The 114,571-nt window shown below is 51.8% G+C and carries 109 protein-coding genes, 1 tRNA gene, 5 pseudogenes and 1 other annotated feature (1 of these 116 cut by a window edge); of the genes and pseudogenes, 73 read left to right on the top strand and 42 right to left on the bottom strand.

Annotation, left to right across the window (positions count from 1 at the left end; genetic code table 11):
• Together clpS and clpA are read left to right on the top strand one after the other, a co-directional pair.
• Positions 1 to 75, top strand: the 3' end of a protein-coding gene (gene clpS, locus K6K13_RS12415) for an ATP-dependent Clp protease adapter ClpS (RefSeq protein WP_196906873.1). Its footprint begins 243 nt before the window's first position; the window shows 75 of its 318 coding nt (coding positions 244–318); its start codon lies beyond the left edge, outside the window; its stop codon occupies positions 73 to 75.
• A 30-nt stretch (positions 76 to 105) separates the two neighbouring features.
• On the top strand, positions 106 to 2,382 hold the full coding sequence (gene clpA, locus K6K13_RS12410) for an ATP-dependent Clp protease ATP-binding subunit ClpA (RefSeq protein ID WP_222157316.1): 2,277 nt from the start codon (positions 106 to 108) through the stop codon (positions 2,380 to 2,382).
• 179 nt (positions 2,383 to 2,561) lie between these two features.
• Here the strand turns inward: clpA and infA are convergent, their stop codons facing one another.
• The 5 genes from infA to trxB all read right to left on the bottom strand — a co-directional run bounded on the left by infA (position 2,562) and on the right by trxB (position 8,345).
• Entirely contained in the window at positions 2,562 to 2,780 is a 219-nt protein-coding gene (infA, locus tag K6K13_RS12405) for a translation initiation factor IF-1 (RefSeq protein ID WP_002211347.1), read from the bottom strand.
• 128 nt (positions 2,781 to 2,908) lie between these two features.
• Positions 2,909 to 3,622: a leucyl/phenylalanyl-tRNA--protein transferase gene (gene aat, locus K6K13_RS12400; protein WP_222161071.1), complete on the bottom strand. Its 714-nt coding sequence runs from the start codon at positions 3,620 to 3,622 to the stop codon at positions 2,909 to 2,911.
• Positions 3,622 to 5,364 carry a heme ABC transporter ATP-binding protein/permease CydC gene (cydC, locus tag K6K13_RS12395; protein ID WP_222161070.1) on the bottom strand — a complete coding sequence of 581 codons (1,743 nt, stop codon included), beginning with the start codon at positions 5,362 to 5,364 and terminating at the stop codon, positions 3,622 to 3,624. Before cydC ends, aat begins: the two co-directional genes overlap by 1 nt.
• Before the next feature lie 19 nt (positions 5,365 to 5,383).
• Positions 5,384 to 7,147, bottom strand: a complete 1,764-nt coding sequence (gene cydD / locus K6K13_RS12390; protein WP_222157315.1) for a heme ABC transporter permease/ATP-binding protein CydD — start codon at positions 7,145 to 7,147, stop codon at positions 5,384 to 5,386.
• Between the two features lie 238 nt (positions 7,148 to 7,385).
• On the bottom strand, positions 7,386 to 8,345 hold the full coding sequence (gene trxB, locus K6K13_RS12385) for a thioredoxin-disulfide reductase (RefSeq protein WP_222157314.1): 960 nt from the start codon (positions 8,343 to 8,345) through the stop codon (positions 7,386 to 7,388).
• Between the two features lie 548 nt (positions 8,346 to 8,893).
• On the opposite strand from trxB, the gene lrp reads away from it, so the two are divergent.
• The 6 genes from lrp (at position 8,894) to K6K13_RS12355 (ending at position 17,773) form a co-directional block, all read left to right on the top strand.
• Complete coding sequence (lrp, locus tag K6K13_RS12380; protein WP_196906846.1) at positions 8,894 to 9,388, top strand: leucine-responsive transcriptional regulator Lrp; 495 nt, start codon at positions 8,894 to 8,896, stop codon at positions 9,386 to 9,388.
• Between the two features lie 117 nt (positions 9,389 to 9,505).
• Complete coding sequence (locus K6K13_RS12375) at positions 9,506 to 12,946, top strand: DNA translocase FtsK 4TM domain-containing protein (RefSeq protein ID WP_222157313.1); 3,441 nt, start codon at positions 9,506 to 9,508, stop codon at positions 12,944 to 12,946.
• A 157-nt stretch (positions 12,947 to 13,103) separates the two neighbouring features.
• A complete protein-coding gene (lolA, locus tag K6K13_RS12370) occupies positions 13,104 to 13,715 on the top strand; it encodes an outer membrane lipoprotein periplasmic chaperone LolA (protein ID WP_222157312.1) in 612 nt (203 codons plus the stop codon).
• 7 nt (positions 13,716 to 13,722) lie between these two features.
• Complete coding sequence (locus K6K13_RS12365) at positions 13,723 to 15,066, top strand: replication-associated recombination protein A (protein ID WP_222157311.1); 1,344 nt, start codon at positions 13,723 to 13,725, stop codon at positions 15,064 to 15,066.
• Between the two features lie 97 nt (positions 15,067 to 15,163).
• Positions 15,164 to 16,459, top strand: coding sequence for a serine--tRNA ligase (gene serS, locus K6K13_RS12360; protein ID WP_222157310.1), 1,296 nt, complete (start codon positions 15,164 to 15,166; stop codon positions 16,457 to 16,459).
• Between the two features lie 165 nt (positions 16,460 to 16,624).
• Entirely contained in the window at positions 16,625 to 17,773 is a 1,149-nt protein-coding gene (locus K6K13_RS12355; protein ID WP_222157309.1) for an MFS transporter, read from the top strand.
• A gap of 3 nt (positions 17,774 to 17,776) precedes the next feature.
• On the opposite strand, the gene K6K13_RS12350 is transcribed toward K6K13_RS12355, so the two are convergent.
• A complete protein-coding gene (locus tag K6K13_RS12350; RefSeq protein WP_222157308.1) occupies positions 17,777 to 18,697 on the bottom strand; it encodes a LysR family transcriptional regulator in 921 nt (306 codons plus the stop codon).
• 253 nt (positions 18,698 to 18,950) lie between these two features.
• On the opposite strand from K6K13_RS12350, the gene K6K13_RS12345 reads away from it, so the two are divergent.
• The 3 genes from K6K13_RS12345 to K6K13_RS12335 are packed head-to-tail and all read left to right on the top strand — an operon-like array spanning position 18,951 to position 22,959.
• Positions 18,951 to 20,252: a cytosine permease gene (locus tag K6K13_RS12345; protein WP_222157307.1), complete on the top strand. Its 1,302-nt coding sequence runs from the start codon at positions 18,951 to 18,953 to the stop codon at positions 20,250 to 20,252.
• A gap of 19 nt (positions 20,253 to 20,271) precedes the next feature.
• Positions 20,272 to 21,381, top strand: a complete 1,110-nt coding sequence (locus K6K13_RS12340) for an S-methyl thiohydantoin desulfurase family protein (protein ID WP_222157306.1) — start codon at positions 20,272 to 20,274, stop codon at positions 21,379 to 21,381.
• Between the two features lie 6 nt (positions 21,382 to 21,387).
• The gene (locus tag K6K13_RS12335; protein WP_252120269.1) at positions 21,388 to 22,959 is read left to right on the top strand and encodes a hydantoinase/oxoprolinase family protein; all 1,572 of its coding nucleotides are present in this window, start codon (positions 21,388 to 21,390) and stop codon (positions 22,957 to 22,959) included.
• Between the two features lie 57 nt (positions 22,960 to 23,016).
• Here K6K13_RS12335 and pflA read toward each other — a convergent pair whose 3' ends face one another.
• The 4 genes and pseudogenes from pflA to ycaO all read right to left on the bottom strand — a co-directional run bounded on the left by pflA (position 23,017) and on the right by ycaO (position 27,728).
• The gene (pflA, locus tag K6K13_RS12330) at positions 23,017 to 23,757 is read right to left on the bottom strand and encodes a pyruvate formate lyase 1-activating protein (protein ID WP_222157305.1); all 741 of its coding nucleotides are present in this window, start codon (positions 23,755 to 23,757) and stop codon (positions 23,017 to 23,019) included.
• A 260-nt stretch (positions 23,758 to 24,017) separates the two neighbouring features.
• Positions 24,018 to 24,932, bottom strand: a pseudogene (locus K6K13_RS12325) (pyruvate formate lyase family protein); the annotation flags it as partial.
• Positions 24,922 to 25,494, bottom strand: a pseudogene (locus tag K6K13_RS12320) (formate/nitrite transporter family protein); the annotation flags it as partial. The pseudogenes K6K13_RS12325 and K6K13_RS12320, both read right to left, overlap by 11 nt.
• A gap of 476 nt (positions 25,495 to 25,970) precedes the next feature.
• The gene (gene ycaO / locus K6K13_RS12315; RefSeq protein ID WP_222157302.1) at positions 25,971 to 27,728 is read right to left on the bottom strand and encodes a 30S ribosomal protein S12 methylthiotransferase accessory factor YcaO; all 1,758 of its coding nucleotides are present in this window, start codon (positions 27,726 to 27,728) and stop codon (positions 25,971 to 25,973) included.
• A 269-nt stretch (positions 27,729 to 27,997) separates the two neighbouring features.
• Here ycaO and serC point away from each other — a divergent pair, with 269 nt between their 5' ends.
• The 6 genes from serC (at position 27,998) to K6K13_RS12285 (ending at position 35,426) form a co-directional block, all read left to right on the top strand.
• Positions 27,998 to 29,083: a 3-phosphoserine/phosphohydroxythreonine transaminase gene (gene serC / locus K6K13_RS12310; RefSeq protein ID WP_222157301.1), complete on the top strand. Its 1,086-nt coding sequence runs from the start codon at positions 27,998 to 28,000 to the stop codon at positions 29,081 to 29,083.
• A gap of 141 nt (positions 29,084 to 29,224) precedes the next feature.
• A complete protein-coding gene (gene aroA / locus K6K13_RS12305) occupies positions 29,225 to 30,511 on the top strand; it encodes a 3-phosphoshikimate 1-carboxyvinyltransferase (RefSeq protein WP_222157300.1) in 1,287 nt (428 codons plus the stop codon).
• Between the two features lie 185 nt (positions 30,512 to 30,696).
• A complete protein-coding gene (gene cmk, locus K6K13_RS12300; RefSeq protein ID WP_222157299.1) occupies positions 30,697 to 31,386 on the top strand; it encodes a (d)CMP kinase in 690 nt (229 codons plus the stop codon).
• 123 nt (positions 31,387 to 31,509) lie between these two features.
• On the top strand, positions 31,510 to 33,183 hold the full coding sequence (gene rpsA / locus K6K13_RS12295) for a 30S ribosomal protein S1 (RefSeq protein ID WP_222157298.1): 1,674 nt from the start codon (positions 31,510 to 31,512) through the stop codon (positions 33,181 to 33,183).
• Positions 33,184 to 33,283: 100 nt separating this feature from the next.
• On the top strand, positions 33,284 to 33,568 hold the full coding sequence (gene ihfB / locus K6K13_RS12290) for an integration host factor subunit beta (protein WP_195312909.1): 285 nt from the start codon (positions 33,284 to 33,286) through the stop codon (positions 33,566 to 33,568).
• 238 nt (positions 33,569 to 33,806) lie between these two features.
• Positions 33,807 to 35,426 carry a methyl-accepting chemotaxis protein gene (locus K6K13_RS12285; protein ID WP_222157297.1) on the top strand — a complete coding sequence of 540 codons (1,620 nt, stop codon included), beginning with the start codon at positions 33,807 to 33,809 and terminating at the stop codon, positions 35,424 to 35,426.
• A 65-nt stretch (positions 35,427 to 35,491) separates the two neighbouring features.
• Here the strand turns inward: K6K13_RS12285 and hisIE are convergent, their stop codons facing one another.
• From hisIE to hisG, 8 genes are read right to left on the bottom strand one after another with little or no spacing between them, the layout of a single operon-like run.
• Positions 35,492 to 36,106, bottom strand: a complete 615-nt coding sequence (hisIE, locus tag K6K13_RS12280; protein ID WP_222157296.1) for a bifunctional phosphoribosyl-AMP cyclohydrolase/phosphoribosyl-ATP diphosphatase HisIE — start codon at positions 36,104 to 36,106, stop codon at positions 35,492 to 35,494.
• Positions 36,100 to 36,876, bottom strand: a complete 777-nt coding sequence (gene hisF / locus K6K13_RS12275) for an imidazole glycerol phosphate synthase subunit HisF (RefSeq protein WP_222157295.1) — start codon at positions 36,874 to 36,876, stop codon at positions 36,100 to 36,102. Before hisF ends, hisIE begins: the two co-directional genes overlap by 7 nt.
• Positions 36,858 to 37,595 carry a 1-(5-phosphoribosyl)-5-[(5-phosphoribosylamino)methylideneamino]imidazole-4-carboxamide isomerase gene (gene hisA, locus K6K13_RS12270; protein WP_222157294.1) on the bottom strand — a complete coding sequence of 246 codons (738 nt, stop codon included), beginning with the start codon at positions 37,593 to 37,595 and terminating at the stop codon, positions 36,858 to 36,860. Before hisA ends, hisF begins: the two co-directional genes overlap by 19 nt.
• 5 nt (positions 37,596 to 37,600) lie before the next feature.
• A complete protein-coding gene (gene hisH / locus K6K13_RS12265; protein WP_222157293.1) occupies positions 37,601 to 38,191 on the bottom strand; it encodes an imidazole glycerol phosphate synthase subunit HisH in 591 nt (196 codons plus the stop codon).
• Entirely contained in the window at positions 38,191 to 39,258 is a 1,068-nt protein-coding gene (hisB, locus tag K6K13_RS12260) for a bifunctional histidinol-phosphatase/imidazoleglycerol-phosphate dehydratase HisB (RefSeq protein ID WP_222157292.1), read from the bottom strand. The genes hisH and hisB overlap by 1 nt, the downstream gene beginning before the upstream one ends.
• 15 nt (positions 39,259 to 39,273) lie before the next feature.
• Positions 39,274 to 40,344, bottom strand: coding sequence for a histidinol-phosphate transaminase (gene hisC / locus K6K13_RS12255; RefSeq protein WP_222157291.1), 1,071 nt, complete (start codon positions 40,342 to 40,344; stop codon positions 39,274 to 39,276).
• Complete coding sequence (gene hisD / locus K6K13_RS12250) at positions 40,341 to 41,660, bottom strand: histidinol dehydrogenase (RefSeq protein WP_222157290.1); 1,320 nt, start codon at positions 41,658 to 41,660, stop codon at positions 40,341 to 40,343. Before hisD ends, hisC begins: the two co-directional genes overlap by 4 nt.
• Before the next feature lie 5 nt (positions 41,661 to 41,665).
• Positions 41,666 to 42,565 carry an ATP phosphoribosyltransferase gene (gene hisG / locus K6K13_RS12245; RefSeq protein ID WP_222157289.1) on the bottom strand — a complete coding sequence of 300 codons (900 nt, stop codon included), beginning with the start codon at positions 42,563 to 42,565 and terminating at the stop codon, positions 41,666 to 41,668.
• A 65-nt stretch (positions 42,566 to 42,630) separates the two neighbouring features.
• Positions 42,631 to 42,752 (bottom strand) — a sequence feature (His leader region).
• A gap of 577 nt (positions 42,753 to 43,329) precedes the next feature.
• On the opposite strand from hisG, the gene K6K13_RS12240 reads away from it, so the two are divergent.
• Positions 43,330 to 44,151: an SDR family oxidoreductase gene (locus K6K13_RS12240; RefSeq protein ID WP_222157288.1), complete on the top strand. Its 822-nt coding sequence runs from the start codon at positions 43,330 to 43,332 to the stop codon at positions 44,149 to 44,151.
• A 60-nt stretch (positions 44,152 to 44,211) separates the two neighbouring features.
• Here the strand turns inward: K6K13_RS12240 and K6K13_RS12235 are convergent, their stop codons facing one another.
• The gene (locus tag K6K13_RS12235) at positions 44,212 to 46,143 is read right to left on the bottom strand and encodes a methyl-accepting chemotaxis protein (RefSeq protein ID WP_222157287.1); all 1,932 of its coding nucleotides are present in this window, start codon (positions 46,141 to 46,143) and stop codon (positions 44,212 to 44,214) included.
• A 609-nt stretch (positions 46,144 to 46,752) separates the two neighbouring features.
• Between K6K13_RS12235 and K6K13_RS12230 the strand changes: the two genes are divergently transcribed.
• From K6K13_RS12230 to K6K13_RS12220, 3 genes are all read left to right on the top strand, one after another.
• Complete coding sequence (locus tag K6K13_RS12230; RefSeq protein WP_434064573.1) at positions 46,753 to 48,114, top strand: 2-hydroxycarboxylate transporter family protein; 1,362 nt, start codon at positions 46,753 to 46,755, stop codon at positions 48,112 to 48,114.
• Between the two features lie 194 nt (positions 48,115 to 48,308).
• Complete coding sequence (locus tag K6K13_RS12225) at positions 48,309 to 49,067, top strand: flagellar brake protein (RefSeq protein ID WP_434064610.1); 759 nt, start codon at positions 48,309 to 48,311, stop codon at positions 49,065 to 49,067.
• A gap of 348 nt (positions 49,068 to 49,415) precedes the next feature.
• Positions 49,416 to 50,780: an APC family permease gene (locus K6K13_RS12220; RefSeq protein WP_222157286.1), complete on the top strand. Its 1,365-nt coding sequence runs from the start codon at positions 49,416 to 49,418 to the stop codon at positions 50,778 to 50,780.
• Positions 50,781 to 50,863: 83 nt separating this feature from the next.
• Here the strand turns inward: K6K13_RS12220 and sbcB are convergent, their stop codons facing one another.
• Positions 50,864 to 52,294, bottom strand: coding sequence for an exodeoxyribonuclease I (gene sbcB, locus K6K13_RS12215; RefSeq protein ID WP_222157285.1), 1,431 nt, complete (start codon positions 52,292 to 52,294; stop codon positions 50,864 to 50,866).
• Between the two features lie 180 nt (positions 52,295 to 52,474).
• On the opposite strand from sbcB, the gene K6K13_RS12210 reads away from it, so the two are divergent.
• Complete coding sequence (locus tag K6K13_RS12210; RefSeq protein WP_222157284.1) at positions 52,475 to 53,653, top strand: tyrosine-type recombinase/integrase; 1,179 nt, start codon at positions 52,475 to 52,477, stop codon at positions 53,651 to 53,653.
• Positions 53,654 to 53,829: 176 nt separating this feature from the next.
• On the opposite strand, the gene K6K13_RS12205 is transcribed toward K6K13_RS12210, so the two are convergent.
• The 7 genes from K6K13_RS12205 to K6K13_RS12180 all read right to left on the bottom strand — a co-directional run bounded on the left by K6K13_RS12205 (position 53,830) and on the right by K6K13_RS12180 (position 57,245).
• The gene (locus tag K6K13_RS12205) at positions 53,830 to 54,066 is read right to left on the bottom strand and encodes a hypothetical protein (RefSeq protein WP_222157283.1); all 237 of its coding nucleotides are present in this window, start codon (positions 54,064 to 54,066) and stop codon (positions 53,830 to 53,832) included.
• 343 nt (positions 54,067 to 54,409) lie between these two features.
• The gene (locus tag K6K13_RS12200) at positions 54,410 to 54,694 is read right to left on the bottom strand and encodes an XkdD/Y8K6 family phage-associated protein (protein ID WP_222157282.1); all 285 of its coding nucleotides are present in this window, start codon (positions 54,692 to 54,694) and stop codon (positions 54,410 to 54,412) included.
• Positions 54,695 to 54,696: 2 nt separating this feature from the next.
• Positions 54,697 to 54,957 (bottom strand): DUF5405 family protein, encoded by a 261-nt coding sequence (locus tag K6K13_RS12195; RefSeq protein WP_222157281.1) that lies wholly within the window; start codon positions 54,955 to 54,957, stop codon positions 54,697 to 54,699.
• 162 nt (positions 54,958 to 55,119) lie between these two features.
• On the bottom strand, positions 55,120 to 55,824 hold the full coding sequence (locus K6K13_RS12190) for a phage antirepressor KilAC domain-containing protein (protein ID WP_222157280.1): 705 nt from the start codon (positions 55,822 to 55,824) through the stop codon (positions 55,120 to 55,122).
• A gap of 57 nt (positions 55,825 to 55,881) precedes the next feature.
• Positions 55,882 to 56,121 carry a hypothetical protein gene (locus tag K6K13_RS23260; protein ID WP_252120268.1) on the bottom strand — a complete coding sequence of 80 codons (240 nt, stop codon included), beginning with the start codon at positions 56,119 to 56,121 and terminating at the stop codon, positions 55,882 to 55,884.
• Positions 56,051 to 56,617: a BRO-N domain-containing protein gene (locus K6K13_RS23575; RefSeq protein WP_350338135.1), complete on the bottom strand. Its 567-nt coding sequence runs from the start codon at positions 56,615 to 56,617 to the stop codon at positions 56,051 to 56,053. The genes K6K13_RS23260 and K6K13_RS23575 overlap by 71 nt, the downstream gene beginning before the upstream one ends.
• Positions 56,618 to 56,924: 307 nt before the next feature.
• Positions 56,925 to 57,245: a hypothetical protein gene (locus K6K13_RS12180; protein WP_350338134.1), complete on the bottom strand. Its 321-nt coding sequence runs from the start codon at positions 57,243 to 57,245 to the stop codon at positions 56,925 to 56,927.
• Between the two features lie 35 nt (positions 57,246 to 57,280).
• Between K6K13_RS12180 and K6K13_RS12175 the strand changes: the two genes are divergently transcribed.
• On the top strand, positions 57,281 to 58,204 hold the full coding sequence (locus K6K13_RS12175) for a T3SS effector SopD family protein (RefSeq protein ID WP_222157279.1): 924 nt from the start codon (positions 57,281 to 57,283) through the stop codon (positions 58,202 to 58,204).
• A 256-nt stretch (positions 58,205 to 58,460) separates the two neighbouring features.
• On the opposite strand, the pseudogene K6K13_RS12170 reads toward K6K13_RS12175, so the two are convergent.
• A pseudogene (locus tag K6K13_RS12170) lies at positions 58,461 to 58,781 on the bottom strand (transposase); the annotation flags it as partial.
• A gap of 140 nt (positions 58,782 to 58,921) precedes the next feature.
• Here K6K13_RS12170 and K6K13_RS12165 point away from each other — a divergent pair.
• Both K6K13_RS12165 and K6K13_RS12160 read left to right on the top strand, forming a co-directional pair.
• Positions 58,922 to 59,362 carry a CCDC90 family protein gene (locus K6K13_RS12165; protein WP_222157278.1) on the top strand — a complete coding sequence of 147 codons (441 nt, stop codon included), beginning with the start codon at positions 58,922 to 58,924 and terminating at the stop codon, positions 59,360 to 59,362.
• A gap of 16 nt (positions 59,363 to 59,378) precedes the next feature.
• A tRNA-Gly gene (locus tag K6K13_RS12160) sits at positions 59,379 to 59,456 on the top strand.
• Between the two features lie 69 nt (positions 59,457 to 59,525).
• On the opposite strand, the gene K6K13_RS12155 is transcribed toward K6K13_RS12160, so the two are convergent.
• The 5 genes from K6K13_RS12155 to K6K13_RS12135 form a co-directional block, all read right to left on the bottom strand.
• Complete coding sequence (locus K6K13_RS12155) at positions 59,526 to 60,149, bottom strand: lambda exonuclease family protein (RefSeq protein ID WP_222157277.1); 624 nt, start codon at positions 60,147 to 60,149, stop codon at positions 59,526 to 59,528.
• Positions 60,133 to 60,873: a phage recombination protein Bet gene (bet, locus tag K6K13_RS12150; RefSeq protein ID WP_222157276.1), complete on the bottom strand. Its 741-nt coding sequence runs from the start codon at positions 60,871 to 60,873 to the stop codon at positions 60,133 to 60,135. The genes K6K13_RS12155 and bet overlap by 17 nt, the downstream gene beginning before the upstream one ends.
• Entirely contained in the window at positions 60,870 to 61,178 is a 309-nt protein-coding gene (locus K6K13_RS12145) for a hypothetical protein (RefSeq protein ID WP_222157275.1), read from the bottom strand. The genes bet and K6K13_RS12145 overlap by 4 nt, the downstream gene beginning before the upstream one ends.
• A complete protein-coding gene (locus K6K13_RS12140; RefSeq protein WP_222157274.1) occupies positions 61,171 to 61,359 on the bottom strand; it encodes a hypothetical protein in 189 nt (62 codons plus the stop codon). Before K6K13_RS12140 ends, K6K13_RS12145 begins: the two co-directional genes overlap by 8 nt.
• A gap of 145 nt (positions 61,360 to 61,504) precedes the next feature.
• Entirely contained in the window at positions 61,505 to 61,741 is a 237-nt protein-coding gene (locus K6K13_RS12135; RefSeq protein WP_222157273.1) for a hypothetical protein, read from the bottom strand.
• Positions 61,742 to 61,912: 171 nt separating this feature from the next.
• On the opposite strand from K6K13_RS12135, the gene K6K13_RS12130 reads away from it, so the two are divergent.
• Entirely contained in the window at positions 61,913 to 62,197 is a 285-nt protein-coding gene (locus K6K13_RS12130) for a DUF2622 domain-containing protein (RefSeq protein ID WP_222157272.1), read from the top strand.
• Here K6K13_RS12130 and K6K13_RS12125 read toward each other — a convergent pair.
• Together K6K13_RS12125 and K6K13_RS12120 are read right to left on the bottom strand one after the other, a co-directional pair.
• Positions 62,174 to 62,425, bottom strand: a complete 252-nt coding sequence (locus K6K13_RS12125) for a hypothetical protein (protein WP_222157271.1) — start codon at positions 62,423 to 62,425, stop codon at positions 62,174 to 62,176. The two genes, K6K13_RS12130 and K6K13_RS12125, sit on opposite strands and share 24 nt — an antisense overlap.
• Before the next feature lie 48 nt (positions 62,426 to 62,473).
• Entirely contained in the window at positions 62,474 to 62,827 is a 354-nt protein-coding gene (locus tag K6K13_RS12120; RefSeq protein ID WP_222157270.1) for an antitermination protein, read from the bottom strand.
• 274 nt (positions 62,828 to 63,101) lie between these two features.
• Here K6K13_RS12120 and K6K13_RS12115 point away from each other — a divergent pair, with 274 nt between their 5' ends.
• Positions 63,102 to 63,551, top strand: a complete 450-nt coding sequence (locus K6K13_RS12115; protein ID WP_222157269.1) for an ECs1072 family phage-associated protein — start codon at positions 63,102 to 63,104, stop codon at positions 63,549 to 63,551.
• A 483-nt stretch (positions 63,552 to 64,034) separates the two neighbouring features.
• Here the strand turns inward: K6K13_RS12115 and K6K13_RS12110 are convergent, their stop codons facing one another.
• On the bottom strand, positions 64,035 to 64,562 hold the full coding sequence (locus K6K13_RS12110) for a helix-turn-helix domain-containing protein (RefSeq protein ID WP_252120267.1): 528 nt from the start codon (positions 64,560 to 64,562) through the stop codon (positions 64,035 to 64,037).
• On the opposite strand from K6K13_RS12110, the gene K6K13_RS23750 reads away from it, so the two are divergent.
• From K6K13_RS23750 to K6K13_RS11965, 29 genes are all read left to right on the top strand, one after another.
• Entirely contained in the window at positions 64,539 to 64,793 is a 255-nt protein-coding gene (locus K6K13_RS23750; protein ID WP_434064572.1) for a transcriptional regulator, read from the top strand. The genes K6K13_RS12110 and K6K13_RS23750 overlap by 24 nt on opposite strands.
• A 199-nt stretch (positions 64,794 to 64,992) precedes the next feature.
• Entirely contained in the window at positions 64,993 to 65,271 is a 279-nt protein-coding gene (locus tag K6K13_RS12100; protein WP_222157266.1) for a CII family transcriptional regulator, read from the top strand.
• A 34-nt stretch (positions 65,272 to 65,305) separates the two neighbouring features.
• Positions 65,306 to 65,470 carry a hypothetical protein gene (locus tag K6K13_RS12095; RefSeq protein WP_222157265.1) on the top strand — a complete coding sequence of 55 codons (165 nt, stop codon included), beginning with the start codon at positions 65,306 to 65,308 and terminating at the stop codon, positions 65,468 to 65,470.
• Positions 65,457 to 66,269: a replication protein gene (locus tag K6K13_RS12090; protein ID WP_222157264.1), complete on the top strand. Its 813-nt coding sequence runs from the start codon at positions 65,457 to 65,459 to the stop codon at positions 66,267 to 66,269. The genes K6K13_RS12095 and K6K13_RS12090 overlap by 14 nt, the downstream gene beginning before the upstream one ends.
• Positions 66,266 to 67,642 (top strand): replicative DNA helicase, encoded by a 1,377-nt coding sequence (locus K6K13_RS12085; RefSeq protein WP_222157263.1) that lies wholly within the window; start codon positions 66,266 to 66,268, stop codon positions 67,640 to 67,642. The genes K6K13_RS12090 and K6K13_RS12085 overlap by 4 nt, the downstream gene beginning before the upstream one ends.
• 171 nt (positions 67,643 to 67,813) lie before the next feature.
• Complete coding sequence (locus K6K13_RS12080) at positions 67,814 to 68,251, top strand: recombination protein NinB (RefSeq protein ID WP_222157262.1); 438 nt, start codon at positions 67,814 to 67,816, stop codon at positions 68,249 to 68,251.
• A complete protein-coding gene (locus K6K13_RS12075) occupies positions 68,248 to 68,763 on the top strand; it encodes a phage N-6-adenine-methyltransferase (protein ID WP_222157261.1) in 516 nt (171 codons plus the stop codon). The genes K6K13_RS12080 and K6K13_RS12075 overlap by 4 nt, the downstream gene beginning before the upstream one ends.
• A gap of 2 nt (positions 68,764 to 68,765) precedes the next feature.
• Positions 68,766 to 69,056, top strand: coding sequence for a DUF1364 domain-containing protein (locus K6K13_RS12070; protein WP_222157260.1), 291 nt, complete (start codon positions 68,766 to 68,768; stop codon positions 69,054 to 69,056).
• A complete protein-coding gene (locus K6K13_RS12065; protein ID WP_222157259.1) occupies positions 69,053 to 69,415 on the top strand; it encodes a RusA family crossover junction endodeoxyribonuclease in 363 nt (120 codons plus the stop codon). The genes K6K13_RS12070 and K6K13_RS12065 overlap by 4 nt, the downstream gene beginning before the upstream one ends.
• Entirely contained in the window at positions 69,412 to 69,570 is a 159-nt protein-coding gene (locus K6K13_RS12060; protein ID WP_222157258.1) for a helix-turn-helix domain-containing protein, read from the top strand. Before K6K13_RS12065 ends, K6K13_RS12060 begins: the two co-directional genes overlap by 4 nt.
• Positions 69,567 to 69,905, top strand: a complete 339-nt coding sequence (locus K6K13_RS23570) for an antiterminator Q family protein (RefSeq protein WP_222157257.1) — start codon at positions 69,567 to 69,569, stop codon at positions 69,903 to 69,905. The genes K6K13_RS12060 and K6K13_RS23570 overlap by 4 nt, the downstream gene beginning before the upstream one ends.
• Before the next feature lie 245 nt (positions 69,906 to 70,150).
• Positions 70,151 to 70,765, top strand: coding sequence for an ORF6N domain-containing protein (locus K6K13_RS12050; protein WP_222157256.1), 615 nt, complete (start codon positions 70,151 to 70,153; stop codon positions 70,763 to 70,765).
• 182 nt (positions 70,766 to 70,947) lie between these two features.
• On the top strand, positions 70,948 to 71,640 hold the full coding sequence (locus K6K13_RS12045) for a hypothetical protein (protein ID WP_222157255.1): 693 nt from the start codon (positions 70,948 to 70,950) through the stop codon (positions 71,638 to 71,640).
• Positions 71,641 to 71,771: 131 nt separating this feature from the next.
• A complete protein-coding gene (locus K6K13_RS12040) occupies positions 71,772 to 72,026 on the top strand; it encodes an HP1 family phage holin (protein ID WP_222157254.1) in 255 nt (84 codons plus the stop codon).
• Complete coding sequence (locus tag K6K13_RS12035) at positions 72,026 to 72,553, top strand: lysozyme (RefSeq protein WP_222157253.1); 528 nt, start codon at positions 72,026 to 72,028, stop codon at positions 72,551 to 72,553. The genes K6K13_RS12040 and K6K13_RS12035 overlap by 1 nt, the downstream gene beginning before the upstream one ends.
• Positions 72,550 to 73,089 (top strand): DUF2570 family protein, encoded by a 540-nt coding sequence (locus tag K6K13_RS12030; RefSeq protein ID WP_222157252.1) that lies wholly within the window; start codon positions 72,550 to 72,552, stop codon positions 73,087 to 73,089. Before K6K13_RS12035 ends, K6K13_RS12030 begins: the two co-directional genes overlap by 4 nt.
• A gap of 429 nt (positions 73,090 to 73,518) precedes the next feature.
• Entirely contained in the window at positions 73,519 to 73,989 is a 471-nt protein-coding gene (locus tag K6K13_RS12025; RefSeq protein WP_222157251.1) for a terminase small subunit-like protein, read from the top strand.
• Entirely contained in the window at positions 73,940 to 75,400 is a 1,461-nt protein-coding gene (locus tag K6K13_RS12020; RefSeq protein WP_222157250.1) for a phage terminase large subunit family protein, read from the top strand. Before K6K13_RS12025 ends, K6K13_RS12020 begins: the two co-directional genes overlap by 50 nt.
• 2 nt (positions 75,401 to 75,402) lie before the next feature.
• Complete coding sequence (locus tag K6K13_RS12015) at positions 75,403 to 77,523, top strand: portal protein (RefSeq protein ID WP_222157249.1); 2,121 nt, start codon at positions 75,403 to 75,405, stop codon at positions 77,521 to 77,523.
• A gap of 13 nt (positions 77,524 to 77,536) precedes the next feature.
• Positions 77,537 to 78,424: a phage capsid protein gene (locus tag K6K13_RS12010; RefSeq protein WP_222157248.1), complete on the top strand. Its 888-nt coding sequence runs from the start codon at positions 77,537 to 77,539 to the stop codon at positions 78,422 to 78,424.
• Between the two features lie 12 nt (positions 78,425 to 78,436).
• Positions 78,437 to 79,711, top strand: coding sequence for a P22 phage gp5 family major capsid protein (locus K6K13_RS12005; RefSeq protein WP_222157247.1), 1,275 nt, complete (start codon positions 78,437 to 78,439; stop codon positions 79,709 to 79,711).
• Positions 79,712 to 79,750: 39 nt separating this feature from the next.
• Positions 79,751 to 79,936 carry a hypothetical protein gene (locus tag K6K13_RS12000; protein WP_222157246.1) on the top strand — a complete coding sequence of 62 codons (186 nt, stop codon included), beginning with the start codon at positions 79,751 to 79,753 and terminating at the stop codon, positions 79,934 to 79,936.
• On the top strand, positions 79,911 to 80,393 hold the full coding sequence (locus tag K6K13_RS11995; RefSeq protein ID WP_222157245.1) for a packaged DNA stabilization gp4 family protein: 483 nt from the start codon (positions 79,911 to 79,913) through the stop codon (positions 80,391 to 80,393). The genes K6K13_RS12000 and K6K13_RS11995 overlap by 26 nt, the downstream gene beginning before the upstream one ends.
• A gap of 9 nt (positions 80,394 to 80,402) precedes the next feature.
• On the top strand, positions 80,403 to 81,821 hold the full coding sequence (locus tag K6K13_RS11990) for a packaged DNA stabilization protein (protein ID WP_222157243.1): 1,419 nt from the start codon (positions 80,403 to 80,405) through the stop codon (positions 81,819 to 81,821).
• Entirely contained in the window at positions 81,822 to 82,520 is a 699-nt protein-coding gene (locus K6K13_RS11985; RefSeq protein WP_222157239.1) for a phage tail protein, read from the top strand. It begins immediately after the preceding gene.
• Positions 82,521 to 82,526: 6 nt separating this feature from the next.
• Positions 82,527 to 82,982 (top strand): DUF2824 family protein, encoded by a 456-nt coding sequence (locus K6K13_RS11980; protein WP_222157238.1) that lies wholly within the window; start codon positions 82,527 to 82,529, stop codon positions 82,980 to 82,982.
• Positions 82,983 to 82,984: 2 nt separating this feature from the next.
• Entirely contained in the window at positions 82,985 to 83,674 is a 690-nt protein-coding gene (locus K6K13_RS11975; protein WP_222157237.1) for a P22-gp17 family phage DNA ejection protein, read from the top strand.
• 9 nt (positions 83,675 to 83,683) lie between these two features.
• Complete coding sequence (locus K6K13_RS11970) at positions 83,684 to 85,033, top strand: phage DNA ejection protein (RefSeq protein WP_222157236.1); 1,350 nt, start codon at positions 83,684 to 83,686, stop codon at positions 85,031 to 85,033.
• On the top strand, positions 85,033 to 87,183 hold the full coding sequence (locus K6K13_RS11965; protein ID WP_498072981.1) for a P22-gp16 family phage DNA ejection protein: 2,151 nt from the start codon (positions 85,033 to 85,035) through the stop codon (positions 87,181 to 87,183). The genes K6K13_RS11970 and K6K13_RS11965 overlap by 1 nt, the downstream gene beginning before the upstream one ends.
• A gap of 160 nt (positions 87,184 to 87,343) precedes the next feature.
• Here K6K13_RS11965 and K6K13_RS23745 read toward each other — a convergent pair.
• Positions 87,344 to 87,632 (bottom strand): annotated as a pseudogene (locus tag K6K13_RS23745) (hypothetical protein); the annotation flags it as partial.
• An 80-nt stretch (positions 87,633 to 87,712) separates the two neighbouring features.
• Here K6K13_RS23745 and K6K13_RS11955 point away from each other — a divergent pair.
• Positions 87,713 to 88,464 (top strand): IS5 family transposase gene (locus tag K6K13_RS11955; RefSeq protein ID WP_252120266.1). Its coding sequence is split into 2 segments (ribosomal slippage): positions 87,713 to 88,046 and positions 88,046 to 88,464, totalling 753 coding nucleotides; the frame shifts between segments, so codons are not numbered across the junction.
• Between the two features lie 138 nt (positions 88,465 to 88,602).
• On the opposite strand, the gene K6K13_RS11950 is transcribed toward K6K13_RS11955, so the two are convergent.
• Positions 88,603 to 89,235, bottom strand: coding sequence for a hypothetical protein (locus K6K13_RS11950; RefSeq protein WP_222157234.1), 633 nt, complete (start codon positions 89,233 to 89,235; stop codon positions 88,603 to 88,605).
• 171 nt (positions 89,236 to 89,406) lie between these two features.
• Entirely contained in the window at positions 89,407 to 89,679 is a 273-nt protein-coding gene (locus K6K13_RS11945; protein WP_222157233.1) for an Arc family DNA-binding protein, read from the bottom strand.
• A 148-nt stretch (positions 89,680 to 89,827) separates the two neighbouring features.
• On the opposite strand from K6K13_RS11945, the gene K6K13_RS23240 reads away from it, so the two are divergent.
• Entirely contained in the window at positions 89,828 to 91,924 is a 2,097-nt protein-coding gene (locus tag K6K13_RS23240) for a phage head-binding domain-containing protein (protein WP_252120265.1), read from the top strand.
• A gap of 34 nt (positions 91,925 to 91,958) precedes the next feature.
• Here K6K13_RS23240 and K6K13_RS11935 read toward each other — a convergent pair whose 3' ends face one another.
• Entirely contained in the window at positions 91,959 to 92,555 is a 597-nt protein-coding gene (locus tag K6K13_RS11935) for a hypothetical protein (protein WP_222157232.1), read from the bottom strand.
• Between the two features lie 99 nt (positions 92,556 to 92,654).
• Positions 92,655 to 93,578 (bottom strand): IS5 family transposase, encoded by a 924-nt coding sequence (locus K6K13_RS11930; protein ID WP_222157231.1) that lies wholly within the window; start codon positions 93,576 to 93,578, stop codon positions 92,655 to 92,657.
• Between the two features lie 1,137 nt (positions 93,579 to 94,715).
• On the opposite strand from K6K13_RS11930, the gene K6K13_RS11925 reads away from it, so the two are divergent.
• The 11 genes and pseudogenes from K6K13_RS11925 to K6K13_RS11875 all read left to right on the top strand — a co-directional run bounded on the left by K6K13_RS11925 (position 94,716) and on the right by K6K13_RS11875 (position 106,058).
• Positions 94,716 to 95,657 carry a siderophore ABC transporter substrate-binding protein gene (locus K6K13_RS11925; protein WP_222161065.1) on the top strand — a complete coding sequence of 314 codons (942 nt, stop codon included), beginning with the start codon at positions 94,716 to 94,718 and terminating at the stop codon, positions 95,655 to 95,657.
• A 66-nt stretch (positions 95,658 to 95,723) separates the two neighbouring features.
• Positions 95,724 to 96,362, top strand: a pseudogene (locus K6K13_RS11920) (iron chelate uptake ABC transporter family permease subunit); the annotation flags it as partial.
• Positions 96,352 to 97,356, top strand: coding sequence for an iron chelate uptake ABC transporter family permease subunit (locus tag K6K13_RS11915; protein WP_222157230.1), 1,005 nt, complete (start codon positions 96,352 to 96,354; stop codon positions 97,354 to 97,356). The pseudogene K6K13_RS11920 and the gene K6K13_RS11915, both read left to right, overlap by 11 nt.
• Positions 97,353 to 98,111: an iron ABC transporter ATP-binding protein gene (locus K6K13_RS11910; protein ID WP_222157229.1), complete on the top strand. Its 759-nt coding sequence runs from the start codon at positions 97,353 to 97,355 to the stop codon at positions 98,109 to 98,111. The genes K6K13_RS11915 and K6K13_RS11910 overlap by 4 nt, the downstream gene beginning before the upstream one ends.
• A gap of 152 nt (positions 98,112 to 98,263) precedes the next feature.
• A complete protein-coding gene (gene tmaR, locus K6K13_RS11905) occupies positions 98,264 to 98,605 on the top strand; it encodes a PTS system regulator TmaR (RefSeq protein ID WP_222157228.1) in 342 nt (113 codons plus the stop codon).
• A gap of 247 nt (positions 98,606 to 98,852) precedes the next feature.
• Positions 98,853 to 101,132, top strand: coding sequence for a ComEC family protein (locus K6K13_RS11900; protein ID WP_350338133.1), 2,280 nt, complete (start codon positions 98,853 to 98,855; stop codon positions 101,130 to 101,132).
• 37 nt (positions 101,133 to 101,169) lie between these two features.
• Positions 101,170 to 102,918, top strand: a complete 1,749-nt coding sequence (gene msbA / locus K6K13_RS11895; RefSeq protein WP_222157227.1) for a lipid A ABC transporter ATP-binding protein/permease MsbA — start codon at positions 101,170 to 101,172, stop codon at positions 102,916 to 102,918.
• A complete protein-coding gene (gene lpxK, locus K6K13_RS11890) occupies positions 102,915 to 103,907 on the top strand; it encodes a tetraacyldisaccharide 4'-kinase (RefSeq protein WP_222157226.1) in 993 nt (330 codons plus the stop codon). Before msbA ends, lpxK begins: the two co-directional genes overlap by 4 nt.
• 44 nt (positions 103,908 to 103,951) lie before the next feature.
• Entirely contained in the window at positions 103,952 to 104,134 is a 183-nt protein-coding gene (locus K6K13_RS11885) for a Trm112 family protein (RefSeq protein WP_222157225.1), read from the top strand.
• A complete protein-coding gene (gene kdsB / locus K6K13_RS11880) occupies positions 104,131 to 104,877 on the top strand; it encodes a 3-deoxy-manno-octulosonate cytidylyltransferase (RefSeq protein ID WP_222157224.1) in 747 nt (248 codons plus the stop codon). Before K6K13_RS11885 ends, kdsB begins: the two co-directional genes overlap by 4 nt.
• Before the next feature lie 287 nt (positions 104,878 to 105,164).
• Positions 105,165 to 106,058: a YcbJ family phosphotransferase gene (locus K6K13_RS11875; RefSeq protein WP_222157223.1), complete on the top strand. Its 894-nt coding sequence runs from the start codon at positions 105,165 to 105,167 to the stop codon at positions 106,056 to 106,058.
• 5 nt (positions 106,059 to 106,063) lie between these two features.
• Here the strand turns inward: K6K13_RS11875 and elyC are convergent, their stop codons facing one another.
• Positions 106,064 to 106,852, bottom strand: a complete 789-nt coding sequence (gene elyC / locus K6K13_RS11870) for an envelope biogenesis factor ElyC (RefSeq protein WP_222157222.1) — start codon at positions 106,850 to 106,852, stop codon at positions 106,064 to 106,066.
• Positions 106,853 to 107,039: 187 nt separating this feature from the next.
• Here elyC and cmoM point away from each other — a divergent pair, with 187 nt between their 5' ends.
• Genes cmoM through mukB form a run of 4 tightly spaced genes read left to right on the top strand, consistent with a single transcriptional unit; the run spans position 107,040 to position 114,289 of the window.
• Positions 107,040 to 107,825 carry a tRNA uridine 5-oxyacetic acid(34) methyltransferase CmoM gene (gene cmoM, locus K6K13_RS11865; RefSeq protein WP_222157221.1) on the top strand — a complete coding sequence of 262 codons (786 nt, stop codon included), beginning with the start codon at positions 107,040 to 107,042 and terminating at the stop codon, positions 107,823 to 107,825.
• Positions 107,822 to 109,144 carry a chromosome partition protein MukF gene (gene mukF / locus K6K13_RS11860; RefSeq protein WP_222157220.1) on the top strand — a complete coding sequence of 441 codons (1,323 nt, stop codon included), beginning with the start codon at positions 107,822 to 107,824 and terminating at the stop codon, positions 109,142 to 109,144. Before cmoM ends, mukF begins: the two co-directional genes overlap by 4 nt.
• Positions 109,125 to 109,847 carry a chromosome partition protein MukE gene (gene mukE / locus K6K13_RS11855; RefSeq protein ID WP_222157219.1) on the top strand — a complete coding sequence of 241 codons (723 nt, stop codon included), beginning with the start codon at positions 109,125 to 109,127 and terminating at the stop codon, positions 109,845 to 109,847. The genes mukF and mukE overlap by 20 nt, the downstream gene beginning before the upstream one ends.
• Before the next feature lie 2 nt (positions 109,848 to 109,849).
• The gene (mukB, locus tag K6K13_RS11850) at positions 109,850 to 114,289 is read left to right on the top strand and encodes a chromosome partition protein MukB (protein WP_222157218.1); all 4,440 of its coding nucleotides are present in this window, start codon (positions 109,850 to 109,852) and stop codon (positions 114,287 to 114,289) included.
• The last annotated feature ends 282 nt before the right edge of the window (positions 114,290 to 114,571 follow it).

Genomic DNA, 114,571 nt, shown 5'->3' with positions numbered 1-114,571 from the left:
ACCAAGACGGTGCAAGTGAATCGCTATGCAAGGGAAAATGAGCACCCGTTGCTCTGTACGCTGGAAAGGGCCTGATATCAGGTAATTTATTGTGGGGAGGCGCCTATGCTTAATCAAGAACTGGAACTCAGTCTCAACATGGCTTTCGCCAGAGCGCGTGAGCGCCGCCACGAGTTTATGACCGTGGAGCATTTGCTACTGGCGTTGCTCAGCAACCCAGCGGCGCGCGAAGCGTTGGAAGCATGCTCGGTGGATTTGGCTGCACTGCGCCAGGAGCTGGAAACGTTCATCGAACAGACCACCGCGACGTTACCGCAAAATAATGAAGAACGTGAAACGCAACCGACGTTGAGTTTTCAGCGCGTATTGCAACGAGCCGTGTTCCACGTTCAGTCCTCTGGTCGCAGTGAAGTCTCTGGTGCCAACGTGCTGGTGGCGATCTTCAGCGAGCAGGAATCGCAGGCGGCTTACCTGCTGCGTAAGCATGATGTGAGCCGGCTCGATGTGGTGAACTTCATTTCCCACGGCACCCGTAAAGAAGAACCGGGCCAGGCACCAAGCTCGGAAAACCCTGTCAATGAAGAGCCGGTAGGTGGGGAGGATCGCATAGAAAACTTCACCACTAACCTCAATCAATTGGCGCGCGTTGGCGGTATTGACCCGTTGATTGGCCGTGAAAAAGAGCTGGAGCGCACCATTCAGGTGCTGTGCCGGCGGCGCAAAAACAATCCTCTGCTGGTCGGTGAATCTGGCGTAGGGAAAACGGCCATTGCGGAAGGTTTGGCCTGGCGCATCGTCCAAGGTGACGTACCGGAAGTGATGGCCGGTTGCACGCTCTATTCCCTGGATATCGGTTCGTTGCTGGCGGGCACCAAATATCGCGGTGATTTTGAAAAACGTTTCAAAGCGCTGCTCAAACAGTTGGAACAGGATCAGAGCAGCATCCTGTTTATTGATGAAATCCATACCATCATTGGTGCGGGCGCGGCTTCCGGTGGACAGGTCGATGCGGCCAATCTGATTAAACCGCTGCTCTCCAGCGGCAAGATTCGGGTTATCGGCTCTACCACGTATCAGGAATTCAGCACTATTTTTGAAAAAGACCGTGCGCTGGCGCGTCGTTTCCAGAAAATTGATATTACCGAGCCAAGCGTCGAAGAGACCGTACAAATCATTAATGGGCTCAAGCCGAAATATGAAGCTCACCATGACGTGCGTTACACGGCCAAAGCAGTGCGCGCCGCCGTTGAACTGTCGGTTAAATACATCAACGATCGCCATCTGCCGGACAAAGCTATCGATGTGATCGATGAAGCGGGCGCGCGTAGTCGCCTGATGCCTGCCAGTAAACGCAAAAAAACGGTCAACGTTTCAGATATTGAATCGGTGGTAGCGCGTATCGCCCGTATCCCAGAGAAAACCGTGTCAGCCAGCGATCGCGATGTGCTGAAAAACCTGAGCGATCGCCTGAAAATGTTGGTGTTCGGTCAGGATAAAGCCATCGAAGCGCTGAGTGAGGCTATCAAGATGAGCCGCGCCGGTTTGGGCAGTGAGCGCAAACCTGTCGGCTCTTTCCTGTTTGCCGGGCCGACCGGGGTTGGGAAAACTGAAGTCACCGTGCAACTGGCCAAGGCGATGGACATTGAACTTCTGCGCTTTGATATGTCGGAATACATGGAGCGCCACACCGTAAGCCGCCTGATCGGTGCACCTCCGGGCTACGTGGGTTTCGACCAGGGCGGATTGTTGACGGATGCGGTGATCAAGCATCCGCATTCGGTGCTGCTGCTCGATGAAATTGAAAAAGCGCACCCGGATGTCTTCAACCTGCTGTTGCAGGTGATGGATAATGGTACGCTGACCGACAATAACGGTCGCAAGGCGGATTTCCGCAACGTGATTGTCGTCATGACCACCAATGCAGGCGTGCAAGAGACCCAGCGCAAATCGATTGGCCTGATTCAACAGGACAACAGCAGCGATGCGATGGAAGAGATTAAAAAGATCTTCACGCCGGAATTCCGCAACCGCCTCGACGGCATCATCTGGTTTAACCATCTGTCAGCGCAGATTATTCAGCAGGTGGTGGATAAGTTCGTCGTGGAACTGCAAGCGCAGTTGGACGCCAAAGGCGTGTCGCTGGAAGTCAGCGAAGATGCCCGCAACTGGCTGGCGGATAAAGGCTATGACAAAGCGATGGGCGCGCGGCCAATGGTGCGTGTGATACAGGAAAACCTCAAAAAACCGCTGGCAAACGAACTGTTGTTTGGATCGTTGGTGAATGGCGGCTCGGTTAAGGTTGAACTGGATAGCGCGACCAAGACGTTGACCTACAGCTTCCACAGTGCGCAAAAGCTAAAAACGGAAGGTACGGTGCACTGAGTGTGTCACTGAGCGATAAAAAAAAGCAGTGCGAAAGCACTGCTTTTTTTTGGCTTGGTTATGGTGAGTATGACCACGCGCAATCCGTACCAAAAAGCAAAAGCCCTTACCTGAACAGGGAAGGGCACATAAGGCGGGTACATCCTCAGGTGTCGCAGCGCTAGCGACAGGTGAACCGATTAACGGCTACGGAAGACAATGCGGCCTTTACTCAGGTCGTACGGGGTCAGCTCTACAGTGACTTTGTCACCCGTCAGGATGCGGATATAGTTTTTACGCATTTTACCGGAGATATGAGCGGTAACCACGTGTCCGTTTTCCAACTCAACGCGGAACATGGTGTTAGGCAGTGTATCAAGCACGGTGCCTTGCATTTCAATATTGTCTTCTTTGGCCATCGAATCCTCTAGGGTTAACTACCTTAACTTTTTTAACGGGCACGATAATGCCGAAAAACCGGCCTTAAGTAAAGGAGCGTTGATGATCTCAGCAGCAACTTTCGGATAAGCAGGGCGTATGAGCACGCTTATCTTTCCCTCATTGGGGACAGTGGTAGTACTTGTGGCTGCCAACAGAACGCCGCGACAGGGGCGTCCTGCAGGGCACGTAGTGTTGTCAGATACGCCGCACGCGATACCTCTGTGGCACCGAGAGACGCCGTGTGAGCGTTTAGCACCTGACAGTCGAGCATCTGCCCACCGCAGCGCACAAAATGCGTGATGAGGGCAACCAGCGCGCATTTAGAGGCATTATCGCGGGTGCTGAACATCGATTCGCCGCAAAATAGCTTTCCTTGCGCAATACCGTACAGTCCACCCACCAGTTCATCGTTATGCCAGACTTCGATGGAGTGCGCATGCCCTTGCTCATGCAGTGCGCAATAAGCGGTAATCATCTCTGGGCTGATCCAGGTTCCTTCCTGACGCGTATGTGCACAGGCCTGTGTCACCGCAGCGAACGCACAGTTAAGCGTGATGTGAAAAGGCTGTTTGCGCATGAACTTGTGCAGGCTACGGCTGATATGGAGCGCTTCAGGCTGCAATACAGCGCGTGGATCGGGAGACCACCACAGAATGGGATCGCCGGGCGAGTACCAGGGAAAAATACCGCCTCGATACGCCGCCAGCAATCGGTCAGGTGAAAGGTCTCCGCCAAAGGCCAATAAGCCGTTGGGGTCGGCCAACGCTTTTTCCACCGGAGGAAAAAACGTGGTATTGGGGGACAGTTGAAATAGCTGCATCATGCCTGCCGGGTGGCGTGTTGATGGAACTGCCAATAGCGGCCGCGTGCTGCCAGCAGATCGACGTGGCGACCCTGCTCAACCAGGCGGCCATTATCCAGTACGCAAATACGATCCAGAGACGCCAGATCGTGCAAGCGATGGGTAATTATGATAACCGTTTTACCGTGGGTGTGTTCACGCAGTAGATGCAGAATTTTCTGCTCGGTATCGGCATCCAGCCCTTCAGTCGGTTCATCCAGCAATACCAAGGGGGCAGGGTGGAGTAAGGCGCGAGCCAGTCCCAGGCGGCGCTGTTCCCCGCCAGAGAGTTGGCGTCCGCCTTCACCGATCCAGGCATTGAGGCCCTCTGGCGTGTCCAGCAGATTGCCTAATCCTACCTGTTCCAGTTGTTGGCTCAGTTGAGCATCGCTGGCCTGCGGTGCAGCCAGTAGCAGATTGTCGCGCAGTGTAGCGCTAAAAATATGTATCCGCTGTGGCACCACGCTCATCATGCCGCGCAGCGCCGGTTCACTCCACTGTGTGAGTGGCAGGCCGTTCAGGGTAATGCCGCCTGCATCGCTGTCCCAGGCGCGAGTCAGTAATTGCAATAGCGTAGATTTGCCACATCCGGTACGCCCCAGCAGTGCAATGTGTTCGCCTGGCGCGATATTCAGCGTAATGTCCTGCAATACCGGCAGAGGTTGGCCGGGATAGGTGAAACTGACCTGCTGCAATGACAGCGTTGCCGTTGGGGTTACGGCTGAAGATGGCGTGACCGTTGTGAATACCACCGCAGGCTGCTGACGCAGAATCTGGTCAACGCGCGTGGCTGATGCGATCACCTGGCCCATGTGTTGAAACGCGCCAGCAACCGGACCTAACGCCTCGAACGCTGCCAGTGCGGCGAATACAAACAGGGCAATCAACGCCCCCGGTTGCGTATCACCGCCAATCCCGGCGGCTGCCAGCCAGAGAATGGCGGTCACGGTAAAACCGGTGCAGAGCAGCATCAGTGCCTGCGACAGGCCCGACAGGCGCGCCTGTCGCTGCTGTTGCGTCAGCCAGGCCTGTTCCGTGTCGGCGAGCTGGTGGCGACAGGCTGTCTGTGCGCCAAACAGGGTTAATTCGGCCTGCCCTTGCAGCCAGGTGGTCAACTGCGTGCGATAACGCGAGCGCAGCAGCGTAAGATGGGTGCCAATCGGTTTACCCGCACGATAGAACACCGGCGGGAGTAGGGCTAAGAGCAGCAACATAATGCTGCCGAGGGTCAATGCCAATGAGCTGTCCAGCCAGCTCAGTCCGTAAGTGACTACCAATATCACCACTAGCGCGCTGACCAACGGCGATATCACGCGCAAATAAAGGTGGTCGAGCGTGTCAACATCGGCAACCAGACGGTTGAGCAGGTCGGCCTGACGAAACCGGGCGAGCCCCCCCGGTGAAAGTGGAAGCGTGCGCGAAAAGGTAAACACGCGCAGATGTTGCAACACGCGGAAGGTGGCGTCATGGCTCACCAGACGCTCGGCATAACGCCCGGCAGTACGCAGGATCGCCGCACCGCGCACGCCCGCCGCAGGCAACATATAATTAAACGTCATCAAACCGGCAAGGCCCGCCAGTGACGCTCCCGCCAGAAACCAGCCGGAGAGTGTCAGCAGCCCAATACTTGCCAATAATGTGATAATGGCGAGCACTACGCCGATGCTCAGCCGCCAAATGTGGCGACGATACAGCAGGAGAAAGGGTTTGAGTACCTGCAACGAACTATTCTGCGACATATTAGTAAGCTCCCTGACGCTGTGCCAGAAGGTCAGCAAATGGCCCTGACTGTTGACGTAGCGTGTCGTAGTCACCTTGCTGCGCCAGTTGTCCTTTCTCCATCACCCATATGCAATCGTAATGGCGGGTGTCATCAAGACGATGCGTCACCAGCAAGGTGGCTTGCTGGCGTGTGGCGTTTTCCAAGGCGTGCATCACGCGCTGTTCACTGTGTGAATCCAGACTGGCCGTTGGTTCATCCAGCAGAAGCAACTGCGAGTGCTTTAATAATGTCCGCGCAACGGCAACGCGCTGCGCTTGTCCAACAGAGAGTCGCGCTGCGCCATCGCCCACCACGGTATCAAGCCCCTGCGGCAACTGGGGAAGAAACTCGTGCACGTAAGCCTGTTCTACCGCCTGTTGCAATGCGTTCTCAGTGGCTTGCGGGTTTCCCAACAGAATATTGCTGCGCAGCGTTTCTTCCGGTAAGTGTGGATTTTGCCCTAACCAACTGATGTGTTTACGCCATGCGGTGGCATCCAGTGAATGCAGTTCCTGCCCGTTGATACACAGCGAGCCACGATAGGGTAAAAAACCGAGCAGTACGTTAAGCAGCGAACTTTTTCCGGCACCGCTGACGCCGACCAGCGCCACCCGCTGTCCCGGTTCGAGCGTAAAGGTCAGTGGCTCAGTTAACGCCGCGCCAGTGGGCGACAACACCACTAGTTGGTCCGCCCGAATGGCAATGGTTGTTGCGTCAAAAGGTTGTGTGCCGAGTCCGACTTCCTCCACTTCAGCAGTCAGAAAGCTTACCAGCGATTCTGCTGCACCGACGGCCTGTGCTTTCGCGTGATAAAACGTGCCCAGATCGCGCAACGGCTGGAAAAATTCGGGAGCGAGAATCAAGACCAGAAAGCCAGCAAACAGGGTGACGCCGGTGCCATAATGGCCGAAATTCAGCTCGCCAAGGTAAGAAAAGCCGAAATAGACCGCGACCACCGCGATGGAGATAGACGCAAAAAACTCCAGTACGCCGGAGGAAAGAAACGCCATGCGCAACACTTCCATGGTGCGACTGCGAAAATCTTCCGATGCCCGACGAATGTCATCCACTTCGGCCGCGCCGCGATGGAACAGTCGCAACGTTTCCATGCCGCGCAACCGATCGAGAAAGTGGCCGCTCAGTCGTGCCAGTGCCAGAAAGTTGCGGCGGTTGGCATCGGCGGCCCCCATACCGACCAGCGCCATAAACAGCGGGATCAGCGGGGCAGTAACCAGCAAAATGAGCGCCGCCGCCCAGTTGATGGGAAACACGGCGGCCAGAATCAGCAGGGGAATCAAGGCTGCAAGATACATTTGTGGCAGATAGCGCGCATAGTAATCCTGCATGTCTTCGACTTGTTCTACAATCAGCGTTGCCCAACTGCCAGCCGGTTTTCCCAGTACCCAGGCAGGGCCCAGTCGCTGTAATTTTTCTAGCACCTGATGGCGAATTTGTCGCCGCACCGCCTCGCCACAGCGAAAGCCTACCTGCTCGCGCAGAAAGTGAGTAAGCGCGCGTGCGGCGAACAAACCAATCAGCAGCATAAACGCACTGACGAGTGTCTGACGGGGTTGGTGTTCAATAATCAAGGCGTGGAGCAATGTTGCCAACACCCATGCCTGTGCCACGATCAGAAGGCCGCTTACCATCCCCAGCAGTAAAGAGAGGCGGAGCCAGCGTTGTGCCAGTTTGCTCTGTTGTTTTAGCCAGCGTGCAAGTTGTTGCTGTCGAGTCTGTTTCATAGAGTACCGGGCTGCGCTATAAAGAGGGGGAACACCCAAAAATCCAACCTTTATGTAACTGTTATCTAACAAAAAGCAGGTGGGTATTCAGCGTGGCCTCATGTTACCGCGCTAAAGTGCAGGTGCAAACCAAAAGCAGGGAGAAAAAGCGGGGAGAGATCAATTTTCCCAAAAAGGGAGCCAAAAAAATCCCCTTATTCAGGGGGGACGATCTGAATAAGGGGAGGAGGGCAGCAGATTATCGGGTAGCGAGGCCATCCAGATAGCGCTCTGCGTCCAACGCGGCCATGCAACCGGTGCCTGCCGAGGTAATGGCCTGACGGTAGATATGATCCATAACGTCGCCTGCGGCAAACACGCCAGGGATGCTGGTCTGTGTGGCGTTGCCGTGGATACCGGATTGAACCTTGATGTAGCCGTTTTCCAGCGCCAGTTGGCCGTCAAAAATGGCGGTGTTTGGGCTGTGGCCGATGGCGATAAATACGCCAGCCAGCGCCAGTTCTTCGCTCTCATCTGTCCGGGTGTCGCGAATGCGAACGCCGGTTACGCCCATGTCATCGCCCAGCACTTCGTCCAGCGTACGATCGGTGTGCAACACAATATTGCCGTTTTGCACTTTTTCCATCAGACGATCGATCAGGATTTTCTCTGCGCGAAAGCTGTCACGACGGTGGATTAAATGAACTTGCTGCGCAATGTTGGACAGATAAAGTGCTTCTTCTACCGCCGTATTGCCGCCACCGACTACCGCAACGCGCTGGTTGCGGTAAAAGAAACCGTCACAGGTGGCGCAGGCAGACACGCCCTTGCCTTTAAAGGCCTCTTCGGAAGGCAGACCGATATAACGTGCGGAGGCTCCGGTCGCCACAATCAGGGCATCACAGGTATATTCTTCGCTGTCGCCAAACAGACGAAACGGACGCTGTTGCAAATCAACGCGCTGAATGTGATCGAAAATGATCTCGGTGTTGAACTTTTCAGCATGAGCGTGCATGCGGTCCATCAGCAACGGCCCGGTAAGACCTTCCGCGTCACCTGGCCAGTTTTCCACTTCCGTCGTGGTCGTCAACTGCCCGCCTTTTTCCATACCGGTAATCAACACCGGATGCAGGTTGGCGCGCGCGGCGTACACCGCAGCAGTATAGCCCGCAGGGCCAGAACCTAAAATCAATAGCTTGTGGTGCTTGACGGTACCCATGTGTTCCTCTTTTTTGCAACGGTCTACTTAACGCCGATTGTAAGGAAATTACCAGACTAAAAAAAGTAGGCAGCAAAATTGTTACCTATTTGTTTAATCGGTTGTGCCGATAACCCATACAATTCACTGATAACACAGCGTCATTTATTAGCGAAATGATTGAAAATGGTCTTACCGAGCGTACAGTAGGGTTTTATTTGGCAGTTTCTTCTGATTTTCATTGTTTTGCTTTGACAATCGGCTACCGTTTTGCGAAAACATCTAAGGAAGAGGAAACTATTTGTATGTGAATGGTTGAAAGCTCGGTTTTTCTTTATGTTGTGGCTTTTACCGTGCGACCCGCTGATGGTGCATTTATAACAGGACAGACAGGGTGTTGTGAACGCAGGGATGACATCGCGGTGCGACGTGGCGGTGAAAGGAGAGTGACGTAAAGCGACCCTTGATATACAAAATAGACAGCGCGTCTTCTTTTAGGGCTGCTCTGATACATTGATGTGGGTCGGAGTGTAGCAAGGGCAAGGACGTAGTGAAGAGAGACAATAAGAATGGTAGACACGAAAAAACGACCGGGAAAAGATCTTGATCGCATCGATCGCAATATCCTGAATGAACTACAAAAAGACGGCCGAATCTCTAACGTTGAACTTTCCAAGCGTGTAGGGCTTTCACCTACACCGTGTCTGGAACGCGTGCGCCGCCTGGAGCGTCAGGGCTTTATCAATGGCTATACCGCATTGCTGAACCCGCATTACCTCGACGCTTCACTGCTGGTGTTTGTGGAGATTACCCTGAACCGCGGTGCGCCTGATGTTTTTGAGCAGTTCAACACCGCTGTGCAGAAACTGGAAGAAATTCAGGAGTGCCATTTGGTCTCCGGGGATTTCGACTATCTGCTGAAAACACGCGTGCCGGATATGTCCGCATACCGTAAGTTGCTGGGTGAAACCTTGCTGCGCTTGCCGGGTGTGAACGATACCCGTACCTATGTGGTGATGGAAGAAGTAAAACAGAGCAATCGTCTGGTGATCAGAACGCGCTAAACGCAGGGGTGCAAAGCCCGCTAATTTCAGCTACACTCATGTGAATATATACAGTCACAGCGCCGAGTTCGCCTCGGCGTTTTGTCATGAACATGAACAGGACCCCTGGAGAGACGCTTGAGCCAGGAATACACCGAAGACAAAGACGTGGCGCTGAACAAACTCAGCGGCAGCCGTCGTTTATTGGAAGCGATTTTAATCGTTGTCGCGCTATTTGCCGTTTATTTGAGCGTAGCGCTGTTAAGTTTCAGCCCGTCTGACCCGAGCTGGTCACAAACGGCCTGGCACGAGCCCATTCATAATCTGGGCGGTGGCGTCGGCGCTTGGCTGGCGGATACCCTGTTTTTCATCTTTGGCGTTCTGGCCTATGCCATTCCGCCGATCATGTTGTCGCTGTGCTGGGTCGCTTTTCGCCAGCGCGATAATCAGAGCGATGTTGATCTGTTTACCCTCTCTTTGCGCCTGATTGGTACCTTGGCGCTGATCCTCACTTCCTGTGGTCTCGCCGCGCTCAATGTGGACGATCTCTACTATTTCGCCTCTGGCGGCGTGCTGGGCAGTTTGCTGAGCAGTTCGATGGTGCCGCGCTTCAACAGTATGGGTGCCACGTTGATTCTGCTCTGCGTGTGGGCGGCAGGCTTGACGCTGTTTACCGGCTGGTCATGGCTGACCATTGCGGAAAAAATCGGCGGAGCGGTGTTAGGCTGCCTGACGTTCTTCTCTAACCGTTCGCGCGCAGAAGATCGCTACCGTGATGAGGAAGACGATTCACAAGACGCTCTGGATCGCGAGGGTGAACAACCCGATACGCTAACTGCGTCAACGCAGGCAACAGCAGAAGACGTAGAGGCGGATGATATATTGTTGGCACCGGCTGCACGTGAGCGTGCACCGGATGACATAGCGCAAAACAGTACGTTGAGCGTTACTGACCCAACGGAGCCGCTCGCACCGATGCAGAAATCGACTGCGGTCGACACGATGCCAGATCCAGCGGGTTCGCCCAGCGCAGCCAATCTGGTCACGCCAGCAACGGTCGTCAGCCCTGATCCCGTTGCGCAGGATTCACTGCCGCCGCTTTACGCGTTTGAGTTGCCACAGGCTGCTGTGCCGGAAAATAGCGCGTTACCTGTCTTTTCGCCCTTGGGGGTACCCGATCGCGATCGCACGCCGCCGTTGGGCGCGATGCATGAACTGGGTGTACCCACCGTGGCAGCGGTCACGCCAGTGTCTAGCGATGCGGTGCCCTTTATGCCTGCCTTTACGGCCGCTGGGGAGGATAATCCTCAGGTGAAACAGGGCATGGGTCCAGAATTGCCGCGTCCGAATCCGGTGCGTATTCCTACCCGGCGTGAACTGGCCTCTTATGGCATCAAGTTGCCATCGCAGCGTCAGGCAGAAGAGCAAGAACGGGAAGCGCAACGGCAGGTACAGTTCCAGCCTGAAACGATCGAAAGGGTTGCGCCCGACGATGCTGACGATGATGGGGTCGCTCAAGAGGCTGCCTTGCGTCAGGCTTATCTGGAGCAACAAGAACAGCGCTACGGTGAGGATTATGCCGAACGCGAGCAGGATGAAGAGGCGCTGTTGCAGGCCCAATTAGCGCAGGCGTTTGCTCAGCAGCAACAGGCGCGTTATGACGCCAGCGCACACCCAGAAAGCCCGAACGTAACGCCGGTTGTCGAGCCCGTAGGCACAAAAGAGGCGGGCTCAGTCAGTGCGGCGGCAGCATTTATCGCCGGTGTCACTGCGGATGCCGATGCGGATGAACCTGCTTTCTCTTTCTCACCGTTTAACGATTTGGTCGATGAGTCGCCCAAAGCGCCGCTGTTTACCTTATCGCCTGCGGATGTCATTGAATCTGAACCGGCCTCTGAGCCTCCATCGCCGACATGGCGTGCGGCAGTTGATGAGGATGAGAGCCCGGCAACACCGGTACATCCGGTGACAGAGCCCCAGCATGAGGTGCACTCATCGTATGCTGATGAGGCAGAAAACGATGCTGCGCCGTCATTGATGGATAGCCTGATACACCCGTTCTTGATGCGTAACGATCAGCCTTTGCAAAAGCCAACTACACCGCTGCCGACGTTGGAGCTGCTCACGGCACCACCGGAAAGCGAAGTACCGGTTGACCATTTCGAGCTTGAACAAACGGCGCGTCTGATTGAAGCGCGTCTGGCGGACTATCGTGTCACTGCCAGCGTGGTGGGTTACGATGCAGGGCCTGTGATAACGCGTTTTGAGCTGGATTTGGCCCCCGGCGTTAAAGCTGCGCGCATCTCCAATCTGTCGCGCGACTTGGCGCGTTCGCTGTCGGTTGTGGCGGTACGCGTGGTGGAAGTTATTCCCGGCAAACCGTATGTCGGGCTGGAACTGCCGAATAAACTTCGTCACACGGTTCACCTGCGCGAAGTGCTCGATTGCAAGGCCTTTCGTGATAACCCGTCGCCGCTGGCGGTGGTGCTGGGTAAAGACATTGCCGGTCAACCGGTAGTGGCCGATCTGGCGCGTATGCCCCATCTGCTGGTGGCCGGGACCACCGGTTCGGGTAAATCTGTCGGTGTGAACACCATGATCATCAGCATGTTGTACAAGGCGACGCCGCAAGATGTGCGCTTTATCATGATCGACCCGAAAATGCTGGAGCTGTCGGTCTACGAAGGTATCCCGCATTTGCTGACCGAAGTGGTTACCGACATGAAGGATGCGGCGAATGCGTTGCGTTGGTGCGTTGGTGAAATGGATCGTCGCTATAAGCTGATGTCGGCATTGGGCGTGCGCAATCTGGAAGGCTACAACGAGCGGGTGAAAGCAGCGGAAGCGATGGGGCGTCCGATCCCTGACCCGTTCTGGAAACCCGGTGACAGCATGGATACCACACCACCCGTGCTGGAGAAATTGCCCTTTATCGTGGTGATGGTGGATGAGTTTGCCGATCTGATGATGGCGGTTGGCAAAAAGGTAGAGGAACTGATCGCTCGCCTGGCACAGAAAGCGCGCGCGGCTGGTATCCACCTGGTGTTGGCGACGCAGCGGCCTTCTGTGGATGTTATCACCGGCCTCATCAAGGCCAACATCCCGACGCGTATCGCTTTTACCGTGTCGAGCAAGATTGATTCGCGTACCATCCTCGATCAGGGCGGTGCAGAATCGCTGCTGGGGATGGGGGATATGTTGTACATGGCGCCAAACTCATCCATTCCGGTGCGTGTGCACGGCGCATTCCTTCGCGATCAGGAAGTTCATGCCGTGGTGCTGGACTGGAAAGCGCGCGGACGTCCACAGTACATTGACAATATCACCAGTGCCAGCGATGACGGCGAAGGCGGTAATCTGGAATTTGGCGGTGATGAAGATTTGGATCCGCTGTTCGATCAGGCGGTGGCCTTTGTTGTAGAAAAACGGCGAGCCTCCATTTCTGGCGTGCAACGTCAATTCCGCATCGGCTACAATCGTGCCGCACGCATTGTGGAACAGATGGAAATGCAAGGTATTGTTAGTGCGCCGGGGCATAATGGCAACCGAGACGTGTTGGCACCGCCCCCCATGGACTGATGCCATTTACAGACAATTCGTCTACCGTATCGCGTGATTCTCTGGCAATAGTTATGGGTAGCACGGCGAGCAGTAGGACGTGCAGTACGACAGGTGCAAAGTACGATAGTCAGACCGCGATGGCGGTCTTTTGAATCGACAGCAAAGGATGTAAATAATGAGAACAGGCTTAGTGGCAGGCGTGCTGATCGCCGGGATGACGTCCAGCGCGGTTTATGCCGATGCGGCGAGCGATTTACAAAGCCGACTGAATAAAGTGAACAGCTTCCACGCGACGTTCACCCAAAAAGTCACTAGTGCTGAAGGGACTGCGGTGCAGGAAGGTCAGGGGGAGCTCTGGCTGAAGCGGCCAAATCTGTTCAACTGGAAAACCACTGCGCCGGATGAAAGCGTGCTGATCTCTGATGGCAAGACGCTGTGGTTCTATAACCCGTTCGTCGAACAGGTAACAGCGACCTGGTTGAAGGAAGCCACGGGCAATACGCCCTTTATGCTTATCACACGTAACGATGCCAGTGAATGGGGTCAGTATAACGTGCGCCAGCAAGGGGATGATTTTGAGTTAACGCCGAAAGCAGCCAAAGGCAATTTGAAACAGTTTGCTATCAACGTCAATGCCAGCGGTACCATCAAGAGTTTTGTCGCGACGGAGCAGGATGGACAACGCAGCAGCTATACCCTGCAAAACCAGCAAAACGGTGCTGTGGATAGCAGCAAGTTCACGTTTACGCCGCCGAAAGGCGTGACGCTGGACGATCAACGGCAGTGAGGCCATCGTGAGTAACCTGTCACTGGATTTTTCGGACAATAGCTTTCAGCCGCTTGCCGCTCGTATGCGGCCCGCTACGTTGGCGCAATATATCGGTCAACAGCATCTGCTTGGCGCCGGTAAGCCCTTGCCGCGAGCGATTGAGGCGGGGCAGTTACACTCCATGATTCTATGGGGGCCGCCCGGTACCGGAAAAACCACGCTGGCAGAACTGATTGGTCACTACGGACAAGCCGACGTGGAGCGGATCTCTGCCGTAACTTCCGGCATTAAAGAGATTCGCGAAGCAATAGAACGTGCGCGGCAGAATCGCGATGCCGGGCGACGCACCATCCTGTTTGTGGATGAAGTGCATCGCTTCAACAAGAGTCAGCAGGATGCCTTTCTGCCGCACATTGAAGACGGCACCATCACCTTCATTGGCGCAACCACCGAAAACCCGTCGTTTGAGCTTAATTCGGCGCTGCTGTCGCGTGCGCGCGTCTATTTGCTGAAGGCGCTCACCGCCGAAGATATCGAACAGGTGTTGCAGCAGGCAATGACCGATAGCGCGCGCGGGTTTGGCGGGCAGAACATCGTATTGCCGCCAGAGACGCAGCGATTGCTGGCAGAACTGGTGAATGGCGATGCGCGGCGCGCGTTGAACAGCCTGGAAATGATGGCGGATATGGCCGAGGTCGATGCGCAAGGCAACCGGGTGCTGACGCCCGAATTGCTGCACGAAGTGTCGGGCGAGCGTAGTGCGCGCTTTGATAACAAAGGCGACCGCTACTATGACCTGATTTCCGCATTGCATAAATCAGTGCGTGGATCGGCACCTGATGCCGCCCTGTACTGGTATGCACGCATTATTACCGCTGGTGGCGATCCGCTCTATGTTGCACGGCGTCTGTTGGCAATCGCCTCCGAGGACGTGGGCAATGCCGATCCGCGGGGAATGCAGGTGGCGATCGCCGCCTGGGATTGCTTCACCCGCGTGGGGCCGGCAGAAGGAGAGCGCGCTATTGCGCAAGCGATAGTGTACCTGGCCTGTGCGCCCAAGAGTAATGCGGTTTACACCGCCTTTAAAGCGGCGATGCAGGATGCCCGAGAGAAACCGGATTACGATGTGCCGGAGCATTTGCGCAATGCGCCCACCAAACTGATGAAAGAGATGGGGCTGGGTGCGGAATACCGCTACGCCCATGATGAACCCAATGCCTATGCGGCTGGTGAGGACTATTTCCCGCAAGCGATGGCGCAAACGCGCTACTATCTGCCAACGTCACGTGGTCTGGAAGCCAAAATTGGTGAAAAGCTGGCCTGGTTGACTGCACAGGATCAAAATAGCCCGACAAAACGCTACCGCTGAACTAGGCGTTGCGGTAAGGTTATAAGGTTCTTTTCTACCGCGCGACGGGTGTCGCGCAACGTAAAATTTCACCAAAAAACATTAAAACAGGATTAGCATGCTCGATCCCAATTTACTGCGTAATGAGCTAGACGCAGTTGCCGAAAAGCTACTGGCTCGCAGAGGTTTTAAACTGGATGTAGACACGCTGCGTCAACAAGAAGAACGCCGCAAAGTGCTACAAGTAGAAACGGAAAGTCTGCAAGCAGAGCGTAACTCCCGATCGAAAGAGATCGGTGCGGCTAAATCTCGTGGTGAAGATATCGAACCGTTGCGCCGCGAAGTGAATACCCTGGGTGAAAAGCTGGATACGGCCAAGGCCGAGCTTGATGCGTTGCAAAATGCCATTCGTGAGCTGGCGTTAACCATTCCGAATATGCCGGATGACGCCGTGCCGTTGGGCAAAGATGAGCACGATAACCAGGAAATCAGCCGCTGGGGTGAACCGCGTCAGTTTGATTTCCCTGTGCGCGACCACGTTGATTTAGGCGAACTGGCTAAAGGCGTCGATTTTGCCGCAGGCGTCAAATTGACCGGTGCGCGTTTCGTTGTCATGAAAGGGCAGATTGCTCGCCTGCACCGCGCACTGTCACAATTTATGCTGGATCTGCATACCGAACAGCACTGTTATCAGGAGGCCTACGTGCCTTATTTGGTTAACCATGCCACGCTGTACGGTACCGGTCAGTTGCCGAAGTTTGGTGAAGACCTGTTCCACACCAAACCGTTGGATGAAGAAGCAGAAAGCAGCAATTATGCGCTGATCCCGACAGCGGAAGTGCCGTTGACCAATTTGGTGCGTGATGAAATTCTGGATGAGGAAACACTGCCGATCAAAATGACGGCGCACACCCCGTGTTTCCGTTCTGAAGCCGGTTCCTACGGTCGTGATACCCGTGGCCTTATCCGTATGCACCAGTTTGACAAAGTGGAGTTGGTGCAGATTGTGCGCCCGGAAGATTCCATGGATGCGCTGGAAACGCTGACGACGCACGCGGAAACCGTGTTGCAACTGCTGCAACTGCCGTATCGCAAGGTGCTGCTGTGTACCGGTGACATGGGCTTTGGCTCAACTAAAACTTACGATCTGGAAGTGTGGCTGCCAGCGCAGAACACCTACCGTGAAATCTCTTCCTGCTCCAACATGGGGGATTTCCAGGCTCGACGCATGCAAGCGCGCTGCCGCAACAAAAGTGACAAGAAAACGCGTCTGGTGCATACGCTGAACGGTTCCGGTCTGGCGGTCGGGCGTACACTGGTTGCCGTGCTGGAAAACTATCAGCAGGCGGACGGACGTATCGCCATTCCTGATGTGCTGCGTCCTTATATGGGCGGGTTGGAGTTTATCGGCTAAATATGCCGCTGCTCCGTTGTTAAAAGCGCCTTTCGGGGCGCTTTTTGCATTATGGCACCCCATTATCACAAAACGTGCGGCCTGAGTTTGCCCACGTTGACTTTTAATCGCGCAGTGGCATGATGCGCACACACTTCCTTGTTGTATTGGTTACCCACGCCGACTATGCCTGCTTTTTCTCGCCCAGTGCTGTTATTGCTCTGCGGCCTTATGCTGCTCACGGTTTGTATCGCTGTACTAAATACGCTGGTTCCGTTATGGCTTAACTATCAGCATGCCTCCGTGTGGCAGGTGGGTGTGGTAGGGTCATCCTATTTTGCGGGTAACTTACTGGGGACGCTGGTGGCTGGGCGTTTGATCCTCCGGCATGGGTTTAACCACAGCTACTACCTTGCTGCTTTACTGTTTGCTCTGGCAACGCTGGGGCTGATGTTTTCCACGGACGTAATCAGTTGGCTGGTATGGCGTTTTGTCGCAGGCATAGGCTGCGCGCTGATATGGGTTGTCGTGGAAAGTGCGCTGTTGTGCAGTGGCTCATCCTCCCACCGTGGTCAATTGCTGGCAGCCTATATGGTTGCCTATTATCTGGGAAGCGTCGTTGGCCAGATCTATGTTGGCCTGTTACCAACCGCTGTAGCGAGTGTTATTCCCTGGATGGTAATGCTGATTGTGCTTGCCGTATTACCGTTGCTGTGTACCCGTTTACCGCGTCTGACGCAGCCGGAGCATCCGGTCCATGTGGGGAAAATGCTGCGTAAGCGCAGCGCGCGTCTCGGCATCAATGGCTGTGTGATTTCCGGCGTGATCCTGGGGTCGTTGTATGGGCTGATGCCGCTTTATCTTTCCCACAGTGGCACCAGCGATGCCGACGTGGGTTATTGGATGGCGCTGCTGATCGGTGCCGGTATTGTCGGCCAATGGCCGGTGGGGCGCATGGCAGATCGCTATGGGCGCTTGTTGGTGCTACGCGTGCTGGTGTTTGCCGTTATTGTTGCCTGCGTTGCACTACTGAGTGTTGGGCATCTGGTGATGGCTCCCGCGCTGTTTTTGTTGGGCGGAGCCGGATTTACTCTGTATCCGGTGGCAATGTCCTGGGCGTGCGAAACGGTACGTCATGAAGAACTGGTGGAGATGAACCAGTCATTGCTGCTCAGTTACACGGTCGGCAGCCTTGTTGGCCCCAGTATGGCGGCAGCGTTGATGCAAACCTATTCCGATCGCGTGTTGTTTGTGCTGATTGCCGTTGTATCGTTGGTTTATCTGGCCATGCTCCTGAAGAAAAGCGATCGCCATCCCAAACCGTTGGCGGCATAAATGTCACGTCAGGTTGGCTAATGAGCTTTTTCCTGCCTCCACGATATTGTTCCATAACGCTTCTGCTACCGGGCTCAGGCGCTGTCTGGCGTTGCGAATCAGGTAAAAGATGCTGGTCAGGTTTAACTCGTCAGGAGCAATAGCGGTCAATTTACCCTGTTCTACCCAGGATGCGGCGTAGTGATCGGGTAAGTAGCCAATATGGGTGCCGGCTAATAGGAGCAATAAACTGCTCTCGAGGTGCCAGGCTACGTGTTGTAAGCCCTTCTTGGCGATGGGGCCTAATTGTTTGGATATCTGATTGAGTGCGTGCCCTGCGATCAAAAGCATGTCCGGGTCCAGTGTACCGGAGCGCCATTCTTGCTGAATACGGTTTGCGTTTTCAGCTATCGTATAAAAATAGCTCTGTTCAATGAATACGGGCTGGAAGAATACATCAGGGGGGATATCATCAGGCAATATGCTTAACATGACATCGATGCTGCCATTCATTAACTTTTCCATAAGCGTGTCATAGTCACCGATTGTTAATATCACCTTAGCGTCTGCACTTTTTTGATAAAGTGTCCTGATACTGTGAGAGATCACGTTGCTCGGATGCGTGACGGTATTGTCCAGACAGCCAATTTTTACTGTGCCGATTAATTGTTGCTTAATGGCCGCGAGGCGGTTCGCAAAATCATCAAGGGTTGCAGTAACGGCTTTTGCCTCTTGATAGACAACGTCTCCTTCACTGGTAAGCGCAAAACCACCGCGACCTCGCTCGCAAAGTACAACGCCGAGTGAGTCCTCCAAGCGAGAAATATAATGACTTAAAACGGGTTGACTAAGACCTGTGGCATTTTGCGCGTTGGTAACGCCGCGTTTTTCCACGATTATGCAGAATAGTTTCAACCAACGGATCTCCATTTTATCTAGTCGCATAGGGAATATTGTCCATTACATTATAATTATACGATGTTTACATCGAAACAAAATGATAGCACTAGACGTTACCAGGCCTTATGCTACATATAGATAAAGAAAAATAACAAACTTTATTGTCTGAACTTATTCTGATATTTAGTGCCACTCCAGGGAAAATTCATGTTATTAATGATTTATGAATAGATATCAAGGTGTTGATACGATAAAAACACACGGTGCTATATATTAACTATTTGTCAATGGGACGATTATGTCAAAAAAAGATACTATATCAACCGCGATTCAACTAAAGTTAAACATCTATGATTACGAATACGAAACCGTGCCTGGTAAAGCAAGAAAAAGTTGGTATGTGATTGCATTAATTTGGTTGGCAATTGGGATTGATATTTCAGGATTGTTTTTTGGCGTATTTCTTAGCAGTGGATTACCGTTCCCGCAAGCTGTTATAGCAACACTGGTCGGTTCAGCATTATTAGGCGTGCTTGCGGGGTTTTGCGCTAATGTGGGTTACGGTTGCGGATTATCCACTACGTTACTGAGCATTGCTGTGTTTGGCCGTTGGGGGGGCGGTGTGGTTGGCCTGCTTACATCGATATCGTTGTTGGGATGGTTTGCGTTTCAACTCGATTTCTTCAGCGTGTTATTGCAAAAATCTCTTTTCACCTACGGCTTCGAAGTAGGCCGATTACCTATCCTGTTATTTGGTATGGCGTTGATGACATCCACCGCTATTTGGGGTTTTAGAGCACTTGCACAACTAAGTATCATCAGCGTACCCTTGATGGTAATACTCATTATCACTGGCGTGACATTGGCCGCTGTCGATATCCAATCTCCAGATCCGTCTATCATTACTTCTCCCATAAGCATGGGTACAGCCATTTCGTATGTGGTTTCCATCTGGATTGTTTCTACGGTGATGTCTCCAGATATTGCTCGTTACGCCAAAACACGAAAGGATGCTTTTCTCGGCGCTGGGTTGGGATTCTTTCTTGGCAATAGTTTTACGATTTTGCTTTCACTTTTTTTGACTCACATGGTAGGCAGTGATGATTTAGTAAATACTTTTTTTATCGTAGGGTTAGGTTCATCCGCCATCTTGGTATTGGTATTCGCGCAATGGACAACAAATAGTGCTAATCTGGTTTTTGCTTCATTGGGGTTATCAGCCATAACAAAAATAATAACACGTCCCACGCTTATTATCGTTTTGTCCATTGTTGGTCTGGTGCTGGCTCAAAACGGAATGATTAATAATTTAACCAGCTTCCTTTCGCTACTTGGCGCATTTATCTCCCCCATCGCAGGAGTGTATCTGGTTGAATACTATTTTATTCGTGATAATCGCCTTACAGAAAGAGGTGCATCTCAGGATGCGATTAATATTTCCGGCGCAATGGCTTGGATATGCGGCAGTATAATAGGGTTAATGACGTCGCCAGACATATTTAACCTCTTTACATTGACATCTGTTTCAGCGTTGGATGGTATTGGTGCAAGTATGATTGTGTATTTTACACTGAAAAAATGTCTCTCTGTCGCGCGGTAAGAATCTATAGGGATGTGTAATGTTTGAATACGTCGATGAGCAAATGATCGATGATATAGCATTGGGTGCATCAGTATTAGGTACAGGTGGAGGCGGTGATCCTTTCATTGGTACACAGATGGTGAAACACGCATTAACGCTATTTGGACCGGTGATGATCACCCCCCTCTCTAACGTGGATGATGATGAGATATTTGTGCCCTGTAGTATGGTTGGCGCGACAACCGTGATTATGGAAAAAATCATGACGCCCAATCAGTTTTTACTCACTATTGATACAATGTCTTCTGCATTAAAAAAACGAATTGCAGGGACATTCCCTATTGAGATAGGTGGGGTGAATTCCTTAATTCCGTTTATCGTAGCCGCCCAAAAGCAGATCCCTGTGGTGGATTGTGATGGTGTAGGTCGCGCGTTCCCTGAAGTACAAATGGTTAGCTTCTACCTTGACGATCTTCCTTCAGGGCCAAATACCCTTGCGGATGAAAAAGGTAACACCCTGGTTTTATACCCGATTGATGGCCTCTGGTCCGAACGTTTTGCCCGTGCTATCACGGAACAAATGGGTGCAGCAGCGGCGATGTGCGACTACCCATTAATCGGGCGGGTGTTAAAAAAAAGCGCTCTTCCCGGTACCCTCACCCTGGCCCAACACATTGGAAAAACATTACAGCTGGCGTGGCAGTCGGGCAGTAATCCGATTCATGCCATCACTGAAGCACTCAACGGCCATGTTATCGCCTCCGGAAAGATCATAGACGTTAAGCGCCAGACCACAGGCGGTTTTGCGCGTGGTCACGTGCTTATCAAGGGGTGGTGCAATGATAAGGGGGAACAGGCTACCGTCTTATTTCAGAATGAGTTTCTGCTGGCATACCGTTCATCTGCCACTCTTGAACCCACACAGGAGAATCTGCTGGCGGTGGTGCCCGATCTGATCTCGATTATTGACAGTGAAACGGGTCGCCCGATCGTAACCGAAAACCTTCGTTATGGGCAGCGCGTTGACGTGGTGGCGTCCCCCTGTCACGCCAAGTGGCGCAGTACGAAAGGGGTGGCTGTCGCTGGTCCCAGATATTTTGGTTATCCCGTTGACTATGTGGCTATTGAACAGTTGGTGAATCGGTAAGGCGACATGATGGCGTTAAAAAATCACTATCGCCTCGGTGTTGATGTGGGTGGAACACATACCGATGCGGCTATTTTAGATGGCGATCTGCACTGTGTCGCTATCGCGAAGGCCCCGACGAGCGAGGATGTATATGGCGGGATACTGTCAGCCATTGCACAGGTGATGGCCCTTTCGGGGTTAGCACCAGACCACATCCGCTACGCCATGCTTGGCACCACGCAGTGCACCAACGCGGTGGTATCACGTCAGGGATTGAATCGCGTTGGCTTGCTGCGGCTTAGCCTGCCCAGTAGCGATGGTATCCCTCCCTTGTCGGGATGGGATGCCGCATGGAGAGCGCTTGTGGGGGATCATCTCTATCAGCTGCACGGTGGGTATGAGATTGATGGGCGAGAGATCCACCCTCTCATTTACCAAGAGGTGATCGCTGCCTGCGACAGGATGCGCGGACAGGTCGATTGCATCGCAATTTGTGGTGTGTTTGCATCGATCAATGCGGCACAGGAACATCAGGTCGCGCAATGGGTGAGTGAGAGGCTACCTGGTGTCGTGTTGTCGCTGTCGCACCGTATAGGCAACATTGGGTTGTTAGAACGCGAAAATGCGACTGTCCTGAACGCGGCGCTGCATACAACGGCGGAACGTTTTGTGAATGGCTTCATTAATGCCTTAGGGCACCATGGTATCTCGGTTGCGCATTATTTTAGCCAAAATGATGGAACCTTGTTGTCGGCAGAAGCCGCCAAACGCCATCCCATCCTGACGATGGCCTGCGGACCCACCAACTCGCTGCGCGGTGCAGGTCATTTATCGGGGCTGAAAGAGGCGCTGGTTATTGATGTGGGCGGTACGACAACCGATATCGGTGTTTTGACCAAGGGTTTTCCTCGGGAGTCCTCTCTCGCGGTGAATATCGGTGGCATACGTACCCAATTTCGCATGCCAGATATCCTCTCCATCGGTATTGGTGGTGGCTCACTGGTGCGCGAAACCCGAGAAGGTGAGGTGCTGATTGGCCCGGACAGCGTCGGTTATCACTTGTTACAACAGGCCATGAGTTTTGGTGGCGATCGGCTAACCTTGAGCGACGTGCTGATCAACTGTGAGCCGGGACGGTGGCCGGGGCCGCCGCCCTCGGCGCATCACACGCTGGATGCTTCATTCTGCCAACGCGTTTACCACGCCATGATTGCCAGGGTTGAGGAAGCTATTGACCGAATGAAGACGTCCGTGGCGTTAGTGCCCGCGATCGTAGTGGGGGGAGGCAGTATTCTGCTACCTGATAGGCTAAAAGGCATCAGTCAGGTAAACGTGCCTGCAAATTTTGCTGCGGCCAATGCCATCGGTGTGGCGCTGGGGCAGGTTAGTGGACAAATTGATAGGGTGGTGGCGATGGCCGAGTGCGATCGCGCTAGCGTGCGTGATGCCTTGCAAAAAGAGGCGATTGCGTTGGCCGAGGCGGCGGGAGCAGAACGCGAAAGTATAGCGCTCATCGAATTTCTTGAAGTACCACTCGCCTATTTGCCGGGCAATGCCGTTCAGGTAAAAGTGAAGGTTGCTGGAAATCTGCTGTAACAAGCCAGGCAGGATATGAAGCGCTCCCATTCGATCATCGTTTGGGTGCGCATCACATCAGTAAATGACTTTATGCCCGTAACTTTGCAGTATGGACTGCACGCGATTCATGGTATCGGCTTTCGGCGGTTTTACACCATCCAGCTTATACTCTTCCCCCATAGCGACCCATTTATGCTTGCCCAGCTCATGGTAGGGCAGCAATTCGATTTTCTCGATGTTGGTCATGTCTTTGGTGAACTCACCCAGCAGGTGCGCCGAGGCGTCACTGTCGGACCATCCCGGCACCACCACGTAGCGAATCCAGGTGCGCTGATTGCGCTTGGCTAAATAGCGGGCAAATTCCAGCGTGCGGTGATTGGAAACGCCCACCAGATTCTGGTGAATACTGTCGTCCATCTGTTTCAAATCCAGCATCACCAGATCGGTCACATCCAACAGTTCATCAATCACCGGATCGTAACGACGTACGAAACCATTGGTGTCGAGGCAGGTATTGATACCCTCTGCCTGACACGCGCGAAACCAGTCACGCACAAATTCAGCCTGAAGAATGGCTTCACCGCCCGATGCGGTAACACCACCGCCCGAGGCATTCATAAAGTGGCGATAGGTCACCACTTCTTTCATCAGATCCTCAACCACGATCTCCTTGCCGCCGTGGGTATCCCAAGTATCGCGGTTATGGCAATACAGGCAGCGCATCAGGCATCCCTGAAAGAAAACTATGAAACGAATACAGGGACCATCAACGGTTCCGCAGGATTCATAGGAGTGAATGCGACCGATCAGTGACATTGCAAGTGTTTCTCCAAATGTGGCCGTTCAATAGCAGCCGGTGTTAACACGAACGGGGAAATGCAACGGTGCGCCGACGTCATGTAGGACGTGTAATAAACGAACGGTAAACCGTCTCGCCGGTATCGTGTTGAATCTGTTTTGCCAGCCCGCCGCAGTGCAGGAGCGGGCTGGCAAAACAGGTTATCAGTGCGGGGGTGAGAAAAAGGCCCCACCGGGGTGGAGCCTTTATTTTACGCCTTTTCAGGCAGTCAGGGAAATTACATTGACTGAGTGAAAGTACGGGTAATCACGTCTTGCTGCTGTTCTTTGGTCAGCGAGTTGAAACGCACGGCATAACCAGAAACACGGATGGTCAACTGCGGATATTTTTCCGGGTGTTCCATCGCATCCAACAGCATTTCGCGGTTCATCACGTTCACGTTCAGGTGTTGACCACCTTCGATGCTGGATTCGTGGTGGAAGTAACCGTCCATCAGGCCTGCCAGGTTGGTCTTACGCACGTCATCATCTTTACCCAATGCGTTAGGTACGATGGAGAAGGTGTAAGAGATACCGTCTTTCGCATAGGCGAACGGCAGTTTGGCAACGGAGGTCAGAGAGGCAACAGCACCTTTCTGGTCACGGCCGTGCATCGGGTTAGCACCCGGTCCGAACGGTGCACCAGCGCGACGGCCATCCGGTGTGTTACCGGTTTTCTTACCATATACCACGTTAGAGGTGATGGTCAGAACAGACTGCGTCGGGGTAGCGCCACGATAGGTGGTCAGTTTCTGAATTTTCTTCATGAAACGTTCTACCAGGTCACAAGCCAGGTCATCAACGCGCGGGTCGTTGTTACCGAACTGCGGGTATTCGCCTTCGATGTCGAAGTCGATAGCCAGGCCATCTGCGTCACGAACCGGTTTAACTTTCGCGTATTTGATAGCAGACAGGGAGTCAGCGGCAACGGACAGACCGGCGATACCACATGCCATCGTACGGAACACGTCACGATCGTGCAGCGCCATCAGCGATGCTTCGTAGCTGTATTTGTCGTGCATGTAGTGGATGATGTTCAATGCAGTGACATACTGCTTGGCCAGCCAATCCATGAAGTGGTCCATACGGTCCATTACCACGTCAAAGTCCAGCACATCGCCTTTGATCGGTTCAGATTTCGGACCGACCTGCAAGTGTCCGGCCAGAGTAGCTCATCCATACCGCCAGACAAACCATCAGGTTAGCCAGCACACCGAGGCAAAACGCTTCAACAAAAGTGTGTTCCACTTTGTGTTCTGCGGTTTGCAGGACGTTCAAGCCCCATGCACCGTTGGCGACCATGTGCTCACCGGCAAACCAGATCAGGGCGACAAAAAACAGCGCGCCGAACAGGTTGCCCACATAGACGTTACACCAGTTGCAGGCCAGCTGTTTCCAGGTGATGCGACCGCTTGCCTTGGCAATCACTGTTAATACCGTTGAGGTAAACAGGTCAGCGCCGCAGACAACAACCAGCATCAGGCCAAGTGAGAAGCAGATCCCACCAATCAGTTTAGCCATGCCGTAAGGCATAGACGCGGAACCGGTTGTGGCTGTGATGTAAAAAACGAAGGCGATAGAAATAAAAACACCAGCAGTAATCGCCAAAAAAAACGTGGTCAGGGGTTGTTTCGTAGCTTTATAGACACCAGCATCTTCAGCGACTTTCGCCATGGCTGCCGGTAGTAAAAGTGTAAAGGGGTTGTCAGCTTTCACACTAACGTTCTCCAAGATTTATCCGCGAGGGAATACTAACAAAGCAGTATAAAGCAAAATTTGACTTGGATCATATCGTGAAAATTTAGTGGGGTGAAACCCCCTGGCGATCCGCACCAAAGTCAGTATAAATAATTGAAATTAATAAATAAAAAATATTTTAAAAATTATAAAAAGAGTTGAATGTAGGGGGTAGAATACCGTGAAAAAGAGTTAAATGATATGCGTTTTTGTATCATTTCGGTGTTATGGGTTGCTGCAAATTAATTAAAAATTCACCGTTTAATAACAATAAGTACATTATTCTTCATTTTTTGTGAAATGCCGAATTATTCGGATTGTGCAGATATAAGATAAGCGGAAGGTAAAATCTGGCGTATTGCTGGAAAAATGATCGACAAAAGGAAGGTTGTTGTTCGAGGTCCAGCAGTCTGAATGCTCCCCGGCGTTAACCGGGGAGGTTGGGCGATACGGCATTAGCCCCAGAAACGACGCTTCGCCGCTTGCAGTTTCTCGTAAGCTGCCAGCAGCGATTGGTGCGCGGGCAATGTGGTGAAGGTGTCGTCGACGTCAAACAGTCCGTAGAAACACTGCTCACCGGCAATAGCCGCACTTGCTGCTTCGACGGTATCACTGCCGTACATTTTCACAAACGCATCGTAATACTGCGATGGTTCACGCGCTTCATCCAATGCCAGCGTCAACAGTGTCTGCAAACAGCGGTAGTAGTTGCTGCGTGACGGACTGAAAACGGAGCCGTTGAAATCCTGCGTCCATTCTGCCCAGATTAAGGCCTGTTCCAGATCGCCGCCTGCCAGCGCCAGCATGGCTTTCAATTCACCGATGCGCAGCGTGAGCCAGCCGTTATCCTTGCCGGTTGCCAGCCCCAGCAATTCGCGCACGCGGGTGAAGTCATCAAAACCTTCATCATCCAACTGAGCAATCAGATCGAGATAGGCCTGCTTTTCCCACTGACTGCCGGGCAGAGAGAGGATCGTCTCGCGTAGATGAACACCCATATTGTTGTTTGCCAGCAGCAGATCGTCTGCCGGATAAATGTCGGACATCCCCGGCACGATAATGCGGCATGCATATACAGACAGGTGCTCGTAATCGGCGATGTACACCTCTTTGTGCTCTTTGTGGAAAATGGCCATCAAGGTAGCAAATTCCTGCTCGGTGCTGCCTGTAAAGCTCCAGTCGACAAAGGGATAATCTGCGTCGGTTTTAAACAAATCCCACGAGATCAAACCGCTGGAATCGATAAAGTGGGTTTCCAGATTGGCATGATCCGCCACATCGTCATTATCGAAACTGGGTGGGGTAAAGACATCAAGATCTTTCAACCCGCGTCCTTGCAGCAGTTCGGTGACGGTACGCTCCAGCGCGACGCCGAAATCCGGGTGCGAACCAAAGGAGGCGAAGCAGGTGCCATTGCTGGGGTTAAACAGCACCACGCAGATCACCGGGTAATTACCGCCCAGCGACGCGTCATAGGCAAGGATCGGGAACCCTTCTTTTTCCAGCGTGGCGATGGCTTCCACTACGCCGGGATAACGCTGTAACACGCTGTCTGGGATGGTCGGCAGGCTGATGGTTTCGGCAATAATGCGGTTTTTGATGTGGCGTTCGAACACCTCAGACAACCCCTGTACACGCGCTTCATTGGCGGTGTTGCCGGCGGACATACCGTTGGAGACGTAGAGGTTGCCGATGATATTCATCGGGATGTAGACCGTGGTGTCATCGGATTGACGGGTAAACGGCAGGGCGCAGATGCCGCGTTCATCGTTGCCGGATTGCAAATCCACCAACATGCTGGCGCTCAATTCGTTGTCAGGATCGTAAAAGGCGCGCAGGTGATCATCCAGAATCCCTGGCGGCAGGCTGTCATCATCCGGCATTGGGAACCACTGCTCGTTCGGGTAGTGTACAAAATCGCCGTTTGCGATTGACTTGCCGAGATAGAAATCGGCAAAGAAGTAGTTGGTGGAAAGACGCTCAAAATATTCACCTAAGGCTGAGGCCAGGGCGGCTTTCTTACTGGCGCCTTTGCCGTTGGTAAAGCACAGTGGGCAATCTTTGTCGCGAATATGCACGGACCAGACGTTAGGCACCGGATTGAGCCAGGAGGCTTCTTCGATGTTGAACCCCAGGTCACGGAGTTGCTGTTGAAAACGGGCGATGGAGTCTTCCAGGGCGGCGTCTTTGCCTGGGATGAACGTTTGGCTCATGATTGTCACTTTTCTCTTTTATGGGATGTGCATCATACGGATTTTTCATGGACAACTCCACGCTGTCGCCGTGCGGGTTTTATACGGGAAAGCGTAATAAGGATTGCAGCGAGAAGGAGCCAGTGATAAAAACAAATGATGACGGTTGCTGCAAAAAACCATGATGGCGGCTGCAAAAAGCCAACGTGGTTGTTGCAAAGAATCATAATTATCGCTGTAAAACAGACAAAACGTTAAAAATAGTCGTACTAAATACGTGGTGAGGGGAAATGACACAAGTTTTCAATTTTAGCGCCGGTCCAGCCATGCTGCCGGTTGAAGTGCTGCGTCGTGCCGAGCAAGAGTTATGTAACTGGCGTGGGCTGGGAACCTCCGTAATGGAAATCAGCCACCGCAGTAAAGAGTTTATGCAGGTGGCGGCGGAAGCCGAACAGGATCTGCGCGATCTGTTAAAGATCCCCTCCAACTACAAAGTGCTGTTTTGCCAAGGCGGTGCCCGCGCGCAGTTCGCTGCCGTACCGCTGAACCTGCTGGGTGACAGCGCCAAAGCGGACTATATCGACGGCGGCTATTGGGCGCACAGTGCGATCAACGAAGCGGAGAAATATTGCAAACCGAACGTTATCGACGTGAAAACCCGCATTGACGGCCTGCGCGCGGCCAAACCGATGCGTGATTGGGCACTGTCTGACGATGCGGCTTTTGTGCACTACTGCCCGAATGAAACCATCGACGGTCTGGCCATTGAGGAAACCCCTGATTTTGGCGACAAGGTTGTGGTCGCTGACTTCTCCTCCAGCATCCTGTCCTGTCCGATCGATGTCAGCCGTTTCGGCGTGATTTATGCCGGTGCGCAGAAAAACATTGGCCCAGCAGGGCTGACGTTGGTGATTGTGCGCGAGGACCTGCTGGGTAAATCCCGCAGCGTGCTGCCGTCGGTACTGGATTACAAAATCCTGGCGGATAATGACTCTATGTACAACACACCGCCGACCTTTGCCTGGTACCTTTCTGGCATGGTGTTCAAATGGCTGAAAGAACATGGTGGCCTGGTGGAGATGGAAAAACGCAATCGTGAGAAAGCGGATCACCTCTACGGCGCTATCGATAGCAGCGATTTCTACCGTAACGACGTGCTGGCCGCCAACCGCTCGCGCATGAACGTGCCGTTCCTGCTCGGTGACGACGCGCTGGATAAGCTGTTCCTGGAAGAGTCCAAAGCGGCGGGGTTGCATGCGCTGAAAGGCCACCGCGTGGTGGGCGGAATGCGTGCGTCACTGTACAACGCAATGCCGCTGGAAGGCGTGCAGGCGCTGACCGCCTTTATGGCCGATTTTGAACGTCGCCACGGCTAATACCGCAGCGAGTGACGTCGTGGTTTGTCCGCGACGTTGCAGGTTGTATCGTTGCCGCTGCCCGCAAAGCGGTAACCTGTTTCCAGTAAGCCCCGGTTTGCACCGGGGTTTCTTATGTTGATGACCGGAGTTAAGAGTTACATGCAGGAATCCCTTACCCTACAGCCTATTTCCCTGATCGATGGTGTGATTAACCTTCCCGGTTCGAAAAGTGTCTCTAACCGTGCGTTGTTGCTGGCCGCATTGGCAACGGGGACGACGCGTTTGAAAAATCTGCTCGATAGCGATGACGTTCGCCATATGCTGGATGCGTTACAGGCGTTAGGCGTGCAATATCAGCTTTCGCCCAGCCGCACCGAGTGCGACGTCACCGGTATCGGTGGGCCGTTCACCGCGTCGCAACCGTTAGAACTGTTTCTCGGCAATGCGGGCACGGCGATGCGCCCACTGGCCGCCGCGCTGTGCTTGACGCAGGGCGATATTGTCTTGACCGGCGAGCCGCGTATGAAAGAGCGACCGATCGGTCACCTGGTGGATGCGCTACGCCAAGGCGGCGCGACCATCGATTACCTTGAACAGACCAACTATCCGCCATTGCGCCTGCACGGTGGCTTCCAGGGCGGTGAGATTGCCGTGGATGGTAGCGTCTCCAGCCAGTTCCTGACCGCGTTGCTGATGACAGCGCCATTGGCGAGCAAAGACACCCGCATCAGTATCAAAGGCGATCTGGTGTCCAAACCCTATATCGATATCACGCTGCGCATGATGAAAGATTTCGGCGTCGAGGTGCATAATGAGCATTACCAGCACTTCAGCGTACAGGGCAACCAGCAATACCGTGCGCCGGGCGAGTATCTGGTGGAAGGGGATGCCTCCTCCGCGTCCTATTTTCTGGCGGCGGCGGCTATCAAAGGCGGTACGGTCCGTGTCACGGGCGTGGGGCGTAACAGCGTACAGGGTGATATCCGGTTTGCTGACGTGCTGGAAAAAATGGGGGCCATCATCCGCTGGGGCGATGACTATATCGAGTGTCAGCGCGCTGAGTTGCACGCCATTGATATGGACATGAATCATATTCCCGATGCGGCCATGACCATTGCCACGGCAGCACTGTTTGCCGAGGGGGGCACCACAACGCTGCGTAATATCTACAATTGGCGGGTAAAAGAGACTGACCGTCTTGCGGCCATGGCAACGGAACTGCGTAAAGTCGGTGCCACGGTGGAAGAGGGTAACGATTATATTCGCATTACACCTGCCCCGCAGTTACGTTTTGCCGAGATCGGCACCTACAACGATCACCGTATGGCGATGTGTTTCTCACTGGTGGCATTATCGGATACGCCGGTGACCATTCTCGACCCCAAATGCACGGCAAAAACCTTTCCGGACTATTTTCAGCAGTTGGCGCGTCTAAGCCACGGTTAATAACCGGACAGTGGTGCGCTTTTCCTGTAGGGCGGGCATGAGTCCGCCCTCTGTTTTGCAAGGCATCTTCTGAAATTTTATCTTTCTCCGGGTGTTAGATTAACGGTTTTGCTCGTTGGCGCGTATAATGAGGCACCGTAAGTCGTAACAGACCTCGCGGTTGACCCGAGTAATAGGAGAAAGAGATGGCGGTAACGGCACCGGTAATTACGGTTGATGGGCCGAGTGGCGCAGGCAAGGGAACGCTGTGCAAGGCGTTGGCAGAAGCATTGCAGTGGAATTTGTTGGACTCGGGCGCGATTTATCGCGTACTCGCGTTGGCTGCCTTGCATCATCAGGTTGATATCGGTTCGGAAGAAGCGTTAGTGCCGCTGGCGTCGCACCTTGATGTACGCTTCGTTGCTGAAGACGGGCAACTGAAAGTGATTCTGGAAGGCGAGGACGTCAGTAACGAAATTCGTAATGAAACGGTCGGTAATACTGCCTCGCAGGCAGCCGCTTTTCCGAGTGTGAGAGAAGCCTTATTGCGCCGTCAGCGCGCATTTCGTGATGCGCCGGGACTGGTGGCGGACGGCCGCGATATGGGAACCGTGGTGTTCCCCGATGCGCCAGTGAAGATTTTTTTGGATGCCAGCGTGGAAGAACGCGCACAACGACGCATGCTACAGTTGCAGGAAAAAGGCTTTAATGTTAACTTTGAACGTCTTTTGTCCGAGATAAAAGAACGGGATGCGCGCGATCGGAATCGTTCGGTAGCACCGCTAGTCCCTGCTGCAGATGCGCTGGTGTTGGATTCGACCGATATGTCTATCGATGATGTTATTGCGAAATCGCTCACTTATGCGCGTGAAATCCTTGCTCAATCACAGGGTTGATTGAGGCGCGGTATAGCATTGTTTTTTTAACCTTGTTGTAAGGATAACAGCAGGGCATGTGAAACAACCCCATCAAGCAGGATGCCAGATGGACGTTAAATTGAAACCCTTAAGATTAACAACATGACTGAATCTTTTGCTCAACTCTTTGAAGAATCGCTGAAAGAAATCGAAACTCGTCCGGGTTCCATCGTTCGCGGCGTTGTCGTTGCTATTGATAAAGATGTCGTACTGGTTGACGCCGGTCTGAAATCTGAATCTGCCATTCCGGTAGAGCAATTCAAAAACGCACAAGGCGAACTCGAAATCCAGGTGGGTGACGAAATTGACGTTGCCCTGGACTCGGTAGAAGACGGTTTCGGCGAGACCCTGCTGTCTCGTGAGAAAGCGAAACGCCACGAAGCCTGGCTGATGCTGGAAAAAGCCTACGAAGAAGCTGCGACCGTTACCGGTGTTATCAACGGTAAAGTGAAAGGCGGCTTCACGGTTGAACTGAACGGCATCCGTGCGTTCCTGCCGGGTTCTCTGGTTGACGTTCGCCCGGTTCGCGATACGCTGCACCTGGAAGGCAAAGAGCTTGAGTTTAAAGTGATCAAGCTGGATCAGAAACGCAACAACGTTGTCGTTTCCCGCCGTGCCGTTATCGAATCCGAGAACAGCGCTGAGCGCGATCAACTGCTGGAAAACCTGCAAGAAGGCATGGAAGTTAAAGGTATCGTTAAGAACCTCACTGACTACGGTGCATTCGTTGACCTGGGTGGCGTTGATGGTCTGCTGCATATCACTGATATGGCGTGGAAACGCGTTAAGCATCCGAGCGAAATCGTCAATGTTGGCGATGAGATCACTGTAAAAGTGCTGAAGTTCGACCGCGAACGTACTCGTGTGTCTCTGGGCCTGAAACAGCTGGGCGAGGATCCGTGGGTTGCTATCGCTAAGCGCTACCCGGAAAACACCCGTCTGACCGGTCGTGTAACCAACCTGACTGATTACGGCTGCTTCGTAGAAATCGAAGAAGGCGTTGAAGGTCTGGTACACGTATCCGAAATGGATTGGACTAACAAAAACATCCATCCGTCCAAAGTGGTTAACGTGGGTGATGTGGTTGAAGTTATGGTTCTGGATATCGACGAAGAACGTCGTCGTATCTCCCTGGGCCTGAAACAATGCAAATCCAACCCGTGGCAGCTGTTCGCTGAAACCCACAACAAGGGTGACCGCGTAGAAGGTAAGATCAAGTCTATCACTGACTTCGGTATCTTCATCGGTCTGGATGGTGGTATCGACGGTCTGGTACACCTGTCTGACATCTCTTGGAACGTGGCTGGCGAAGAAGCCGTTCGCGAATACAAGAAAGGTGATGAAATCGCCGCTGTTGTTCTGCAAGTTGACGCAGAGCGTGAGCGCATCTCCCTGGGCGTTAAACAACTGGCTGAAGACCCGTTCAATAACTATCTGTCACTGAACAAAAAAGGTGCGATCGTAACGGGTAAAGTCACTGCTGTTGACGCAAAAGGTGCTACAGTTGAATTAGCCGATGGCGTTGAAGGTTACCTGCGTGCTTCTGAAGCCTCGCGTGACCGTGTAGAAGACGCTACGCTGGTTCTGAACGTTGGTTATGAAGTTGAAGCCAAATACACCGGTGTTGATCGTAAAAACCGTGTTGTAAGCCTGTCTGTACGTGCGAAAGACGAAGCGGATGAGAAAGACGCTATCGCTACCGTAAACAACAAACAGGAAGAAGGTAACTTCTCCAGCGCAATGGCTGAAGCGTTCAAAGCAGCTAAAGGCGAGTAATAGGGTGGGATGAGTCGGCCATGCGGCTGGCTCATTCTGTTACGGTAGTAAGTCAATCGTGGCTATCCAATATTGATATAACCACGCACTTGGAGGAATTATGACCAAGTCTGAACTGATCGAAAGACTTGCTGGACAGCAATCTCATATCCCGGCCAAGGTGGTTGAGGATGCAGTGAAAGAGATGCTCGAGCAGATGGCGGCAACGCTGGCTGATGGTGATCGTATTGAGATCCGAGGGTTCGGCAGTTTTTCACTTCACTACCGTGCACCACGCGTTGGGCGCAATCCGAAAACCGGTGAAAAGGTGGAGCTGGAAGGTAAATACGTTCCTCACTTCAAACCGGGTAAAGAACTGCGCGATCGTGCAAATATTTATGGCTAATACCCCGAGATAATTTGTACGGAATACCGTGGTATTACTTGCAATAGACTGTAATGTCTAGCTTTTTCAAAAGGCACCTCTTAAAGGGTGCCTTTTTTATTGCCGCTAAACTTAACTATCTTGCAATCGTTGCCAATATTGCGAAGTTTGCGCCAAAAGCGCAAAGCGCCGATAAACCTGCCCGTAATGTCAACCGATAACCTTATTAAATCTATGGTTTACTTTGTAAGGGAGTATCATGTTGAAAAATATATCGATTCGTACAGGGTTATTGACATTACTCGGGATGATGGCCGCACTGTTGTTGCTGGTAAGCGCCACGGGAATCCTTGCTATCAATAAAAGTTACGATGCCTTGGTGGTGCTAAATCGTATTCAGGGAGTGGAACTGGGTAATCTGGCGAGCAGCAACACCAACATGCAGCGTGTGCGTGTTGCCGCGTCTTTTGCGATTCGTGCATTGGAAACGCAGCAGTGGGATGACGCCATGGCAGCGGCGGGCCGTTCCGGGCAATATGCTATTGCCGCGAAAGCCGATTTAGACCGTTTTTTTACAGCAACCAAGGGTACCGGACAGGGAGAAATACTGGCTCAGGATATTGCTCAAGCCTATAAAAATTATTACGAAAATGGCATCTTGCCGATGCTCGATGCGTTAAAAGGTCGCGACATTGAGCGTTATTATCAATATCAGGTCACCCAGCTCAAGCAGCTTGAGACCGTATTTGATAACGCCAATAAAACCTATTTCGACTATGCCCAGCAGGCTGGAGTCAATCAGCTTATGCAGGCTTCAGAAGGTCGGATACGTATGCTGTGGCTTATTGGTGCGTGCTGCGCTGCCGTGGTGGTGTTGATTGTGCTGTCCTGGTTGATGTTGCGCGCGCTGCTGCTCAAACCGCTCACGAGCGCCATCAACCACCTGGAATTTGTCGCTTCGGGGGATTTAACCCAAACGTTGCCTGCGTCTGCGAAAAATGAACTGGGTCGATTAAACCGCGCGTTGCAAGATATGCAGCAGTCGTTATCAGACTCCGTAGTGCGGGTGCGGGAAGCCAGTGAGCAGATAGATGTGGGCAGCCGAGAACTGGCGCAAGGCAATGAAGATTTATCGCGTCGCACCGAGGAATCTGCCGCGTCGTTGCAGGAAACAGCGGCCAGCATGGAGCAATTGACGGCAACGGTACGCAACAATGCAGACAATGCGCGCCAGGGGCATACGTTGGCGGAAGATGTGGCACAAACAGCGCAGCAGGGTAATCAAGTGGTACAGGAAGTGATGGCGAAGATGCAGGAGATTGCGACCAGTGCCAATAGTATTGGCAACATTCTCGGTGTGATTGATGGCATTGCGTTCCAAACCAATATCCTGGCGTTGAACGCCGCCGTTGAAGCCGCGCGTGCGGGTGAACAAGGGCGTGGTTTTGCCGTGGTAGCTAATGAAGTGAGAACGTTAGCGCAGCTTAGCGCACAAGCCTCAAAAGAGATTCATGCCCTGATCGTGGATTCCAACACGCGCGTCAGCGAAGGCTCTACCCTGACGGCGCAGGCCAGTGAAACCATGTCAGCCATTTCTACCCAGATTATTAACGTCAATGCATTGATGAAAGAGATTGCGCAGGCATCCCAGGAACAGAGCCACGGTATCGATCAGGTTAATATCGCGGTCACACAGATGGAGGTGGTTGCGCAGCAAAATGCATCGCTGGTCGAAGAGGCGACGATGGCAACCCGTTCGCTGGAGGATCAGTCAAGACAGCTGATTTTGGCGATGGATACCTTTAAAGTGCGGCGCGTACAACCGTTGCCGGGAACCACATTGCCGTCATCGGTGCTGCTGACGCACGCGTCGCTGTAGGGGGTGTTGCTGATAACAAAAGGGAAATTCCGGGCCAGACCGGAACTTCCCTTGTGGTGATACTGCTATTTGGCGTGACGAGCTTTGAGACGGCCAATAATGGTGGCCAGATCCAGTTCTTGATCCTGTAACAGCACCAGCAGGTGATACATAAGATCAGCCGCTTCGTTAGTCAGCTCTTCGGTATCGTGTACGGTGGCGGCCAGTGCTGTCTCCAGCCCTTCTTCACCAACTTTTTGCGCAATGCGTTTGGTGCCGCTGGCATACAGTTTTGCGGTATAAGAGCTGGCCGGGTCTGCCTGTTTGCGGCTCGCTAATAATTGTTCTAACTGATGCAAAAACAACCATTCATGCTGCGCCGGGGCAAAACAGCTGCTGGTGCCTTGGTGGCAGGTCGGACCGATGGGGTCTGCCAGCACCAGCAGGCTGTCATTGTCACAATCCGGCGTAATGCTCACGACGTTAAGGAAATGGCCGGAGGATTCGCCCTTGGTCCACAGCCGCTGTTTGGTGCGGGAATAAAAGGTGACCTTGCCGCTCTGCTCGGTGGTGTCCAGCGCCGCCTGATTCATGTACCCCAGCATCAACACTTCACCGGATACCGCATGTTGCACGATGGCGGGGATCATCCCGTCGGTTTTTTCCCAATCAAGTTGGGCCTTCTGTTGTTGGCTTAACACGCTCTGATCTCCACACCTTGTTGCTTAAGGTATTGCTTTAATTCGCCAATATTGATGATTTGCTTATGGAATACTGAAGCAGCCAGCGCACCGTCCACCTGAGCCTGCTCGAAGGCTTGCAAAAAGTGCTCAGGTGTACCGGCCCCGCCAGAGGCGATCAATGGAACATGGCAACGTTCACGCACCAACTTAAGCTGTTCCAGATCGTAACCGTTACGCACGCCATCCTGATTCATCATGTTCAGTACAATTTCACCGGCACCACGTTGTTGCACTTCCTGCACCCAATCCAGCGTTTCCCACTGGGTAACACGGGTGCGGCTTTCATCACCGGTATACTGATTCACATGATAACGCCCGGTAGCGCTGTCATACCAGGTATCAATACCGACAACGATGCACTGTACGCCATAACGATCGGCAAGGCGGGTGATCAAGGTAGGATCGGCCAGCGCCGGGGAGTTGATTGAAATTTTATCGGCACCGAACGAGAGGATTTGTCCGGCATCTTCGATGCTTTTGATGCCACCGGCCACGCAGAAGGGGATATCAATCACTTCTGCCACACGGGATACCCAGCTCTTATCGACCACACGGCCGTCTGACGAGGCGGTGATATCATAAAAGACCAGTTCGTCTGCGCCTTCCTGCGCATAACGCTGTGCTAACGGAACGATATCGCCGATGATTTCGTGGTTGCGAAACTGCACCCCTTTAACCACCTGACCGTCACGCACGTCAAGACAGGGAATTATCCGTTTTGCCAGCATGTGATGGCCTCCGTTACATTGAATTTTTCTTCGAGCAGTGCTCGCCCGACGATCACGCCTTGCACACCGCTGCCGCGCAGATTGGCGATATCCTGCAACCCGCCAATGCCGCCAGAAGCCTGGAAGGCAATCTGCGGATAGCGTTGGCATACTGCACGATAGAGCTCTACGTTGGAACCGCTCAGCGTACCGTCTCGGGAAATGTCGGTACACAGCACATGTTTCAGACCAAATGGCTGAAATTGTTCGATGACGTGCTCCAGCGTGGCACCGGAGTTTTCCTGCCAGCCACTGATGGCAACCTGTTTGACGCCTGCGTTATCAATGCGCACATCCAGCGCCAGCACCAGTGCATCAGCGCCATAACGGGTAAACCATGCCTGTACCAACTCCGGTTGTTTCACGGCCGTCGAACCAATTACGACGCGGGTCGCCCCGGCGTCTAGCAGCGCGACGACATCTTGCTCGGTACGGATACCGCCACCCACCTGTACCGGTACATTAACGCCTGCTAACAGGGTTTTCAGTAGTGGGATCTGGCGTGCCGCCGGATCTTTTGCGCCGGTCAAATCCACCAGATGCAGCACCTCAGCGCCTTGTTGCTGATAGGCTTGCAAACGAGGCAGGGGATCGCTGCCATACTGGCGTTGCTGACCGTAGTCACCCTGATGAAGACGAACCACCTGTCCGTCGATAAGATCGAGTGCGGGAATAATCATGCTGATTACATCTCCAGAAAGTTTTTCAGCAACTGAGCGCCAGCGGCCCCAGAGCGTTCTGGGTGAAATTGCACGCCGTAGAAGTTGTCCTTCTGTACTGCGGCGGTAAAGGCCTCACCGTACTCTGCTTGTGCGATGGTGTTGACACATACCGGCATGGCATAGCCGTGCACAAAGTAGAAGTAAGCACCTTCATCAATCCCTTGGAACAGACGGTGTCCGGCCTGCGGAGTAACCTGATTCCAGCCCATGTGCGGTAGCGGCAGGCCGCGGTCCTGCATTTTTTTTACCGCAACCGGAATGATATTCAACGTATCAATCCCGCCATTCTCATCGCTGGCAGCGCCGAGCAGTTGCATGCCGAGGCAAATACCGAGCACCGGTTGGGTGCAGGCTTTGATCAACGGAATTAAATCACGGGCGGTAAGTTGGTCCATGGCGGCCTGTGCCGTGCCGACGCCGGGCAGAAACAGTTTGTCGGCGCGTAGCACCACCTCGGCGTCGCGGCTCACCACCGGGTCATAGCCCAGGCGACGCACTGCGTAGGTGACAGAGGCGAGATTGGCGCAACCGGTATCGAGAATCACCACATTCATCACAACACCCCTTTCGAACTGGGCAGGGTATCACCCTCCACACGAATGGCCTGGCGCAGCGTGCGGCCAAATACCTTGAACAGGCTTTCTACGCGATGGTGATCGTTACGGCCTTTGGTTCTTAAGTGCAGCGTGCACCCCATGGCATAGGAAAGCGAGCGGAAGAAGTGCTCGACCATTTCTGTGCTTAAATCGCCTACGCGCTGGTAGTTAAATTCGGCTTTATATTCCAAATGGGGGCGCCCGGAAATATCCAGCGCGCAGCGTGCCAGACATTCATCCATCGGCAGCACAAAGCCAAAACGACCGATACCGCGCTTGTCGCCCAACGCCTTGTTCAGCGCTTCGCCCAACGCAAGGCCGGTGTCTTCCACCGTGTGGTGATCGTCGATATACAGATCGCCTTTCACATCGATGTTCATGCGGAATCCACCGTGGGTGGCAATCTGGTCGAGCATATGATCGAAGAAACCGACGCCAGTGTGGATCTTGCTGCCGCCTTCCTGATCCAGCCACACTTCCACATTAATGGACGTTTCTCGGGTCACGCGGTTCACCAGCGCATGACGATTACGCTGGGTGAGCTTGTCGGTGATGGTCTGCCAGTCAAGGCCATCACGTTGATAGCGTAATCCGGTGATCCCCATATTTTGTGCCAACTGCACGTCCGTTTCGCGATCGCCAATCACGTAACTGTTGGCGTTGTCCATCGGGTTTTGTTGCAAAAAAGCATCCACCAGCGCGGTTTTGGGTTTGTGACATGCGCAGTTATCCGCAGGAAAATGTGGACAGATCAGCACCTCATCAAACGTAATGCCCTGCGAAGTAAAAATCTGCATCATCAACTGGTGCGGTGGATCAAACGTCTCTTGCGGGAAACTGGGCGTACCGAGTCCGTCTTGATTGGTGATCATCACCAGCTTGAAACCGGCTTTCTGCAAACTCAGCAGGGAAGGGATGACGGCAGGCTCCAGCGCCAGTTTATCTAACCGATCAACCTGGAAGTCTTGCGGCGGCTCGGCAATCAGCGTGCCATCGCGGTCAATAAAAAGAAATTTCTGTCCCATGTCTGCTCCTGGTGATTACTCGTTAATGCCGGATAAGGCGCGCAGTGCGGCAACCACCTGCTGGCATTCGCCACGGCTGCCGATAGTGATGCGCAGGCATCCGGAAAGGCCGGGCTGTTTGTTCTGATCGCGTAAAATAATGCCCTGATCCCACAGCGTTTTGAACACATTACTGGCGGCAGCGAAACGTACCAATACGTAGTTGCTGGCGCTGTCAAACACCTGTTCCACACAAGGTAACGGCGCCAGCGCGGCCATCAGCCAGGCGCGGTTTTCTGCAATCTCAGCGACACGTTCACGCATCGTGTCGATTCCGGCGTCATCCAGCGCTTGCGCAGCGATATCTGCCACCGGCGTTGACAGCGGATAAGGTGCGATGACCTTCAGCAGCAGTGCGATCACGGGTTCATTCGCTAACGTAAAGCCGCAACGTAATCCTGCCAGCGCGAACGCTTTAGAAAGGGTACGCAGTACCACCAGATGCGGATAGTCTGCCAACCAGCCAGCGACCGTGGAGCCGGGGTTGAATTCGATATAGGCTTCATCCACGACCACCAGCGCTTTGCCTGCAGCCAGTGCCAACAACTTACGCAGATCGTCTGCGTCAAGGACATTACCGGTCGGGTTGTTGGGGCTGCACACGTAAATCAGTTTTACCCTACTAAGATTTTCTGCAATAGCAGGCAAGTCTAACTGCCAATTCGCCGTGCTGGGCACCGTACGGCGTTCAACGCCCAGCGTTTCCGCGCTGACGCCATACATGCCGTAGGTGGGAGGACAATAAAGCACGGCATCTTGTCCCGGTTCGCAAAAGGCACGGATCAGCAGTTCGATCCCTTCGTCTGCACCGCGACTGACCAGCACCTGCTCGGGCTTGACGCCAGCATAGGCTGCATAGCGTTCGATGACTACCGGCGGTTGGCATTCAGGATAACGGTTCAGCGTCTGTGCGGTGAGTTGGAATTCTGGTGCCTGGAAAAATTCGTTGGCATTGAGCCACACATCACCTTTACCACCCAGGCGGCGTGCCGATTGATAGGGCGTAAGCGTGCGTACATTGGCGCGAGCCAGTTGTTCAATGCTCATTGGGTTTCCTTCTCTTTCAGGGCAGCGACGCGTAGCGTGACGGCATTCTTGTGGGCAACCAGTTGTTCTGCCTGAGCTAACACCTCAATGGTGGGCGCCAGACGCAGAAAACCTTGCGGTGTTAGCTGTTGAACGGTCATGCGTTTCTGGAAATCCGCCAGCCCCAAACTGGAGTAAGTGGCGGTATAGCCATAGGTCGGCAGTACGTGGTTGGTGCCAGAGGCGTAATCCCCTGCGGATTCCGGTGACCAGTCACCGAGGAATACCGAACCTGCGCTGGTGATGTGTGCAACCAGCGCTTCGGGGTCGCGGGTTTGAATAATCAAGTGCTCCGGCCCGTACTGATTGCTGATATCAATGCATTGCGCCAAATCGCGCGCCACAATGGCTCGGCTGCTGTCCAGCGCCTGACGTGCGATCTCTGCACGCGGTAGCTGGGCTAACTGCTGTTGCACGGCCTGCGCCACGGCGCGGGCCAGAGCGGCATCCGGCGTGACCAGAATCACCTGGGAATCTGGGCCGTGCTCTGCCTGTGATAACAGATCGGAGGCCACAAACGCGGGAGTTGCTCCGCTGTCGGCGATCACCAACACTTCGGAAGGCCCCGCAGGCATATCGATGGCTGCGCCATCCAGACGCTGACTCACCTGGCGTTTAGCTTCGGTCACATAAGCATTACCAGGGCCAAAAATTTTGGCAACGCGGGGGACGCTCTCGGTGCCGAATGCCATGGCGGCGATAGCTTGCGCACCGCCCAATTGAAACACTTCCTGCACGCCACACAGTTGGGCGGCATACAGAATTTCATCGGCAATCGGCGGTGGCGAACAGAGAATTACGCGACGGCACTCGGCGATACGCGCTGGCGTGGCCAGCATCAGCACTGTAGAGAACAGCGGTGCGGAACCACCGGGAATATATAAGCCTACGCTGTCGATAGGGCGCGTGACCTGCTGGCAACGCACGCCCGGTTGGGTTTCCACATCAACGGGCGGTAAACGCTGTGCGTTGTGGAAGGTCTCAATGTTGCTGACGGCAATCGCCATTGCCTGTTTGATGTCGTTGCCCAATCGCGCGGCTGCGGCAGCAATTTGCTCCGGCGTAACGCGAATCGCGTCCACGTTAACCTTGTCAAACTGGGCACTGAAAGCGCGCAGTGCGCTGTCGCCTTCGGCTTTTACCCGATCGAGAATCTCGTTCACGCTACGGGTGATGCGATCGGAAGCCGAAATAGCCGGGCGGGTCAGCAACTGCTGGCGCTCTTGTTCAGCGCACTGTTCCCACTCAATAAGCGTATCGAAATTGCGTCTGGTCATGGCAGTTACTCCATCATCTTCTCGATAGGCAACACCAGAATGGAACTGGCACCCAGCGTCTTGAGCCGTTCCATGGTTTCCCAGAACAAGGTTTCGCTACTGACCATGTGCATGGCAACGCGGCTTTGGTCGCCGGCCAGCGGGAGGATAGTCGGGCGTTCTGCGCCGGGCAGCAGGGCAATCACTTCATCAAGGCGCTCGCTGGGAGCATGCAGCATGATGTATTTCGATTCACGCGCCTGGATAACACCTTGCATACGGGTCAGCAGTTTGTCGATCAACTGTTGTTTCTCGGTGGGCATCTCGCCGTCACGTTGAATCAGACAGGCTTTGGAGCGGTATATAACGTCTACTTCGCGCAGACCGTTTGCTTCCAACGTGGCACCGGTAGATACCAGATCGCAAATGGCATCGGCCAATCCGGCGCGCGGCGCGACTTCCACTGAACCGTTTAACAGGCAGGATTTAAAATTGATCCCTTGTTTATCGAAGTATTTCTTCAACAGGTGCGGGTAAGAGGTGGCGATGCGTTTGTTATCAAGACATTGTGGGCCGGTGTATTCTTCATCCAGCGGCATGGCCAGTGACAGACGGCACGCGCCAAAATCGAGGCGGCGCAGCATGAAATAACGCGGGTCTTCCCCTTGCGCCCGGCGGTTAAGCAACTCTTCTTCCAGCACGTTTTCACCGATGATGCCCAGGTCGACCACGCCGTCCATCACCAGACCGGGGATATCGTCATCACGTACCCGCAGGATATCGATAGGCATATTTTCTGCAAACGCGATTAAACGCTGCTGCTGTAAATTAATTTTAATACCGCAACGTGCCAACAATTCCCGGGAATCATCGCTCAGTCTGCCTGATTTTTGCATTGCAATGCGTAAACGTGTTTTATCCAGCATGGAAACCTCTTTTACCTGTCAAAATGGATGCGCTGCTGACCACCACTTTTGTTCATCATCGGGCCATAAAAAAACCCTCGGAAGATGATCTTCCGAGGGCTCTCTTTAGGTTCTGCGCCACTGGAAGATCCGAACGTCTTCCAGCACCAACTGCCTGAAAGACTAATCAGGATGATGGTGATGATGGTGGTTTGACAGAACGCGTAACATAAAAAATTCTCTTAAATAAACAGCACTAATTGCATTGCTAATAAACCTAAACCATCTCACTGTCGTTGTGCAACCTTTTTTTGTTGCGCGCGTCGGCGTCTGGTTTATTGACGGAAAACGCATTAGCGAATTTTGTAACTGTACTGATAAATACTCACATTATCGTCGGTAGTTAATCAATTAAATAGGATAATATGCCACCGAATGGAGCGGGTTAGAACGATGCTAGGGTTTTACGCAACGACGCATTTTTCTTCGTCGCGCGGTGGACACAGGAAGCGAAAAATTGTCTTGTCGGATACGAGGCGGCAATTCGAGAGTAGAATATACCCGTCATCCTTCAAGTTGCATGCGCGTTGGCGGCACTCGCTTACCCGAATCACTTACTTATGTAAGCTCATCGGGATTCGCTCCCTTGCCGCGTTACGAGATGCATAGATGCGTCTCGCCCTAAAGGGCCAGCGCAAGCGCTGTTCAAAACGTAAACGTTTTGTCCTGCAACTCGAATTATTTAGGGTATAGAAAGTAACCTCAGACAACGGGGAGTGATGTCGATGAAAAAGGTGTCAATCGTAGGTTTAGGGTGGCTGGGCATGCCGTTAGCATTGGCGCTCAATGCGCGCGGTTACCAGGTGACGGGGACGAAAACCACGGCTGACGGCGTTGAAGCGGCGCGCATGAGTGGGATTGCCTGCTATGCGTTGCACTTAACGCCTGAGCTGGTGTGTGATGCCGACGATCTCGACAGTGTACTGAATGTCGATGCTTTAGTGATCACGCTCCCTGCCAGCCGAACGGCGCAGGGAGGTGAGAACTATCTGCTGGCCGTTCAACAATTGGTGAACAGTGCGTTGGCGCATGGCATTCCGCGCATCCTGTTCACCAGTTCGACCTCAGTGTATGGGAAAGGCGCAGGGACGATGCGGGAGTCCTCAGCGCTGCATCCCGAAACGGCAGCGGGGTACGTTTTGGTGCAGCTAGAGCAATGGTTGCATGCTTTGCCCAATACCTCGGTGGACATTCTACGACTGGCAGGACTGGTGGGACCCAATCGGCACCCCGGACGCTTTTTATCGGGGAAAACCGATCTCCCCGATGGGGATGTCGGCGTGAACCTGGTGCATCGTGATGACGTGATTGCTGCGATTGAGCTGTTGTTACAACTGCCTGCGGGCGGTCACCGCTATAATCTCTGCGCGCCACAGCATCCCAGTAAGCGAGCGTTTTACACTGAGCAGGCGCATCGTCTCGGCGTTGTGGCACCCCATTTCAACGCCGAGAGTGAGCCGGGCGGACGGATCATTGACGGGCAGCGTATCTGTCGTGAACTGGGCTTTGAGTACCAATACCCCGATCCCATGACCATGCCCTGGTAACTGATTCCATCACGCCTCTGTTGACTGCCGCGGTGTTTAGCCGTGGCGGTCACGGCAGCGTCAGAAGTGCGTCCAATCCTGCGCATTGCCCGCAACCGGCGTTTTTGCTGGCAGCGCCTGGGTTGCAGGACGCGCCAGCCGCGACGGTGGCGCCGTTTCCGAATCACCAAGCCGGAAGGTTGCCATCAATTGCGACAACACAATAGCTTGTTCTTCCAGCGTGTTAGCACTGGAGGAGGATGCACTAACCCGCGTGGCATTTTGCTGCGTGGTGCTGTCCAGTTCCGTAATAGCGCGTGAAATCTGTTCAATGCCGCGGCTCTGCTCTTCCGATGCTGACGAAATTTCTTCCATGATGTCGTTTACCCGAGCGACCGAGTTGACGATGCTTTCCATGGATTGTCCGGCCTCAGCTACCAGCTTACTGCCCACGCCGGTGCGCTCCACCGATTCATTGATTAACGCCGCAATATCCTTGGCGGCCTGCGAGCTGCGCTGCGAGAGGGCTCGCACTTCACCTGCCACTACTGCAAAACCTCGTCCTTGTTCACCCGCGCGTGCCGCTTCGACAGCGGCGTTAAGCGCCAGAATATTGGTCTGGAATGCGATGCCGTTAATCACCGTGGTGATATCGGCAATCTTCCTGGCACTGGCGGCGATATCATCCATGGTAGTAACGACGTTGCGTACCACCTCCCCACCTTTCTGTGCATTTTGCGCCGCTTCAGAGGCTATTTGGCTGGCATGCCGTGCGTTATCGGTGTTGTTTTTTACCGTTGACGTCAGTTGTTCCATGCTGGCGGCAGTTTCGACCACGGCGGCCGATTGTTGTTCGGTGCGCGAGGCCAGATCGCTATTGCCTGCGGCAATCTCTGCCGCAGACGATGACACCCGGCTAACGCTGTCGCGCACATCGGCAATCACATGATGTAAGCGGCTGTTCATTTGTGCCATGGCGGCCGTGAGTCTCCCCAGTTCATCATTGCTGTCGGACTGTATGGTGGCGGTCAAATCACCGCTGGCAATCCGTTCCGCCAGCGCCAGGTTGCGCTGCACCGGGCGTGAAATCTGGCGCACGATATAAAAGGTGATCACTATACCGATCAGCACGGCAATAGCGCCTATCACCAGCGTGATATAGGCAGAACCGTAGGCCAGTCGGTCGTTTTGATCTTTGATAGAGGCAATCAGCGATTTAATCACCGCGCTGCTTTTGTCTCCCCCCACCTTTACCGCGTTTTCGGTTTTCTTCAGCGTGGCCATGGCGCTGTGGTGCTCCTGATGCAGCGCGACGTAGCGCTGCGTATAACGCCACAGTTCATCGAGCAGCCCATGTGTTTCTGCGGGAAGCGTCGGCAGCACCGCCTGATAAGCCTGCTGTGCGGTCTGATAACGGGCGTCGAGTGCTTTTGCCGCGTCATCGCTATCGGTTTGATACAGCGTACTGGCTAACTGCCTGAGTGCCGCGCTCAAGTAGGCAATATCATCCGCCCGTTGATACTCTGACAGCCCTAAGGGTTGCGCGGCAATGGCGTCGCGAAAACGCTGAATGGCATCCTGACCGTCCAGTTCGGCAATCTGTTTTTTTAACGCCACGGTATGCTGAGAGGCTTGAGACATCTCTTTTATGGCTTGCTGAAAATCGGCCAGGATACGCTCCAGCGTTTGCAGGTCATTCTGTTCTTCAGGGCGCCAGGGCAGCGAATGCGCGCTTTGCGTCAGTTCAGAGGCATGTTTGATGAAATTGCTCAGTACGGTCTGGGTGGCATCATCGGGGGTATAAAAATACTTGAGTCGATTGATTTTTGCCTGAAAGACTTCAATGTTGATGTTGTAAATCAGATTGGTTTTTTCATAGATGATGCGAATGTCATGAAAGCGCATGGCGCTAAGCGAAGAAGCCAACACCACTAACAGCAATACTACGCTGAAGCCTAAATAAAGCTTGTGCGAAATTTTAATGTTTTTCACTGCGTTGTTGATTAACCCCATGGAGATGCCCCTTGCGTGACGGTGTAGATTGACCGATGTATCAGGCCTTTTATTGTCATTTGTTAGGTTATCGGTGGCGACGGGGCACGAATTTAGCGTGTCGCCTGAGCAGGTGATGAATCTGTGATAAGGATTGATATTTCCAGCAGGGTGCCCATAGGTTGCTGGGCAAATGCACAGACTAACGTACAGAGAAAGGGGAGCCGCACATTAACAGCGACAATATCCCCGTTTGGCAGGGCGAGGTATTCACGATGGCTGCGTTAATCGGTCGACGAAATAATCGCAGCACGCTGTTGCGCTATTTAATTCAATAAAAAGAATTGTTCAGTATTTATATCTGCGTTTTTTGAAAGAAAATTACCAGAATTAATATAGTGTTTACCTGTCGCGGGGCCAATGTGTCCTGTGCCACCGTAAATCGGTGGCGTTACCGACCGCAGTGCTACTGGTTTTATTTCCCTTTCATCGTGCCAAACAAGATCAGAAAACCCTGAGCGGCGATTATGTGATCGCCGACAGGCTATTATCCGTCACGTTCCATGCCTCCCTGAGGCGATGTCAACGCATTCTATTTTTGTAGATAGTAATAATACCATGGCGGTGAACATGAAAGATGATATGAGTGATGTCAGGCTGATTGATAAGGCACATCGACACGATTTACTTAAATATAAATGGCAGCGTATCTGGCTCGATTATAAAGTGGGTGTGATTCCGCTACCGCTATTTATTCTGGCGGGGGGATTGGTGGTCCTGAACTGTGTCAACGATACCTTATCAAGTGATATTGTCGTGATGGTTGTGACCCTGGCCTTTTTCGGATTTGCCTGTGGCGAATTTGGCCGCCGCTTACCGCTGGTTGGCAAAATGGGCGCCGTGGCCATTTGCGCCACCTTTATTCCCTCCGCGTTGGTGCATTACGGGTGGTTACCACAGGCGGTGGTGGCATCCGTCAGCACCTTTTATCACGACAGCAATATCCTGTATCTCTACATATGCTGCATCATTGTGGGCAGTACGCTTAGCATGAATCGCAGTACCTTGATTCAAGGATTCCTACGCATCTTTATTCCCATGATATGCGGTGAGGTGGTTGGCATGCTAACGGGGATGGCGGTGGGCATCGTGCTGGGGATGGATCCGTTTCATCTGTTTTTCTTTCTGGTGTTACCCATTATGGCAGGTGGGATTGGCGAAGGCGCCATTCCGCTCTCCATTGGTTACGCGCTGCTGCTGAATCAGGATCAGGCTGAAGCACTGGGTCATATGTTGCCCATCGTGATGCTGGGGAGTCTTACCGCCATAATTCTGGCGGGAATATTGAATCAACTCGGTAAGCGCTTTCCCCATCTGACCGGAGAGGGGGCATTGATGCCTGACGGCATGAGCTTCAGCAACAGCGCGCCTGCCTTGTCGGCGCCGCCCAGCGCAAAGCCTGAATTAGCCTCTATCGCCGCGGGGGCGCTACTCGCCATGCTGCTCTACATGGTGGGGGTGGAAATATACCGTGTCTGCGGGTTGCCCGCTCCGGTTGGCATGCTGTTTCTGGCTATCGCGCTAAAGTTGATAAACGGGATTTCACCGTCTCTGCTGGCAGGCTCGCAGGTGGTATATAAATTCTTCCAGACGGCGGTGACTTACCCGATTCTGTTTGCGGTGGGCGTCGCGATGACATCCTGGCAGGCGTTGGAAGACGCCCTTACGTGGGCGAATCTGCTGGTGATTGTTTCCACCATGCTGTCCTTGGTGATGACCGGGTTTCTGGTGGGCAAAAAGATCGGTATGCATCCTATTGACGTTGCTATTATTTCTTGTTGCCAGAGTGGACAGGGAGGGACAGGGGATGTCGCGATTTTAAGCGCAGGAGAGCGGATGGTATTAATGCCGTTCGCACAAATCGCTACCCGGGTTGGCGGCGCCTTGAGCGTGTCACTGGCGCTTCTGATGCTGAATACTATGCTGACCTGAATGCCTGATAGGTATGGGCTTGACGCCAGGCCTTCCCACACCGTAACGTTATGGGGCTCAGTATCATTGCCTGCACGCGATGCAATGATAGGGTCGCTGCGGCTGAGCTAAAGTTTAATGATCCGCTGCCGATACCTATGGGATGTTTTTTTCATGCGATTGGCTGCCGATGTGCATAGACCATTCATTTCATGATGGGGATAGGTGTGGTGGAACAGAATTCCAAAGAACAGTTTGTTAAGCGCAATAAACTGGCTATCTGCGCAACGTTACGCGACTTGCAAAAAAATGACATCACTGTGATGGTCAACCATGCACGCGGGCAGTTTATCAGCAAGATTCTGGATGTGTTGCCAGACGATAACCTGTTTGTTTTCGACCTCGGTGGTGTGGAAACCGAAAACAGTCGTGCGCTGTATGCGGGCGATCTTGCTTTTGTGGCTGAGCCGGCGGGGGCTAAAGTAGAATTCAAATCCAGTATTGCCCGTACCGTGACCTTTCAAGGTCTACCGGCGTTCACGGCCCAGGTTCCACCAGAGCTCTTCTACATACAGCGCAGAAATTACTTTCGTATTACTACGCCGGTGTGGCCACCGCTGCTGTGTCGCGGTGAGCTCGTGGATAAGACGCCTTTTCAGTTTGAAATCAAAGATATTTCCCTCGGTGGATTAGGGCTGTTTACTGAACGAGACATGAGCGATGTGATCGCTCCGGGCGACATTCTGGAAAATGTCGAGATGGATCTGGATGAATACGGCTTCTTCTGCGTCGATATGCAACTGGTGGGGCAGGCCGACAGCAAAGTCGTTGACAGCAAAGGCGAAGTAAAAGTGATGAAGCGGCTCCGTTTTAAATTCCCAGCGCTTTCGGCTTCTCAGGAGCGCGATTTGCAGCAGGTGATCTACGAATTAGAACGCTTGCAAATCCAAAAAAGAAAGCGCTTTCAGGATTGATTTCTGACTGTACAGCACTAAAAAATAATTTATTACATTTAGGTCGGTCAGAATCCCACCTAATGTCATTAAGAATAACACTATAGCTTGTCAGAACACCCCGATTAGGGCATGATACGCGCCCTGTAAATAGCCGACGCTTCACTAGCGTCGGTTATTTTTTTGCATCAATACATGACGCAACACCTGTGTTTTCAACCAAGAGGCCGGACATCGATCCGGATAGATAATCAGTATTCTGTGTGCCAAACGGCCACAATGAGGAAAGGAAAATGGGGCAATTTCTCAATAGGGCACCGGCGTTTGTCGGTCCAGCGTTGTCTGTTGTGGGGATAGGAGAGACGTATCATGTCTGTTAACAGTGCCGCTCCGGCTTCGCAACGTGCTCAGTTAAGAAAAACCCTGACGCTGTGGCAGGTGGTCATGATGGGGCTGGCGTACATGCAGCCAATGACCATTTATGATACTTTCGGCATCGTGACCAATTTGACGGATGGCCATGTCGCCACCGCCTATGGCTTTGCACTGATTGGTATCCTGTTTACTGCTGTCAGCTACGGCAAACTGGTGCGCCGTTTTCCTTCCGCAGGCTCAGCCTACACTTACGCGCAAAAGGCGATCAGCCCGCACGTTGGTTTTATGGTTGGCTGGTCTTCGTTGCTCGATTATCTGTTTATGCCGATGATCAACATTCTGTTGGCGAGAACCTATCTGGAAGCGATTTTCCCCGGGGTGCCGGCCTGGATTTTCGTGGCCGGACTGGTTGCTCTGATGACGATGTTCAACCTGCGCGGTATTAACATTGTTGCCAATCTGAACTCGATTATCGTGGTGGTGCAAGTGGCGATCATGGCGGTATTCCTGGGCCTGTTGATTTACGGTGTTTCACAAGGCGAGGGTGCGGGTACACTGGTCAGCACGCGACCGTTCTGGTCCGAAAATGCGCATGTTGTGCCGATGATCACCGGTGCGACCATACTGTGCTTCTCATTCTTGGGCTTTGACGGCATTAGCTCGTTGTCAGAAGAAACCCCAGATGCCGGGCGCGTGATCCCGAAAGCGATATTTCTGACAGCACTGATTGGCGGCGTGATCTTTATCGTGGTGTCCTATTTCCTGCAACTCTATTTTCCAGACGTTGCCCGATTCACTTCGCCAGAGTCCTCTCAGCCGGAAATCATGCTGTACGTGGCAGGGAAATTCTTCCAGTCAATTATTCTGGTGTTCTCCTGCGTTACCGTACTGGCTTCCGGTATGGCCGCGCATGCAGGGGTTTCCCGCCTGATGTATGTCATGGGTCGTGACGGTGTGTTCCCAGAACGCTTCTTCGGCTATATCCACCCACAATGGCGCACGCCGTCGCTGAACGTACTGCTGGTCGGTGTGGTTGCGCTCTCTGCGGTCTCTTTCGATTTGGAAGTGGCAACTGCATTGATTAACTTTGGTGCGCTGGTGGCATTTACCTTTGTTAACCTGTCGGTGATTTCTCAGTTCTATCTGCGTGAAGGGCGTAACCGTACGCTGAAAGATACTTTCCACTATCTGGTGTTGCCGCTGTTAGGCGCGTTGGCGGTGGGGGCGTTGTGGCTGAATCTGGAGAAGAGCTCCATGACGTTGGGGCTGATCTGGGCGTCTATTGGTCTCATCTACCTGGCGTTTGTGACACGCACTTTCCGTGAACCGGTGCCGCAGTGCAGCGAAGAGCTGCTGTGAGACTATAGCGGACAACAGCACTGTTCGACCTTAAGCCGGTTCACGATGTGAACCGGTTTTTTTATGCCTTCGCACCGTAAAAATCAGCCGACCAAGGTCTGCGTATAGACAAACAGGGCTTTCAGCAGTTCGGTTTTGCGCTTGTCGTCTTCGTGCTGAGCATACAGTTCTTGCAAGTGTGAGACATAGTCTTGGAGACGCTCGGCGGTGAATACCGCTTTGCGGTGCTGTAACCAACGCTGTTGCTCACTGTCATCCAACGTGCCGGGAAAGTTTCTGGCGCGATAACGGAATAATAACGGCGCGATGCGATTGTCATTAAATGACAGATCCAGCGCAGGCAGATTCTTTGCCGCCGTCTGCTGAATAATGTTCATGGCCGCACGGTCGGCATCGCCAAAAAAGCCATCGTATAACCGCATATCCACGTCGCTGTCCGGCGTGAAGGGCGGCGCATCGGCATAGAGAGCCACCACTTTTTCACGAAGATCGCTGCGTTGACGTAATACCGCCAGATTATCGAGACAGTGCTGGCGATCGATTCCCAGTCGCGCTGCATCTTCGGGGCGCAGCGTGTTGGCGGGGGCCAGCACCGGGCATTTATTGATATGCACCAGTTTGACAGGGGCCGGACTTTGCTGGGGGGCCAGACGCTCTCGCGGGGTATAGAGCCGTTCACGTAACGCATCAGCATCTAGCTCAAGCAGCGGGGTGATATCACCGGCCAGATCGCACAGGATCACCGCATTGCGATTTTCCGGGTGCCAGGCCAGCGGCACCACCCAACTGGTATTGCCACGCGCCGCGCCAAACATCTCGCTGACATGCACCAGCGGTTTCATTTGGGGAATATCGATAAGCTGACTGACCTTGTTTTTATTGCGTAACGCAAACAGATACTGGAACAGTTTCGGCTGGGCTTGCTTAAACATCTTCGCCATGGCAATGGTGGCATACACATCGGACATGGCATCGTGGGCGTGTTCGTGCGCTACACCATTGGCTTGCGTCAGATGTTCCAGACGAAAACTGGGCAAGCCATCACCATTGAGCGGCCATGTAATGCCGTCCGGGCGCAAGGCGTAGCAAGCACGCAGCGCATCCAGCAAATCCCAGCGAGAATTTCCGTGTTGCCAACTGTACGCATAGGGATCGTAGAAATTGCGGTAGAAAATATTGCGGCTCACCTCATCGTCGAAGCGAATATTGTTGTATCCCATAATGCAGGTGTTCGGCACGCTGAAGGCAGCATGAATCTGGCGCGTGAACTCTGCTTCGCAAACCCCTTTGGCTTGCGCGATTTGCGGCGTAATGCCGGTGATGAGCACCGCTTCCGGTTCCGGCAGGTAGCCATCGGTCGGCTGGCAGTAAATCACCAGCGGTTCACCAATGATATTGAAGTCCATATCGGTACGCACACCGGCAAACTGCGCCGGGCGATCGCGGGCAGGATGTTTGCCGAAGGTTTCATAGTCATGGATAAAGTACGTTGGCTGTATTGATGTGTCGCTCATTGTCTTATTAATCGCTCTCGTGCGTCATTTTGTCTATTACAACCAGTTGCTTAAGGTGGCTATCTGTCTTTATTTGTCTTACATTGTACCGCAATTCGTTAAATTGCATTTGCTAGTCCGAGGCTATTTGTGTACATAATTGGTACACACTCAATTTTACCTCGTGTACACAATATTATCATGGCCCTTAGCGACACAAAACTACGCTCACTACTTGGTAAATCTCAGGACTCGCGCACAGAGTTAACCGATGGTGATGGCCTGTCCGCTAGGGTATCACCAAAAGGCTCTATCGCCTTTCAGTTTCGCTACCGCTGGAACGGCCAACCGCAGCGCCTAACAATCGGCAAGTACCCAGCAATGCTTCTTAAGGATGCTCGCGTACTCGTCGGAGAACTCCGGTTAATGTATGACAGGGGTGATGATCCGCGTAATTACTTCTCACCGGCCGGAGCCACGAAAGAGCTTACTTTATCAGAATGCATTGATCGCTGGCGTCAGGATTATGTACACACGCAGTTGCGCCCCAAAACAGCAGCGCTGTATGAGGCTGTGGCAGTAAGGATTATCCGAGATGAATTCCCCGGCCGACCGATAGATACAATCAACGTGCGCGAGTGGATGGACTATTTCACCGAGCAGGAGCGGGTAAACAGCAAGCGAGCCAGAACCCTATTTGTGCAGACCAAATCAGCAATCAATTGGTGCATACGTAGACAACTGATCAATGGGTCATCCCTGATGAAAATCAGCCCGAAAGATATCGGCACAAGGGCAGATCGCGGTGAGCGCGTTTTCACATATACGGAACTGGCAAGGATATGGGTAGCGATAGAGCAGAGCAGGGCGACCACGCCAAACAAGCTATTGCACCAAATGTCGATGCTATGGGGATGTCGTAATACCGAATTGAGGGAGTCTGTATCAAGAGAGTTTGATATGCATGATTTGATATGGACAGTGCCGGGCGAGAGAAGCAAGACAAAAAGCGCCATCAGGCGGCCCATATTCGACCAGATAAAGCCTATGCTGGAAAGATTGATGGATGCCTACGGGGATGTCCTTTTCCCCGGACAGCGACTTTCTGAGCCGATGACAATCGCAGCCGCAAACAGATTCATCATCCGCCTGCGTGAAGGCATGGACTTGGGATACTGGAGAGCGCACGACTTCAGGCGTTCGCTATCAACCAGGCTATCAGAGGAGGGAATTGCACCGCACGTCACTGAGAAGATGCTAGGGCATGAGCTTGGCGGCGTGATGGCGGTGTACAACAAGCATGATTGGCTGAAAGAGCAGAAGGAAGCATACGAATTACATGCTGATAAAATTTTCTGGCACATTAAGAATTTGAAGTGATCCCCTGCGATTGCCTGACCGCCCAATCCTCTACCGCCGATTTCAAGTAGTAGGTTGGGTGCTGTTTGATTGGGCGCGGGAAGCCTCTGTTTTTCTCGTACCGGTAAAGGGTATCGCGAGACTTTATGTGCAGTAGCTCCATGACTTCTGTTTTTGATATCAAGTTCATCACAACCTCACTTAACCTTAGTAACCACAGTACCGCCTGATTTCTTTGCGGCAACACACACGCGGCGGTGATACATTTTCAAATCTTCGCCTTCATTCGGTACTGGCACTTCAAACACAACTGTTTTCTGAATATCAGCAAACACGTCTTTCAGGAACAGTTCACGCGGTATCGAAATGCCAAGAGCATCCTTTCTTCTTTCTCCCATCGATAAGCACTCATTCAGCCATTCATCAGCATTCACAGTGATGTCCTCAGATAACCCGAAACACAGCCAGACCAACCATAATCGCTACAGCCCATTCGAATAGCGTCATTGCCGCCTCCGGTTTCTGAAATGCTCAACCAGGCGCTGCACGAGTTCAGTCAGGCACAGGGTGAATCCGGCCACACTAAGCAGCGATAAGAGGAAGTTGCGATGCTCAATGTGCCAGTAGAGAAAAAATGAGAAGGCCACCACGCAGACCGTAAGCAGCCACAGAGGTAAGGGTATTCGCATCATATCGCGCTCCAAATGATGAATGACGCCCACAAAAAAGCCGCTACACGAGCGGCTAGAAATAGCTTTGCTGTTAGCGCTGTTCGCTTCATGATTCACCTTTGGCCTTGGCTATGGCGGCAACTGCCTTATCGTAATGCTCGCGTGCCAGCCCGTTATTGAGCCAGCCTAAAGCACCTTCCAGCGCCTCAAGCAAATCCGGTGCGGCTTCAATCAGCTCCATATTAGCCTTGCTCACGATTAAATCAGGGTGCCCGTCACTTTTGCTCACAGTCGGGCAAAGTACGCCACCATCCTTACCGTCTGGACCACTCAGGCGGCGAAAGCTATTACTCGTCCACCATTTCCACGGCCCCGGCGTATGCTTACTCATCCTCATCTCCCGAATGCTGATTCAATTTCCAACGATAACCTCGCTATGCGCTGCTCTACGGCCTGCAACGTCTGCGCGTCTGACGTCATTACATCCAAGTGACATAGTCGGCTAATAAGCTGTGGCAGCTTCGTGTAATAGCCGATGGTCGAAAGATATTCACCACCTGCATTCTTTCCGTCTTTCTTCGCCTTGCGCTCCTGCAAAACATATTGGTACTGGTCTGCTGTGATGACGTATTTGTCACCGATGCTGATTTCCATCCTCATCTCCTTAATTCAGGCGAAAAAAAACCGCTCGTAGCGGCTGGAAATGGTTAAAATATGTTCAGAAATTAAATTTTGCATGAGTAAAGTCCTCGTTAGTAAAAACGATGAAGAAAATGTAACCCCGGTGTATTACCGGGGCGGTGAAAGGACATTTGATTACGCCGGTTCGAGGCAGAACGCTTGGGACAGCTTCGCCAGTCCCTTCGGTGTCACCAGCACCTGCTCGCGGATTTTGTCGGTGCCGTCGTCGCAGGGGATAAGTGAGATTTTATGCTCGAGGTAGCCGGACTGGATTTTGCTCTGGTAGGCTATCCAGTTCTTGACACCGATACGGCGATAAATCCAGCCACGCTCACGGAGAAAGGCGAACAGGTCTTTGGGGCGTACCTGCAACTCCTTGGCGGCGTTGGTGATGCATATGCCGCCGTCAGATTTTGCGATGCGGTGCAGGGCTTTCACGTCTGGGGCCATCTCCTCAACTTTGCTTTCAAGAGCGATAACCTTTTCGGTGTAGGTAAGCAGAATACCGCGCATGGCTGCCGGGTCGTTGAGCATCTGAATGGGGTCTGCGGGGATGGCTAACTGTTTTTCCAGTTCACGCCAGCGCTTGGCGACTTTATGGCGAAGTTCGATGCTGTACCCCATGACAAGCGTCATCGTTAAGTCCTGGTCAAGCAAAAACTCCTGATAGGTGCGTCCTTTGCTGTCTTTGTAATCAGCCGAAAAGTCGGCCGATTGAATATTGAGCGCCTCGAACATTTTGCGGCAGTCTTCCAGCACATGTTTATGCTGCTTTTCGGTCAGTTCGGCGATTTCACGGCTGGACATGGTTAATGTTTGTGCAATGGTTAAATTTTGCATGAGTAAACCTCTCACAAGTCAATGTGATTAATGGAATCCCGGGGCGGAATTACTGGATTAGTGGCGCTGAAGGAACTGGCTAACGTTCGCCTGTTGCCATTTTTCGAGTGCGTGGGTCATGACGCCGTAATGCTGCTGCGTGCTCTCTTCAAGCATGTGCTGCATCTCGCCCAGTACGATAGCTTCATCTTCACGGTGACGCAGAACACGGCGTAGCGTCTGCTTCTCAGCGTCGAAGATGGCACCCTTGAGCGTGTTGGTAATGCTGTAGATACGGCGGCACTCTTCTGCCAGCACGGATTTCGAAGTGCTGAGGGGAGGGTACGCCGGTTACACGGCGCAGGGCATACCAGATGGCCTGTGTCCATGCACGGTCAAAGTGAAAGCCGTTGCTCATGCTCCAGACCAGATGAGTCAGGCAACGGGTATCATCGTCGCTGAACAGTTCGGCGGCCTGGGGTTTGTATTGTGGGATATTGGTTTCTCTGTCGAGAAGATCCAGCACCCATTTGCGAAACTCTTTGGCAACAGGGGTACGGGAAAACATTGCGACGAGATGTGCGCCGCGTAGAGAGAAAATGCGAGTCTTTTTGCGGTAATTCCCTGAAGTGGTCGATTCGACCACCTGAGACATGCCTGTTGCGAATTCGTCTTTGTTGCTGTTATAAAGCCCGGAAACTGCTTTGGGATCTGCATACTCGAGTGCTTTAGCAAGCTCAGCAGAGGTAAACCAGATCTGCCCGTTGTGGGATATGGTTTCAATAACGGTATTGCGGAACATTAAGGTTGTCATAGTAATGATTTCCTTGTTAGTTAAGGAACATCACCACCTAGAGGTTTCGAATCTCATTTGGCGGTGAGCTGAACAGGGTTCGAAACTACCGGCTAACAAGGACCCGGCGAGCCTTGCGGCTCCCCCATCCAGCCCACCATTATTCTGATATGGCAGACTGACGCATAAAAAAACACGCTGTAGGCGTGTTATGCGCCTTGTTAGTTATCCGGGGTTTCGAATCCCGGCACCTGAATTTGCAGATGCAGAGTGACTATAGCGCATGGGTTATCCTTGCGTCAATGGGGCGGTGGGTTTCGGTTTATGGCTATACGAGTCCGCTGTTTGCCGCCTCCAACTCCGCAAGCAGGATGTCATTGAACTTTTCCAGTGCCTTATCGTTGTAGCGGAAAGCCTCAACCTGCTTGTCGCTGTAGCGTGACTTGTCCAGATAGTACTCGCCGTATTCCTCCGTCTTCATGTTGTTATCGTTGGCGATACGGCCAATCTTGTTTGCCGAGACATTGAAAATCTTGCCGATTTGCGTAGCGGTATAGTGCTTTTCCTCCAGCACAGGTACTGGAATCACTTCATGTCCAGCGATCGGGTTGATCAGTCCGGCGAATATGTGATAAATATCTATTGTCAACAAATTTGAGTCGCAAACAGAAAAGGATCGATATTATGTCACTTTCTATTCAAGGTAATTCACTATTCGCATTCAATAGAACGTTTAGTGATGAAAATATCCAGCGCGCTATTAATAGTTCATCAAAAGATGAAGCCATACATGTTGGAATATGGGAAAAAATTAAAGATTGGTTTTGTGGAACCAACACAAGTGAAGCGCTGGAAAAAATTTATGAGTTAACTCATAATAATGATGAGCTTGATACTGAATCTATCTTGAAAAAAGTGACTGCTTTTTATCAACTTAAGGAAATGGCATATCCGGCTTATCAAGATAGATTTCAGGCATTTATTACTCAAAACAACGAAGATGGTACATATACTTTTTCTTTTTCTATTAAAAATGTTATGGATGAGCGAGAATTAGTTTATGGGAGCACTGAAAAAGACGTTTGTTCTTTAAAAGAAAGAGAATTAACTAATAGTAGTGAATTATTAGACAATGACACTGTCATCCGTGCAGGTCTCGATGTAGCTTTAAATAAAGTAAAATACGATGGTAAGCAAAATAAATTAGAAGGCGTGTCTTTAGCAAATCAGGGACGAGTAAATCTGCATTTATTGGATGAAGAGGCAAAGCAAGAAATGGCTATTAATCAGCGTTTAGCCCAAAAATGGATTTCATTACAAATGAAATGTTTTGATTATTATGTCCAGCAGCGCTCTTCGCTAGATTCTATTGATGGCATGGATATCACAAAAACAATAGGAACAGAAAATGAGTGGATTTATCATTTTGCTCAATCAATTAACGAAATAAGAAGAAATACACAAGAAAGTCTCGCTAAAGAAATTAATAATGAAATTAATGAATTAAATAGATCGCAAATTTATTCTCATCCTAGTGAATTAGATGATGAACCTATATATGCAGAGCTATATAATCAAAGCAATAAATCTATTTATGATAATATTTAATTTAACTCATCAGAAATTCCATCTAGTAAATATTATAAAGGTCCAATAAATGGTGGCATTTACGCAAAAATAGATAAAAAGAGTGTTGGTAAATCAGAATTACTCAAAGAAATAGATAATTTTATATTAGAGAATAGTGAAAACTATCCATATGCATATAAGCATGTGAGAAAATACGCGTAAATTTTAAATGATATGTGGGCTTTGTTGAATAAATCAGAGTTAGCGGCCAGGATGTTTCCCGCAGGGTCTACCGTTATGCGATGCGGATGCTGTCCGGTATACCCAACAGCGTCATCCGGTTCAGCGCTTTGACCATCGCCATCGCTTCACCCACCTGCGCGTCATAGTCCCGCAGGCTCAGGTGGCCACCCAGCAACGTTTTGATGCGGAACATCGCCGTTTCTGCCACGGAACGGCGGTGATAGTCCACTTTCTTCTTCCACTCGTCATTGCTGCCGCTCAGATGCTGATTCGCCACCGCATGGTTACGTTCATGGTACTTGTCCGGCCACTATTGCGCCCCGCTTCGCGGTGGGATAAGGGGCCTGATTTTCTTTCTCAGCAACGCATCGTGGTATTTTCAATGACAACTAATTTAGACATAATAATTTCTCCATAATTAAACGGATGTGGTTATCAGAGTGCTAACGGGTAAAATTTTGCAGATTGGCGGTCAGATCGCTTACACTTGGCTTAACACAGGAGGATTTCCCCATGGGCCAAGTCGCATTTGATACATTGCAGGCGTCAGAAGAGCTTCAAACCGCCGGGCTAACCAGTGAGCAGGCCAAGGCCATTTCGCTCGTTGTGCGTAAGTCTCACGAGGTAGCTGATGTGGCTACAAAGGCTGATATTGCCGAGGTAAAGCGCGATATAGCCGACGTTCGCAAGGATATTGACGCTCGCTTCGAGAAGAACGAAGCTCAGATGCAGGCTCGCTTCGAGAAAACTGAGGCGCAGATAGCCGATGTGCGTAAGGATATGGCTCATCGCTTCGAGAAGACCGAGGCGCAGATATCTTTAGTCCGCAAGGATTTACAGCTTGAGATGGCGGGTATCCGCTCAGAGCAGAAGTTAATGCGCTGGATGCTGAGTGCTGGAATCTTGGGTATTATCTCTCTGGTTGTGAAAGCTTTTCTCGTTACGGCCCTTTAATCAATTCTGCCACCCTGGGTCGGTAGCTTAATGTGGAAGAGCGTACGTGTTCCCCAACCGTAAGATGCGGGTTCGATCCCTGCTCGACCCTCCAGCTTTCAGCAACTCCGCTCCCGCGTCAGGCTGAACTCATCTGTATAGCCGCCCGACGACGTGCAGGTACTCATGCCGCCACCTTGGATAAGTTTCTAATAACCTCAAGTTCTCTTTCAAGCTCAGCCAGAAACTGCCTTAACGCCTCCCCTATTTCAGCAACCAGCTTATCCTCCTGATGAATTCTCAACTGGTAATAGGCAAGGTCTGGCGGTAGCCTGTCGTCATAGCTGACAAGATCACACCACTTTCGGCCCGTACACATCATTTGGGCGTGCATTTGGAGCAAGTACTGCTGTTTTGGCTTACCAGTCTTGATGGTCTCTAAATGCGTCCATGTATTGGGGCACTTGATTTCAATCAGACCATCATTTCCGACCAGTCCGTCGGGCGATGCGCCAAATCCTGCGATGTCAGGGTGAAGGATAAAGCCGACCTCGGTCACTTCTGCGTCAAACTGGTTAAGCAGGTACATCTCCCGCGCCACCGGTTCAAGTTCAGTGCCGCGCTGCATGGCGGCGTTTGAGTAACTTTCTTCCACCTTTCCAGTTAGGCGCTGGCAGATAAGCTCTGCCATGTAGTTCTGACGGCTGGCGGAATAGCCCGATTTCGTTTTCGCCATTACGTCAGACAGGCGACTGGCGGTCACGTTGCCACAACGGGCGGAAAACCATTCATCACTGCGCTGTTGCATGCTCCACCTCTCTGAATTCTGCTTCGATTGGGGCGGTGTTCTTGATGCGCTCCTTCTCTGCATTGCCGATAATCTGGCGTTCTTCCTGGGTGAGGTTCTTCCATGTCTCGGCGAAAACTTCCATGCTTAGCTGTGCCGCTTCTTCGCACCGGGCAATGAGTGCAGGGCGGCGCTCGTCTGTTTGTTCTCCAACAACAACGCTTGCCGGGCTGCTTTCGATGATCCGCTCTGCTTCGTCGCTGTCGTAAATGCCAGCAAACCCAAATGCCATGCGTGCACACTGAATGAGCGACTTGTGGCGCAGCATGCGGGTAGGGTGTGATTGCCACGGCTGGGTATTGCGCTTACACTCGCCCATGTATTCGGTGACTACCGTGGGGTGTTTGCGATCTTTGCGGTAAATCCTGCAAGTCGATGCGCCCTGGTCCTTATCGTAGCTGAATTCCATGCCATCGAATTGCGGATGTTCGTTAATGATCCGCGCCCAACCATCTACACCAACAACCGGGACAATGCCGCCCTTATCAGGGAATGCGTAAATCTCTTTCGTCCACGGGTTAAGCCCGTACTGGTTGGCAACGATAAGTAGGGCAGTAAATTGCTCGTCCGTGACGTTACCCCCCTTGAACGCCGTATTCTTAAGGGTATTCATCAAGTCCGTACCTGGCTGCATACCGAGACGCTCAGCCAGCTTCCCAGCCATTGTTGTTAATGCCGTGCTCATGCTGCATCCTCCGTGCTGTTCTGCCTGTCATAAATCCAAAATGCCCGCTCAACCTTTACACGGTGGAAAATGGCGTCAAAAATACGTTCACCCTCTGCTTGCTGATAATCAACATCGCTATCTTCCATGTACTCACAGGCTTGCTCGGTGTAAGCGTCGGGCCAGTGCCTTCTGAGCGAGTCACGAAACCTTTCGATAGACTTCTCCGCCAATTGCTCAGCCTCTGCGTAACAGTCCTCTGTTATTTCAGGCGGCATTTCTTCCATGATTTTCCGAATGGCCTTTATCTTTGATGGATTAAGCATTGGGATTTCCTTTCTGATTAACCGTTGCAATAAGCTGCTCGAATAACCGTTGCAGCCAGCTTTTGTTTTTGAAGCTCTGGCTCGTGACAATATTTGAGTAGTGATGTTCGATTGACCGAATCGGGTCAAATTGTGTTTCCGGGCGGCCAGCAATAGGCCACCCTGCAAAGGCATATTGCATGGCGTTCTCCGTTTCACTATTTGGATTGATGTATAATTTTGCCGACGAATATCGGCGCGGGTATAAAGAGGCAGTTCAGTGTTATCTATTATCAGTGTGATGTTGATTTCGGCGATAAGCGGATGATGGGAATGTTTGAAGTGTTTCAGTCATAGAGACCCGTTAATTTTTTCACCTGCTTTTTGAGCCACTGATTTTCTTCCGTCAGATAGGCAATGGTTAACTTATATCCCTTTGTTTCACTGTCATCGCCGGGGAAAATTTGAGTGTTCATCAAATAATGAGGATGATTAATATTATTACTACCGTAAGTGATAACGCCCCTTTCCCTGTGATCAGGTTGATTGAAGGTCGTGATATGAGGCTTATTAAGTTGCATCATTCAATCCTCCGTTAGCTATCAAAATATTTTCGTCAATGAGCTTTTGCATGGTGCTCTCCGTGTTAAGTGCCTGCTTTGGTGACCCTCTCAGGCGGCGAGGGTTCCTGCATTCCCCAATGCAAAGGAACCTGATAAATTGGTTATTCCACAGGCAATGTAAGGAAATCTTTCATGACGGATTACGCCGTTAGGGTTGAGCTATTCGATGCTGATAGCGATAAATACGAAAAGCTTTATGAAGGAATGAGTAAAATTGGATTCAGGAAAACAATCCAGGCAGTGGGCGGCCCGGTAAGAATGCTACCTACAGGAACCTATGTTGGATCAAGTCAATCTGGCATAGCAGATGTAAGAGTTGCAGTAAGTCGAATTGCTGATCCGATATCAAGTAAAGCTGCGGCAGTGTTTGTCTGCGAGCTTACTAACTGGGCGTCATACCTCTACACCGATTCCTGAGTCACAACCCGCCTCACCTTCTGGCGGGGCTGTTTGTCCGCCACTTTTGATGTTTCCAACTTTAGTCGGTCGGTTAAAATAACCAACCTCATTGAAATTAATAAATGCATTAATAAGGTTTGTGGTGTTTTCCAATGCTGAAACATTCCCTAACTCAACATTTACAAGGAACGGATAAAAGAATTCCCCCAACTTTGTGAGATACTCTTTCATGTCATCGTTTTGCATACTTACCTCGCTGTTACGTTAACTGACTTCCTGTGATCTGCTGCCAAGTTAATATGTCTGTCTTGCTCTGGCGGTAATGCCATACTCCGTTTTCGGTGCGCTGTACCAGATGCGATGGTTAAGGCGCTTAACCCTGTCGTACATTTCGGCGAAACGGTTAATTTGCTTCCTGAACTTGCCCAGTAAATTGAAATTAATTCGTGGCGCACGTTTGCGCTTGAAGGCCAATTCAATTCGGTTAAGCGCCTTGCGTTTTACTGGCTTCTGCCCCAATACCTTATCGATACGGGATGTCACCAGTTCACGCCGGATGGCCTCTGCCTTGCGTCTGGCATGACGGCGAATGGCGGCGTTGGTTTTGCTAACAGGATTAACGGATTTACGGTAAATGATAGTAGCCATGCTCCCCTCCAATAGATGGTTTTGGTGGTGTGGTGAGCCAGTGGTGGCCCCTGGTGTTGGCTATAATTTTTATTCAGCCCACCACACCCCAAAAACATCTGGGTAAAGGTTCGGCACGTTGTCGGTGCCTTCCGTAGAGCGCGAGGCTCGTTGTAAAAAGAGCGGTTAAAACAGAGCAGACTCATTAATCTGCTGTGGTTTAATGCCTGGTTTATTCTCCACCTCAGGCGGCAGTGGTATCTTGGGAGCTCTCACACAACCAAGAAGGTTTTCTATGACTGACTACTACAAACTTTACCTTGCATTAGAACCAGGACTCATCGACTTTTACGACGCCACTGGTTACGATTCCAGAATGGAGCCATATACACTGGAAGATTTTAAGTGTCGCACTCACATACATCATTTGCTTTTAATCGAAATGATTTTGAATAATCATAGGGATAAATATAAAAAATCAATTTTTGATCTTTCTGGTATTAAAGTTCTGCACCACATGGTTTTCTTAAAAACCAATTGGAAACCAGAAGAAATAAGATCTACTTCAATTCATGACCTGCTTTTTGTTCTTCAGGAAGAAGTGAATGCTGAAGACCTTCCGGAAGAGGAGCGCAAGTATCTAAAAATGATTTTAAACTATGACAATCCGCCAAAAATTGACTTAGCGAGTTACGCTGGTTGGTCGATAGGTGAAGGCGATCGGTATTTAAGGTCTGATCAGTAACAGCCTCAGCTTCTTTTATGCGCATCTTCAGTGAATAAATCCCCCAGAATACGCCGCGAATGGCTGAATACTGAGATTCAGCTATTCCGAGTTGAGCGCGGTACTTATCTTTCAATTCTTTAAGCAATAAGCTCGTACTGTACATACTACCGGCTGAAAGCACTGTACTGATTGAGTCTTTATCAAAGCGCCGGGTCTCGAGGGCGCCATTTGTATTTGTTACCATCTTCCATCTCCTCTCTCGTTAGCTATCCCAACCGCCGTCATGTTCGTGTGCCTCGGGCTGGCTACTTACGCTCAGGCAATCGGCGGGTAACTCGAGGTCTTGCCTGCCGGGGTATTGCCGTTGCGGGTTGGTATTCTTGATTTAATAATACAAGTAAAAATAGAAAATGGCAAGAAATTATCTCACCTTGCTTGCATTATTCAGTTTTAGGATACAAAAAAACCGGCAAAAGCCGGTTAGGTGGGAACCTTTGCTTACTATACTCTCTTGTTTTTCAAAGCAATAAGCTCGTTAAGCAATCGATCGTATTCTTTTACTTTTTCTTCAAACAAGTGAATCATTTTCCCCTTCTCTGATTCAGGCATTTGATCAAATAGCTCAATAAGTCTTCTTTGTTGTTGGTTAAGATCAGTGCTCTCATTCTTTGAGGCAGGTTTATCTGCTGATTCTTGCTCTTCTGATGATTCTATAAAAAACCAATGTTCAGGTTTACCAGTTGTCTCTGCCAGTTTTGTTAGATTCTTCCCATTTGGCTTCGTGGCACCGGCTGCCCATTGTTGAACAGCTTGCACAGATAATCCCATCCTTCTCGCAAGCTCAGATCTGTTCCAGCCCTTCTCATATAAGACTTGAGTTATCTTTTGGGCTGAAGTTTTGTAAATTGAATGTTCTTTCATAAGCACATTATACAAGTATTCCTTGATTCCAGCACTGCAAAAATATTTTGCTTTTTTCTTTTTATTCTTGTATTTTGCTAGTTGATGAGGCTGGAGGTTTACATGCAAAACATAGCAAAAAAAAGAATTACTGGGTTAGCTAACCAAACAACTATAGCGAAGTTAGTTGGAGTTAGGCCGCAAGCTATAAGTCTGTGGCTAAAGAATGGGGTTCCGCCTAAAAAAGTGATCAGATTATGTGGCGCGTTGGAGTGGCAGGTAACACCTCACGAATTGCGTCCAGATATTTACCCGAACCCGACGGATGCGCTTCCTGCTCACAGGGAACACGCAGCCTAACCAGCAGTACCCGCTCTTCACAACGGACAGTCGTCCTACGGAAGCCACCGACAACGTGGCGAACGCAACATCCCACAGTAACAAACTCACTGTGACTGCCTCACGGCTTCGTCACGTCTGTTGATCACCAAAACACAGGTGCCGTGTATTTACATGCGCATTTGATTACTTATTTATTTCTAGAAGGAGATTATCACAAATGAAACGTGCAACACAAAGCAAGAAAGCTGCTCATATCGAGTCGGCGCTACTCAACAAGTTAGCCCTGATGGGACAGAAAGCTTTTGCCGCCGCCATGAACGTACCGGAATACCAGGTCAGTCGCTGGAAGAACGGTCTGTTTCGCCAGGTCAGCCTGATGTTAGCCGTGCTGAACTACGGTATTGCCGATGATGAAATGGCTGAGTTAGCCAAACGGCTGGCGGGGTATCTAACCAAAGAAAAAGCCGGTCAGTGGGGAAGCACTTCTCCGGCTTAGAAACGCAAATAACTCATTAATTTCAGGAGGAATTATGGCACGAAATAGCCGGAATTTCAAGCAGAAAGAGGAGCGTGTGCATCCCGATCCACCTGACGGATTAGTTGTCGCTGCCGTTAATAACAGGCCGTTCGCTGAGCGGCTTATCGATGTTTTCAGACTGGCTAAATCGAGGGTGAAAAAAGATGATCGCACCTAACCTAAAACTGGTTTATTCCTCACAAGACGTTACGGAGCATCGCGTGGCGCAGCTAGAAGATGGTTTCTTGCGCCTGGCTAATGATCTTCTCGATGCAACAATGTGTTCAGGGCTGCCAGAGACTGAACTCTGCATCGTTATGGCCGTCTGGCGCAAAACATACGGGTACAGTAAAAAACTGGATTGGATAAGCAACGAGCAGCTAGAGGAGATGATCGACAAGCATCACACCCATTGTTCAACAGCTAAAAACAATCTTGTCAGGAGGAAAGTTTTACTGCAAGAAGGCCGAAAAATAGGTATGAACACCAACATTTCTGAGTGGGAAACTAAAAATAACGGATTCTGCAAAACATTAGCTAAACCTGCTAAGAAAAGTTTAGCAGAAGTTGCTAACAGACCTTTGCAGAAGTTGCTAACCACAAAAGACAATATACAAAAAACAATAAATACAAATACCCCCTTACCCCCTACGGGTGAAAGTGCGAAGGGTGAAAAACCCTCTAAACGAAAATCAGACCCAATCAAATACGACGACTACCTGAACGCCTACAACGAAGCTGTGGGTGACAGGCTGCCTCACGCTGTTGAAGCCAATGACGAGCGAAAACGGAAACTAGCCGCTCTGGTTAAATCTCTGGCTACGCCAAACCTAGACGGATTCAAGTCATACGTCCGGGCGTTTATGGCCGCTGCCAGGCCGTTCCACTTTGGCGACAATGACCGGGGCTGGGTGGCTAATTTTGATTACCTGCTTCAGCGCAAGACGCTGACGAAAATCAGGGAGGGCACGCTATGAGACAGGATATCGAGGCCAGTGTTATTGGTGGTTTGCTGATAGGTGGGTTAACGCCAACAGCTTCTGACGTTCTGGCAACGCTGGATGCGGAAACATTCGCGATCCCGATTTACAAACGAGCCTATGAGGTTATCCGCAAACAGGCCCGCACACGAAACATGATTGATTCTCTGATGGTTGCAGAAGAGTGCGGAGACGAACATTTTGCTGACATCATGGAAACGGCGCGTAGCTGCCCCAGCGCAGCAAACTTGCGTGGCTATGCCGATGTGGTTACTGAAATGTACCAGCGCCGGATGTTCGTTTCGGCTGTTGACGAGATGCGCGGGACAATCGGAAATTCATCGATTGCAGTGGCTACCGTGGCAATGGACGAGCTTATCGACCGACTGTCAGGCATTCGAAAGCCGAAGCAGGAAGTGAAACCGGTTCGCCTTGGAGACATCATCTCCGAATACACCAACACGTTAGAGCGCCGCCTGAAAAACGGGGAAGAGTCCGACACGCTGAAAACAGGGATTGACGACTTGGACGCGATCACCGGTGGGATGAACGCTGAGGATTTAGTGATCGTCGCCGCCCGGCCCGGCATGGGGAAAACGGAACTGGCGCTTAAGGTTGCCGAAGGCGTTGCAAACCGGAAGTTACCTGGGGAGAACCAGCGGAGGGGCGTTCTGATTTTCAGCATGGAAATGAGTTCTCTACAGGTCGTTGAGCGTTCGATAGCCGGGGCAGGGCGGATGTCGGTAAGTCTGCTGCGTAACCCTTCAAACCTTGACGATGAGGGATGGGCTAGGATTGTTGACGGGATTAACCGACTGGCAGATCTTGACGTATGGGTAGTCGATGCTTGCCGCCTGACGGTGGAGGAAATCGTAGCCATTGCCAAGCGGCACAAGCAGGAGCACCCGGCGCTATCGTTAATCATGGCAGACTATCTCGGGCTGATCGCCAAACCGAAAGCGGAGCGTAACGACCTTGCCATAGCCCATATCTCATGGAGCCTAAAGGCAATGGCCAAGACGCTGCGAACGCCAGTGATCGCGCTTAGTCAGCTATCACGAGACGTTGAGAAGCGACCTAACAAGCGCCCGACCAACGCCGATTTGCGTGACTCTGGCAGCATTGAACAGGATGCCGACTCAATCATCATGCTCTACCGCGACGCGGTGTATAACGAGAATTCACCCGCCGCTCCATTCGCAGAAATCATCGTCACAAAAAACCGATTCGGCTCACTTGGCACAGTCTACCAACGATTCGTTAATGGTCATTTCATTGAGTGCGACCAAGACGAAGCGCGGGAGAAGTGCACGACAAGGCAGCAGACAGAAACCAGGGTGCGCAGGTACGCAAAAGGCGCTGACGTCTAGGCAAACAAAAAGGAGGAGTGATGAAAAGGGATACACGGAAAGCCGCTGAAAGAAGTCATGGGATTTTAAAGCGAGGGAAATAGGAATGACAGCATATCTAACAGAATTCATCGTGGGGCTGCTGGCAATGGCGGCCCTTTTTGTTTGGGTGGGTAAATTCAGAGGTGGGTGATGGATAAAACACGCTTCCTTCTGCGTGATGAACAAGTACGAGAAAACCTGAAAGCGTTTATTGATTCCCTGCCCACCGACCCACACCGCCCCCTCGAAATCACCATCAACGATGCTAAACGGACATTACCGCAGAACGACCTGTTTCATGCGTTATGCACCGATGTTTCGCGTCAGGTGGTGTGGGCAGATAAACCGCGCCCGCTGCTGGACTGGAAGGCGCTGTTTGTCTCGGGACATGCCATCGCTACCGGCAGGCCGGGGGAGGTGGTGACGGGGCTGGAGGGGGAGTTTTGCAGCATCCGCGAGAGCACGGCTCAGATGGGCGTAAAGCGCATGAACAGTTTGATTGAGTACGCCCAGGCCTGGTCGGTCGGCAACGGCGTCAGGCTGCGCGAGGTGCGTTATTCAGGGGATTATTTTGGGAGAGTCGGATGACACTAAAATCACACACCAGACCAGAGCACAAGGACACATGGCGAACACCACCCGAGGTCTTCCAGGCGCTGGATGCGGAGTTTGGCTTCTACCTTGATGCTGCCGCTGACCACGACAATACCCTGTGCCGTCTGTATCTGACGCCAGAGGATGATGCCCTTGCCTGTGACTGGGGCAGCAGGGGAGCCATCTTCTGCAATCCCCCGTACAGCAATATCCGCCCTTGGGTTGATAAAGCTGCTGAGCAGAGCCGCAAGCAGAATAAAACGGTCGTTATGCTGCTGCCTGCTGATACCTCGACGGCATGGTTCGCACAGGCGCAGAAAACGGTTGATGAGGTGCGCTTCATCACCGAGGGCCGATTGTCATTTATCAGCGCTGAAACGAGCAAAAAAGGCAAGGCGGGTAACAGCAAGGGCAGCGTGTTGTTCATCTGGCGACCGTGGCGCACCACACCAAAGGGGATGACCACGGTAAGCAGGCAGGCGCTGATTAACCGGATGTGGGGGTAGATATGGCGGATCTTAGGAAAGAGGCCAGAGGCCGAGAGTGTCAGGTGAGGCTTTCGGGTATCTGTAACGGCAACGCTGAAACTGTAGTGCTGGCCCATTACCGAATGTCCGGCATTTGCGGCACCGGCATGAAGCCTGACAACCTTTTTGGCGCATGGGCCTGTTCTGCCTGTCACGATGAAATCGACCGCCGCACGCGTATCACCGATGCCGACTATGCCCGACTGCATCATCTGGAAGGCGTTATTCGCACACAGGCGATTTTACTGGCAGAGGGGAAGATTAAGCGATGACCGAATATCACCTGAAGCTGCCGTGGCCGCCAAGCCTAAACACCTACTGGCGACACGCACGACATCGGCACTACATCAGCGAGAAAGGCAAAGCATACCGACAAAGCATCATCCAGATAATTCAACAGCAACACCTCGACATCAACACTCCCGCAAGACTGAAAATTTCCATCATCGCCAACGTTCCAGACAAACGACACCGTGACCTCGACAACCTGCAAAAAGCGGTTTTCGATTCGCTCACGCATGCTGGCTTCATGTTGGACGACGAGCAGATAAACGATTTCAGGGTGAGGCGCGGGCAGCAAGAGCGCGGAGGCAGTCTGGATATCGTTATCACTGAGTTGGGGGAGGCATGAGACAGCGTGTGCGACTGACGGCGGAAGATATTCCGCTTATCCGGGCGCTACTGGACTCCGGTATGCCGGTGGCGGAGGTGGCGAGGAAATTCGAGACCAGCAAGCAGCATATCTACAGCATCAGGAACGGCAAAAACTGGGGGACGGTGAAATGAGAGATATTCGATACTTGTTGACGGCATGGGGAAACTGGAGCGGCTCACGCATTGGCACCGAGTACAAGGCAGCATGGCCCCTCGTCACGGCTAGCAGTGATATCCGGCCCATGCTGCCTGATGCCGACGGAGAGACAGTTGACCGGGCGGTTGGGAGACTGAAGCACTTTGACCCGCTGGGCTACGATATCGTGGTGGCGTATTACAAAGGGAAGTTATCGTGCAGAGCGATAGGGAGGGAGTTGGGACGAAAACATGAATATGTATCTGCATATCTCTCTCGTTCTGAAGCCTACATTGCCGGTCGCGTGGCTGAACTTTTGGAGGCAGCTTGACAACGCATACGGCTATCGAGATACTGAATGTACTAGAAATTCAGTAGCGGTTAACCGCACCCGATAGCCATGCGGCTTTTTTATGCCCGTAAAACGGCGTAATCACATCCAAAGATCGGGTGGAGAGGCGTTAATAAAACACCCGAAAGGGGAATATGCCCGGAGCGGCTACTGAAGCTCTAGTTGACACCCGATCACCAATTACTAACTGGTGATTCAGACTAAAATTCAGTAGGAGGCCGATCATGGCTAACCAAATCACAGTAGAAGTACTTCCATCAATTATCCATAATCAAATTCCAGTTGTTACAACAGACTTGTTAGCCAATTTGTATTGTACTGATGTAACAAATATTAAAATGAATTTTTCGCGAAATCAGGATCGTTTTGTAGTTGGCAAGCATTATTACAAGCTGGAAGGCATTGAACTCAAAGACTTTAAGAACAAGGTAACTGAAAGTTACTTAGTCGCACCACGCACAAAGCATCTCATCTTATGGACAGAACGCGGAGCTGCAAGACACGCCAAGATGCTCGAAATCGATCAGGCATGGGAAGTGTTCGAGAAGTTGGAGGACTGTTACTTCAATCAACGTCAGCAAGACCTCTTCGATACCGATTCTGCCATCACTGTCACGATACCAAGAGAAGGGCGTTGGTTGGTCTGTTACCGAAACAGACAACATCAGATTATTAATATCGATGGTAAGGATTGTGTCGAGGGTGAATATATCCGAAAACTGCGACGCGATGCTCATTTGCTCGTTCAGACACTACAGGATTTTGGCTATCGCACGCTGGTAATGTCGGGAGATACCAGCCCTGGCAGATTAGATAGACCACTTATTAAAGAGCACTGATCAAAAGATCAGTTAAATGCTTGACTGGCCGGCCACTAGGCCACATAATACCCCCATGCTGCTGCAAAAGCGCGCAGAAAATGAAGCCTCAATTGCCTCTGGTGGTTGGGGCTTTTTACTTATTGTAAAATCTTTAAAGATCAGAATATATTCTAAAATAAATCATAACCATGGAATATATTATGATGCCTGTCGATTCGTTTAGTGTTCAAAGAAGTGAATGGCCTTCACCTCATGAGCTACCATCCAGTTTGGGACTGCCACATCGCACCTTCGCTGAGTGGGTCTATCAAGTAAAAAACAAGCCGGTGGATTTTGATAGTAAACCCAAACCCCCATGCAAGTCATCCGCCAAACTTACATTGATGGCAGTTCTTCGGAAGCTTGTTGGAGTGTTCCAACGCGAACAATCCTCACAGGTATCGTCGCAGGGGAAAAAAGCAAATAGCCAGCTGGATATCAGCAGCACTGGTTTGATGACTAAAACGCCGAATATAGCAAACCTATTTCGATATCTCGACTATTTGGCCAAAGAGAAGAATATTGGTTGTGTTGAATTGATAACGAAAGAACTTGTAGGTCAGTCATCCAGTAACTGCATTCAAATGATGAATAACCTTAAAGGGTGGTATGGGCAGCATATACTTGGCGTGCTAAATTTTGCTGTTGAACAAGTTGCTCAGGCAGAAGAGGATCCTTTAAAGCTCTCCAATGCTTCTAAATATCCTGTCCTTCTTAAGGAGTTAAGACGTGCATTGCAGGAAAAACTGGAGGGCTACGATGGGCAAATCAGCAACGGTGAAAGTATTCGTTTTCGTTACCAGCTAGCGCCTCAAGATATAGAAGCATTGTCTAACTTGGATATCAACATATAAATATTTATTGTGTATATTTGTATAATATACACAATAAACATCAAGATGCACGGCAAGGCTACGCTTCGGCGTGGCCTTTTTTTATCCCTCCTCAATCACACTGCACCATCCGAAAAATCGGAGGTGAGGCTATGACACGAATGAGCACTCTCTACAGCAGGCTTTCATACGGAAGCGGGACGGGCTTAATTGGCCTTGGCGCATCTGCCAGAGCCTATGCCCAGGCAACAAAAGACAGCGTATGGCTGCTTGCAGACAAAATGGCCGGGTTAACCCTCAGTGACTGGGCGATCATCGTCGGCATGGCCTGCACTATCGGCACTTTTGCTATCAACTGGTACTACCGCAGGAAGGAATACCAGTTGAGGGAAAAAGGCGGTGCGTGATGTCAAAAGCGAGCAAACTCAGTGCAGTAATGCTGGCGCTGATTGCGGCTGGCGCGACTGCACCCGTGATGATGGCGCAATTCCAGACTGAAAAAGAGGGTGTGCGGTCAACCGCGTATCCTGACGGCGGCGGCATATGGACGATTTGCGGTGGTGTGACGTGGGTAGACGGCAAGCCAGTCGTGAAGGGCATGAAGCTGACCGCTGAGCAGTGCGCAAAGATTGATGCCGCAGAACAGCAAAAGGCGCTCGATTGGGTAGCTAGAAACGTTAAAGTACCGCTCACTGAGATTCAAAAAGTCGGCATTGCCTCATTTTGTCCGTGGAATATCGGCCCCGGTAACTGCTTCCCATCAACGTTCTACCGCAAATTGAATGCAGGCGATCTGATTGGAGCCTGTAAAGAGATTAAGCGCTGGATTTGGGACGGTGGCAAAGATTGCCGTATCCGCTCCAACAACTGTTACGGGCAGATCGAGCGACGTGACCAGGAGTCAGAGCTTTCGTGCTGGGGGCTGGGCGTATGAGGCTATATTTCTATGCCGCTCTCGTTGTTCTTATTGCTGCGCTGTCATTCGGCGTCTACTACTACCACGATAAATACAGTGACGAGCAAGATAAAACAAAAAGGCTAGGCCAAGAGGTTGCCGGGCAAACGGCAGTCATCAGCCGTCAGGCTTTCGAGTTTAACCGCTTCAACCAGATATCCCAGCAGGCCAGCCAGTACGCCACAAACATCAAGGCTAAATCAGATGAGCGACAAATCATTATTCGGACGGTGGTCAAGAAAAACCCCGCTAGCCGCCAGTGCGTGCCTAATGTTGATGGCGTTGTTGACCGGTTGCTCGACTACACGAACGATTTACGTGCCAGCGCAATGTACACCACTACCGGCAAGCCTGACGCAACCAGTGTTAGCGCCATTGCCACCGCCTGCCGACTGACATACGCGCAGGCTGTTTACTGGATTGATCCGTTACTGACGGTGATTGACCAGGCTAATAGCCAACTAGCAGGAATCAGGAAAATCGAAGAATCCCGAAAGAATTTACCCGACAAGTAAATGCAGATTTGTTCAACCGCAAAGGCAGGTGATCATTTCTTAATGGCTGTGATTACAGCAAGTAGCTGCGCAACTCTGTGAAGAAGTGGCAAGGCTGCGTGATATAATCAATCTGTGGCTAGACCGATAACTAGACGAGACCGATATGCGTATTGTCGATAGAAAGACCTTTCTTTCGCTTCCAGAAAATACGATATTCAGCGTGTATAAACCCCAGATATTCGGCCCATTAGAAATAAAGGGCGAAAGGCGGAACAACGGCTACTGATTACGACATCGTTGTCAGCCAAGATCGCGCCGACTTCACGACTAAATGCAACGCGAAAATGACTGCTGGCTTCCTGCCCATTGGTGACATGAGCGTTATTCAAGTTACACCGGGACGCACATGCGAATACGCCCAGGCATTCACTAAGGCATAGGTGATTTATGGCGACTGAGAAAAACAAAGGCGGTCGCCCATCAGATTTCTCGCCGGAATTGGCTGATGAGATTTGCTCATTATTGATGGTGGGAGAAAGCCTGCGCTCAATATGCAAGAGGCAGGGAATGCCAGTCCTGAGCACGGTTACGCTATGGCTGAGTAAGCATGAAGAGTTTTCGGTGCAATACGCGCGTGCGCGCGAGATTCAGGCAGAGGTTTTGGCAGAGGATGCAATGAATATTGCCGATGCTGCAGTTGAAGATAGTGCTGCTGTAGCAAAAGCAAGATTGCAGGTTGATGCAAGGAAGTGGTACGCGAGCAAGGTTGCTCCGAAAAAATATGGTGATCGCATTCAACACGAGCAACGAATCACTCTAGCCGATCGCACTGACGAAGAAATTGATAAGCGTATTCAGGAGCTGATAAATGGACAAGTTGCCAGCCCTGAAAGGGATGACTCAGGCACAGAAGATTGAGCTTGTTCAGCTTCTGGAAGAAAAGAAGCGACGAGAATCAACGTATCGATATAAGCGCTTTTTCTCCAGTAGATATCCTTGGCAAAAGAAATTCATTTCCGCAACTGCTGAATACTCTCAGGTCGCACTGATTGCCGCTAACCGCACCGGCAAGACGGATACCGGGACAGGCATTGATGCTATTCACGCAATGGGTGATTACCCGCCTGACTGGAGCGGTCACAAGTTCGAGAAAGCGCCGCTGATCTGGTGCCTTGGGTATTCAGCCGACAAGATACGCGACCTTCTACAAACGCCGATCATTGGGCGCAAGACGGATAATGGCTGGGAGGGTGGTTTGATACCGGGCGAGAGGATTGTTAGCACTGAATCAGCTCAGGGTGCTGCTAATGCCGTTCGTTCTGTGTACGTGATGCACAAATCCGGCGAGCTATCGAAGATTCAATTCTGGTCATACTCGCAAGGCCAGCAGGCATTGATGGGCGATGCGGTGGATTGGTTTCATATCGATGAAGAACCACGCGACCCAACGATTTATCCGCAGGTTCTGACGCGAACCGCAACGGGCGATCAAAATAAAGGTGGGAGAGGGATTCTCACCTTCACGCCAGAAAATGGCCGCACTGATTTGGTTATCGCATTCATGGATAACCCATCACCGGGACAGCACTGCATGAACGTTGGCTGGGATGATGCACCACATCTTAGCGAGAAGGTGAAGAAGGACCTGCTTGAATCCTACCCACCTCACCAGCGTGATATGCGCACCAAAGGCATACCGATGCTGGGGCATGGTCGAATCTATGATCTTGGAGAAGATTTCATCAAGTGTGATCCGTTCCCAATACCTGACCACTGGCTTGTTATCGATGGCATGGACTTTGGTTGGGATCACCCGCAAGCGCATGTGCAATTGGCGTGGGATATCGAGAACGAAGCATTTTACTTGACGCGTGCATACAAAGCTCGTCAGGTGTCGCCAGCAGAAGCATACAGCGCCGTGAAGTCATGGGCTGATAACGTCCCTACTGCATGGCCTCCTGACGGGCTGCAGACCGAGAAAGGCTCAGGCTTACAGCAGAAATCCTACTATGAAGAAGCTGGCTTCCAGATGCTATCAGATCATGCTCAATGGGAAGATGGCAGCAGGGCTGTTGAGCCTGGGCTGTTCGAGCTGTATGACCTGATGAGGCGCGGCAAGTTCAGGGTGTTCTCAGGGCTGCGTGACTTCTTTGAAGAATACAACTTCTATCACCGCGACGAGAAAGGCCGGATCGTGAAGGTGCGTGACGACATCCTTGATGCCGTCCGATATGCCTACATGATGCGCCGCTACGCAATAAGATATGCAGACATCAAGAGTCCTCCTGTTGAAGAGGATATCTACGTTCCTTCATCCTCCGGTTGGTAATCATGGCAGAAACACTACAAAAGAGACATGAGCAGATAATGCTCAAGTTCGACCGTGCGTACACGCCGCAAGAGGATGTGCGCGAAAAATGTATTGAGGCTACGCGATTTGCTCGCGTTCCTGGTGGGCAGTGGGAAGGCACCACGTCATCCGGCACCAAGCTGAATGACTTCTTTGAGCGCTACCCAAAGTTTGAGATCAACAAAGTCGCAACTGAGCTTAACCGCATCATTGCTGAATACCGTAACAACCGCATCACGGTTAAGTTTCGTCCCGGCGACAAGGCTGCAAGCGAAGAGTTAGCTAATAAGCTGAATGGCCTGTTTCGTGCTGACTATGAGGAAACTGACGGCGGCGAAGCTTGCGATAACGCGTTCGATGATGGGGCAACGGGTGGCTTTGGCTGCTTCCGTATGTCCACCAAGTATGTGAATGAATACGATCCGCTAGACGAGCGCCAGCGCATCTGCATTGAGCCTATTTATGATGCCGCTCGCTCAGTGTGGTTCGACCCTGACGCGAAGAAGTACGACAAGTCAGATGCTGGATGGGCGTTTGATATGTACTCGCTCTCCGCTGAGAAATACAAAGCTGAATATGACAAAACTCCAGCATCGCTCGATTTAACGCTCGATAACAGCTGGAAGTACGACTGGTTCGATAACGATGTCGTGTACATCGCTAAGTATTACGAAGTGCGTAAAGAGTCTGTTGATGTGGTCAGCTATCAAAACCCGATGACGGGAGAGATTGCAACATACGATAGCGATCAACTTGAACCAATCGCAGATGAACTTGCTGATATTGGTTTTGTTGAGGTGGCTCGTCGCTCTGTTAAGCGTCGCCGCGTGTATGTGTCTCTCGTTGATGGTGATGGCTTTCTTGAGAAACCACGCCGCATTGCTGGAGAGAACATCCCGCTGATCCCTGTGTACGGGAAACGCTGGTTCATTGATGACATTGAGCGTGTAGAAGGACATATCGCTAAAGCAATGGATCCGCAGCGCCTTTACAACCTGCAAGTGTCCATGCTGGCTGATACCGCATCTCAGGACGCAGGCTCAACACCTATCGTTGACATGGATCAGGTAAGGGGGCTGGAGAAGCACTGGGAAGAGCGAAACAAAAAACGGCCTTCATTCCTACCATTGCGCTCTATTAAGGACAAGTCAGGTAATGTCATCGCTCCAGCAACTCCAACCGGATACACGCAGCCAGCAGTATTGAACCAAGCGCTTGCCGCTCTATTGCAGCAGACCAGCGCGGACATTCAGGAAGTAACGGGCGGCAGCCAGGCAATGCAGCAAATGCCGAGCAACGTCGCACAAGAGACGGTTAACAATCTGATGAACCGCTCGGATATGGCGTCGTTCATCTACCTCGACAACATGGCGAAGAGCCTTAAGCGTGCCGGTGAGATTTGGTTATCAATGGCGCGTGAGGTCTATGGTTCTGACCGTGAGGTGCGCATTGTCAATGAAGATGGCACCGACGATATATCTCTGATGTCAGTGTCAGTGAAAGATGATGAGACAGGGCAAGTCGTAGCTCTTAATGATCTGAGCGTTGGGCGCTATGACGTGACAGTTGATGTCGGGCCAAACTATACCGCTCGGCGTGACGCCACTGTTGCAGCACTGACTAGCGTCCTTGGCACCATGCTTCCGCAAGACCCTGATACCGGAATTATTCGCGGAATTATTCTGGATAACATGGACGGCGAAGGGTTGGATGAGTTTAAAGAGTTCAACCGCAAGAAGCTGCTCGTTGCCGGAATGGTTAAGCCACGCAACCAGAAAGAGCAACAAATCGTTATGCAGGCGCAGATGGCTCAGCAGGGCCAGCAAGACCCTAACATGGTGCTTGCTCAGGCTCAGATGGTTGCAGCGCAGGCAGAAGCGCAAAAAGCTCAGAACGAAACAGCACAAACCCAAATCAAGGCATTCACCGCGCAACAGGATGCTATGGAATCCCAAGCTAACACCGTCTACAAGCTGGCACAGGCCCGCAACATAGACGACAAGGCTGTAATGGATGCCATCAAGCTACTAAACGACGTGTTTGTCTCCCAGCAACAAAACATCCCATCACCACAGTCACCGGCTGACTTAATGCCGAGTTAATCAGGAGTAACAAATGGAAAGCGAACTGATCATCGACGGTCAGGCTGTATCCCTGTCTGAAAATCAGGAATCAGCTCAAGAAAAAACCACTGAGCAGCAAGCGGAAACTCGTGAGGAGCAAGTCCACGAGGAAACGCAGCAGTCAGAAGAAAAGGCCGAAACTGAGCAGGCCAACGAGCAGCCGGAAGAGCAGGTACTGCAAATTGGTGATGAAGAAGTTGCCTTGCAGGAGGAAGACGAAAGCATTGACGGCAAACCAGCTCCGCATTGGGTGAAAGAACTCCGCAAGGGCTTCAAGGATACACAGAAAGAAAACCGAGAATTGCGCCGTCAGCTTGAGGAGCTACACGCCAAGCCAGCAGAGCAATCTCCAGCAACACAAGAAGCATTACCCGCCAAGCCCACGCTTGAGTCGTGCGACTACGACGAAGCCAAGTTTGAGCAAGCTGTCACTGATTGGCATGAGAAAAAGAGCCGTGTTGACCAGGTGCAACAGCAGCAACAGGCACAGCAGCAAGAATACCAACAACGCTATCAGCAAAGGTTGGCTGCGCACAGAGAACGAGCTGAGAAATTTCCGTTTAAAGACTATGCGCAGATGGAAGAGGTTGCATGCACTGAGGTTCCAGCGCTGCACCAAGAAATTCTGATTCATTGTGCTGACGAGGGTTCGGAGCTTATCGCTTATGGCCTCGGTAAAAGCCAGCAGTTACGCCAGCGCTTAGCCGCTGAGAAAGACCCCATTCGCGCCGCTTTCATGCTTGGACAAATGAGCCGAGACGTTCGTCTTGCGCCCAAAGCCAAGCAAACGCCAAAACCTGAGCCGGAAGTTAGAGGCGGGGCGGGCAACGCGAAAACAGATGAATTCTCAAAACAATGCCCCGGCGCAACTATCGAATAAGGTAAAGAATAAATGGCTACTAATGATCTCAATAGTAACGTCAGTCAGATCGTGCTGAAAAAGTTTCTGCCGGGCTTTATGTCGGATTTGGTTCTGGCTAAAACCGTAGACCGCCAATTGCTGGCAGGTGAAATCAACTCCAGCACTGGCGATAGCGTTAGCTTCAAGCGTCCGCATCAGTTCAAATCACTGCGTACTGCTACCGGCGATATCTCTGGTCAGGCGAAGAACAACATCATCTCAGGCAAGGCTACTGGTCGCGTAGGTAACTACATCACTGTCGCCGTAGAATGGCAGCAACTGGAAGAAGCAATCAAGCTCAACCAGTTGGAAGAGATTCTTGCACCGGTACGTCAGCGCGTTGTCACCGACCTAGAAACAGAGCTGGCGCAGTTCATGATGAACAACGGCGCTCTGTCTTTAGGTAGCCCTAACACGCCGATCAATAAATGGTCTGACGTGGCACAGACTGCATCCTTCATGAAAGATATCGGCATCTATGAGGGTGAAAACTACGCCGTCATGGATCCGTGGTCTGCTCAGCGCCTGGCTGATGCACAGACTGGCCTGCACGCTTCTGACAATCTGGTGCGTACCGCATGGGAACAAGCTCAGATTCCGTCAAACTTCGGCGGAATCCGTGCGCTGATGTCTAACGGTCTGGCGTCTCGCACTCAGGGCGCTTTCGGTGGCGCACTGACCGTTCAGACTGCGCCTACCGTAACCTACACCGCCGTTAAGGACACATACCAGTTCACCGTGACCCTTACCGGAGCAACCGCGAGCGTTACTGGCTTCCTGAAAGCTGGTGATCAGTTGAAATTCACCTCAACTTACTGGCTGAACCAGCAGAGCAAGCAGATTCTGTATAACGGCTCCACTCCGATCAGCTTCACCGCTACCGTACTGGCTGACGCCAACTCAACGGCGGGTGGGTTGGTCACTGTAACTCTGTCAGGCGTCCCGATTCTTGACGCAACTAACGGGCAGTACAACGCCGTTCAGCGCCAAGTGGCGGCAGGTGACCAAGTAACAGTCATCGGCACTGCATCTCAGGCAATGAAGCCTAACCTGTTCTACAACAAGTTCTTCTGCGGGCTGGGCACTATCCCGCTGCCGAAGCTGAACAGCATCGACTCCGCCGTAGCAACATACGAAGGTTTCTCCATCCGCGTACACAAATACGCAGACGGTGATGCCAACGTGCAGAAAATGCGTTTCGACCTGCTGCCAGCTTACGTGTGTTTCAACCCGCACATGGGCGGCCAGTTCTTCGGTAATCCGTAATCACAAGGGGCTTCGGCCCCTTTCTTTTTTGAGGTGCACATGGATCGCATGAGCGTATTTATCGCAGCAGATAACGAAGCCGGACACGTTCAGGCTGTTATCGTTGAGAAAGATTTTCCGATTTATCAAAAGCTGGGGTTTGTCGCATCAGTTGACGACATCAAGCCGGTTGTTAAACGTGGGCGTAAGGCGGCTGACAATGGCAACGACGCTGACAAAGGGTGAGATAGTTCTGTTTGCGCTGCGTAAATTCGCAGTTGCATCAAATGCCACGCTGACTGACGTTGAGCCGCAATCAATGGCTGATGGTGTGGCTGATCTTGAAGATATGCTGTACGAGTGGCAAATCAACCCCGGCGATATCGGTTATCTGTTCGCTGTGACTGATGAGGAGCCATTGCCAGATGATGATTCAGGCTTGCCTCGCAAATACAAGCAGGCTGTGGGCTATCAGCTATTGCTCCGCATGATGTCAGATTACAACCTGGAGCCTACTCCGCGCATTGAAACAAACGCGGCGAAGTCTTACGACGCATTGCTCACCGATACACTACAAATCCCATCCATGCGCCGTCGCGGTGATTTCCCCACCGGGCAAGGCAACAAATACGACACATTCTGCACCGATCGCTACTATCCCGACGATAGGCCGGAAACTGACGGCGAGGTGCTTAATCCATAAGGTGAGAGAATGCCTATACAACAACAACCACTGATTAAAGGTGTTGGCAAAAACTTCCGCGATGCTGACTATGTTGACCTGCTTCCGGTCAATATGCTGGCGACACCTAAGCAGGTGCTCAACAGCAACGGATATTTGCGCTCATTCCCCGGCATAGACAAACGTTCTGACGTTGCTGGTGTGTCGCGTGGCGCTCAGTACAACACCGCTCAGAATGCCGTTTATCGCGTTTGCGGGGGCAGTCTGTATCGGGGCGCGTCGGTGGTTGGTTCGGTGTCTGGTTCTGGTCGTGTGAGTATGGCGGCCAGTCGCACATCTCAGGCGGTCGGCGTTGGTGGGCAGTTGATGCTGTATCGCTACGATGGCACCGTTAAGACCATGGCTAACTGGCCTGTGTCTAGCACCTATACACAATATGAGCTTGGCTCTGTGCGCGATGTTACCCGTCTGCGTGGTCGGTATGCGTGGTCGAAAGATGGCACGGATTCGTGGTTTATTTCTGACCTTGAAGATGAGTCGCATCCTGACCGCAACAGCGCAGAGTACCGGGCAGAATCACAGCCTGACGGGATTGTAGGCATGGGGACGTGGCATGACTTTATCGTCACGTTCGGCACGTCAACGATTGAATATTTCTCACTGACTGGCGCTACCACAGCAGGCGCTGCGTTGTATGTTGCTCAGCCGTCGCTAATGATTCAGAAGGGTATCGCCGGGACGTACTGCAAAACGCCTTACGGCGACTCGTTCGCATTCATCAGCCATCAATCTACCGGTGCGCCATCGGTTTACGTGATTAGTTCTGGTCAGGCATCACCGATCGCTACAGCATCAGTTGAGAAGGTTCTGCGCGGCTATACGGCGGCAGAGTTGGCGACAGGCATTATGGAGTCAATACGATTCGATGCTCACGAATTGCTGATTATTCACCTACCGCGCCATGTTCTTGTGTTCGACTCTGCAGCCAGCCAGAACGGGCCGCAATGGGCCATTCTGAAAACTGGTCTGTTTGATGACGTGTACCGTGGAATTGATTTGATGTTCGAAGATAACAACATCACTTGTGGCGACAAACTGGAAGCGGTGACCGGTCAGTTTAATTTCGCTTCATCCGCTCAGTATGACCGGCAGCAAGAACACCTGTTGTTTACGCCCCTCTTCAAGGCGGATAACAGCTGCGTTTTCGATTTCGAACTGGAATGCAGTACCGGAGTTGCTCAAATCGCTGACCGGCTGTTCCTGTCTGCAACAATGGACGGCATCAACTACGGCCGCGAACAGATGATTGAGCAGAACGCGCCATTCATCTACGACAAGCGCATTCTATGGCGTCGTATCGGTCGCATCCGTAAGAACTTGGGATTTAAAGTGCGCGTCATCACAAAAGCCCCTGTAACACTATCGGGGTGCCAAATCAGGGTGGAATAAATGGCAGATCCGTCACTCAATGTTCCAGTAGTTGTCCGTGCGCAGAGCATCAACTCAACGCTACTCCCGCCGATATTCTCTCAGCCTTACATGCTCTATGTCATTCAGCAGTCCACGGACGCTAGTAACGTTGCAGGGAAAGCAAATCAGGCCGGTGCGGGGGCATATGATGCGCAAGTGAAGAATGATGAGCAGGACGTTATCCTAGCTGACCACGAGGCCCGATTGGATGTTGCAGAGGCGACGTTAGCAGATCACGAAACGCGTATTACGGCAGCGGAAGCAACGCTTACTAACCATGAGGCGAGAATCACCGCCGCAGAGAGCAATATAGCCAGCCAAGGCGCAAGACTGACGACAGCCGAGGGGAATATATCAGCTCTGCAAACAAGCGTCGGCGCGATACAGGCGGATTACGTATCCAAGTCCGCTACTGCATCGCAAACGCTCGCTGGCCCGCTTAATGTCACCACGTCTTACTCGGTCGGCGGCACGAAAGTTATCGGCCCCCGGCAAACAGGATGGACTACTGCAACCGGTACGGCACTGCTATCAGCCTTCAATGCCGACCAATCCTACACCGTCAGCGCCACCTATACGCAGGCTGAGATCCAAGCCATGGCTGCTGGGCAACTGCTATCCCAGCGCCGCATTAAGGCATTAGAAGATGCCTTGCGCACCCACGGCCTGATTAATTGAGGTTATATGATTAGCTTCAAGCCAACGCGCAACATCGACCTGATTGAAGCGGTGGGGAATCACCCTGAAATCATCGCAGGGAGCAATAACGGCGACGGATACGATTACAGGCCGGAATGCAGGTATTTCGAGGTAAATGCACACGGTCAGTTTGGTGGCATCGTCTACTACCACGAGATTCAGCCGCTAGCTTTCGATTGCCACGCAATGTATCTGCCAGAAGCTCGCGGATTTAGCAAAGAGATCGGGCTGGCGTTCTGGCGATTCATCATGTCAGAAACAAATGTGCAATGTGTCACTTCATTTGCGGCCCGCAAATTCCGACACGGGCAAATCTACTGCTCCATGATAGGATTAAAGCGCATTGGAACCATCAAAAAATACTTCAAAGGCGTTGATGACGTCACCTTCTACTCAGCCACTCGCGAAGAACTAACCGACTTCCTCAATCACGGGAGATAATTATGCTATACGCATTTACACTGGGCAGGAAACTGCGCGGCGAGGAACCATTTTGCCTTGAAAAAGGCGGTAAGGGTGGCGGGAATAGTGGTGCAGACGCTCAAGCGGCGGCAACTGCTCAGGCCACAGCATTGCAGCGTGAGCAGTGGCAAACGGTAATGAATAACCTTGCACCATTCACTCCACTTGCTAAGCAGTATGTCACTCAATTACAGGATTTATCCTCACTAAGCGGTCAAAACTCAGCGCTGAACAGCTATTACAATTCTGACCAGTACAAACAGCTTGCAAATCAGGCTCGCTACCAGAATTTGAATGCTGCCGAAGCTACGGGCGGATTGGGCTCAACCGCTACCGGCAATATGCTGTCCTCTATCGCGCCAACGTTAGGCCAAAACTGGTTATCCGGTCAGATGAATAATGCGAATAACCTCGCAAACATCGGTTTGGGTGCATTACAAGGGCAGGCTAACGCCGGACAAACCTATGCCAACAATACCAGCCAGCTATTGCAGCAGAACGCATCACTTGCAGCCGCTAACGCTAATCGTCCGTCTACTTTGCAGCAAGGCATATCAGGCGGTCTTGGTGGCGCTCTGGCTGGTGGTGGTATCGCAAGCGCTCTCGGTATGTCTACACCGTGGGGTGCTGCAATCGGCGGCGGTATTGGATTGCTTGGCTCACTGTTTTAAGGAGTAATCATGGCTACTTGGCAGCAGGGGATTAACTCTGGCGGATTTCTTGGTGGCATTGGTCAGGTTAACACCAACGCACCACAAGCGAGCGATGTAAACGCCACGCTCGGCCTGATTCGCCAGAACAACGAATTTGCCCGCGCTGGCGGTAATAACGTTGGATTGCAGGCGTTGCAGGGGCTTCAAGGGCTATCCGATGCTTACAAGCAAGATCAGTTGCAGAAAGCACAAGCCTCATTCAATCAGGCCCATGCTAACGCATGGAAAACTGGCGACACATCGGCATTGCGCGATTTCGCTGTGCAGAATCCTGCATTCGTTGCGCAGGCGCAGCAGGCTGTATCAGGTCTTGATAAATCTCAACTTTCTGACATGACCAATCAGGCCGCTAAGCTGAGACTCGCACTATCTCAGGGGCCTGATGCATATGCTCAGTATCTGCAAAAAAACGCAGGTGAGTTGTCTCGTGTTGGAGCTAATCCTGCCGTCCTTGCTCAAATGGGGGCGCAAAATCCACAGGGTGCCGCGCAACTGTTTGACACTCTTGGTATGGCGGGCAGTGGTGATAAATATTTCGATATCTTGAATAAACAGCAGGAGCGAGAAATTGATCGCGGCAAGCTTGGCGTTGAGCGCGATAGGTTGATAGAAACAGCGCGCAACAATGACATGGAGAACGCCAGAGGGTGGGCCAACGTAAACAATGCCGCTCTTGACCGTGCTCAACGCGCCCAATTCCATTCGGATAATGTTGGTTTAAAACTCCAGGAACTATCAGCAAAGCAAGCTGAGCTAGGAAAAATTGACCCTAAGCTAGTGCGAGATCTGAATAGCGACATTAACGGCTATTCAAAAAACTACTCGGCAATGCGCAGCGCGGCGGAAAACCTTCAGGCATTAGGCAAGAGGAATACTCCTGCGTCACAGTTGGGGATGATATTTAACTACATGAAATCTCTAGACCCTCAATCCGTGGTGCGCGAGGGTGAGCAGGTACAGGTAAAAAAAACTGATGGGATTTATGGCACCCTAGGTAACTATATCAGCCAGCTATCAAGCGGTAAGATGCTAAACAATGATCAGGTTGCAGACCTGATTAACACATCAAAACTCATGGCAAATACTGAGGGAAGTAAATTCAATCAGCAGATGGATGAGTACCTTACTTCTTACGGGAATGCCTTACCTAGTGGACTCGTAAACCAATTACAGTCTAGAAAAGCAAAGCTATTTGATGATGTCCCGGGGACGCAAGCATCTTCTGGTGGTGGGGCGATACAGGCTGGTCACAGTGAAGGTGGTTATACCTTCCTAGGTGGCGATCCGGGCAATCCCAATAGTTGGAGGAAAAATTAATGGCTGGCCCGTGGGAAAAGTATCAAAGCGCCGCTCCAAGCGTTCCAACTGATGGGCCTTGGAGCAAATACCAGCAGCAGCCAAGCCAAGCGCAGGAGCCAAGATCACCAACATTAGCTGACAATGTAGAGCAGGCCGCTCGGGGATTGGTGAACATACCGTTCGACATCTTGCAGGGCGGCGCAAACCTGATCAATGCTGGTACTAGCGCGGTCGGTCTTGGTAATGTGCTCGATCCGGTTTATCGCCCGGTAGATAGGCCAACTGACCCATGGGCGCAAGCAGGTGAAGCAATCGGGACGTACCTTGTTCCCGGCGCGGGTGCAGTTCGTGGAGCAATGATCGGTTCTGTAGCAAACGCTGGCAATCAGCCTGGTGATTTTGCTGAGAACGCCACAAAGGAAATGGCGATCAACACCGCGCTGATGGGGGTGCCTGCATTGTATCGCGGCGCGCGCGGGCTTATTCAGGGTGCTAAGGGAGGAGCAGAAGGGGCAGCAGCAAATGCGGCAGAAGTAGCAGCAACACCTATGCCTACACAGACTCAGAAGCCGGTTTCTTCTACTCCTAACGTATCTTACTCAGCATCAATGAGATTAAATCCGGAAGCTCAGCAGGCAACTCAGGAAGTGGCAGCGCCCGTCGAGGATGCTATCAGGCGCGTGGCAGCACAGCGAGATCCTAATCTCGCATCGTCTCTCGATGGGCTCAGTATTAATCCACAGCAGGACGTTGCAGAGGCAGCAGGCAGGCTTGGCGTTGATTCCATCCTCCCATCTCATTTATCTGGAAATTCGCAATATCAGGCGGTGGAGCAAGCGATTAAGTCACGCGCCGGTTCAGCCCTGCGCCTGCAAGAAGATCAGGCAATCAGTGAGCTTGCCTCTAGTGCAGGAAAGATAATTGATGATGTTGCAGGCGCTCCAGACGCATTAGCAATGAGCGATCGATTTATAGGACAAGTTAACGGCAGGATGGCTGCCCTAGAGAGGCGTAGTGATTCTTTGTATTCTCGGGTCGATAAAGCCATGGCTCCCGGCACAAAAATTGAAGCGCCAAACACCGGGGCAATGCTGGAAAGAGAGGCGGACAATTTAGGGGGATGGGAGAATCTAGATACCATAGAGAAGCGAGTTTTCAAGGCTGTTAACCCTGGTGAAAATGGTGTTTTGACCTATGCGAACTTGAATAAGCAACGCCGACTTGTCGGGCAAGCGCTAAACAAAAATAGCGGGCCATATAAAGATGCCGATCGCGCTGCTCTATCTCGACTTTATGCCACATTGTCTGATGACCAGGGGTTAGCGCTAGGCAATACGGGGTCGCTGCGTGATTTTGAGGTCGCTCAGCGCCTTGTCCAGATGCGTAAAACCATGGAAGAGCAGATGGTTAATCTGCGAGGCAGAACGCTTAATGGAGATGTAGCCGCCACAGCGACAACGGCGCTACAGTCCATGGCGAAAGGCAATGGCAAGGCATTCCGCGATTTAATGGATAGCACGCCGTCTCGGCAATTAAGGACGGAGTTGGTAGGCACCGCATTGCGTGACATGCTTTCATCTGGAAAACGTGGCGCAGATTTCAATCCTGCCGGATTTGCTGATTGGTGGCAGAACATGCAGGCAAGTGGTCAAATTAGGCTTCTATCTCAACATCTGCCTAAAGAGACGATGGCAGGATTGAGAGACGCTTACACGGTAGCCAGAGCGATAAAAAACGCAAAGGCATATGAAATAACTACCGGGCGATTGAATGAGTTCACATCACGGTTTAATCGCGTTACAGCACCTTATGAGATGGCAGCAAGCCATGCTCAAAGGATCGGGACTATGGTCGGCGCTTACGGTGGCCCATTAGGGGCTATCGCCGGGGCTGAAATTGGTCAGCGATTGGCGCAGAAGGCTAGGATTGCTGGTGGTGCTGGCTCAATGGAGGCGGCTGATAGATTAATCGCATCCCCTGAATTTCAGCGCGCCGTTAAATCATTACCGGCAACCGCGCCTGGGCATGTAATGGATAGTCGAGTTAGAAGCTCTCCGCAATGGAGAGCTTTCTTTGAATCTCTGCCAGATCCAGACAAAAAGACCATCGCGCGTCTTGGCGTTCTCGGTTGGTTGAATCATCAGAAACAGGATGGTGAAAACCAGTAACAGATAGCCACGGATGGCTAATAGCTTTGACAATTTACCGTATTACCGAAAGTTTGGCATGTTGTATTCGTCTGAACCCTAGGGGCTGGTTTTAGTGCATTGTATGTATCGATATATGTTTGTTGAGCGGACTTCTGTTGGTTTTGGTATGCGGATGCTGATTGCTGCAACGCTTGAGACTGTGCCATGTTGTCGGCTTGCTCCTGTCGCTGCATGTTTACATAAAGACTCTGTAATTCAAGGCGAGCCTGTGCATCGCTAATTTCACCGTTATCCACCTTCTGTCCGAGAAGCTTTGCCGCAAGAACATACATCTTAGGTGTAGAAGCAGATCCCATTCGGGAATCATTTTTAATGCTGATATCGAGACAGGTAGCCATATCGCTAAGTTTTGAGTAGCGCTGTTCGCAACCAGCCTGATAATCACTGACTTTCGCGCATCCGACTAGGGCCTGTTGACAATCATCGCCAAGAACCTGTTTTTTTGTAAAAGAATCTGTTTACATTCTGTCTTTTTTGGAAAAGCAGAATGCCAAGATTGATGCTCAGTGATGACCAATACGAACGGATTAGCCCGTTTTTGCCGGGAAAGGATTCGGATCCGGGACGAACAGCAGCAGATAATCGGCTTTTTGTCGAAGCGGTTTTATGGATCGCCCGAACTGGAAGCCCATGGAGAGATTTACCACCCGATTTCGGACTCTGGAACAGTGTGTACAAACGCTTTGCCAGATGGTCACGGGCAGAAATATGGCATTCCGTTTTTGCTGAACTTGCGGGCGATGCCGATTTCGAGGAAATCTTCATCGACAGCACTATCGTACGGGTTCATCAGCATGCAGCGGGCGCTCCCAAAAAAACGGTGACCAGTCGATTGGTCGTTCTCGCGGGGGATTGACAACCAAGATTCACGCTCTGGTTGATGGGCTGGGCATGCTTGCCCGTTTTAGTTTGACTGGTGGTCAAAAGAGCGACACCAGAGAAGCATTGCCTTTACTTGGTGAATTGAAACCTTCAAGCTTGGCTGCAGACAAAGCCTACGATACGAATGTGATTCTACAATATCTGGAGTCGGTAGGCATTCAGGCTGTCATCCCCAGCAAAGAGAATCGCCGTGAGCAACGCCCACTGGACAAACATCTTTACGCTTCACGCAATTTGATCGAACGTTTCTTTTGCCGTATCAAGCAATTTCGACGCGTAGCTACACGCTTCGACAAACTCTCAAAACGCTTCGCATCATTCGTTGCGCTCGCTGCTGCATTCGTCTGGCTGTGTTAATTGTCAACAGCCCCTAGCAACAGTGGCAGCGCAGCAATAACGTACTTCATCCCAACCTCCTTTTTAGTCAAGATAGCATGTGGTGGGTAAAGGTGGGAGCAAAGAAAACCCGGCGAGTGTCGGGTTTATTCTGATGGTTTAGTGAAGTTTATCTTTGCTTATCACTAATAGTCGGTGGCTATGACAATCTTTGTCATTACCCCAACAGAAATCAGCCCATGTAGTATAAAATTCATCCCAAGAAGTCATGAACGTCAATGGGCGAGACTCTTGCGTGCCATCTGACACGTATACATGATAACCACTTGTAGACATAGCCCAAGAGATCATGGTCTCCCAGAAGCGCCTACCATCACTGGTTTGTTCTTCATCAGATACGACTATCGAGTAACTCTCAAGGAAGAACTGGAAGAAAATTTTAGGCAATCCATGGACGGCAGTGTCATGCTGCGCTTGCACTGTTCTCCATACCAATATTTGCGTGCATGTTTTCTTCGCATCAACAATGTCATGACGGAAAACAAGCTTAACGGCATAGACAGTTTCCGGATCTTGCACATCAGTAATTAATCGGTAGTGCTCATCATTGCGAGACTTAACCAAGCGATAACCAAAAGGCACAACAAAGCCAGGTAGTGAGAAGTCCACGACGCCTTTTTTCAGGAAAGCATGGGTATGCTCAATGTTGTTTTTGACAACACTAAGCTTTCTGTCGAAATCTGCTTCCGGGATCATGTATGGCATGGTTGAGTTCTTAGTTGCTGTTTGCATATGTCCTCCTGAGTGATCGGGAGTCCTTTTCGTATTGCTCGCATGAATCGATTACCTATCAGGTAATTCAAGTGTGAACGAAAGCGAACGAGTAAGCAACTGCTGAATCATATATTTCTGTAAAACACAAGGATCAGTGTTGTCAACTCGCCAAGTGTTGCTTGATCTAGATCATTTATCGTCTGAGGATTTATGTAAGTCACTATGGTATATGGATTTTAGAGTATCAAAAACAATTTTCTTGAACTCTTCCGCATGGATGCTGGCTAGGCGCTCAGCCTCGTCACGATAGCCGAGTATTGGCGACGGCCGTGCAATCGCCTCTTGAACTATTTGTACCAATTCAGCGTTTAGAGAGCGTCCATTCATCTTGGGACGCTGCATAACTTTCTCTTTTAACTCATATGGTAAACGCAAGTTGAATTGTGGGTCATCTCTTCCCATTTTCGACGCCTCACTTAAACAAGTGGATCGGCATCTTATGATCAACTGTTTATATCCACAATAAGACCACCGTGATAATACATCACTGATTATCAAACCAATTACCGCAGACCCGATCTGTGGGGACTACTCACGCCCGGAGAAAATAATGGCGGATATCACACCCAACGTTGTTGTCAGTATGCCTTCTCAACTCTTCACCCTGGCTCGCTCGTTTAAGGCCAACGCCAACGGTAAAATTTACATCGGACAGATTGACACGGATCCGACGATTCCAAGCAATCAGATTCAGGTGTACCTCGAAAATGAGGACGGCAGCCACGTTCCTGTAGCTCAGCCTATCGTTATCAACGCTGGCGGCTATCCGGTATACAACGGGCAGATTGCCAAGTTTGTGACCGTGCAAGGCCACTCGATGGCGATTTACGACGCCTACAACGTGCAGCAATTCTATTTCCCGAACGTGCTGAAGTATGACCCGGATCAGTTGCGCACTGCGCTGGCTCAGGAGGATGGTGCGGGGCTTGTTAACACCCCATATGGCGGTAGCGTTCTTTCAGTAATGAGCACGTCGAAATATATTAGACGCGGTAAATTCGGATTGTCTGGTGCGGTAATAACTTCAAATAGTGAGGCGGTTCTAAATCAAGCCGATGGTCGTTACTACGCATACAGGGAGGACATTTCTACACCTGTCGCCATCCCTTCATTGCCTAACTTGGATTGGATTTGTGTTGGCAATGGTAGGATGCCAAACGGCACGCACACACTGTTTGATTTCGGCTGTATTGATGACAATGGCATTACTGATAACCGCGCCAATATTCAGCTCGCGATTGATTACATGAATTATTGCGGATCTGTCATGTACACGGACAGTACGCGCGATGATAAGTTTTTTGGCGTTTCATCCTTTCATCCTTCTTATCCTGGCGTTGCCCTTGCTTCAACCAGCATCAGAAACACAAAAATAGTTGGTGGAAGGAAGAGAGGGACTAGTATTCGTTGGGTGGGTACTGATGTCGGAGAGGCTTTATTTTCAGTTGAAGCGACGGCGCAGGACTGGGGAATGGCTATTAATGGTCTTGGTTTGAATGCCGGTAATAAACTCAACCATGTTTTTAAAGCATCCAAAGTTCATGCTGCGATATGCGAGTTTAATGGTGGATGCTACGAGGAAGGGGTGTTAGACGGCATTCACTTGTCAGCTTATAACGCAACATTTAACAATGTATACGCCAATTCAAATGGTCGTGATGGATTTGCATTAGGTGGTCCTGATAGTTCTGGAGGGTGGACTAGTAATGTAACAACATCAGTGACGTTCAATGCGTGTTGGTCAAGGGCAAATATTAGACGTGGTTATTTTGTGGCGAATGAGTTGTGGTACTCTAATTTTATCTCTACAGCATGTGACGGAATTTCCAATAGGCGCACACAGTTAGCATATGAGTTAGCAAACGCTAAAGCAGTCGTGATGAGTGGTATTGGTGCTGAAGAGTGTCAAAAAGTCCTGAAAGCGTATGCGTTTTCTTTATCTGTTGATGGGCTACAGTTAAGCGGGGTTCATGCAGATGAGGTTAGCGGATCCATACCCGTGTCTGATTCTTTTATTGAGGTTTCTGGATTTAATATAAATCTGTCTGGCCTCGCCACTCTGACTTTGTTGGATTCTTACTTCACCAATGACGTTAAAGTGAATGCGACGGGTGAGACTAAAGTAACAGTGCTTGACAGTTCTTTCAGAGATAAACGATTCAATATAGTTAAAGCGTCAGGTATTAGTTTCTTCAGGTATCCAGAAATTGTCTATTTTCCATCTGGTTGCCGTTCGGATAGCGCAAGTGATCGCACGGGGAACGAAATATATGCTCCGGCCAGTTATGCTATCCGTCCGTCGATAACAAAAGTTGCAGCATCAATAGTCCGGCGAACTCAAGCATTCAGCAAAATCACGGCAGGGTTTACCGGACTTATGACAGTTATCGATGGGAATGATGCCTTTATCGTTGTTGATATCGTCTGCCATACAGACAACAACGCGGAGGCGTTTGAAAAAAGGGTTATTGCCTATAAAAATGCAAATGGATGGCAAAAGGTTGAGAAGGGGGATACGCAGTCAGTGTTCTCTGTTTCTGTAGCTTCAGGGTTCATTCAGATTCAAACCCTAGTTGCAGGTTCAATCTCATATATCGTTGATACTCGTTATTCATCAACCGATGGGGCAATACAGTTTAGCTTTTAATGTTGCGTCAGAATTATAAGGTGAATACCGCCCTTCACCGTGCGGTATTTCTACCTTTAAATATGGCTGGCAATAGACCTATGTAAAGGATAGGGAACAAAAATGATATTTTAGTAAGAAGCACTCCAGTAAATACTATTTTACTAACTCTTCCATTTACGTTTTTGAAAATCCAATAAACGAACGGAAGTGAAATAAGACCGAATTTTAGCAGTATGAATGATATAAGACCCGCGTCATTAATTGCAGCCATGGAATATGCCCCGGAATTTATTTCCATATACAACTCTTTTGGTATGTTGAAGTATCCGACACCAAATATATTAATATAACCATGCCTGTCAAACAGCACATAGTCAATCAACTTAAATCTTGAGCCTGCTGTGCTTTCAAATTTATTGAAAAAATCAGTGGTGAAGTTAATTATAAATTCATAATTTATTACTATAAACAAAAAAATCAAAACCACTGAAAGTGCAATTTTGTATAAGCGTATTTTTTCAAAGAAAAGCGACCCCATTACCACCAAGAAAACTATTATCCCAACAGATGAGAAATTGAGTAGCAATGTTATTGTGGCTACATAAATCAACTTTCTATTTATTTTTAATGCTAGACCAGCCAGAATCATGCATGTCATTGCTGATGCGTATGTTGATGGCTCAACGTATAGTCGGCTTTGTTGAATAAATCAGAACTTGTGACTACAGCTCCCCTAGCAGATCGATTGTTATGCGATCCGGATGCTGTTCGGCATGCCTAACAGCGTCATTTTGTTAAGCGCTTTGACCATCGCCATTGCCTCACCTACCTGCGCATCATAGTCACGTAGACTTAGATGATCGCCCAGAAGCGTTTTGAACCGGAATATCGCTGTTTCAGCCACTGAGCGTCTATGATAGCCCACTTTCTTTTTCCAGACATCGTTACTGCCGCTTAGACGCTGATCCGCAACCGCGTGATTACGCTCATGGTATCGGTCTGGCCAATATTGCGCACCACGTCGTGGAGGAATAAGAGGCTTTATCCTCTTCCTCAGCAGCACATCATGACAGTAGCGGGTATCGTAAGCGCCGTCAGCCGACGCTTCCCTGATTTTCCGGTGGGTCTGGTTTATCAGGCCCGGTAGAGCCTGAGCATCAGTCGTGCCGCTGAGTGACAAATCAGCACAGATAATTTCATGCGTCACACTGTCTGTGGCCAGATGCAGCTTACGCCACACCCGCCGTCTTTCTGCACCATGCTGCCGGACTTTCCATTCGCCTTCGCCAAAGACCTTCAGGCCGGTTGCGTCAATGACCAGATGGGAGATTTCACCACGGGTCGGCGTTTTTATGCTGATTTTAACGGTCTTTGCTCGCTTGCTGAGCAGCGAGTAGTCTGGGCATCTTAGCGGCAGCCCCATCAGTTTAAAAATGGAGTCAACGAAGCCCTGTAAAGCCCTTAGCGAAAGGCCAAACACGCGTTTCATCATCAGAACAGTGGTGATAGCCATATCTGAGTAGTGACGCGGCCGGCCACGCCGTTCAGGCGTTGTTTTCTCCGTCCATGCAGAAACGGACGACTCATCCAGCCATATTGTCAGAGACCCGCGCAGCTTGAGAGCTTTGTTGTACGTAGACCAGTTGGTGATTTTAAATTTTTGCTTTGCCATGGGGTGCAGATGTTGAAATGACGGTAGTGATCTGAGCAGATGCTCACCTAAAAGTTCTATTTATTCAACAAAGCCCGTATAGTCCGGTAGCCCTGTACTGTATCAGCGAAGATAAGGATCCAGATAGTATATAATTCATATACCTAGATTCCTCACCAGTAATCGGCTTGACGAAATCTATGAAACTTCCAGTTGAATACACAATCAAAAACTGAATAATAAATACTGACACGTGTATTGCTAAAATATTTCTTATTGCATTCTTTAAATCTTTCTCGCAATTATCGCTTATTGTTATTTTATAAATTATAAAGCCAATAAAGAAAAGTATAAATGAAAAGACCAAATTATTATTGAATGATTTTACTGATTCATCCGCTGGGTTTTCTGTAAAAATTAAGAAGTAAAGAGCGGATAATAAAATGAACAATGAAAACGCCAGGAATGAAAGAATCTCATTTTCCCTAAAATGAAGCAAGCGACCTTTAATCATTGCATATATGGCAATTAAAACAAGGCCAGCGATATAAATATATGTTGTATGGTTTAATAACGATAGTGTGAGAAAACCAAATGTAAGAAAGAAACTCATTTTAATCTCTTCGCATTTAATACAAATTACACATAATATATCCAATTAATCCTGTCATTGAAAGAAAGCGTTACATGTCATTGAAGATTTCAGGAAATTGCCTGTCAGCTCAGCGCTGATCTGTCAACGCAAGCGCGACCACTCTCGATGCTGGTGTGACTTAAGGTGCGGTGCGAATGCCAAGGATGGCATGAGTACACATTTGCGTACACATTTAATTGTGATTGTTGTTCTCTTCGAGTTAATTCAGAAGGTTAACGAAGCTGTATTGTATTCATGGATGAAAAACGTAGGTTGCGTGGTATCGGCCATATTCTCTGTCGCTCGACTGTCCTTGGGTGTGCCGTTCGTCCGGATAAGCGCCAAGAATACCATTGAAATGAGATTCTGTGCGGGTTTCCTGATGTGCATCAATTCCTAAGGGGCAGGAATCCCTATGCATTAGCACCATCATTCGTTACAATTTCGCACTTTAATGCGAATGATAATTAAATTCCTTCTGACACGCAGTGCAGTGTAGGAAGGCAATTAACAAGGAGACGATGATGCGGTTTTCCAGTGCGATTAAAACGACGCTGTTAGCTTCTTTGCTGGTAGTAGCAGGGTGCGATCAGTCAGAGACGTCCTCTAGCGCCAGTTCAACCATTAGCGTTGAACATGCCCAAGGGGTAACAACGGTACCGCTGCATCCGAAAAAAGTTGTCGTGTTTGATCCTGCCATTCTGGATACACTGGATGCATTGCAAATTCCAGTCGCCGGCGTTCCGCAAAGCAGCGCGCATCTTCCTCCTTTCCTGGCCAAATACGCCGGCAGCGAATACCTGAATGCCGGCACCCTGTTTGAGCCTAACTATGAAGCGCTGAGCAGTGCCAAGCCGGACCTGATTATTGCGGGTGGCCGTGCCCGTGATGCCTATGAAAAGCTCAGCGGTATTGCGCCGACCATTTCTCTGGATGTCGATGAGCAGCAATTTATGCCGAGCTTTCTCCATCGCATTGAGCAACTGGGTGAGATTTTCGGCAAGCAAGATGAAGTCAAGGCCAAACTCGACGATTTCAAACAACGCGTCGCACAAACCCGTGAAAAAGCGGGACAAGCCGGTACAGCCATGGTGCTGATGGTCAACGGCGGCAAGATTTCTGCCTATGGCCCGAAATCACGCTTTGGCTTTGTGTTCGACGAACTGGGGTTCGCCACTGCCACGGAATTCCCGGATCCGGGTCGCCATGGTAACGTGGTTACCGCTGAACTGTTGCTGAGCATTAACCCGGAATGGTTGTTCGTGTTAGACCGCGACAGCGCTATCGGCACCACTGGCGGCTTGCCTGCTCAGCAAGTGTTGGATAACCCGCTGGTAACGAAAACCAAGGCGTGGCAGAACCAGCATGTGGTGTATCTGGATTCCGCGTCACTCTATATCGCCGGTGGCTTACAGAGCTATTCGCGTCTGATAGATGACGTTAATAAAGCGTTAGACAAGAAGTAATCAGACAGCACGATGTTTGCCATGAAACCTGTCTATTTGTCGGCCGTATTTATCCTGTTGGCGGGGATGATCGTTGCCAGCCTGTTTGCCATGGCAGGCACCGTGCTGTTTATGTTGCTGCTACGCCGTATCGTGCTGAAATCGGCGCTGGTGGTGCCGCTGGTAGGGATTATGCTGGGCGCGGTGATCGGCGCGATAACCACCTTCGCGGCGATGCACTTTGATCTGTTGCAGTCGCTGAGCGGCTGGGAGTCAGGCGATTTCTCCGGCGTGTTGCGCGGACGTTACGAACTGTTGTGGCTGGTGGGTATTCTTACATTGATTGCCTGTTGGACGGCAGATCGCTTTACTGTCGCAGGCATGGGGCGCGAGTTTTCCGTCAACGTCGGTCTCAACTACCGGCAAGTGATGCTGCTCGGGTTGGCGATTATTGCCATCATCAGCGGGGTAGTGATGGTGGTGGTCGGTACGCTCCCTTTCCTCGGCCTGATCGTGCCTAACCTGATCAGTATGCTGCTTGGTGACAATGTGCGTAAAACCATTCCCTGGGTGTGTCTGCTGGGTGGGGGATTGGTGTTGCTGTGTGACGTGATTGGGCGGGTGATACGTTATCCGTTTGAGATCCCGGTGAGTGTCATTCTGGGCGTCATTGGCGCAGTGGTGTTCCTTATCCTGTTGTTGAGTCAAAAACGCCATGTCAGTTAACGAGGTTAAACTATCCCGTAGCAATAACGGACTGATGGCCGTTATCGCCACGCCCGCAAAACGCTTGTGGTTACTCAGTGCATTGGCACTGACGACGATCGTTATTTTTATGACCATCAAGCTCGGCAGCAATTTGCAGTATATTCTGGTGCATCGAGGTTTGACGCTGGCCACCATGTTACTGGTGGCATTCGCTGCCAGCACCTCCACGCTGCTGTTTCAAACCGTGACCAACAACCGCATCCTCACGCCCTCCATTATGGGGTTCGAAACCCTGTTTGTGCTGATTCAAACGCTGATCATCTTTGTATTTGGCGCCAAGGGCATTCCCTGGGTGGGCGTCAGTGGCAAGTTTCTGTGTGAAGCGCTGCTGCTGGTGATGTTCTCCGCGGTGCTTTATCGCTGGCTGTTTCTGGGGCGGCGCGACAACCTGCATCTGGTACTGCTGGTCGGTATTATCTGCGGCACGCTGTTCCGTAGCGCCTCAAGCCTGATGCAGCGGCTACTGACGCCCACGGAGTTTGCCGTGTTGCAAGGGCGTATGTTTGCCACCTTTACCCGTGCGGTGCCAGAGCTGATCGCGTTGACGGCGCTGATCGTGGTGATGGTCGCTATCGTTATCTGGCGGCGGCGTTTCGAGCTGGATGTGCTGGCGTTAGGGCGTTATAGCGCGGTGAACCTGGGCATCAACTTTAACCGCAGCGTCACATTGATTTTGCTGCTGGTGTCGGTACTGGTGGCGGTTTCTACCGCGCTGGTCGGACCGCTCACTTTTCTGGGCTTTATGGTGGCCAATCTGGCGTATCTGGTAGCCGGTTCGAGCCAGCATCGCATTTTGTTGCCCACGGCGTTTCTGCTTGGGGTGATATCCTTGGTCGGCGGACAGCTGATTCTGGAGCACCTGCTGAACATGGCCGGGGCGTTGTCCGTCGTGATTGAGTTTATCGGTGGAACACTGTTCATCTTGTTGTTATTGAAAAAGGTTGCCGTGTGATTGAGATCGAGCATCTAACCAAGGCCTATTACGATCAAGTGGTGCTGAATGACATTACCGCCACGATTTCCCGTGGTGGCGTAACGTCAATCATTGGGCCTAACGGGGCAGGGAAATCCACTCTGCTGTCGGTGATAAGTCGCTTATTGGCGGCGGACAACGGTCGCGTTACCGTCAATGGGATGGATATTGCCACCACGCCCGGTGAGCAGATGGCGACCTGCCTCTCTGTGTTGCGTCAGGAAAACCGTTTTACCAGCCGCCTCACCGTTGAAGAGTTGGTCGGTTTTGGTCGCTATCCCTATACCAAAGGGCGTTTGAATGACGACGATCGCAAACGTATTGCGGATGCACTGGCCTTTCTCAATCTCACCGAGTTTAAAGATCGTTTTCTGGACGAACTGTCCGGTGGACAGCGCCAGCGTGCCTATGTGGCGATGGTCTTGTGTCAGGACACTGAATACGTGCTGCTGGATGAGCCATTGAACAATCTCGACATGAAACATGCGGTGGCGATGATGAAACAGATTCGTCGCGCAGCGGATGAATTGGGCAAAACCATCGTACTGGTCATCCATGACATCAACTTTGCGTCAGCCTACTCGGATTACATTATTGCGATGCGCAAAGGGCAAATTGTTTACAACGGCAAGCCGGAAGAAGTGATGGTCTCCTCGGTGCTGGAATCCATTTTTGATACTCAGGTGGAGATTGAACAGGTACGCAATCAACGCATTGCCGTCTATTATCGTTGATAATATCACCGATTTTCGCCTTTGATGGGACGGCAGGCGGCGTAACTGAAAAACCGACTTGTCGAGCATAGTCACTCCCCTGTATCGTGAGCGGAGTGACGGTCAACACACCGTTGATCTCAAAATTAACTGATCCACGTAAGGGGATAACAATGGATAAGGCGACCAAGCCCTGTTTCCAGGATGTGCTCGAGTTTGTGCGAATTTTCCGTCGCAAGAACAAGTTGCAGCGTGAAATTGTCGACAACGAGAAGAAAATCCGTGATAACCAGAAACGCGTGCTGCTGCTGGATAACCTGAGCGAATACCTGAAACCGGGCATGAGTATCGAAGATGTGCAGGGCATTATTGCCACCATGCGCGGTGACTATGAAGATCGCGTGGATGAATACATCATCAAGAATGCCGATCTATCCAAAGAGCGTCGAGATCTCTCGAAGAAATTGAAAGAGATGGGCGAAATGAAGTGCGCCGTGCCGGGTAAAGACGCGTAAGTACCACCTCCTTTTTCATCAGGCCGCCTATGCGGCCTTTTTTATTGCTGTAATTTGCTTGCTGCGTGATGTTTCTCGCGTGGTCTCTGGCCCGCTGACGATTGCGATCGCGTTTCCCCCCATCCTGCACCGTCATGAAAATTGGCGTCGTCCCGTGCGAATCCCGCTGTATCGTTGAAGCATAAGGCTGTTCCCTTCCTCCGTAACCGGTCACGCTGCTGGCAGTTGAAGACTAAAGGGAGCTGCGATGGCGAGAATGTCGTTTAGTCTGGCGTCATGTGCTGTTATTGCGGGCACACTGCCTCTGCTGTGGTTGCCACAGATACCGCCGCGTTGGGCCTCAGTCACGGTGTTGATGATATCAACGCTGCTGCTGGTAACGTGTCGCTCCAAAATAGTACGCGTGTTAAGCCTCTCCTCTCTCTGCTTGGCGTTCGCGCTGCTTGATGCCCGTTCCATGCTGACGACAATGGTCAGTATTGATGGCAAAACGCTGAGCGCTGAGGTGAAGATCGTTGAGATGCGTATCTCCGGTCATCAGGATCAACAGATTCTGGTTCAGGTTGAAAAGCTGCAAGGCCGATGGGTTTTTCCGGCGTTTTACGCCACGCTCACGTTGCCAAATACGATGCAAGCATGGTGCGGTGGGCAGCGTTGGTCGATTCGCGCCCGCTTTCGTCCGTTGCACAGTCGGTTAAATCAAGGTGGATTTGATAGACAACGCTGGGGTATTGCCAAGCGACAGTTAGCGTCAGCGCGCGTGCTGCGCGCTACACCAATCACGTTAGCATGCGGTGTGAGGCAGCGTCTGTTAACGCAGGTTGAACAGCATGCCAGTTCGCTGCAGTGGCATGCCATCTTACTGGCGTTAATGTTTGGCGTAATGAAAACACTAACGCCTGAAGCCAGTGCTGTGTTGCAACAGACGGGCACCATGCACCTGATGGTGATTTCTGGGTTGCACATCGTTCTGGCTGCCATGTTCGGCTGGGGGCTGATGCGTGCTCTGCAACGCCTGTTACCCTTGCGGTGGATCGTACCTCCGTTACCCCTGTTGGCCGGTGTGCTCCTGGCCTGGAGCTATGCATGGTTAGCAGGTGAGAACCCACCGGCGATTCGGGCGGCACTGGCATACAGCGTCTGGACGCTGATTCGCTGGCGGGGTGTTATCTGTACATCCTGGCAAGTGTGGCTGTGGTGTGTCGCAATCGTGTTTCTTAGCGAGCCAATGATGGTATTGTCCAACAGCTTTTGGCTTTCTTGCGTGGCCGTCGCAGGGTTGATTTTCTGGTTTCAATGGGCACCGTTGCCCTATGGCTTACGGCAAGGATGGCATTGGGTACTGGTGCGTGTGGCGCATTTGCAGTGTGGCATTACCTTACTGTTGCTGCCGTTACAATGGGGGATTTTTAAGGGCATCAGCCTGACATCGCTACCGGCCAATATCTGGGCCGTGCCGCTGGTTTCTTTTGTTACGACGCCCTTGGTGTTGGTGGCACTGCCGCTGGCGTTATTCCCCACGTTAAGTTTTAGCAGTTGGTGGCTGGCGGATCGTTCGTTGGATGTGGTGTTCATGGTGCTCAAGCCGCTAAAACGCGGCTGGATAGCGATTGACGAACACTATCTTGCCTGGAGCCTGATGGGGTGGTGCGGCGTCATTATCTGGCGTTTTGGCTGGTGGCGCGTCTATCCTGCCAGTGTGGCGGCGTTAGTGCTCTATGTGGTGCTGCAACGGGCGGCAACCCCGCAACCGGAATGGCGCGTGGATATGCTGGATGTGGGGCACGGATTAGCCATTGTTATCGAGCGAGAGGGGCAGACTGTCCTGTTTGATACCGGCAGCCAGTGGTCGGGCGGCGACATGGCGCAGTACGAGATTTTGCCCTATTTACGCTGGCGTGGCATTACGCCCGAGGCGGTTATTCTTAGTCACAGCCATCAGGATCACATCGGAGGGCTGGGCTCTTTGTTGCAGGCGTATCCGGGGCTCACCGTCTACAGCCCGTTTACCCAGCCGGGTCATCGCGCGTGTATTCAAGGAGAAACCTGGCAGTGGCAGGGGTTGACGTTTACGGTGTTGTGGCCGCCGATACGGGTGGCACACGCAGGAAACGATGATTCCTGCGTGGTGCGTATCGATGACGGTAGACACCGAGTGCTATTGACCGGAGATATTGAAATGAAAACGGAACGACGGCTTGAGAGCGCGCTGCGAGACCAACTGACTGCGGATTTGTTACAAATTCCCCATCACGGCAGCAAGACCTCATCCAGTGCGCCGTTTTTACGCGCGGTGAATCCCCGGTATGCGCTTGCCTCTACCGGGCGCTATAATCCGTGGCGTCTGCCGTCTGCTGCGGTTATCGCACGTTATCGCAACGCGGGGCATCATTGGGTTGATACGGCACAATCAGGACAAGTCAGTGTGCGTTTTTTCAACGAACACTTGCTGGTTTTACCCTATCGTGAGCGGCTATCGCCGTTTTGGTACCATCAGTGGTTTGGCGTAAAGCGCGATAGTGAGTAGAATAAGCGGCTATTTATAAATAATTCAGGTTTATTGCATGCTGAATGATAAAGACCTCTCCACCTGGCAGACCTTCCGTCGCCTGTGGCCGATGATTTCTCCCTTTAGGGCGGGTTTAGCCGCAGCGGCAATTGCGCTTATCATCAATGTGGCGGGTGATACGCTGATGCTCTCGCTGTTGAAGCCTTTGCTGGATGAAGGGTTTGGGAAAACCGATCGCAGCGTCCTGCTGTGGATGCCACTGGTGGTGATGGGCCTGATGCTGGTACGCGGCATAACAAGTTATGTGTCTGCCTACTGCGTCTCCTGGGTATCCGGCAAGGTGGTGATGAATATGCGCCGGCGCTTGTTCAGCCACATCATGGGCATGCCCGTGGGCTTCTTCGATCAGCAATCAACCGGAACGCTGCTCTCGCGTATTACCTATGACTCTGAGCAGGTGGCTTCTTCCTCATCCAGTGCGTTGATTACGCTGGTGCGTGAAGGTGCATCGATTATCGGTCTGTTTGTGCTGATGTTTTACTACAGTTGGCAACTGTCTATTATCCTGATTGTTATTGCCCCTATCGTGGCTATCGCGATCCGCGTGGTATCTAAACGCTTTCGTAATATCAGCAAAAATATTCAGAACACCATGGGGCAGGTGACGGCTAGCGCCGAGCAGATGCTGAAAGGCCATAAAGAGGTGCTGATTTTCGGCGGTCAGGACGTTGAGGTGGCGCGTTTCGATAAAGTCAGTAACCGCATTCGTACCCAAGGTATGAAGATGGTGTCTGCGTCAGCAATTTCTGATCCGATTATCCAGTTGATCGCGTCTCTGGCGCTGGCATTTGTGCTCTATGCCGCCAGCTTCCCGAGTGTGATGGATACCCTGACGGCCGGGACCATCACCGTGGTGTTCTCCTCAATGATCGCCCTGATGCGTCCGCTTAAATCGCTGACGAACGTCAATGCCCAGTTTCAACGCGGCATGGCAGCCTGCCAAACGCTGTTTGCCATTCTGGATATGGAGCAGGAGAAGGACGAAGGTACACGCGTGCTGGAAAGGGCCGAAGGTGATGTGGAATTCCGCAACGTCAGTTTTGCCTATCCGACCAAAGAGACGTTGGCGCTGAAAAATGTCAGCCTGCACATTCCTCCGGGTAAAACGGTGGCGCTGGTTGGGCGTTCGGGTTCCGGTAAGTCGACTATCGCCAACCTGATCACGCGTTTTTACGACATTCAATCCGGCGAAATCCTGCTGGATGGCCATGACCTGCGCGACTATACGCTCTCCTCGCTGCGCCGTCAGGTGGCGTTGGTGTCGCAACACGTACACCTGTTTAACGACACCATTGCGAATAATATCTCGTATGCCTGCGGCGATCGTTACTCGCGCGAAGACATTGAGCGCGCAGCCAAAATGGCCCATGCGATGGACTTTATCAGCAAAATGGATAACGGGCTGGATACGATTATCGGTGAAAATGGCGTATTGCTCTCTGGCGGCCAACGTCAGCGTATCGCCATTGCGCGCGCATTGCTGCGCGATTGTCCGATTCTGGTGCTGGATGAAGCCACCTCAGCACTGGATACCGAATCTGAACGCGCGATTCAAGCCGCGCTGGATGAGCTGCAAAAAGATCGTACCGCGTTGGTGATTGCGCACCGTTTGTCTACCATCGAGAGTGCAGATGAGATTCTGGTGGTCGAGGATGGACAGATTATCGAACGTGGGCCGCACGCGGAGCTGCTGGCGAAAAATGGCGCATACGCACAGTTGCATAAAATGCAGTTTGGCGAATGATAGCGCGCCTCTGGTCTGGTGCATCGTGGCTCTACTGGCTGCTGATCCCTTTCTCGGTGTTGTACGGCCTGATAACGGCGATTATCCGTTATAGCTACCGTGCCGGCTGGCGGCGTGTCTGGCGCGCGCCTATCCCGGTAGTGATCGTGGGCAACCTGACCGCCGGTGGAAATGGTAAAACACCGCTGGTGGTGTGGCTGGTAGAGCGACTACAACGTCAGGGCTATCGCGTTGGCGTGGTGTCGCGTGGATACGGGGGCAAGGCGGAGCGCTATCCGTTAGTGGTGGACGCCTCAGTGTCCACCGTGCAAGCAGGCGATGAGCCGGTACTGATTTACCAGCGTACCGGCGCTGCGGTGGCGGTATCCCCTGTGCGGCGTGATGCCATTGAAGCGCTGTTGGCGCGTCAGCCGCTTGATGTGATTGTGACCGATGACGGTTTACAGCATTATGCGCTGGCGCGAGATATCGAAATCGTGGTAGTGGATGGTGAGCGTCGTTTTGGCAACGGCTGGTGGCTGCCCGCCGGGCCGATGCGTGAACGGGCCGCGCGCTTGCGCAGCGTGGATGCCATTGTGGTTAACGGTGGCGAGCCCCAGCCCGGCGAAATTGCCATGCATTTGCAGCCGGGTGACGCGATCAATGTCCTCACGGGTGAAACCTGCCCGGTGGTGACCTTAACGGGAAGTGTCGCTATGGCGGGCATCGGCCATCCGCCTCGATTTTTTGCCACGCTGCGAGCGCAAGGTGTGAACGTTGTGCGCGAAGTCACGTTTGCCGATCACCAAACTTATTTGCCAGAAGCCATTCAAGTGCTGACCGAGGATAATCAGCAACCATTGCTGATGACGGAAAAAGATGCGGTGAAGTGTCGCGCTTTTGCCCAGGCTAACTGGTGGTACTTGCCGGTAGATGCGCAACTTGCTGAGCCGGGAGCATCGTTATTGCTGGATAAGATAATGTCACTGTTGCCTTCACCGCGCGCGTAACGTGGCTACCCATTTTGTTTGTAAGCACCTTTAATGGAGGATGCATGGATCACCGTTTACTCGAGATCGTTGCCTGTCCGGTATGCAATGGACGGCTGTACTACAATAAAGAGAAGCTGGAACTGATTTGTAAAGCGGATGCTTTGGCCTATCCGGTGCGTGAGGGTATTCCGGTCCTGCTGGAAAACGAAGCGCGCAAAATTCCTGCCGATGAGATAACACAATGAGTTTTACTGCGATTATACCTGCGCGCTATGCCTCAACGCGCTTACCGGGGAAGCCGCTGGCGGATATCAACGGTAAGCCGATGGTGGTGCACGTGATGGAGCGCGCTGCGGAATCCGGTGCCAGCCGCGTCATTGTCGCGACGGATCATCCTGACGTTCAACGTGCGGTGGAGCTGGCTGGCGGAGAAGTGTGCCTGACCAGCCCCGATCACCATTCTGGTACAGAGCGTTTGGCCGAAGTTATCGAACGCTACCAATTTCCGGATGATGAAATCATCGTTAACGTACAAGGGGATGAACCCTTGATTCCCCCGGTGATTATTCGTCAGGTGGCAGACAATCTGGCCGTGTGTCAGGCTGGAATGGCGACGCTCGCCGTACCCATCACCACCGCAGAAGAAGCGTTTAACCCCAATGAGGTAAAAGTGGTGATGGATGCGCAAGGCTATGCGCTCTATTTTTCCCGCGCCACCATTCCTTGGGATCGTGAGCGTTTTGCCCAAAGCAGAGAGACGATTGGCGAGCATTTCTTACGCCATATCGGTATCTACGCTTACCGCGCGGGTTTTATCCGTCGTTATGTGACCTGGCAGCCCAGTAGCCTGGAGCAGATCGAACTGCTCGAACAGCTACGCGTGCTGTGGTACGGCGAGAAAATTCATGTTGCGGTAGCGCAGGCTGTGCCCAGTGTCGGCGTGGATACGCCAGAAGATTTACAGCGCGTGCGTGCAGCGATGGTGTAACGTTCGCGACGTCACTCCCACCGTCATTCCCGCGAAAGCGGGAATCTCTTGTCGAAGAAACGTCTTTATTTTCGCAGAGATCCCCGTTTTGCGCCGAGGATGACGAGAGGTATAGTCACTTTTTTATCTCATCCCCCACTTGTTTGTGACATCACCGCTTACCTTACGCCAAAACCGGTATACCGCCTGCCGATGGCACTTTATTTGATCTATATTGAAGAAATTGACGGCGGTCCACCGCATGATGGCACGCGGGATCCTGAAGCAGGAGCGAGGTTTAGCAACGTATGGAACATTTGAAGGCTGAATTAAGCACAGTGTTGGGGGAAAAATTAAGCCGGCTCGAACGCATCAGTGAGCAACCCTACGCACATTTATACGCGTTGTATGACAATAACGGCAATGCCATGCCGCTGTTGGCGAAAAGCTACGTCTGTCAGGGCATTGCACAGCAGGAAGCGTACAAACTTTCCATGCTGGCGCGCGAAGGGGATGTGCGTTTGCCGACGGTGTACGGTGTGGTGATCACCCAGGAAGCCCCCTATAAGGAACTGCTGTTGATTGAGCGCCTGCGCGGTGTATCGGTCGAAGCGCCAACGCGCACCCCTGAACGTTGGACCTCGTTGATGGACCATGTGGTTGAAAGCGTGTTGCTCTGGCACCGCATCGACAGTCACGGCTGTGTGGGCAGCGTGGATAGCACGCAGGATAACGACTGGCTCAGTTGGTACGAACAGCGGCTGGAAGTGCTCTGGTCAACGTTATTGAATGTGGGGGCACCGCTACTGACGCAGGCGGATCGCAGCGTGTTGTACCGCTCTCGCCAGTGTCTTGATGCCTTATTTGATGATTTTGATGACGGCTGCGTGCTGGTACACGGCAATTTATCGCTGCGCAGCATGCTCAAAGATCCGCGTAGCGATCAGTTGCTGGCGATGATCAACCCCGGCATGATGTTATGGGCTCCCAGGGAATATGACATGTTTCGCCTGTGCGAGCCGGGCATGTCGGAAGCGTTGCTCTATCGCTACCTGCAAAAAGCACCATTGGCAGAAAATTTTGTTTATCGCCGCTGGCTTTACGTCATTTGGGAGGCGGTTTCCCGCTACCTTCATACCGGACAGATGGATCGTGCGCTGTTCGATCGTGCCACGCGCGAATTGACCCCTTGGCTGGAATAGTCTTCTCAGTGCGATGCCGCTTCTGGCGGCGTTTCACTGCCTTTTAACCGTTGCCACAGTAAGCCCAGCGTTTCGTACCACGCACGTTCGCTGTGAGACAGATAAAACGCTGAAGGGAATATTTTCTCCCACGGATTGAGCGGGCTGGTAATGGCCAACTGATTGGCGGGTGCCGGTATGGGATGCAGGCCCTGCGCCTGGAAGAACACCATGGCTCGCGGCAGATGACTGGCTGACGTCACTAACAGAAAAGGCTGTTGCCCGATAAGGGCCGCCGTGCCCATCGCTTCTTCTTCCGTGTCGCGCGGTGTGTCCAGCGTAATGATATCCTCGCGCGCAATCCCCAGACTCTCCGCGACCAATGCCGCGGTTTGTGCACTGGTCATCGGATTTCCCTGCGCGGCTGCACCCGTAAAAATCAGTTTTGCGCCGGGGTTGGCATGATAAAGACGCACGCCTTCGGTCACCCGTGACAGACTGTTACCGATGAGATTGGCGCTTGGCGCCCACGCCGGATTGTAGGTATAACCTCCGCCCAACACGACGATATACGGAACCGGTGCTGCACTTGCCTGCCAGGTTGGGTAGTGGCTTTCCAACGGCAGCAGCAGCTTATCGGCGATCGGTTGCACACTCAGCAGTAATAACGCCAGCCAGGCGCAGGAAATAACGGCTTTTCCCCCTCGTTGCCAGCGTGAGAACCACAGCAGCGCCAGACCAATGCCCATCAGCATGAGCAGCAACGGGAGCGGTTGGAGCAACCCGCCAACGACTTTTTTTAGGGTAAACAGCATGAAATCAGGTTCCCTTTGGGTGAAAAAACGGCATCCGGCAAAATATCGTGCGGTCAGGCGGTTTATTCTCGTTCCGCCTGTGCCAGAATAACAGGTTGAAGGAAATATGGCGTTATACCCGAGCTCCGGGTATAGAAGGCACACCGTGCCGCACGATCGCCCTAACGATGACGTGGAACGCAGCTCAATGCAAGATCGCAATTTTAACGATATCGCCGAAAAATTTGCCCGTAATATCTATGGCACCACCAAAGGTCAGGTGCGTCAGGCGGTGCTGTGGCAGGATCTGGAGGCGCTGCTTAAAACGTTGCCCGCGCGTCCTTTGCGAATTCTTGATGCGGGCGGTGGTGAAGGGCATATGGCCTGCCGTTTGGCGGCTTTAGGACATCAGGTCTTGTTGTGCGATGTTTCAGATAAGATGATTCACCGCGCCAGCAGCATTGCTCAGCAACAGGGCGTAGCCGATAACATGCGTTTTGTTCACTGCGCCGCACAGGATGTAGCGGATCATATGGCGCACCCGGCAGATTTAATTTTGTTTCATGCGGTGCTGGAGTGGGTAGCCGAACCGCAGGCTGTGTTGCAGACACTCACGGAGTGTCTGGCACCGGACGGCGCCTTTTCGCTGATGTTTTATAATCATCATGCACTTTTGCTGCGCAATGTGGTGCTGGGTAATTTTGCCTATGTGCAAGCCGGTATGCCAAAGCGTAAACGACGTTCTCTGTCGCCGGATCATCCCCTCGATCCCCAGCAGGTTTATGGCTGGCTCGATGCGTTGGGGATGACGATTGAAGGAAAGACCGGTGTACGGGTGTTTCATGACTATTTGCAGAACAAACAGCAACAAATCGATAATTTCGAGGAATTGTTAGCGTTGGAACAGCGCTATTGTCGCCAGGAGCCTTTTGTTAGCCTGGGACGCTATATTCATGTCATGGCGCGTAAACGCCCTATAAAGGATGCACTATGAGTGATTTTTCCCAGACAGTGCCGGAACTGGTTGCCTGGGCGCGAAAAAATGATTTTTCCCTGTCACTCCCCACCGAACGCCTGGCGTTTTTGCTGGCGATCGCCACGCTGAACGGCGAGCGTATGGATGGCGAAATGAGCGAAGGGGAACTGGTGGATGCCTTTCGTCACGTCAGCAAGGGATTTGAACAGACCCATGAAACCGTGGCAATGCGCGCCAATAACGCCATTAACGATCTGGTGCGCCAGCGTTTGGTCAATCGCTTTGTCAGTGAAATGGCCGATGGCAATGCCATCTACCGGCTGACGCCGCTCGGCATTGGCATCACCGACTATTACATCCGACAGCGCGAATTTTCGACGCTGCGCCTGTCTATGCAGCTCTCCATTGTGGCGCAAGAACTGTTGCGTGCGGCGGAGGCTGCAGAAGAGGGGGGCGATGAGTTCCACTGGCACCGTAATGTGTTCGCGCCGCTTAAATATTCGGTGGCGGAAATTTTTGACAGTATCGACCTCTCCCAGCGCGTGATGGACGAGCAGCAGCAGGGCGTGAAAGAGGATATCGCGGCGCTGTTAACGCAAGATTGGCGTGCAGCCATCTCCAGTTGTGAACATCTGCTGACGGAAACCTCCGGCATCCTGCGTGAATTGCAGGACACGTTGGAAGCGGCGGGCGATAAACTGCAAACCAGCCTGTTGCAGATTCAGGAAGCAACGATGCAGCATCCTGAGCTCGAGTTTGTTGATAAACTGGTGTTCGATCTGCAAGCCAAGCTTGATCGCATCATCAGTTGGGGACAGCAAACCATCGATCTGTGGATTGGCTATGACCGACACGTCCACAAGTTTATCCGTACCGCCATTGATATGGATAAAAACCGAGTATTCGCTCAGCGCCTGCGTCAGTCGGTGCAAAATTATTTCGACCAGCCCTGGGCATTGACTTTCGCCAATGCTGATCGCCTGCTGGACATGCGCGATGAAGAGTTGGCGCTGCGCAGCGATGAAGTGACCGGCGAGTTGCCGCCGGAACTGGAGTATGAAGAATTTAGCGAAATGCGTGAACAGATTGCCGCGCTGATAGAAGCCGCGCTGCAAAAATATAAAACCGAGCGCATCCCGCTCAACCTGGCGGATGTGGTGCGCGACTACTTAAGCCACTATCCCCGGGCACAGCACTTTGATGTGGCACGAATCGTGGTCGACCAGGCGGTGCGCCTGGGTGTGGCCGAAGCAGATTTCACCGGATTGCCTGCGCTATGGCAGTCAATCAATGATTACGGAGCCAAGGTACAGGCCCATGTCATCGACAACTATTGATAAAATTATGCCAGCTAAACTGGCAACGGCGTTAGCCAATACCCTGTTTCCCGCGCTCGACAGCCAACTGCGTGCGGGGCGGCATATCGGTGTGGAAGAGCTGGAGAACCATGCTTACCTGATGGATTTTCAGGACGTGTTGGAGGAGTTCTACGCACGCTATAACGTGGAACTGATCCGCGCGCCAGAGGGCTTCTTCTACCTGCGACCGCGATCGACCACCCTGATCCCGCGCTCGGTGCTGTCCGAGTTGGACATGATGGTGGGAAAAATTCTCTGCTATCTCTACCTCAGTCCAGAGCGGCTGGCGCAAGAAGGCATTTTCACTCAGCAGGAGCTTTATGAAGAGCTGCTGAGTCTGGCCGATGAAAACAAGTTGCTGAAGTTGGTCAACCAGCGTTCTACCGGCTCGGATCTGGATCGGCAGAAATTGCAGGAGAAGGTCAGAACCTCATTGAATCGCCTGCGGCGCTTGGGGATGGTCTACTTCATGGGCAATGACAGCAGCAAATTCCGTATCACTGAAGCGGCCTTCCGTTTCGGTGCCGACGTGCGCAGCGGCGACGATGCGCGTGAAGCACAGTTGCGCATGATCCGTGATGGCGAAGCACTGCCGTTAGACAGCGGCCTGTCGTTGAATGATGAGGTCGAAGAGGGCGAAGGTGCGCAAGACAATGCGGCTGAGCGTGGAGAGGAAGAATAACAATGATTGAACGCGGTAAATTTCGCTCACTGACGCTGGTCAACTGGAACGGTTTTTTTGCTCGGACGTTCGATTTGGACGAACTGGTTACCACCCTATCCGGCGGTAACGGCGCGGGGAAATCGACGACCATGGCAGCCTTTATCACCGCGCTGATCCCCGATCTGACGCTACTGCATTTCCGTAATACCACTGAGGCGGGGGCCACCAGTGGCTCACGCGATAAGGGGTTGCACGGTAAGCTGCGCGCTGGCGTGTGTTATGCCACGTTGGACGTCGTCAACTCCCGCCATCAACGCGTGTTAGTAGGGGTGCGTCTGCAACAGGTTGCCGGACGTGATAAAAAGGTCGATATCAAACCCTTCGCCATTCAAGGGTTGCCCACCACGTTGCAGCCGACGCAGGTGCTGACCCAGTCATTGGGGGAGCGTCAGGTGCGGGTGTTGACGTTGCAAGAACTGAAAGAGCGTGTGGAGGAGATGGAGGGGGTACTGTTTAAACAGTTCAACTCCATTACCGATTACCATGCGCTGATGTTTGATTTGGGCGTGGTGCCGCGCCGGTTACGCTCCGCTTCCGACCGCAGTAAATTCTATCGTCTGATTGAAGCCTCCCTGTACGGTGGGATCTCCAGCGCAATTACCCGATCGCTGCGTGATTACCTGCTGCCGGAAAACAGCGGGGTGCGCAAGGCGTTTCAGGACATGGAAGCGGCACTGCGTGAAAACCGTATGACGCTGGAAGCTATCCGGGTGACGCAATCGGATCGCGATCTGTTCAAACATTTGATATCGGAAGCCACCTCCTACGTGGCTGCCGACTATATGCGTCATGCCAATGAGCGACGGGTGCATCTGGATGGTGCGCTGGCGTTGAGACATGACCTGTTTGGCAGCCGTAAGCAGTTGGTACATGAGCAGTATCGCCATGTTGAGATGGCGCGCGAACTGGCGGAACAAACGGACGCCGAAAGCGATTTGGAAACCGATCACCAGGCCGCCAGTGACCACCTGAATCTGGTGCAAACGGCGCTGCGTCAACAGGAAAAGATTGAGCGTTACGACGGCGATTTGGAAGAACTACGTTCGCGTCTGGAAGAGCAGGACATCGTGGTAGAAGAAGCGCGCGAGCAGCTCGAAGAAAACGACGCGCGCGCGCAGGCTGCCGAGCAAGAAGTGGATGAACTGAAAAGCCAGCTCGCCGACTACCAGCAGGCACTGGACGTGCAGCAGACCCGTGCTATCCAGTATCAACAGGCGCAACAGGCATTGGAACGTGCTCGTACGCTCTGTCAGTTGCCGGATTTAACGGCGGATAACGCCGATGAGTGGCTGGAAACCTTCCATGCGCGCGAGCAGGAAGCGACCGAGGTGTTGCTGCAACTGGAACAAACCCTGAGCGTCTCCGATGCGGCACATAACCAGTTTGAACAAGCCTATCAGCTAGTCTGCAAGATTGTGGGTAACGTTTCACGCAGCGATGCCTGGCAAGCAGCGCGTGAGGTGCTGCGCGACAGTACCTCCCAGCGCTATCAGGCCGAACGTGTGCACCCTTTGCGCGGTCGCCTGGCCGAACTGGAACAGCGCCTGCGCGAACAGCAGGAGGCGGAACGCCTGCTGCAAGAGTTTGGTAAACGCTATGGGCAGTCCTGTGAGCCGGAAGACTTGGACAGCTTGCAGCAGGAACTGGAACTGAAGATTGAAACCCTCTCTGCGCTGGTCGCGGAAGCCGGGGAGCGCCGTTTGGCGCTGCGTCAGGAACTGGAGCAGGTCCAGCAACACATCCAGACATTAACCGCGCGTGCACCGGTGTGGCTGGCGGCGCAGGAAGCCCTGACGCAATTAAGTGAACAGAGCGGTGCAACGTTTGCTGATGGTCAGGAAGTCACTGCGCATTTGCAGCAACTGCTGGAGCGCGAGCGTGAAATCACGGTAGAACGTGATGAGGTGGCGGCACGTAAGCGTCACATCGACGATCAAATAGAACGCTTAAGTCAGCCCGGTGGTGCGGAAGATCCGCGAATGGCAGCGCTGGCAGAACGCTTTGGCGGCGTGTTGTTGTCCGAAATTTATGATGACGTGACGCTCGACGATGCGCCGTACTATTCCGCGCTGTACGGACCGTCACGCCATGGCATCGTTGTGGCCGATCTGTCGCTGGTGCGTGAACAGCTTGAAGGGTTGGAGGACTGTCCAGAAGATCTCTATCTGATTGAAGGGGATCCGCAATCATTCGATGACAGCGTCTTTGCGGTAGAAGAGTTGCAGAAAGCGGTGGTGGTTAAAATCGCCGATCGCCAGTGGCGCTATTCGCGTTTCCCTGAGGTGCCGTTGTTTGGTCGCGCCGCGCGCGAAAACCGGCTGGAGAGCTTGCGCGACGAACGTGAAGCGCTGGCGGAGCAGTACGCCACCCTGTCGTTTGACGTGCAGAAAACGCAGCGTTTGCATCAGGCGTTCAGCCGTTTTATCGGTTCTCATCTGGCCATTGCGTTTGATAACGATCCTGAGGCGGCGCTGCGTCCTTTGAACTCACGTCGCGGTGAGTTGGACCGTGCCATCAGCAATTTTGACGCAGAAAACCAGCAGCAGCGCCAGCAATACGATCAGGCCAAAGAGTGTGTTTCATTACTGAACCGCCTGATCCCGCGCGTCAGCTTGTTGTGTGATGATAGTTTGCAGGATCGGGTCGAAGAGATTCGTGACGAACTGGATGCCGCAGAAGAGTCCGCGCATTTTATTACGCAGCACGGTGCGTCATTGGTGAAACTTGAGCCGCTGGTGGCGGTGCTGCAAAGCGATCCGCAGCAGCATGAACAACTGCGTGCACAGTACACCCAGGCGCAAAGCGCGCAGCGTCAGGCGAAACAGCAGGCGTTTGCCTTAACGGAAGTGGTGCAACGTCGCCCGCATTTCAGCTATAGCGACTCAGCGGACATGCTGGGGGAAAATGCCGATTTGAATGACAAATTGCGCCAACGCTTGGATCAGGCAGAAGCCGAACGCACCCGTTCGCGTGAGCAATTGCGTCAGCAGCAGGCGCAGTTAACGCAGTACAGTCAGGTGCAGGCGTCGTTGCGCAGTGCGCATGACGCTAAAAATGAAATGCACAAAGAGCTCATTCAGGAGTTGCAGGAGATCGGCGTGCGCGCTGACGCGGATGCGGAAGCTCGCGCCCGCACCCGCCGTGATGAATTGCATGCTGCCTTGAGTGCCAACCGCACGCGCCGTAATCAGTTGGAGAAACAGATTACTTTCTGTGAAGCGGAAATGGATGGCTTGCAGAAAAAATTGCGCAAGGTGGAACGTGATTATCACCAGATGCGCGAACAGGTGGTGACCGCAAAAGCGGGCTGGTGTGCCGTCATGCGTCTGGTGAAAGACAATGGTGTGGAGTGCCGTTTGCACCGTCGTGAACTGGCCTACATGGATGCAGACGAATTGCGCTCCATGTCGGATAAAGCGTTGGGCGCATTGCGCCTGGCGGTTTCTGATAACGAACATCTGCGCGACGTGCTGCGCGCATCGGAAGATCCCAAGCGGCCTGAGCGCAAAGTGCAGTTCTATATCGCGGTTTACCAGCATCTGCGTGAGCGGATTCGTCAGGATATTATTCGTACCGATGACCCGGTTGAAGCCATCGAGCAGATGGAAATTGAACTTAACCGTCTGACGGAAGAACTGACCGCCCGTGAAAAAATGCTGGCGATCAGTTCCAAGAGCGTGGCGAACATTATCCGTAAAACCATTCAGCGTGAGCAAAACCGCATACGCATGTTGAATCAGGGTTTGCAGGCGGTCGCGTTTGGACAGGTGAAAAGCGTGCGCTTGAACGTCAACGTGCGCGAAACGCACACTACGTTGCTCAATGTGCTCTCAGAACAGCAAGAGATGCATCAGGATCTGTTCAGCAGCAACCGGTTGACCTTCTCGGAAGCGCTGGCGAAGCTTTACCAACGCCTCAACCCTGAAGTGGACATGGGCCAGCGCACTCCGCAAACCATCGGTGAGGAGTTGCTCGATTACCGCAACTACCTTGAGATGGAAGTGGAGGTGAATCGCGGTGCCGATGGCTGGTTGCGTGCAGAGAGCGGCGCGCTTTCCACCGGTGAAGCTATCGGGACCGGGATGTCGATCCTGGTGATGGTAGTGCAGAGCTGGGAAGATGAATCCAAGCGCCTGCGCGGTAAAGATATCATCCCGTGCCGTTTGCTGTTCCTCGATGAAGCCGCGCGTCTGGATGCGAAATCCATCGCCACACTTTTCGAACTGTGCGATCGGTTGGAAATGCAACTGTTGATTGCTGCACCGGAAAATATCAGTCCGGAAAAAGGCACTACTTACAAGCTGGTGCGTAAAGTGTTCCAGAATCAGGAACATGTGCACGTGGTCGGGCTGCGTGGTTTTGGCAGTGAGAGCGAAGCGCCGCAGGTGCAGGCATCGTAGCGATCATCTTGTAAGGTAAGGATCGGAGGCCGTGTTAAACGGCCTCTTTTTTTGTCTCTTTGTTTCCCAGAATGGCGCCGCGCACATGACGGACCAGTGAAATAAACCTGCGGGATGTGGCGCAAAAAACATTGTCTCTTTATATACTAACGGTAATGATGAGCGAATAATTAAAGTGGCAGGCCATCTCAACGTTTTGCGCTATTTATGACAATCAGTTGCTGCATAACGTGAAGTAGGGCGTCATATCCATTGGACCTCGAGGCTTTCATTGTCGATAAA

It is taken from the genome of Symbiopectobacterium purcellii (assembly GCF_019797845.1).
GTDB lineage: Bacteria > Pseudomonadota > Gammaproteobacteria > Enterobacterales > Enterobacteriaceae > Symbiopectobacterium > Symbiopectobacterium purcellii.
Note: the sequence above shows the minus strand (reverse complement) of the source record. Positions and strands in the feature narration are given on the sequence as shown.

What these genes read in the sequence shown, in the direction of transcription:
- clpA (WP_222157316.1), top strand. Translation starts at nt 106, where the DNA reads ATGCTTAATCAAGAACTGGAACTCAGTCTCAACATGGCTTTCGCCAGA.
- infA (WP_002211347.1), bottom strand. Translation starts at nt 2,780, where the DNA reads ATGGCCAAAGAAGACAATATTGAAATGCAAGGCACCGTGCTTGATACA.
- aat (WP_222161071.1), bottom strand. Translation starts at nt 3,622, where the DNA reads ATGCAGCTATTTCAACTGTCCCCCAATACCACGTTTTTTCCTCCGGTG.
- cydD (WP_222157315.1), bottom strand. Translation starts at nt 7,147, where the DNA reads ATGAAACAGACTCGACAGCAACAACTTGCACGCTGGCTAAAACAACAG.
- trxB (WP_222157314.1), bottom strand. Translation starts at nt 8,345, where the DNA reads ATGGGTACCGTCAAGCACCACAAGCTATTGATTTTAGGTTCTGGCCCT.
- lrp (WP_196906846.1), top strand. Translation starts at nt 8,894, where the DNA reads ATGGTAGACACGAAAAAACGACCGGGAAAAGATCTTGATCGCATCGAT.
- lolA (WP_222157312.1), top strand. Translation starts at nt 13,104, where the DNA reads ATGAGAACAGGCTTAGTGGCAGGCGTGCTGATCGCCGGGATGACGTCC.
- serS (WP_222157310.1), top strand. Translation starts at nt 15,164, where the DNA reads ATGCTCGATCCCAATTTACTGCGTAATGAGCTAGACGCAGTTGCCGAA.
- K6K13_RS12355 (WP_222157309.1), top strand. Translation starts at nt 16,625, where the DNA reads ATGCCTGCTTTTTCTCGCCCAGTGCTGTTATTGCTCTGCGGCCTTATG.
- K6K13_RS12350 (WP_222157308.1), bottom strand. Translation starts at nt 18,697, where the DNA reads ATGCGACTAGATAAAATGGAGATCCGTTGGTTGAAACTATTCTGCATA.
- K6K13_RS12345 (WP_222157307.1), top strand. Translation starts at nt 18,951, where the DNA reads ATGTCAAAAAAAGATACTATATCAACCGCGATTCAACTAAAGTTAAAC.
- K6K13_RS12340 (WP_222157306.1), top strand. Translation starts at nt 20,272, where the DNA reads ATGTTTGAATACGTCGATGAGCAAATGATCGATGATATAGCATTGGGT.
- K6K13_RS12335 (WP_252120269.1), top strand. Translation starts at nt 21,388, where the DNA reads ATGATGGCGTTAAAAAATCACTATCGCCTCGGTGTTGATGTGGGTGGA.
- pflA (WP_222157305.1), bottom strand. Translation starts at nt 23,757, where the DNA reads ATGTCACTGATCGGTCGCATTCACTCCTATGAATCCTGCGGAACCGTT.
- ycaO (WP_222157302.1), bottom strand. Translation starts at nt 27,728, where the DNA reads ATGAGCCAAACGTTCATCCCAGGCAAAGACGCCGCCCTGGAAGACTCC.
- serC (WP_222157301.1), top strand. Translation starts at nt 27,998, where the DNA reads ATGACACAAGTTTTCAATTTTAGCGCCGGTCCAGCCATGCTGCCGGTT.
- aroA (WP_222157300.1), top strand. Translation starts at nt 29,225, where the DNA reads ATGCAGGAATCCCTTACCCTACAGCCTATTTCCCTGATCGATGGTGTG.
- cmk (WP_222157299.1), top strand. Translation starts at nt 30,697, where the DNA reads ATGGCGGTAACGGCACCGGTAATTACGGTTGATGGGCCGAGTGGCGCA.
- rpsA (WP_222157298.1), top strand. Translation starts at nt 31,510, where the DNA reads ATGACTGAATCTTTTGCTCAACTCTTTGAAGAATCGCTGAAAGAAATC.
- ihfB (WP_195312909.1), top strand. Translation starts at nt 33,284, where the DNA reads ATGACCAAGTCTGAACTGATCGAAAGACTTGCTGGACAGCAATCTCAT.
- K6K13_RS12285 (WP_222157297.1), top strand. Translation starts at nt 33,807, where the DNA reads ATGTTGAAAAATATATCGATTCGTACAGGGTTATTGACATTACTCGGG.
- hisF (WP_222157295.1), bottom strand. Translation starts at nt 36,876, where the DNA reads ATGCTGGCAAAACGGATAATTCCCTGTCTTGACGTGCGTGACGGTCAG.
- hisA (WP_222157294.1), bottom strand. Translation starts at nt 37,595, where the DNA reads ATGATTATTCCCGCACTCGATCTTATCGACGGACAGGTGGTTCGTCTT.
- hisH (WP_222157293.1), bottom strand. Translation starts at nt 38,191, where the DNA reads ATGAATGTGGTGATTCTCGATACCGGTTGCGCCAATCTCGCCTCTGTC.
- hisB (WP_222157292.1), bottom strand. Translation starts at nt 39,258, where the DNA reads ATGGGACAGAAATTTCTTTTTATTGACCGCGATGGCACGCTGATTGCC.
- hisC (WP_222157291.1), bottom strand. Translation starts at nt 40,344, where the DNA reads ATGAGCATTGAACAACTGGCTCGCGCCAATGTACGCACGCTTACGCCC.
- hisD (WP_222157290.1), bottom strand. Translation starts at nt 41,660, where the DNA reads ATGACCAGACGCAATTTCGATACGCTTATTGAGTGGGAACAGTGCGCT.
- hisG (WP_222157289.1), bottom strand. Translation starts at nt 42,565, where the DNA reads ATGCTGGATAAAACACGTTTACGCATTGCAATGCAAAAATCAGGCAGA.
- K6K13_RS12240 (WP_222157288.1), top strand. Translation starts at nt 43,330, where the DNA reads ATGAAAAAGGTGTCAATCGTAGGTTTAGGGTGGCTGGGCATGCCGTTA.
- K6K13_RS12235 (WP_222157287.1), bottom strand. Translation starts at nt 46,143, where the DNA reads ATGGGGTTAATCAACAACGCAGTGAAAAACATTAAAATTTCGCACAAG.
- K6K13_RS12230 (WP_434064573.1), top strand. Translation starts at nt 46,753, where the DNA reads ATGAAAGATGATATGAGTGATGTCAGGCTGATTGATAAGGCACATCGA.
- K6K13_RS12225 (WP_434064610.1), top strand. Translation starts at nt 48,309, where the DNA reads ATGGGGATAGGTGTGGTGGAACAGAATTCCAAAGAACAGTTTGTTAAG.
- K6K13_RS12220 (WP_222157286.1), top strand. Translation starts at nt 49,416, where the DNA reads ATGTCTGTTAACAGTGCCGCTCCGGCTTCGCAACGTGCTCAGTTAAGA.
- sbcB (WP_222157285.1), bottom strand. Translation starts at nt 52,294, where the DNA reads ATGAGCGACACATCAATACAGCCAACGTACTTTATCCATGACTATGAA.
- K6K13_RS12210 (WP_222157284.1), top strand. Translation starts at nt 52,475, where the DNA reads ATGGCCCTTAGCGACACAAAACTACGCTCACTACTTGGTAAATCTCAG.
- K6K13_RS12200 (WP_222157282.1), bottom strand. Translation starts at nt 54,694, where the DNA reads ATGAGTAAGCATACGCCGGGGCCGTGGAAATGGTGGACGAGTAATAGC.
- K6K13_RS12195 (WP_222157281.1), bottom strand. Translation starts at nt 54,957, where the DNA reads ATGGAAATCAGCATCGGTGACAAATACGTCATCACAGCAGACCAGTAC.
- K6K13_RS12190 (WP_222157280.1), bottom strand. Translation starts at nt 55,824, where the DNA reads ATGCAAAATTTAACCATTGCACAAACATTAACCATGTCCAGCCGTGAA.
- K6K13_RS23575 (WP_350338135.1), bottom strand. Translation starts at nt 56,617, where the DNA reads ATGACAACCTTAATGTTCCGCAATACCGTTATTGAAACCATATCCCAC.
- K6K13_RS12175 (WP_222157279.1), top strand. Translation starts at nt 57,281, where the DNA reads ATGTCACTTTCTATTCAAGGTAATTCACTATTCGCATTCAATAGAACG.
- K6K13_RS12165 (WP_222157278.1), top strand. Translation starts at nt 58,922, where the DNA reads ATGGGCCAAGTCGCATTTGATACATTGCAGGCGTCAGAAGAGCTTCAA.
- K6K13_RS12155 (WP_222157277.1), bottom strand. Translation starts at nt 60,149, where the DNA reads ATGCAACAGCGCAGTGATGAATGGTTTTCCGCCCGTTGTGGCAACGTG.
- bet (WP_222157276.1), bottom strand. Translation starts at nt 60,873, where the DNA reads ATGAGCACGGCATTAACAACAATGGCTGGGAAGCTGGCTGAGCGTCTC.
- K6K13_RS12145 (WP_222157275.1), bottom strand. Translation starts at nt 61,178, where the DNA reads ATGCTTAATCCATCAAAGATAAAGGCCATTCGGAAAATCATGGAAGAA.
- K6K13_RS12140 (WP_222157274.1), bottom strand. Translation starts at nt 61,359, where the DNA reads ATGCAATATGCCTTTGCAGGGTGGCCTATTGCTGGCCGCCCGGAAACA.
- K6K13_RS12135 (WP_222157273.1), bottom strand. Translation starts at nt 61,741, where the DNA reads ATGATGCAACTTAATAAGCCTCATATCACGACCTTCAATCAACCTGAT.
- K6K13_RS12130 (WP_222157272.1), top strand. Translation starts at nt 61,913, where the DNA reads ATGACGGATTACGCCGTTAGGGTTGAGCTATTCGATGCTGATAGCGAT.
- K6K13_RS12125 (WP_222157271.1), bottom strand. Translation starts at nt 62,425, where the DNA reads ATGCAAAACGATGACATGAAAGAGTATCTCACAAAGTTGGGGGAATTC.
- K6K13_RS12120 (WP_222157270.1), bottom strand. Translation starts at nt 62,827, where the DNA reads ATGGCTACTATCATTTACCGTAAATCCGTTAATCCTGTTAGCAAAACC.
- K6K13_RS12115 (WP_222157269.1), top strand. Translation starts at nt 63,102, where the DNA reads ATGACTGACTACTACAAACTTTACCTTGCATTAGAACCAGGACTCATC.
- K6K13_RS23750 (WP_434064572.1), top strand. Translation starts at nt 64,539, where the DNA reads ATGAGGCTGGAGGTTTACATGCAAAACATAGCAAAAAAAAGAATTACT.
- K6K13_RS12100 (WP_222157266.1), top strand. Translation starts at nt 64,993, where the DNA reads ATGAAACGTGCAACACAAAGCAAGAAAGCTGCTCATATCGAGTCGGCG.
- K6K13_RS12095 (WP_222157265.1), top strand. Translation starts at nt 65,306, where the DNA reads ATGGCACGAAATAGCCGGAATTTCAAGCAGAAAGAGGAGCGTGTGCAT.
- K6K13_RS12090 (WP_222157264.1), top strand. Translation starts at nt 65,457, where the DNA reads ATGATCGCACCTAACCTAAAACTGGTTTATTCCTCACAAGACGTTACG.
- K6K13_RS12085 (WP_222157263.1), top strand. Translation starts at nt 66,266, where the DNA reads ATGAGACAGGATATCGAGGCCAGTGTTATTGGTGGTTTGCTGATAGGT.
- K6K13_RS12080 (WP_222157262.1), top strand. Translation starts at nt 67,814, where the DNA reads ATGGATAAAACACGCTTCCTTCTGCGTGATGAACAAGTACGAGAAAAC.
- K6K13_RS12075 (WP_222157261.1), top strand. Translation starts at nt 68,248, where the DNA reads ATGACACTAAAATCACACACCAGACCAGAGCACAAGGACACATGGCGA.
- K6K13_RS12070 (WP_222157260.1), top strand. Translation starts at nt 68,766, where the DNA reads ATGGCGGATCTTAGGAAAGAGGCCAGAGGCCGAGAGTGTCAGGTGAGG.
- K6K13_RS12065 (WP_222157259.1), top strand. Translation starts at nt 69,053, where the DNA reads ATGACCGAATATCACCTGAAGCTGCCGTGGCCGCCAAGCCTAAACACC.
- K6K13_RS12060 (WP_222157258.1), top strand. Translation starts at nt 69,412, where the DNA reads ATGAGACAGCGTGTGCGACTGACGGCGGAAGATATTCCGCTTATCCGG.
- K6K13_RS23570 (WP_222157257.1), top strand. Translation starts at nt 69,567, where the DNA reads ATGAGAGATATTCGATACTTGTTGACGGCATGGGGAAACTGGAGCGGC.
- K6K13_RS12050 (WP_222157256.1), top strand. Translation starts at nt 70,151, where the DNA reads ATGGCTAACCAAATCACAGTAGAAGTACTTCCATCAATTATCCATAAT.
- K6K13_RS12045 (WP_222157255.1), top strand. Translation starts at nt 70,948, where the DNA reads ATGATGCCTGTCGATTCGTTTAGTGTTCAAAGAAGTGAATGGCCTTCA.
- K6K13_RS12040 (WP_222157254.1), top strand. Translation starts at nt 71,772, where the DNA reads ATGACACGAATGAGCACTCTCTACAGCAGGCTTTCATACGGAAGCGGG.
- K6K13_RS12035 (WP_222157253.1), top strand. Translation starts at nt 72,026, where the DNA reads ATGTCAAAAGCGAGCAAACTCAGTGCAGTAATGCTGGCGCTGATTGCG.
- K6K13_RS12030 (WP_222157252.1), top strand. Translation starts at nt 72,550, where the DNA reads ATGAGGCTATATTTCTATGCCGCTCTCGTTGTTCTTATTGCTGCGCTG.
- K6K13_RS12025 (WP_222157251.1), top strand. Translation starts at nt 73,519, where the DNA reads ATGGCGACTGAGAAAAACAAAGGCGGTCGCCCATCAGATTTCTCGCCG.
- K6K13_RS12020 (WP_222157250.1), top strand. Translation starts at nt 73,940, where the DNA reads ATGGACAAGTTGCCAGCCCTGAAAGGGATGACTCAGGCACAGAAGATT.
- K6K13_RS12015 (WP_222157249.1), top strand. Translation starts at nt 75,403, where the DNA reads ATGGCAGAAACACTACAAAAGAGACATGAGCAGATAATGCTCAAGTTC.
- K6K13_RS12010 (WP_222157248.1), top strand. Translation starts at nt 77,537, where the DNA reads ATGGAAAGCGAACTGATCATCGACGGTCAGGCTGTATCCCTGTCTGAA.
- K6K13_RS12005 (WP_222157247.1), top strand. Translation starts at nt 78,437, where the DNA reads ATGGCTACTAATGATCTCAATAGTAACGTCAGTCAGATCGTGCTGAAA.
- K6K13_RS12000 (WP_222157246.1), top strand. Translation starts at nt 79,751, where the DNA reads ATGGATCGCATGAGCGTATTTATCGCAGCAGATAACGAAGCCGGACAC.
- K6K13_RS11995 (WP_222157245.1), top strand. Translation starts at nt 79,911, where the DNA reads ATGGCAACGACGCTGACAAAGGGTGAGATAGTTCTGTTTGCGCTGCGT.
- K6K13_RS11990 (WP_222157243.1), top strand. Translation starts at nt 80,403, where the DNA reads ATGCCTATACAACAACAACCACTGATTAAAGGTGTTGGCAAAAACTTC.
- K6K13_RS11985 (WP_222157239.1), top strand. Translation starts at nt 81,822, where the DNA reads ATGGCAGATCCGTCACTCAATGTTCCAGTAGTTGTCCGTGCGCAGAGC.
- K6K13_RS11980 (WP_222157238.1), top strand. Translation starts at nt 82,527, where the DNA reads ATGATTAGCTTCAAGCCAACGCGCAACATCGACCTGATTGAAGCGGTG.
- K6K13_RS11975 (WP_222157237.1), top strand. Translation starts at nt 82,985, where the DNA reads ATGCTATACGCATTTACACTGGGCAGGAAACTGCGCGGCGAGGAACCA.
- K6K13_RS11970 (WP_222157236.1), top strand. Translation starts at nt 83,684, where the DNA reads ATGGCTACTTGGCAGCAGGGGATTAACTCTGGCGGATTTCTTGGTGGC.
- K6K13_RS11965 (WP_498072981.1), top strand. Translation starts at nt 85,033, where the DNA reads ATGGCTGGCCCGTGGGAAAAGTATCAAAGCGCCGCTCCAAGCGTTCCA.
- K6K13_RS11950 (WP_222157234.1), bottom strand. Translation starts at nt 89,235, where the DNA reads ATGCAAACAGCAACTAAGAACTCAACCATGCCATACATGATCCCGGAA.
- K6K13_RS11945 (WP_222157233.1), bottom strand. Translation starts at nt 89,679, where the DNA reads ATGGGAAGAGATGACCCACAATTCAACTTGCGTTTACCATATGAGTTA.
- K6K13_RS23240 (WP_252120265.1), top strand. Translation starts at nt 89,828, where the DNA reads ATGGCGGATATCACACCCAACGTTGTTGTCAGTATGCCTTCTCAACTC.
- K6K13_RS11935 (WP_222157232.1), bottom strand. Translation starts at nt 92,555, where the DNA reads ATGATTCTGGCTGGTCTAGCATTAAAAATAAATAGAAAGTTGATTTAT.
- K6K13_RS11930 (WP_222157231.1), bottom strand. Translation starts at nt 93,578, where the DNA reads ATGGCAAAGCAAAAATTTAAAATCACCAACTGGTCTACGTACAACAAA.
- K6K13_RS11925 (WP_222161065.1), top strand. Translation starts at nt 94,716, where the DNA reads ATGCGGTTTTCCAGTGCGATTAAAACGACGCTGTTAGCTTCTTTGCTG.
- K6K13_RS11915 (WP_222157230.1), top strand. Translation starts at nt 96,352, where the DNA reads ATGTCAGTTAACGAGGTTAAACTATCCCGTAGCAATAACGGACTGATG.
- tmaR (WP_222157228.1), top strand. Translation starts at nt 98,264, where the DNA reads ATGGATAAGGCGACCAAGCCCTGTTTCCAGGATGTGCTCGAGTTTGTG.
- K6K13_RS11900 (WP_350338133.1), top strand. Translation starts at nt 98,853, where the DNA reads ATGGCGAGAATGTCGTTTAGTCTGGCGTCATGTGCTGTTATTGCGGGC.
- msbA (WP_222157227.1), top strand. Translation starts at nt 101,170, where the DNA reads ATGCTGAATGATAAAGACCTCTCCACCTGGCAGACCTTCCGTCGCCTG.
- lpxK (WP_222157226.1), top strand. Translation starts at nt 102,915, where the DNA reads ATGATAGCGCGCCTCTGGTCTGGTGCATCGTGGCTCTACTGGCTGCTG.
- K6K13_RS11885 (WP_222157225.1), top strand. Translation starts at nt 103,952, where the DNA reads ATGGATCACCGTTTACTCGAGATCGTTGCCTGTCCGGTATGCAATGGA.
- kdsB (WP_222157224.1), top strand. Translation starts at nt 104,131, where the DNA reads ATGAGTTTTACTGCGATTATACCTGCGCGCTATGCCTCAACGCGCTTA.
- K6K13_RS11875 (WP_222157223.1), top strand. Translation starts at nt 105,165, where the DNA reads ATGGAACATTTGAAGGCTGAATTAAGCACAGTGTTGGGGGAAAAATTA.
- elyC (WP_222157222.1), bottom strand. Translation starts at nt 106,852, where the DNA reads ATGCTGTTTACCCTAAAAAAAGTCGTTGGCGGGTTGCTCCAACCGCTC.
- cmoM (WP_222157221.1), top strand. Translation starts at nt 107,040, where the DNA reads ATGCAAGATCGCAATTTTAACGATATCGCCGAAAAATTTGCCCGTAAT.
- mukF (WP_222157220.1), top strand. Translation starts at nt 107,822, where the DNA reads ATGAGTGATTTTTCCCAGACAGTGCCGGAACTGGTTGCCTGGGCGCGA.
- mukE (WP_222157219.1), top strand. Translation starts at nt 109,125, where the DNA reads ATGTCATCGACAACTATTGATAAAATTATGCCAGCTAAACTGGCAACG.
- mukB (WP_222157218.1), top strand. Translation starts at nt 109,850, where the DNA reads ATGATTGAACGCGGTAAATTTCGCTCACTGACGCTGGTCAACTGGAAC.